Source organism: Oleidesulfovibrio vietnamensis (assembly GCF_055388115.1).
This window is the reverse complement of the sequence record NZ_AP042419.1, coordinates 2,144,368-2,259,710: the sequence shown is the minus strand read 5'-3', so window position 1 is coordinate 2,259,710 and position 115,343 is coordinate 2,144,368. Positions and strand designations below refer to the sequence as shown.

The following is a 115,343-nucleotide window of genomic DNA, read 5'->3' as shown; positions in this document are numbered from 1 at the left end:
AATTCGGCAAGCTCTGCTATGGTCGGCATTTCAAATATACGACCGGGAGAAAGCTTGAGCCCCAGTTCCTTTTCGAGCTGCTGCGAAAGGCTGAGGAACAGCAGAGAATCAAGCCCCACAGTGAGAAGATCAGTGTCACTTGTCAGTTTTTCCGGAGCAATGCGCAGTGTCGCCGAAATGTTGTTGTGCAGCCAGCCGGAAATTGCTGTTATCCGCTGAGCATGAGACATTGTTGTGATGTCGTGGCCCTGCTCCTGTATGCCGGAGTTGTGTTGCGTTTTTTCCGCGGGGCTGCTTTCGGCACCGCAGGGGTGCAGTTCTGTGAAAACTGCAGGTACGGTTTGCAGGGAGGCAAAGAATTTTTTCCAGTCTGCATCAATGACTGCGGCATGGTGAATGTCATTTGCCAGTACAAGATCAAGAGTATCGAAAGCCCTTGCGCATACAAGCGGAAAGAGCCCCATGGAGCGTTGCCCGTCCAGCAGCGTTTTGCTGCCGGCTATCATACCGGCATCGGAAAAGCCGCCCCAGTTGAGCACGGTTACTTTTTGCCGCATTGCCAGAGCGTCCATAAACGCGTTGGCTGCCGCATAGGCACCGAATCCGGAAGTAGTCCACATGGTGGCTATAGATGAGAACAGAACAGCATGTGCATTGTGTCTGCCGCAGAAGGCAAGAACACGTTCTGTCCCTGATGTCTTGGCTGCCAGCGTTGCCTGCAGTTCATGCTGTTCCAGTGTGCTGACGGGCTTCTGGCTGGCAATTCCTGCAGCATGAAATACATACGTTACCTCGGGGTGTTCCCGCAGTACGGTTTCAATGCGGCTCCAGCCTGCTTCAGTGGTAATATCCGCCGCTGCCGTGGATATGTGGACTCCCTGCCTGACCCATGCACGGATTTTTTCATCTGCTTCCGGCGAAGGGGCGTTTCTGCCCGCCAGAACAACAGAGCGTGCTCCGCGCTGTATCAGCCAGCCGGCAAGCTGCAACCCCAGCCCGCCCAGACCTCCTGTGATAAGGCATGTTGCTGCGGTGCCAATCTGTATGCCGGGTTGTCCGTGGGGAAGCTGTGTGCGCCGTATCCGGCGTACGCGCAGCTCCCCTGTTTCCGTGATGACGACAGGCTCGCGCATGTTTTCTGTCAGCACGGCCTGCAGCTGGCGTGCGCATGTTGCCGCGCTACAATGGCGTACAGATATTTCTATTCCGGGGTGTTCTGCTGCCGCTGTTTCTGCAAGAGCCTGCAGTGCGGCACCTGTGGGAGTCGGCATGGCATCGGTGCCTGCCGGGCACAGAAGCAGTATCCGGCGTGCGGTTTTGCTGTGGCGTTGCAGCAGCGCAATAAAGCGTCCGGTTTCATGTCCCGCTGTATCGGCTTCGCTGCTGTCCGCGCTTGTCCGCTCTGCGGGAATAAAAAGTATGTTATCCGGCGGCAGGGGGGTGTCAGCCTCATCAAAGCGGATGCTGAACGGCGCTCCGGCTGCGCGCAGCTGAGCAATGATGCTTTCAGCAAAAGGTGATGCGGACGGGTGCGGGTAGACGCTCCACGTTACGCCCGCAGTGCTGCCGGCGGAATCTGTCTTTCCCGCATGAATCCATTCGGCGGTATAGACGCCGTAAGGCTGCCCGCTGTTTTTTTCTGTTATGCTGTCAGTGCGTGCGGCAGAACCGGAGAGGTCGTTTTCAAATGCCCATGTGCCGCCGGGGTTGTTCTCTGCGCGTTGTGCCGCCAGCGTTATTTCTCCAAGAATGCTGTTTTCTTCATGTCCGGCAAACAGTTTGACTGCGTGGCTGAAGCCGCACCGTGTGCACAGCTCAATCCACTGTCCGTCAGACAAATACGCGGAGCGGGGGCGCAGGACCGTATCTTTCCGTACAGGCAAAAGCGGACCGAAAGCCATAAGCGTGACCAGTGTCGGTCTGTATGTCTCTCTGAAGAGCAGTATCCCGCCCTGAAGCAGATAAGAAGCAGCATTGCGCAGGGCCAGTTCTGCATCCGGAGTACCGTGCAGCTGGTTTGCGGCGATAATAATGTCATATAGGCCGTGTTGTTGCGGACAAGGGGATGAAAAGATGTCTGCAACAAGCACCCGGGTCTGCTGAGGCATGTTGCGTTTGGCCAGTGCTCCGGCGTGCGCGGAAGCTTCCGCTATGGAAAATGCAATGTTTTCTTTCAGGGTACGGGCAAGATACGCCGATGCTCCACCTGTCAGAGCGCCTGCTTCCAGAATTCTGATTGCTTTGCTGCCGTGAGAGGTGTCGGCAATGATGGTGCTGACGGCATTCTGCAACTGTTCATTGTAAAAGCGGAAAAAAGGTGTGGCGTGCAGCTGCTGCATGAAATCCGCGGTGTCTCCCATTTCCAGAACAGCCTGTTCCGGCCTGCAGCGTCCGCTGAGCACGTCCTTTAATGTTCTTCCCCGCTGTTTTAAAAAAGCAAGAAGGACGTTCGCCTGAGGGAATTCTTCTGCAAGTTGCCTTTCTTTCTGTTCCAGATGTCCGATGGTGATATCGCCTGCAGGGAGCATATCTGCATGTTTTTCTGACAGATGCTTACGGAGTGAGGTTATAAGCTCAGAATATCCGGAAGCAGGAGGATGAGCTTGCTGGTCCAGTTCATGGAGTGCTTTCCGGCAGTACAGTGCTGCCAGCTCTTCAGACGCGGCGGACCAGCGCCTGATATCGATATCCCGGATAGAGCTGTCCGGCTTTTGCGACGAGCTCAGTCCGCGCAGGAGCGTGTGCCTGATGCGGGCGTGTGTTTTGCCGCGCCAGAACCGTTCGGTGCTGAATGAATACACCGGTGCGGGAATACGCCGGTGCGGACGGTGTGCAAATACAGCGTGCCAGTCCGGATTGTGGCCCTGCTGGTATATGCGGCCAAGCATGTCAAGCAGGCTCTGCTCATCATCAATTCCCCTGCGCAAACAAGGAATCCATAGCGGCATCTGCCGGTTGCGCGGGTTTTCTTCCGGAGCGTCTGCGTTGAACTGCGCCAGTGTTGAGAGCACTTCTGCGGGGCCGATTTCTATAACGGTTGTGATGCCGCACTCCTGCAGGCAGCGGACCCCGTCTTTGAACCTGACAGTATTCCGGATGTGGGAAGCCCAGTATTCCGGGGACTGCACTGCGGAATTCTCTTTTTTTTCCCGTCAGGTTGGATATGAAATCCATTGCAGGGGGGCTGATGGAAAAGTCCTGCAGGAACGTTGCGAACGGGTCCATTGCCGGTTCGGTATGGCGTGAGTGAAACGCGTGGGAAACTTTCAGAGGCGTGTGGGCTGTATTCTGTCTGCCAAGTTCGGCGTGCAGCAGTGCAAGGGCTTCTGACGTGCCGGCAACCACGGTGCCGGAATCGGCATTCACAGCTGCGATATCCAGAGGCAGGCCCATTTTTTTTATAAGCTTTTCAAGCTGATCCTCTTGCAGCCGGACTGCGGTCATGCCGGTTCCGCCAGCAAGGTTTTGCAGCAGTTCGCCGCGTTTGGCTATTATCGCCAGACCGTCCTGAAGAGAAAAAATACCGCCTACGACTGCGGCCACATATTCTCCGACACTGTGGCCTATCACTGCGGCAGGAGTTATTCCCCACGACCGGAGCAGAGTAGCCAGCGCGTATTCCAGAGCAAAAAGTGCGGGCTGGGCGTAGCGCGTCTGGCAGAGGAGGTCCTTGCAGGCAGGGTTGAAGAGAATTTCAGGCAGGGGATAGTCGAGGGTATCGGCCAGAATATCAGCGCATGTATCCAAAGCCTCTTTGAACACGGGGTATGTGCTGTATGCTTTTTGCCCCATACCTGTGTACTGGGCGCCCTGTCCGGTAAAGGCAAACGCTGTTTTCAGCCCTCCGCCGGTCTGCCGGAACATGCTGCTTTGCGCTGCATTACTCAGGTGCGTATGCATTTCCTGCGCAGTGCAGGCTGTTACAGCATAACGGTACCGGCAGTGTTTTCTTCCCGTGGCCGCGGTATAGCATGCATCTGCCAGCCGCCAGTCCTGTGTTGTATGTTCCTGAACAACATAGTCTGCCCAACGTATGAGATTGCGTTGCAACGCAGCGGCATCATTGCCGGATACTGTCAGCAGAACAGGATTGCTGCCTGTATCCGGCATTGCCGGCTGTAAGGGCGGCTCTTCAATGTACATGTGCACATTGGTTCCACCTATGCCGAACGAGCTTATTCCTGCCCGCCGCGGTGTTACCGTGCGATTCCACTGCGCCGCCCGGCGAGGGATGTAAAAAGGCGATCCGTCCAGTTTTATCCGCGGATTGAGGGTGGTGAAGTTTGCAGCGGGAGGAATCCGGGCATGTTTGACGCACAGGACGGCTTTAATGAAGCTTGCAACGCCAGCTGCCGCGTCCAGATGTCCTATGTTCGCCTTGATGGAGCTTACGGCGCAAAATTCCTTACGGGTTGTTCTGTCTGCATAGACAGAGGAGAGCGCGGCTATTTCAATGGGGTCGCCAAGCGGGGTGCCGGTGCCGTGGGCCTCGATAAGCCCTATGCTTGCAGCTTCCACGCCGGAGTATGCCAGTGCGTCTTCTATGACTCTTGTTTGTCCTTCGTGGCTGGGTACTGTATAGCCTGCCTTGGCTGCACCGTCATTGTTGGCTGCTGAGCCTGCAATGACTGCCTCTATGTGGTCGCTGTCACGCAGAGCGTCTTCCAGACGTTTCAGGACGACAATACCGGCACCGTTGCCGAAAACAGTGCCGTCCGCATCTGCGCAGAAGGGTCTGCAATGCCCTTGCGGTGACAGGATCATTCCTTCCTGATGTTCAAAGCCCATGCGCTGCGGAATCATCAGCGCAACGCCGCCCGCAAGGGCCATGTCGCACTCGCCGCTGCGCAGAGCTTCGCAGGCAAGATGAATTGCCAGCAGTGATGTGGAGCAGGCAGACTGGACAACTACGGCAGGCCCTTTGAGATTGAGCTTATATGCCACCCGGTTGGCAAGGTAGTCTTTGTCATTGCCCACGAGAATCTGAAACCCCTCACCCGTGCCGGACTGCAGATAGGGGTTGCCGCAAAAACCGTGAATATAGGTGCTGGTGCGTGATCCGGCATAAACACCTGTGCGCAAGCCATCCCGGCCGTGGTAGCCGGCATTTTCCATCGCTTCCACTGCGCATTTCAAAAAAAGCCGCTGCTGAGGATCCATTACCTCTGCTTCGGTATGGGATATGGCAAAGTAAGCGGGATCAAATGTTTCCACATCGCTGTCGTCGATTATGCAGCCTGAAGAAATATAGTTTTTGTCTTTCAGGGACTTTTCGGTAATTCCGGCATCAAGAAGGTCACTTCCGGTAAACTCGGAACGTGACTCGGTGCCGAGCAGGATGTTGTGCCAGAAGGCGTCGGGAGAAGATGCTCCGGGAAAGCGGCAGGACATTCCGATTACGGCAATTCTTTCTGCAATGTATTCAGAAGACATAATATTCCTTTCTGTTCTTGGGAAAATGTGTGCAGAGCCTGAATCCGGGAAGGAAAGCGGCGGGGGGCTTTCCTTCCCGTCCGGCAGGGAACTGGCTACCTTGTGTTCCGGCGTTTCCCCTGACGTTTTCGCGGCGATTTTTCTGAGGCGGCGGCAGCGGATGCGGACTGCTCCGTATGTACTGCGGAGATGTCCTGCTCCAGAAAGGCGGTAAATTCCGTAATTGTCGGGTACATAAAGAAATCCATGATCTGGACTTCTTTGCCCAGATGGTTCCGGATGTCGTTTTGTACCTGCACCAGATGAAAGGAACTGACGCCCATATCAAAGAAGTTCGCATCAGGGAGCACCGCCTGTGATTCCAGAGCTGCAGCCAGATAGCCCTGCAGTGCCTGCACCAGATCGCTGCCGCCGGTCTGTACGGCATGCGTAGCCTGTTCTTCGGAAGGAAGCGGAAGAGCCTTGTGGTCAATCTTGCCGTTGGCGGTCACAGGGAATTCCGTAAGAAAAAAGAAATGGTCCGGAATCATGAAACGAGGCAGAACCTGAGCCAGATGGTCCCGCAGTTCTTCTGCTGCAGGTGGCTGCTGCTGTACTGTCAGGTAGGCAAGCAGGCGCTTGCCGGATATGGATTCGCCGTGCAGCGTGATCAGCGCCTCTTTAATTTGCGGATGGAGTGTGAGTGCGTTTTCAATTTCACCCAGTTCAACCCTGTGCCCCCTTATTTTGACCTGCTGGTCTTCTCTTCCGAGAAATTCTATGAATCCTTCGGGTCTTACACGGGCAAGGTCTCCGGTTTTATACAGACGTTCTCCCGTTGCAGGATGGGTGATGAATGCCGCCTGCGTTTTATGCCGGTCGTTAAGATAACCTTCCGCCAGTCCGCTGCCGCCGATGTACAGTTGTCCCGGCACCCACTCGGGGCAAGGTTCCAGTGCGGCATTCAGCACGTGCATCTGCTGGTTGGTCATGGGGGTACCGTACGGGATGGCATGGAGGCTGAAATCGACATCTTTTATGACGTGCAGCACCGACCAGATGGCGGCTTCCGTCGCGCCGCCCAGACTGACAAGAGTCATGTCCGGAGCCGTACTGCGCAGGTCTGCCGCCATACGGCGTGATATCCAGTCGCCGCTTAACAGCGTCAGGCGGACGCTTGCAGGAAATGCTTTTGCTGTGCCTGTCACATGCGACAGCAGCATCTGCATCAGGGCAGGGGCAGAATTCCAGATGGTGGCCGTTGTCCGGATGATGCATTCATACCATGCTGCCGGGTCGTTGCCGCAGGCCTGATCGGGCAGTGCCACGGCAGCGCCCGCTGCCCACGCGCCGAACATGTCGTAAACTGACAGGTCGAACCCGGCACCCGAAATACCCAGAACGGTATCGGTTTCTGACACGCCGAAACGGGCATTGATGTCCAGAATGGTATTGGCGGCAGCCTGATGGCTGCACACCACACCTTTGGGAAGGCCTGTGGAGCCTGAGGTGTAAATGACGTAGGCGGTTGCCGCAGCAGATAACTCCGCAGCCGGCGGGGCATTTTCTCCGGAAAAAATATCAGCCTCTTCCAGGCACAGTACCGGAGCAGCTTCAAAGCCAGCCGTTGCCTGCAGCTCCTGCCGGGTAAGCACTGCTTTTACGCCCGCATCGCAGAGAATGGCCTCAAGGCGTTTTGCCGGATGCGGCATGGCTATGGGCAGATACGCAGCTCCTGCACGGATTGTGCCCAGTATTGCGACACTTTGCCGCCATCCTTTTTCCATGCAGACAGCGATAATATCCCCCGGGCCGGCTCCTCTGGCTTTCAGCAGCGCCGCAACGGCTGCCGATTCGCGGTCAAGCTCGGCATATGTCAGGGTGCGGTCATGCGCCTTGATGGCAGGGCGCTGTCCGTGTTTCTGTGCGCTTTTTTCAAACAGGGCATGCAGCGTGACCGGCAAAACCTTTTCCGTGGTATCGTTCATGTGCTTTCTGCGCCTGACCTGTTCCGGCGGCAACGCAAGTTCCGCAGAACCCCAATTCTCCTGTCGGTCGGCAAGGCTGTTCAGCAGGCCGATGTAGCTTGTAAACATGTCCTGCATGACCCCGGCCGGAAAAAGTCCGTCAATGGAATCCCAGTTGAGTACCAGTTCTCCGTGGTGTTCATACACCTGATGGTCAAGCCACACCTGCGGTGTCTGGAAAATGCTGTAAACCATGTCTCCCAGACTGGTCAGCACAGAGGCATCCTGCCCTGCAGACCCCATAAGAGCGCTGGTGAACACTACCGGCATGACTGCTTTGCCGCCCAGATTATGCTGCTGGGCAAGATGGCGCATTACCTCCACACCGTCGAACCGGCTGTGGTCCATGTCTGTCCACAGCTGCTGCTGCAGCGCCTGTGCCGTGCGGGCAAAGTTTTCCCGTGTATCGGGCATTTCCAGTAGTGTCAGCGAGGTGAAGTCCCCGACAACTTTTTCGATGTCAGGATGTACTGACGGTCTGTTGAACAACGTCACATTGATGGAAAATGCGTCTTCCTTGCTCCAGCGGCGCAGCACTGTGCCGAATGCGCACATGAGCAGGGCAGAGGGGGTTACATTGTGCTTCTGTGCCTGCTGTTGCAGTTTTTTCCATCTTGCCGGGGCAAGGCGGTCGCTAAGGCGCGAAAAAACGGGCTTTTCTATTGAAGAAGGATCAGCGGCAAGTGGCAGTTCGGGCGCCAGAGGAAGAGTTTTCAGTCTTTCCAGCCAGTACTGTTTATCTGCGTTGCGGGCCTGGGTGTCAGTAATTGCCTGCGAAGCCAGCACTATGTCTCTGAAGCCTATTGCAGCCAGAGGCAGGTTTTTTTCCGGATCGGCGTACAGGTCTGCCCATTCTCTCAGTACGGTGAAAAGGCTCCACGCATCAGCGATGGTGTTGTCAATGTCAATGTGCAACCGGAACCGGTCTTCGGGCATCATGGTGATGCGGATGTCAAAAAGCGGCCAGCGGCTGGTATCCAGCATCTGGCAGGACATTTCCTGCCGGACTTTTTCAAGGTGCCGGTCTATGGTCTGGCTGTCGCTCTTTCTTAAATCAGTTGCAGGAAAGCTGTAGGCACCGGTTGTTTGCAGTACCTGCTGTGTACCGTTGTCGTGAATGATGGTGCGCAGCATGTCATGACGGCTGATGACCATGTTCCATGCGGCTGACAGCCGTGCGATATCCAGACCGGTGGCGTCGATTTCGTAATAGAAGTGGGCTGCCACGTTGCCCAGTTCAAAAGAAGCGTTCCGGCCCAGCCAGTAGGCATGTTGCACGGCAGTCAGGGGGAATGGCTCATAACGGTTTTCACTGTCTGCCGTAAGCATCCGCTGCTCATCCGGGCCTTGTTCTTTTTCAGCGCGCTTTTCAGCTATCACATGGGCCAGTTCTCTGATTGTGGGGTGCATGAACAGTGTGTTCAGGCTTATTTCTATTCCGGCTTGCCGGCGTATATCCGCCATGACCCGTGTTGCGAGCAGAGAATCCCCGCCTGCTTCAAAGAAGCTTGTGTCCATATCCGTCTGCTGCCCAAGTACAGCGGCCCATATGCTGCCGAGAAGCTGCTGTTCAGGGCCTGCCGTTGCCGCATTGCGGTCTTCTCTGGCCGGAATCATCCGTTGCAGAGCCTTGCGGTCCAGTTTGCCGTTTTCTGTAAGCGGCAGAGCAGGTACGGCGATTATCCGTGAAGGAACCATATGTTCCGGCAGGTTGCTCCGTAAAAACGTACGCAGCTCATCGTGGGCCGTTGTCACGACAAACGCTGCCAGCGATCGTGGTTTGCCTGCGTCACCCACTGCGATTACGGCAGCTTTATGGACAGCGGGATGCCGCAACAGGCAGTGTTCTATTTCTCCCGGTTCGACCCTGTGTCCGCGTATTTTGACTTGCGCGTCCTTGCGTCCAATGAATTCTATGGTGCCGTCGGGAAGGTAGCGCCCCAGATCGCCGGTCTTGTACAGCCTTTCTCCTGTGCGCGGATGCCTGATAAACTGGGCGGCAGTCTTTTCCGGATCATTCAGATACCCCAGAGCAAGCCCTTTGCCGCCTATGTGCAGTTCGCCTGTCACCCATGCCGGAGCAATTTCAAGCTGTTCGTCCAGAACCATCAGTTTCTGGTTGGGCAGGGGCGTTCCGTAAGGAACAGTACGGCTGCCCTGCGGTAGCTGCGCAGTATCATATTTGACGGACCATATTGCCGCTTCTGTGGCGCCTCCCATGCTGAAAATGCGGGCCAGAGGAAACAGCGCGTGTATGGCCGCAGGCAGCGGTACGGGAATCCAGTCCCCGCTCAGCATTACCGTGTTTATCTGCGGCAAGCTCCGGGGGGCGGCTTCCGCGTATGTTGTCAGCATCTGCATAAGGGGCGGTGTGGAGTTCCATACACTGATGCCGAAACGTTCAATCAGTTCAAGCCAGTGTGCAGGTTCCTTGCGCTGTTCCGCATCCGGCAGCACCAGCGTGCCTCCGGCGGCAAAGGTGCCGAATATGTCATATACCGCAAGGTCGAAGTCCAGATTGGAGACTCCGAAAACGACGTCTTCGGAGGTGATGCCATATCCGCTGTTTACCGCGGTGATGGTGTTCACAACGCTGGCGTGGTCCTGCATGACCCCCTTGGGGGTGCCGGTGGAGCCGGAGGTGAAAATGACATAGGCGAGGTCGGACGGGGCGGGCGGTACAAAGGGACCGCTGCCGCCCGCTTTGCACAGTCCGGCCGATACCTCTATCCTGTCTATATGCTGAGGCCAGTCTGCAGGAGCGTTGTAGTCTTTCTGAACCAGTGCCATTTGCGCCTGCGCCTGCTGCAGAATTGCGGCAAGGCGGCTTGAGGGCTGGCTTGTATTGACAGGCAGAAAGGCCGCACCGGCCCTGACAATGCCCAGAACCGCCGCAATCTGTTCCCATCCTTTTTTCATGATGACGGCTACAGGTGCACCGGCCGCAACACCGTTGCGGTGCAGGATGGAAGCTATTGCGTCCGCATATCCCGAGAGCTGTGCATAGGTCAGTGTAAGCTGTGTTGTTTGTACGGCCACCGCATCCGGAGTGCCGGCCACGGTTTTTTCAAACAGCGAGAGCAGCGTGTCGTCTGAATGTCCGTCTTGCGGCGTGTTGAGTTCGCGGATGCGCTGCATGAACAGGGGCGGCAGCAATGCTTCGGCCGAAAAATCCTGCTCCCATGCTTGCGTTGTGGCTGCCAGTGTTTCCAGCAGGTTTATATAGGCCTGCAGCATGGATTCTATCATGCCCTGAGGGAAAATGCCGTCCACTATGTCCCAGTTGAAACGGAGCTCTCCCTTTTCTTCATATACCTGATGATCAAGGTAAACCTGCGGTGTCTGGGATATGCAGAACTCTACGCGGGCGTCGGCACCGCGGGGAGAAAAGCCCCTGCGCCCGCCTGATCTAGTCAGAGGCAGCAGGCTGGTGAAGACAACGGGGGTTAACAGCGCTTTACCGTCATGCTGCTTTCTCAGCTCATGGATAAGGTTCAGCGTGGAGACTTCCCTGTGTTCAAGGTCCGTCATCAGCCTGCGCTGAACTGCATCGGCGTGCCGGATGAACGGCAGAGCCTGCGCGTTATGGGTTTCGAGCAGAAGCAGTGTTGTAAAGTCGCCGACAACATTGCGCAGGTCGGGCATTTCTTCAGGGCGGTTGAACAGGGTCAGGTTGAGGCAGAAGTGTTTGGTGCTGCTCCAGACACCGAGCACCCTGCTGAAAGCCGCCAGTAACGTTGCCGATGGTGTAAGTCCGTATGAAGACGCCTTGTCGCATAATGTCTGCCACGCACCGGCGGAGAGCTTTCCTTTATGCCGGACGAAGCGGGGATAGGATATGGCGGCAGGGTCTGCCACCAACGGCAGTTCGGGGCCTGCAGGCAGTTCCGGCAGTCTCCGGTTCCAGTATTCCTGCGCTGCAGCACTATTTTTTGTTTCTGCACTGCTGCGGCTGTACGCCACATAGTCTCTGAAAGTTATTTCCGGCATGGGTGCTGGAGGTGTGTTGCCTGCATACAACTGTTCCAGCTCGTCAAGCAGAATCATGAAGCTGTGTCCGTCACCGGCAAGCATATCGAAGACCACATGGATGCGCAGTCCGTCGGTATCTTTTTTGGTGGCGGAGAGGAAAAACAGCGCGCCGTCAGCTTCCTGCGGCAGCCCCTGTGACAGCTTATGCCTTTTGTGCCTCAGCAGATCATCAAGTTCCTGCTCTGAAGAGGGACTGTCGATACGCAGCGTAAAGGGCGTAACTTCAGGCAGTACTCGCTGGGTTCCGTCTTTCTGTATTCTCGCCCGCAGCATGTCGTGGCGCTTTATGAGCAGACGTATGGCAAACTCAAAACGCGCTATGTCCAGATTATTTACATCCACCTCGGCATATACGTGGCACGATGTCCCCCCCAGTGGCATATCCGGATTTTGTCCCATCCAGTATGCTTTCTGGACTTCTGTCAGGGGAAATTCGGCGAACCGGTTTGCAGGGTCGTGCCGCAGGGCTGCCGTGGTGCCGGATCCGGAGGCACTCTGTCCTCCGGAACCGATTTGCGAGCGCAGCCACTCCAGCGAAGGGGCTGCCAGAATTTCTGATAGGGTCATTTCTGCAGCGTACTCTTTAAGCAGATGGCTGCGTAACTGCATGGCCATAAGCGAATCAATGCCCAGCCGCAGGAAAGATCTGTTTTCGGGCAGGGGTTTGTCCTGCGGCCACTGCAGTACTGCACGCACTACGTCAGACAGCGCATCATGTGTCTGCTGTTTTTCATTCCGTTCCGCCTGTGCTTCCTTTTTACGACCGGCTATGTGCTGCTGTATCCGGCGGTCTGCCGGAAGGCTGCAAGCCGCGCTGGAGGGAACATCATGCCGGTAATATGTGTGGTCGAAAAAATATGATGGAAGATGAATTTTGCGTTGTTTTGCCGTTCCGAAAACACGCTCCCAGTCCAGTGCGATGCCTGCGGCGAACATGGCGGCCAGTGTTTCCGAGATGCGTTCCCTGTCATTAATCCCACGTTGCAGGGTGGGCGCCCACAGCAGTCCGGATTCCGCCGACATGCCGCACAGAACCGCGCCCGGCCCTGCTTCGATGATTGCTTCTGTTCCGGAGTGGCGCAGTTTGCGCATGGCAGTCCTGAACATGACAGGGCTGGTGATGTGCCTGGCCCAATATTCGGGGCAGGCTATCTCGTGCGTCAGCAGCGTGCCTGTGACTGTGGAAAGAAAGGGTATTTCCGGCTGGCTGAAAGAAACCTTGTCAGCTGCCTTCATAAAATCATCGAGCATGGGCTGCATCAGGGGCGAGTGGAACGCGTGGGAAACTGCAAGCGGGGTAAAAGGTATGGCGGAGTCCGTGAGGTGATCTTCCAGACGGGAAAGCTCTTCACGGCTGCCGCTGACGACAGTGTTTGACGGTGTGTTTTCCGCAGCGATGGTCAATGTTGTGTACTGTTGCAGAATTTCTTTCAGCGCTTCGGCCGCGGCAAACACAACCAGCATGCCGCCCGAAGAAGGCAGCGCCTGCATGAGCCTGCCGCGGGTGGCCACAAGCATGGCGGCGTCATCAAGGCTGAAAACTCCGGCAAAATACGCAGCTGCAAATTCACCGATGCTGTGCCCGAGCACAAGCGTTGGGCTGAATCCCCAATGCCGCCATAATTCACCAAGGGCATATTCCAGAGCAAAGAGCGCGGGCTGGGCAAAAATTGTTTCGTTGATACGCTCTGCGCTGAAAGCGTCTTCGAGCATCAGAGGGATAAGCGGTGCGGGCATATGAGGAGCGAGAGCTTCTGCGCAGCGCCGCAGGCTGTTGCGGAAAACAGGCTCGGTTGCGTACAGGCTTCTACCCATTCCGAAATATTGTGCACCCTGTCCGGTAAAGGCCATGCCCGCAGGCAGATGACCGGCGGTGCGTACCCCGGTAAAGGTCATATTGTCTGGCTCGTTGCGCAATAGTGAAGCAAGCGAGTTTGTCAGGCCCTGTTTGTCGGTGCTGATGATGGCAGCCCGATGTGATAAATGGTTTCTGCCCGCAGCGGAAGTGTAGCTGATGCTGCCCAGCGTCGCATGGTCTGCCGTTCTGATATACGCTGCCATCGCTTCTGCATGCTGCATCAGCGTGTTGTGGCTGCTGCCTGAAAAAAAGACGATATGAGGTGCGTTGGAGTTGTTTTTTGTATGAGTTTGATTTTCATTATCATCAAAAAGATACGATTCCACAATGATGTGCGCATTTGTACCGCCAAAGCTGAATCCGCTTATACCTGCTGTGAAGGGCTGTTGAAAGGTATCAAGAGAGGTGCTTTCAGTCACGACGGCGGCAGGCATGTCTGCAAGGGGAATATGAGGATTGGGGCGGGTAAAGTGCAGGTTCGGCGCGAGGAATCCATGCTTCATGCACAGCAGCACTTTTATGAAACCTGCTATTCCTGCTGCCTGTTCCAGATGGCCGATATTGCTTTTTACCGAGCCTAAAGCCAGCGGGGTCCTGCGGGCAGAATCGTTACCGAACACACTGAGCAGTGCCGAAAATTCGATGGGGTCGCCCACAGCGGTGCCCGTTCCGTGCAGCTCTATGTAGTCTATGGCATCCGGAAGGCATCGTGCATTTTTCAGAGCCTGCCGCAGAAGTTCTTCCTGAGAGCTGCCGTTGGGTACGGTCAGTCCGCTGCTGAATCCGTCCTGATTGACTGCTGAGCCTTTGATTATTCCCCATATATGATCACCGTCTTCAACGGCTTTGGTAAATGATTTGAGAATCACAATACCGCAGCCTTCGGAACGAACATACCCGTCGGCGGAAGCGTCGAAAGTTTTGCAGCGTCCGTCAGGTGCCATAAGCCCCGCCTGAGAGAACATGATGTGCATTTCAGGAGTCAGGATGGCATTTACTCCTCCGGCTATGGCGATTGCGCACTCATTGTTTATAATGCTGCGGCAGGCCAGATGTACAGCCACCAGCGATGAGGAGCAGGCCGTGTCTACAGCCATGCTGGGGCCGCGCAGTCCCATGAAGTATGAAAGTCTGTTTGCAACGATGGACGATGCTGACCCCGTGCCGCTGTATAATGAAATGCTGTCGGCAGACACGAGCGCCTGCCTGCCGTAATCGCTGCCGCTGACGCCGACAAAAACTCCTGTGGCTGTCCCTGCCAGTTTCTGCCAGTTCAGTCCGGCACTCCCGAGGGCCTGTACGGCAACTTCCATCACAAGGCGTTGCTGAGGGTCCATGGCTTTGGCTTCTCTTGGTGATATGCCGAAGAAATCTGCATCAAAGCCGTAAATATCGTCAATGAATCCGCCGAATCTGGTATTCATTTTTCCCGAAACACCCTGTCGGGGATCATAAAATTGTTCTATATCCCAGCGTTCAGCCGGAATTTCACTGATGGCATCGGCTCTGTTCGAGAGAAGTTCCCAGTATTTTTCAGGAGAGTCTGCGCCGCCGGGAAAGCGGCACCCGATGCCGATGACGGCAATGTCAGTATCCGCGATATTGCGGGGCAAGCCCGGACTTTGCTGTATTTCCCGGAGCGTTGCGGCAACCGGCTCCGTGGTGCGTTCCTGCGGTTGCTGTCTGCGGTAGAGCGCCCGTGCCATAAGCTGTATGTTAGGGTAGTCAAAAGCCAGTGTTGACGGCAGGCGCATACCTGTCTGTTTGCTTATGGCTGCGGTCATATTCAGCAAATCCGCAGAGGCGAGGCCGTAGCGGGCAAAGGCCATGCTTTCTTCTATAGGTTCTTTGTGCGGAAATATGCTGTTAATATATAAAGAAAGAAGCTTTTTAAGTGCATTTTCGCTCAAAGAAACCGCAGGTGCGGAACCGGTAGTGCTTTCAGGGTCGAAGTTCATACTGTCCTCTGGGCGTTGAAGAGGTTTGACAAGCTTGCCGTTACCTGTAGCCGGTTGACGTATGACTGGCTGTAAGGAACAGCTAGTTTTTTATTGCGATGAGCCAGAAAATAATATTCTGAAAATCAAAACGTTACCGTGTAATGTTCTTTTCAGTCTTTGTTGACATTGAAAATCATTTTCGCTAATCGACCGTATATAGGCCAGCAGAACAGAGGAAGTGGAAATGATACAAGAGAGAGTATGTTCAAAGGTTGAAACAACCGGCTTCAGTAATTTTTCTTTGACTACCTTTTGCCAGCGCACAGGGCGGGGCAGAGACATTTCTTTTTCTTACGTTCAGCAGGACGGCATGCTGGATGTCGGCTTTTGTGTAAGCGGGTCGTGGCATGTGCTTCTGGGGGGGCGCAAATTGAGTACCGGCAAGGGCAATGTCGGCATGTTCCATCTGCCCGGCGATTCGTGGCAGAGCCTCTATCCGCCCGATACATGCATTCAGGGCGTGGGAATTTCGGTGCGTATTGATGCACTGCGCTCAATGTTTGAGGATGAACCGGTTACACACGAAGGGTTGAACCGGCTGCTCAAAGGCGGTGCCGATGCCACTATTCTTGAATTCGGCCAGATGACGGCGCAGGAAATGGAAGGCGTGAAACAGGTGCTGATGGCCGGCTCTGTGGACGCTTTACGCAAGCTCTTTCTGGAAGCGAAAACCATAGAGCTGCTGCACAGCTTTCTTGTGGCTCGCAATGCGCAGGGCAGAAAGCCGTTAACTGTGGCGGAAATAAGAAAAATGGCCAGTGCGGTGGAGATTATTGCTGAAGATCTGGAGGATCCGCCATGCATTTCCGGACTGGCAAGCCGGCTGGGCATGAGTGCAAGCAAGCTGAAATCCTGCTTCAAAGAATATACCGGTGACTCTGTTTATTCGTATATAAAGAAAAAACGTCTGGAAAATGCCAGACGGTGCATCGAATCAGGCGAGATGAACGTCACTGAAGCTGCTGTCAGTGTGGGGTATAGCAGTCTCGGGCACTTCAGCCGGATCTTTAAAGAGAATTTCGGCGTATTGCCCAAAGATGTGTCAAAAGGCCGGTACTGCCTGCGTCACACTGCAGGCATGTGACTGCAGGCGTTTTATCTGGTGGACCTGCTGCTTCAGTCTGTTCAGGTGTAAGCCTGTAGTCTGCGGACTCCGTGCGATGACTGGTCATACAGGCCGGTCATTGCTTTTTTTGTGTCCGTATTCTTTTAGTATTTTCTGTTTTTAAACAGCGTGTTGCGTGGTTATATCGCTCGTTTTTTCACTGCGGGGGCACGCGGGGGCCGGTTGCCAAAAAACAAGGGGCGCAGTATGTGGGCTGTGAATGGTTACTGACGCAGCTGTGCCGGTTGCGGCTGTGCGCCGGTCAGGTCGGTTATGCGGCACAGATAGACGGCTTGCAGGGGATTCTGCAGGCTTTTTTCTTTTTCGGCGCTGTTGACCTGCACCGGGGTTAGCACGGCAAAAAGGACGCTGCCGCAGGGCATACGGGCATGTGACGGGAGAATCAGTGTGGAAATACGCTATGACAAGACTGCGCGCAGTGTGAAACAACTGCAGCAGACGCTGGCAGCCTATCTGGATGCGCTGCCGGCGCTGATGTGGCATGTGGATACCGTGCGTAACGAGATGATATTTTTTAATGATCATAAGGTTGCGGGGCTTAACGGCAAGATACCTCTCATGCTGCGCAATATGTCTCTGGCGCAGGCTCTGGTGCACCCTGACGACTTCAGTGTGTTTCGCGGAGCGCTTGATGCGGTGCGGGTTCTCCAGCCATGTTCAGTGTCCTTTCGTGTGCATGACGATGCAGGCAACTGGCACTGGCTGGTGCTGATGGGAATGCCCGCACCTGACGAGTCTTTCGGGTACGTGGGGCTGGCTGCGGAATGCACCTCTCTGGTGGAGTCCATGATGGAAAGAGGGGCGGACAGCCTGCTGGCGGGCAGTATGGAATTGCTCGACAGCCCGGCTCTTCTTGTTGATTTCACGACAAAAAATGTACAGGCCGCCAATGCTGCGGCATGTGTATGCTTCGGGTATGCTGCAGCTGCCGACTTTCCTTCGTTTGAAACGATGCTGGAGGGAACAGGAGAGCAGTACAGGCGCAGCATATACGAGCACCTTATTTTTCACGCATCATGGCGGGGGGCACTCACCTTGGCGGGCAACGGCGGCATGCGCATGTGTTGCCGGGCGCAGCTGCGTCCCGTCTCCCGTGAAGGCCATAATTATCTGTGGGTCAGTCTTACACCTGCGGTGCAGCCTGCAGAGGCAGCGCCCGTTTCCAGCCCTGTTTCCGCCGCGCTGCGCGAAGCCCTCAGCCGCGCAGCCGATGATATGTCCGCCCTGACCGCAGTGCTGGAACATCAGCCGCAGGGTATGCAGGCGGAAGGGGTTATGCTGTCCCGTATTTACGCAGCCGACGATAAAGTTGAAGTGACAGGGGCGGGAGCTCCTTTTGACGGCATGGAGCCCGGTACGGCCTACCCCTACAGAGGGTCCATCGCAGAGAATATTGTCCGTTACAACCTGCCTTATCTTGTGGTCGATGAAACTGCACGCAGCATACGGCCCATTGACTGGGCTCTGTTCATTCCCGGCGGTATTCACTCTTATTATGCCGAACCGTTCTATGCCGGGGATACTCTGAAATATGTGCTGATTTACTGTTCTACCCGCAGCGAGGCTTTTTCCGCCGACGGCGCACCCGCCTGCAAGGAGGTGGTCAGACTTCTTGCTCAGACCCTGAAGCGGCTGGACTGAGCTGGCGGAGGCATATAGGCATCGCACAGCCTGTCATCAGACGGGGGCGGACTATATATGCTTTTATACGCGGTTGCCTTTGCAACGCGGCCGGCGGCTTAGTGGCAGGCGCCGGTGTGAACACCACGGATGTTATCTGTGGTGTTTTTTTATGCGTATGGGAAAAGGCGGCAATGAACGGTGGTACCAGATTGTTTCACTGGATGGGCCAGTTTGGTTTTTTGTGGTTTTTCCTTGTTGTCAGCGAATGATCACAGACGTAGCTTTCAATCAACAACATGACGACAGAACAACAAAAAGAATTGGTGGGACCAGAGGTGCAGAGAGCAGCATATCAGGTTGCCGAAGAGATTCTGAAACTGGTCAGCAACAGCGCTGTCAGGCCCGGAGAAAGACTGCCGGGTGAACGCGCACTGGCTGAGAGGCTGGGCTGCAGCAGAAATACCGTGCGTGAGGCGCTGGCGGCACTGTCGGCAAGAGGTCTGGTGGAAATCCGCATGCGCAGCGGTGCCTACCTGTGCAGGCAGAACCACCCGTCACCGGACGGCGGGCGGACCGGACCCGCCGAAGCACTGGACGCGCTGGTCACTCTTGGTCCGGCTCTTGTGGAGCGCGTGTGCCGGGTTGCAGGCGTGTCTGAACATGAACATGCGGAGCGTATCACGGCCCGGCTGGGCAGGGCTCTGGTAGACCGCAGCCCGCTGGATGCGTGGCGGGGGCTGACGGCATTTTACAGCGCACTGGCTGAAATAACGGGAAACAGTCTGCTGTGCGCGGCCATGGGCAGTATTGCCCGCTCCGGCGCGGCAGGCGGGTTTGAGAATCTGCCGGAACTGGCTCCTGCGGCCTTGCAGCAGTTTTTTGCAGAGCATGTGGAAATGCTGCAGGCCATGCGCCGGCACGATGTGGCTCTGGCATCCCGGTGCGCGGCAGGCAGCCTTGACGCATTTGGCAGAATGCTGTGGCAGAAAAACGGCGGAGAGCGGAACTGATGATGACGCGCAGAAAATTTTTGCGGTTCTGGAAGGGCACAGCCGCCCCTCCTGCCGCAACAGGGTCTGCAGATGGCGGAGCAGCGCAGGATGCGGATGCGTTGCGCAGGGCCTATCTGCGGGCCATGGGGGCCGGAGTTGATCCCGCAACGCTGGCACCCGAAGAGTTGGTGAGAAGGTTTTCTTCAGAGGTAACGTCTAATGATGCGGCAGACGGCTGAAGGAGTGCCGGGGCGACCGCCAAGTCTGGCCCCGACACAAGTGCCGTTTTCCGCAGGGGAGTTCCTTATGGACAAGGACAGCACCGGTATACTGTATCTTGAGAGCCGCAGGCTGGTCAAACGCTGGAGCGGACCGTGGCCTGCTCTGGTCAACACGCTTGTGATGGCGGTGTTTTTTTACATCACGTGGTGGATTTTTCAGGACCCGCGGGGCGTATTCCGTCTTTATACGCCGTATGTGGGCTATATGGTCTGCCGCTGGATGCTCATTCTTTTCATCTGGCTTGCGTATATTTTCGACTTCTGGCCGTTTAAACGGTCGTGGCTGGAGCGTACGCATCCCGTCGTCAAGGGAACGGTGCTCACACTGGTAAGTGTGGCCGCCATGTTTGTGCTTATCAAGGGCTTTTTCATCGAACTGCTGGGTAACTACGGCATAGCGTATTTCAACCCTTCGCGGCTTGAAGAAATGGGAATCACCGAGTTTTATGCCCTTGAATACGCAACTGAAGCCATCATGATGTTTGCAGCCATTGCTTCGTGGCTTTCACCCAGCTGGGTGGTCGCCTGCGAGGGGGCTCCGTGGAACAAGCTGAAGCAGCCGGCCAAGGGGCTTACCATAATGGTCGTGACGTTCTTCCTGAGCATGGTTGTCTATTTTGTGACCATGCACTCACACATGGCCATCTTGTTCTACCCGTGGCAGCAGTACACAGCCATTACCCCGCCGTACTGGGAAACTTTTGCCAATACGGTTTCAGGCAACTTCCACATTGCGTGGATCATGTGCTGCACTGTTGTTGTCTGGCAGTTTGAAACCATCTGGGAAAGGTATCCCTTTAACCTGATCAAAACCGACTGGCTGCGCCGCACCGCATCCTTCTTCGGTATTATTCTGATAGCTCTGGCACTGTGCTTTTTCCTGTACTACGCGCAGGATCTTGTATGGGGCCAAACCGTACGCGGTACGCGCCGTCTGGCCGCACCTGACTGGCGCTGGCTGCATGTGGGTGAAATGGCCATTTTCTGGCTGGTACCCACCCTGTTTCTTAATTTCTACTGCGGCAACTGGCCCAACAACTTCAGCCGTCCGGTACGGGTGTGCATCCGCACGTTCCTGACCGCTGCGCTGGCCGTACTGGTATACGTTGTCTACTACAAAACGTCGCACCTTTTCCTGGGAACGCAGAAGGGCTTTTCGCATCCGCAGCAGTTCCCCATGATTCCCATGATCTGGCTCATCAATATCTTTTTGATCAACGTCTGGTTCATGGACGGCTGGCCGGGATGGAAGGCTGTGCCCAGAACAGCTGAAGAACTGCAGGAAGTGGAAGACGAAAAGGTTGCCAGTGATGTTCGCTGGTCGCCTGCTCTGGCAAAAGGCCTTGCCGTGGGCATTGCCTGCGGTGTGGGGCTGTATGCCGTAGTGGTGGGTGTCCTGCCGTGGATAGGGCAGACCGTGCAGATAATTAAATAAAGGAAAGCGCAGGAGTATATGATGAAAGAAAACAATATGAGCCGGCGCGACTTTGTGAAAGGTGTGGCCACCGGTGTCTGCGCTGGTGCCTTTGCCTCCATGGGCCTTTATTCCTATACCGGTGCGGCCTACGACAGACTGCCCAAGTCGGAAAGAAAGTTTCATGATTTCGGTGCTGTGCGCAGCGTGAAAGTTGTGAACATTTCCGAGACAAGCTGGTTCAGCAATGCTGACCTGATCGGAGACATTCATGCTGCCGGCGGCCTGCTGGTAAACCAGTACACGCTTAACTGGGCACCTTTTGCCAATGGTAAAGGCACTGCAAAGGGTTCGTATGATTCCGGTCTGGCAAGCATCAAAGATCTTATTCCCCATGATCTGGAAAAAGCGTGGGATATCCAGCGCAAGCTGGCTCTGCACCCCGAAAACCCCGGCGGTTTTTCATGCCTGCTGGAAGTGGAAGCTCTGGACGGCACAAAGCATAATTACCTGCTGGACAGCGGCTGGTCCTACGAATGGATGGATAAGAGCTTCAAGCGGGAAGGCATCGACAAGATGCTTGAGGCCCGGCAGATTGAGGGGCTGTTCATTTCGCATGAACACTGGGATCATTTCTGGGGACTGCCCGTCACCATGAAGTATGACAACCGTATTCCGCTGTACATACACGACGGCTTTTACAAAGAAGGGCTGCAGTACATAAAGGACAGCGGGTACAAGGGAACACCTTTCATACAGAAGGAACCCTTGCATCAGGTCATGCCGGGCATGGCAGTGGTGAAGTTCGATGTGCCCATCATCAACCGCGTGTTCGGCGAAACGTCTCTGGCCTTCAATGTGAAGGACAAAGGCCTTGTGCTCATCTCGGGTTGCTGCCATCAGGGCATTCTGCAGATGGCCGACTTTGCCTATACCGACCTTAAATACGATAATGACAAGTTCTACGGCATCTACGGCGGACTGCACATATCGCCCTTCGAAGACTGGGATCCCAAGTACGACGATCTGGTGATCTCGCTGGGCAAGTGGAACTTCGACCGCATCGGCTGCAACCATTGCACCGGCCACCTGACCGCCAGAAAGTTCATAGAGCGCGGCTATCCCGTGGTACGCGGGTCGGCGCGGTTCCGTTCGTCTTCGCCTGATTATCTGGGCAACGGCGATACCATTACCTTCTAGGCTGTGTAACCGGGCGGGGCATATGCTCCGCCCGTTTTCGGGTTTCGTTATGCTTACAGATTTTTTCATGCCGCCATCGGGCGGGGCAGCCACAGCCGGCCAGTTGTGTGCTCTGCCGGCCAATGCCATTGCCGTAGCCTGCCGTGATGACCGCTTCAGGCGGCTGGTGCGCTGGCTCGGGCTGGCCCGCTGTCAGGGGGCGGAAGGGGCTTTTACCTGCCGTGTGGCTGATATGCCGGGAGTGTTCGGGCTGGCATGCGAAGAAGTATGCTCTTCGGGCTGCACTCAGCAGGCGCGGTTCGGTATTTATTATTTCCCCCATGCGGACGAGCAGCTGTGTGATGCCATGCGGCTTGATGCTGCTGTACTGACGCAACATACGGCCTATGCGGCACGGGTGCGCGGCTTTGCCACCGATCCTGATTTTGCGGGGCTGTTCCGAACCGGAACACTGGATGTTCTGTATGGTTCCGTGCCTGCGGCTTTCGGTTTGCGGCTTGTGGCTGAAAACAGGCTGCGGATACGCTGCGATGCCGGATTGTACAGTGAAGAAACCGGCTGGGTGGTTGAGCCGGGCGGGCTGGAAGAAGACCTGCCTGCGCTGCTGTTGTCCAGAAGGATTTATGATGTGCTGGGCGCGGCTCTTTCTGCATGTCTGCAGGAAGCCCCTGTGTTTTTTTCGCGCACGGAGTATGGCTGCGGACTGCGGCACAGACTGGCTGACGGCAGTGTCAGGCTTGACGAGCGGGCGGAAGGAGCCGATGCCGGGCGTCGTACCGGCGAACTGCTTGTCTGGGGTAACGTCGGCAGTCTGACTGCAGACATTGACGCGGGCCCTCAGCCGGGCGCAGAGGTGTTGTCATATGTTGCCTGCACTGACTGCAACGTGCAGAAAGAAAACATGCCGGAAGAAGTGGCGGCGGCCCCCTGCTGGGTGGCGCATGATCTTGAATCGGAAGCCTGCGGCCGCATGCATCCGGTGCTCAACGACAGGCGACCTGCCCTTGTGGTGGTCAGCGGTTTTCTGGGGTCCGGAAAAACAACTTTTCTCAACAACTGCATAGAATACCACCGTGCCCGCGAACGCTTTGTGGCTGTTATTCAGAATGAAATGGGGGCTACCGGCGTCGACGGGCATCTGCTGGGCGATTCCGCGTCTGTTCTGGCACTGGATGAAGGCTGTGTGTGCTGCACTCTGGCAGGCAGTCTGGCTGCGGGCGTGCGTGATCTGACAGCGCGTTTCAACCCTCAGGTGATTCTGCTGGAAACAACAGGACTTGCCAATCCGCTGAACCTGCTGGAGGAAATGGGCTCGCTGCGTGAGCTTGTGCGGCTGGAATGCATGGTAACCGTTGTGGATGCCGCAAACGGAATTTCGACGCTGTCTGACAGCGAAGTCGCCCGCGACCAGATACGGGGGGCAGATGTCGTCGTGTGTAATAAATGTGATGTGGCCGGGCCGCAAGCCGTTGCCGCCCTGAAGGACGCTGTGCAGGGCCTTAACCCCAGAGCAATGATTCATACGACGGAGTTCGGCAGCGTGCATCCCGCACTGTTTATGGATGCCGGCGAAGGCAGAAGCGGCAGCGGCCTGATGCCGGCCGTACCCGCGGCGCATGCCGACCACAGACACGAAGGCTATGGCGCTGTACGTTTTTTCATGCCGCGCCCCGTTTCGCGGGAGCAGCTGCGGCAGGCTGTGCAGCAATGCCCGGGGCAACCGTTCCGCATCAAGGGGATAGTAACCTCGGCAGGGCAGGACGCAGACCTGCGGGAGAGTCTGCTGGTCCAGCATGTGGCTGGCAGGACGGATTTTGAACTGTTGGGTGGCTTTGAGGGAAAGCCCTTTGTGGTTGTCATCGGTAAAAACCTTGATGACGAAGCGCTGTACAGTCATTGGCAGCGGCTGGGAGCAACGCGGGAATAAAGCCGTGTTGCGGCAGCGTACAGTGCAGCGTACAGTACGGCACGCAGGAACAGGCTGAAAAAAACGGCCTTGCGGAGCTGTTGATAAGAGCACACCGGCAGCGGCGGAAAAGCGGCTGCCGGTGTGCTCTTATCGTTACGGGCGGATGGCGGGGAAGTGCGTCCTGATATGCGCTTCGTAGCGTGACAGGTCGTTCAGAGTTTCCGGATTTTTCACCACATCATGACAACTGAACGTGGGCAGTGGCTCCATGCCGAAAAAACGGAAATTCAGGTGCATGGGCCAGAAAAGATCATCCACGCTTTTTCCCTCAAAGAATTTCTGCGCCGGATCACCGAATGCGTCTGCCGGAGCATTGAATGTCAGGGAAAGAAGATATTTTTTCCCCGTCATGGTACCGCCGGAACCATACTGGCGGGCAGGGTCTTTGCGTGTTCTGCCGTCGCCGTTGCACAGCCGTCCGTCAGTTCCCGCCGTATAGACCAGATCCATATATTTTTTAAAGCTCCACGGCATGCCCATCCAGTTGACCGGCGACTGGACAATGACGGCATCCGCCGTACGGTGTTTCTCCAGCTCGGTATCCACGTCATAGGCATCCGTCATGGTCGTTTTCTGTACGGAATATCCGTTGGCAGTAAGTGTGCTCCGGGCGATTTCCACCAGAGATCCGTTCAGCTTTCCCTGAGAAAAACTGTAATATTCATGTGCATTAAGTATCAGAATGTTTTTCATTGCCGGCTCCTGCCGTAAACGGCGTGCTGTTTTGTGTCAGAATGACATTGCATTATAGCACGCTCCGGCTGCCTGCTGTCAATGCAGGGCCTTTGTGGCAGATGCCTTTGCGGCGGACGGTAACCGGTCAGGGGGCAGAGCGGGGGATGAAAGCGAAGACTACGGAAGGGAGCAGACCGGCCAGACATGAAATTCAGGCGCAGCGGCGTGCCCCACACCCACGGCTCCTTTTTCCATATACAGGCAATACTGCCAGCCTTTTTCGTAACCGCTGGATGTGCAGGACCAGTACGCCGGACGCACGGCATCAAACGGGTGACCGCTGGTAAGCGCCGGGTAAGCACGCGAACAGTCGGTCAGCAGTTCCAGTTCATCAATAGTCGGCAGCCGCCAGTTTCTGCCGGTTTCCTGAGCAAAGCGTGTCACCGCCCGCAGTGCTTCGGCGTAAGTTGTTGCTCCGCCTGTCAGGTCGGCGCAACGTGACCACAAAAGACCGCTGACAGTATCGGACACTCCGGCACCTTCTGCGGAAAAACGGCGTGTGTCCCAGCGCAGGCCCGTCCTGAGACTTCCATCCTGCCCGGACCCCTCGCAGGGGACGGGATGCCCGTGTGTGTTATGACACTGCTGCTGCCCTGTGGCGTGCAGAACTGGCGATATTCCCCTGACAGGCCAGAGAAAAGAGTCTTCTGTCTTTTTGCCGTAGAACATGCGCCCGCCGGAAAACTGCACCCGCCATGCATACTCCGGTAGCGCGGCAAAGGTGGTGCTGCTCCAGTACCAGCCGGACCAGATACGCAGGAACGGATTGCCGGGAGCCACTGCGGGGTTGCTGGCTGCAGTATCGATGAGCGAAAAAAGTTCACGCCGGTTTGGCAGCCGCCAGTCGTTAAAGCCACCTTCCTGCCGCTTGTTGAGACCTTCAATGTACTCCAGCGATTCTGCCCAGCTCATGGGAAAATCCGGCAGACATGCGTCCCGCGTCCACATCAGGCCCGTCCGCGTATCCTGTACTGTTTTCAGGGCCGGATTGTCTCTGCTAATGAACCGTTGTGTCATCTGTTGTCCAGCTTGCCTTCCGGGGCAGGGGTTTCATGGTTTTCTTTATACCGGCCGTAGTTACGGGCGTGCCGGACAAGACAGGTGAACAGGCTGCGTTGTGAATTGTGCTGAGGCATGTATTCCGGATGCCATTGCACTCCGACGAAAAAAGGCTTTTTTTCATCAATGATGGCCTGCGTCACCCCTGCTTCGTCTCTGGCTGCCACCGAAAGTCCCGTGCCCAGCCTGTCCACAGCCTGATGATGCAGCGCATTCACCTTAAGCGAGGTGTACGGAAAAAAGCTTTGCAGATGCGAGCCTTTGACAATGAAAATACGCTTGTGAGGCAGCACTGTATGAGGGTGTCGGACGTCTTCGTAAAAGTCGGCGATGCTCTGATGCAGTGAACCGCCCCGTACGACGTTGATGAGCTGCATACCCCGGCAGATGCCGAGCACCGGCATTCCCAGCGTTTCTGCCTGAGTAATGAGAGACATTTCAAGTGCATCCCGCGGGCGGTCATGGCGGGGAGCCTGTTTCAGGCTCAGCAGGCGCCGGAGCAGAAAAAGAAAAACCGGCAGGATAACGGAGCCTGCAACCCTTTTGAGCAGATGCCGCGGCGGGAGAATGCCTGTTTTTTTCTTCTGTTGGGGCTGTTGTCCGTACAGTTCGGGAAAAACATCGGAGCCGCCGCTGACAATCAGTCCTTCAGCCGTGCACAGCGGCGGAGATTTGGCAGGTGTGGCCCGCAAAGCTCTGCCGCCGGCAAGCGCGACCCCCAGCTTTATGAACCACCAGGCGGCAATGCCGCCGGCGTCGGGAGTTGAAACCAGAATCACGGGCCGTTTCATCGCGAAAGCCATTCTCCCAGTTCGCTCAGCAGGCACCCAAGGCCGGGCGGCGTGGCCAGAAACGCGTCGCACACTCTGCGCAGCTCTGTTTTGTCCGCTGCCAGCTGCTCCACGCTGACCCAACGGTTCCATTCCAGCGCCATGCTCCAAGCCGGTTCATCTATACGGCAGTCGGGCATGCGGTAGTGAAATGTGGGGCGCGGTTTTACAAGGTGGGGTTCTTCAACCCGGCTCATGACGCGTCCGGCATCCAGAAAGGCAAAAGCGCAGGTCATATCCAGAGGGCGGTTGCGGGTGGGGTTGTACCGCAGGTAATCGTCAATAAGCCGGTTCTGGTCGGGGGTATAGTCCGCATGCAGTACCATGCGGACGTACTTTTCGGGAAAACTGTCGATAAACGGGGAAAGACGGCGCGAAATATCCACGTCGATTTCCTGTTCAAGCCACTGTTGCAGCACAAAAAAAGCCCGCATGTGATCCAGTATGTCCTGCGGACGGAAACTGGGCAGTTCCGGATTGAACTGCATGGCGAATGCGTACAGCAGTGAATCTCTGGTGCCCCGGGCCGCCCGTCTGCGCAGCATGCTTTCCAGCGGACGCAGTTCGTTCAGTTCGTCCAGCGGTACCGGAGGCATAACCAGCTCAAAGGGAACCGCCACCGAGGCAAGCTTCAGCAGCAGCGAGTCGAGAGAACGGGCTGTGTCCGGTTCCAGCCGGACCCCCAGATCTGCAAGGAATTCTTTGTATTTTTCGCTTTTGAGCTGCGATGCATCCACTTCCAGTGTGAAATCGCCGAAGCGTGTTCCGCTGATTTCGTACACAAAGCTGCTCCGGCGCGACACGGCACCGCCATACAGCGCCGCCACATCCTGCGCCACATCCTCCAGTTCCACGCCTGTGAACTCCAGTTCGAACCCGACCCTGCGCATGGTTCCCTGTTCGTTCAGCAGTGCGGGGGGCAGTGAAAAAACGTGTTTTTTATGCATGGTATTATTCATAATTTTTTATTGTTTTCAAAACGATTGTGCGTTGATGGTAACAGCAATTCATGTCTTTTGCGAGGGGCAGGGCGGAGCGGCTTTCTACTGCCGGTTCTTTGTGTAAGTGATTGTTGACCTTGTGCCACCGGCAGGCTAGATGTAACAAAAAAGGTAAATTTGTAGCACAATAAGCGGATGCCGGAGGAGACTGTATGCGCATGATTTCGGTTGTCACGGCCCTGTTGGTGGTTCTGTTCGGTTTTTCAGGTGCCCGGGCTGCGCTGTCCCTGCCGGCTGTGCACGATGCTGCAGGAAAGGCTCTTGCCGTACCGGTTCCCGTGCAGCGGGTTATCTGTTCGGGCTCGGGTTGTCTGCGCTTGCTGACATACCTTCAGGCTCAGCATATGGCCGTGGCGGTGGACGATATCGAAGTCCGCAGAGACCGTTTTGACGCCCGGCCATACGCTCTTGCCAACCCTTCATTTAAAAATCTTCCCGTATTCGGGCAGTTCCGCGGATACGACAACCCGGAACGCATTCTTATGCTTGCGCCTCAGCCGCAGGTTGTTTTTAAAACCTACACAAGCTCCATGGGGTACGATCCCCTTGAGCTGCAGCAAAAAACCGGCATTCCCGTGGTGGTGCTCAATTATGGCGATCTTGGAGCCGGACGCCAGCATCTGTATGACAGCCTGCGCATGATGGGGCATGTGGTGGGCAAGACCGGCCGTGCCGAAGAAGTAATCACTTTTTTTGAAAACGCCATTGCCGATCTGCAACGGCGGACCGCCGGCATTGCGGAAAATATGCGGCCGTCTGTTTTTGTGGGGGGGATAGCTTTCAAGGGGCCGCACGGGTTTCAGTCCACCGAGCCTGCTTACCCGCCTTTCAGTTTTGTAAATGCACGCAACCTTGCCGGGCAGGATGCCGTGGGCAGCAGGCTGCAGCATTCTGACGTTGCCCGTGAAAAAATTGTCCAATGGAATCCCGACTACCTCTTTGTCGATCTGTCTACTCTCCGGCTGGCGGACAAAGCCAACGGTATAGAAGAGCTTCGTTCCGACCCTGCATATGCGACGCTGAGTGCGGTGCGGCAGGGGCGTGTGTTCGGCCTGCTGCCGTACAACTGGTACACGCAGAATTACGGTTCCATACTTGCCAATGCCTACTATATCGGCTCCGTGCTGTATCCCGAACGTTTTGCCGACGTGGATCCCGCAGCAAAAGCTGATGAAATTTATACGTTTCTTGTGGGTAGTCCCGTTTTTGAGCAGTTGAACAGATCCTTTGACGGCCTTGCATACAGAGCGGTTCCGGTGAACTGACATGCATTTTCATGACGGAAAGGTTCCCGAAGAGTACCGCCGGTATATATGGGCCAAGGCTGTGTTTCTGTGTGGTGTTTCTGCAGCGCTGCTGGCAGCGCTGGTTGTCTCCGTCAGCTCAGGGGCGGCGGATATCCCGCTGGGGTCTGTTGTCCGCAGCCTTGCCGGACTGGGAGCCGATGCCCGCACCGAGGCCATAATCTGGAACATCCGCCTGCCGCAGGCTCTTTCCGCCATTGTGGCCGGAGCGGGGCTGGCTGTGGCAGGTGCGGCCATGCAGGCCATATTGCGCAACCCGCTCGGGTCACCGTTCACGCTGGGTATTTCGCATGCGGCGGCCTTTGGCGCGGCTTTTTCGGTAATGGTGCTCGGCGGCGGGGCCATGACATCCACAGCCGCGGGTGCCGTCAGTGTCACTTCGCCGCTGATGACGACAGCGGCGGCCTTTGCATGCAGCCTTTCCGCTGCGCTGGTCATTATCGCTGTTTCCCGTCTGCGCGGGGCTTCTCCCGAAACCATGGTCTTGACCGGCGTTGCGTTGGGAGCTCTTTTTACCGCGGGAACCATGTTTCTGCAGTTTTTCGCTGACGATGTGCAGCTTGCGGCCATCGTGTTCTGGACATTTGGCGATACGGCACGGGCCACGTGGACAGAGCTGGCGGTTCTGGCCCTGACAACGGCGGCATGCAGTGTATATTTTTTATCCAACGTATGGAATTACAACGCCATAGATGCCGGAGACGAAACTGCCATGGGGCTGGGAGTACGCGTGGGCAGGGTGCGGCTGACAGGCATGCTTGTGGCCAGTCTGCTGACGGCGGTCATCATAGCGTTTCTGGGAATCATCGGCTTTGTGGGGCTGGTGGTGCCGCATATGGTCAGACGTGTCATAGGGGCCGATCACCGTTTTCTGTTGCCTGCATCCGTGGCGGGCGGCGCGCTGATTCTGCTGGTTTCCGACTCTGCGGCCCGTCTGATTCTGGCGCCGCATGTTCTTCCGGTATCGGTACTTACCTCATTCATGGGGGCACCGGTGTTTATCTGGCTGATTATCAGGGGGCGTAAAGTCTAGGAGGCCGTAGTGCTGAATGTAAGTGATGTTTCGTTCGCCTATAACGGCAGGCACGTTCTGCGGGGCATTGCTTTCGGCGTGCAGCCGGGGGAACTGGTGGCCGTTCTGGGGCCTAACGGGGTGGGAAAGACCACCCTGCTGCGGTGCATCAACGCCATCCACCGTCCCACAGGCGGCGCGGTATGGGTTGAGGGAAAAGACGTGCTTGCCATGAGTCCACACGAGGTGGCGCTGGGCATAGGCTATGTGGCGCAGCGCTCCGAGGCGGCGCGGCTGACGGTGTTTGATGCGGTGCTGATGGGCCGCAAGCCCCATATCCGCTGGAAGGTGCAGGAGCATGACCTGAGCATTACCGACGGAGCCATCCGCAGGCTCGGACTGAAAGAACTTGCATTGCGGTACATTGACCAGCTGAGCGGCGGCGAGCTGCAGAAGGTGTGCATAGCGCGGGCTCTGGTGCAGGAACCGTCACTGCTTCTGCTGGATGAACCTACAAGTTCTCTCGACCTGCGCAGTCAGGTGGAAATAATGCGCATGCTGCGTCATGTAATTGATGATCATGGCATTGCTGCCGTGATGACGATGCATGATCTGAACACGGCATTGCGATATGCCGATAAAGCTGTTTTTGTCAAAGAAGGCAGAGTGTTTGCCGAGGTCGCCGCGCAGGAGGTCTGTGCTTCGGTCATTGAGGCTGTGTATGACCTGCCTGTGACAGTGCATAGCCTGAACGGGTACCCTACCGTGGTGCCCAAAGCGTAAGGAGGCGGAGATGACATGCAGATTTTCTACTGAACTGCTGGAAAGGGTTGAAGCCTTTCACGGGCACCGCTGCCCGGGGCTTGCCATCGGCGTGCGCGCCGCTGAACTTGCGCTGAACACTCTGGGCAGCGGGCAGGATGTTGATATGGTGTCCGTGGTGGAAACGGACATGTGCGGGGTGGATGCTATCCAGTTCATCACCGGTTGCACACTGGGCAAGGGAAATTTGATCCATCGCGATTACGGCAAGATGGCTTTTTGTTTTTATGACAGAACTTCCGGCAGAGGTATACGCGCGGTGCTGCGTCCGGAGGCAAGAGGTGCCGGTGCGGTGCGCATGGCGGAACTGATGAAGATGCGGGCGCAGGCGGAACTGACCTCTGAAATGCAGGCAGAGCTTTCCGCTCTGCGCGATGCGCAGGAAAAACAGTTTTACACGTTACCGCTGGAAGAGATGTTCAGCGTTTCAGGGTGGGATATGGCTCCCAGACCGGCAGCCGTGCTTGCGAGTCTTGAATGCGCGGAATGCGGTGAGCATGTGATGGAGTCGCGTACCCGCCGTTTCGGGGGGCGTACGCTCTGCATACCGTGTTTCATGGACGTCGAGCAGAAAATATGAACTGTTTTTTTACCGTGAAGCCTCTCCGGCAGTCGCCGGAGAGGCTTTTTTGTTGACGGTCTTGTAACATAAACATGATTGAGAATTTCTATCAGCTAATGTAGCCTGCGCGTCTTCTGCCGTGCGCAGGGGGTTTTTTTCTGTCATGTCAGGCCATCTACCGGGAGGGTTGTATGCTGAGACACATGTCCATAGCCATGAAGCTGGTACTCGGCTTCGGAGGGGTTTTGCTGCTTGTAGGGGCTGTTTCGCTGATTTCCCTTACAGGGCAGCGCACTTTGATGACTGCTTCTGAAACAACTGGTGCTGTTCACGGCGTCATGGAAGATATGCTGCGGTCACGTCTGCAGGTGGTCTACTACATGATGACTGCGGATGCGGGGCATGCGGGCAATTTTAAAGATACAGGCGAGCACATTAATGCCGCACTTGCTGCGTTGCATGCACAGGCTTTATCAGAGCATGAAACGCAGCGGTATATCATGCTGCGCCAGAAATATGAGTCTTACGCCTCTGTTTTTGCACAGTACATCACAGCCCAGAAAGCCTATGAAGAGGAACTTGCCAGAATGATCGCTGTGGCACAGACACTGGGCAAAGATCTGGACAAGCTGCAGGTCGTTTCAGAACATACACCGGAAGCAGGGACCGTATCTGCGGGAACTGCAGAGGATGCCGTTGAGAAGGCACGGGTGCAGGGGCAGGTACTGGCCGGATTTCTGCGTTCGCGTATCGCGGTGCTTTCTTTCCTGCAGCGGCAGGATCCGGCGCTGCTTCGGGACGTTTACGCCGCTCTTGATGATGTGCTGGCGGGCATGCACGACCTTGCCGCAAAGTCCGGTTCCGTGCAGGAACGTAAAACCGTGGAAGCTCTTGCCGATAGCGTCACGAGCTATCGTAGCGGTGTATCTGTTTTTGAACAGGTAAGCAGACAGCAGAAGGAATACGGTGCCGCAATGACCGCTGTGGCGGATGAGGTGGCTGCCATTGTGAAGTCTGTTCTGGAAGAACAGCAGGCATCCATGGACGCGCAGACGGCTGCCGCCCGGCGTATGCTGCTGGGCATGGCTGCCGGGGCGCTCCTTCTTGGTGTTCTGTCAGCGTTTTTCATTATCCGTTCCATCCGGCGCGGGCTTGGACAGGCTGTGCAGGTGGCCGACGCAGTGGCCGTCGGCGATGCCGGAGTGGTCATTGATGCCGGTGGCAGTGACGAAATAGGCACGCTCATGTCCGCCATGCAGCGAATGGTGGACGCTCAGCAGCAGGTGGCGGACGTGGCCGGACATCTTGCGCACGGGCGTCTTGATGTAAGTGTCACGCCGCGTTCGGATAAAGACGCTCTGCTTCTTGCACTGCGCGATATGGTGGATGCCGAGCATAAGGTTGCGGGTGTGGCGGATGCTCTGGCAGCGGGCGATTTACGCGTCAGCCTGTCACTGCGTTCCGATGAGGACAGGTTGTTTGCCTCGCTGGCGACCATGGTGAACCGTTTCACCGCGGTGGTGCGGGACGTGCAGCAAAGCGCGGAAAACGTATCGGCGGGAAGTGAGGAGCTGAGTGCAACGGCCGAGGCGCTTTCACAGGGGGCAACGGAGCAGGCTGCTTCGGTGGAGCAGTGCTCTGCATCTACCGAGCAGATGGCAGCCCGGATTGCCCAGAATGCGGAAAATGCCAAAGCCACCGAATGCATTGCCGCTGACGCAGCCAGAGATGCCAGAGAATCGGGCAAAGCGGTGGCAGAGACCGTGGCGGCCATGCGTGAAATTGCCAGCAAGATTTCCATTATTGAGGAAATTGCAAGGCAGACCAACCTGCTGGCGCTGAATGCCGCCATTGAGGCTGCGCGTGCCGGAGAGCAGGGCAAAGGGTTTGCTGTCGTTGCTTCAGAAGTGCGTAAGCTGGCTGAACGGAGTCAGGCCGCCGCTGCAGAAATCAACGGTCTTTCGGCGTCGAGCATGGAAGTTGCCGAAAAAGCCGGTGAGCTTTTGAGCTCGCTTGTTCCGGCCATTGAAAAAACATCTGAGCTGGTGCAGGAAATTGCGGCAGCCAGCATGGAGCAGAGTGCCGGAGCCGAGCAGGTGAGCGAAGCTTTGCATCAGCTTGATCAGGTTGTGCAGCAGAATGCAGCGGCATCCGAAGAGGTGGCTTCCACTTCTGAGGAACTGGCGGCTCAGGCCGGGCAGCTGCAGCAGGCCGTGGCTTTTTTTCAGCTGGACGGAGGCATGGCCGGGGTGGTGTCTTCGGGAGGCACCGGCTCCGCTGCAGTTGTAAGACAAGTGCAGGCTGCGCCGGCAAAAGCGGCGGCGCCTGTAAGGATACGGCTGGACATGGAGAAAGCGCCGCAGGATGACGACCGCGAATTCGAGCGGTACTGATTCTTTCATCCGTATACATATGAACTCGTAAGGCTGCGGTATTGTTCCGCAGCCTTTTTTTCATGCAAGTTGCAACAGGCAGGGGCACAATGCCGTGATACCGCGTCTGTTAAGCAGAATACGCGGAATGCTGCGGTGCGGGATACAGGAAGGTACGCTGCCGTCAGCCTCCGGCAGGCAGCCGGTTCTGCGCGGCAGAGATGGTGCCGGTGTTGCACGACCGTCACATGCACCGGCGGCACATGTTTGTCTATGCCGGTTGGCAGGTGCATGCCGTTGCTTTGCCGCTGCCCAGCGGAGCCCGCCGGTCGGTCACATAGACATTGCCCTCCAGCGTTTTGGCAAAGTGTTTTATCTGTGCCGCACGTTCTCCGATTTCCTGCAGCGAGACGCTGCCGTGACATTCAATGACCGCCAGCGATACAGAAACAAGGCTGTATTGTCTTTCCACCCCGTCACGGCCCCGTGCGCGTATCCAGCCTTTTGCCAGATCTTTTTCGCAGTAGCACGAGCGCACCAGACGTTTGAAGCAGCGCACCACTGCCTGACATATTCTTTCCGCCCTGTCTGCATGCACGGCGCACACAAAGTCGTCGCCGCCGATATGCGCGGTAAAATCGCTGTCTGTGCCGTGCCGCCTTACAGCCCATGAAAGCAGACGCGCCAGCAGCAGAATGACCCTGTCGCCGTTTTTAAATCCGTAGCTGTCATTGTAGCTTTTGAAGTTGTCCAGATCGGCATAGATAAGCGCAAAGCGCTGACCGGAATGCAGCCGACGCTCCATTTCTCTTTCCAGTGCCACATTGCCGGGCAGACCGGAGAGCGGGTTTGACCCTTTTGCCAGTTCCACCTGCACCTTTGCCAGCGTGTTGAGCAGGCTCTGCACTGATACCGCTCCGGTGAGTCTGCCTGCGCGGGTGACAAGAACATCATCGTACGCCTGCAGCTTTCCCCGCGCCATGGCTCTCTGGGCTGTGCACTCCACCGGCTCGTTTTCATCAACCACAAGCGGTGTATGGTCCATAACCGACGACACGGGCCGCTTGAAATACAGGGCCACACCGTACTGCGCCGACAACTGACGGTTCAGATGATAGTCCATGACAAGCCCCACCGGCCGCCCGTCATCGACCACGGCTATGCTGGTCATCGGATGGTGCTGTTCAAAAAGCTCGCGTACGGTACTTACTCTGGTGCTGCCCGTTACGCTGGTGACCGGCAGAGCAAGGTTGCCGGTGGGTACAGAGCAGCCCACAGGGTGCAATACCGTGCTGAAAGGCTGTATACGCAGCTTTTCAGGGCTGATTGTGATTGTCCTGCGGCCGGCGCACGGTCTGCCGAAATAAAACCCCTGTCCGAAATGCGCACCTGTTTCCGCCAGAGTCATGGCTTCCTCGCGGGTTTCAATGCCTTCGGCAATAACCCGCGAGCCTATTTTATCTGCCAGCGAAATCATGGTCTCCATCAGAGCCCGCCGGACAGGGTCTCTGTTGATGCCCCGTATCAGCGACATGTCCACCTTGATGAAATCGGGTGTTATTTCGGCAATGGAAGAAAGTCCGGAATACCCTGTTCCCGCATCGTCAATGGCTATTTTATAGCCTTGGCCCCTATAGTGGGCCAGTGTCTTGTAAAACAGGGTGAAGTTTCTGATGCTGTGGCGCTCCGTTATTTCCAGAACCACGTTTTGCGGGCTCAGCCCCGCAGCTTCCAGCATTTTACGGGTATTGCCAGTGGAAAAAGCCGGGTCTGTAAGCGTGCGGGGATGCACGTTGAGGAACAGCAGTTGTTCCGGTCCCAGGGTGCCTGCGCCGCGTACAGCGCTTTCGCGGCACAGGCGCTCAATGGCGAAAAGCTGTCCCAGTTCTTCGGCCATGTCGAACAGAATGAGAGGAGACTCGAAAACGGTGCCCTCCGGCCCCCGGGTAAGAGCCTCCCATGCGGCTGTTTCGCCTGTGCTCAGGTTGATGATGGGTTGATAAAGCGTCCGCAGTGATTTGCGGGCAAGTATGCTGCGCAATTCGCCTGCCATATGCAACTGACCGGCGTTCATACCCTGTTGCGCCAGCTGCCGCGCTTCGGCCAGGGCACTCATGAATCCGCGGGCCTGCCGGACGCTGTCTGCCGCCGGCTGACAGACTGCGCATCCTGCGTTTATCTGTATGCTTCTGCCTGTCCAGCGGACAGCCTCGGGCTCGATGCTGTTCTGGACCATAAGTCGGATGGTGTACGCCGTGTCGGCAAGATTGCCGCGCTGTGCGTTTTCAGCGGGAAATGCGGCGCATAGTTCGCCCGCTGACGGAGAAAACAGGACAGGTTTTGCGCCCTTCAGAGCAGGGGCTTTGTGCATGGCGGTTGCGGCCATGGTGATGATGTTGTCCGCCATCTCCTGACCGTACAGTTTACCCATGAGGCTGTGTTCGGGCAGTATGAGCAGGATGATATGCAGCGGGACTCCGCCCTTCAGCAGAGGCCGGACAGCCGAGTCGGGAGCTGTGTCCCCGTCAGCCCGGCCGGTTGTTAAGAGCGGCAGCGTTTCTTGCCTTGCCATGGATCCCCCCTTGGCTGACAGGCTGTGTTGTAAAGCTGGGATGTTATACGTTCAGGAACGCCGGAGACCGTGCCAGCTGTGTGACAATTGCAAAGCGATGCGGTGTCGCAGTGCGGCTTTGACTTTTCTTTCGGGCTGCCACCTGCTACGGTCGCGCCCTTGCGGCCGGTTACTGTACAATACGCCGTCCGCGTAAAGGAATGCGGGATGAATGAACCTCAGAAATGGCTGGTTGTAAGGCTCAGCGCTCTTGGTGACGTTGTGCTTACCACCGGCGTGCTCGACTACCTGTCCCGGCACCGCGGGTGGCGGTTCCACGTTCTGACGCGCAGGGCCTGGGCACCTGTATTTGACGGGCTGCCCGCCGTAGAAGGGGTTGCCCCTCTGGATGACGCGGATTTGCACATGCCGCGCATGGCCGGGGTACTGCGACGCCTTGCGCGACAGTATGAAGGCTGGGGGCTGCTTGACCTGCACGGCACTTTGCGGTCGCGGCTGCTTGGTTCCCTGTGGCGGGGACCTGTGCGCAGGTATCCTAAAATGGCGGTCTGCCGCCGGCTTTTTCTGGCCAGCGGCGGGCGTTTATGCGCTGCAGCACTGGAGCAGTTCAATGTTCCGCAGCGGTATGCTCTGGCAGTGGAAAAAAAGGCGCCGCCCAGAAATGCGCTGCTGCCCGTCATCAGGCTTGATGAGGCCGAAACTGCAGCTGCCGGCGGCCTGCTGCCGTCTGCACCTGACAGGCCTTTGGTGGCGCTGCACCCGTACTCAACCCATTCGCACAAGGCATGGCTGGACGACAACTGGCGCGAGCTGGCGGTGGGACTGGTGCATAGCGGACTGCGCTGTGTGGTTGTGGGGGTGGGGCAGTCGCCTTTTGCAGGTATGCAGCTTCCGGAGGCATACTTTGCCGACTGTACGGGGCGTACGTCCCTGCGGCAGAGCTGTGCGCTGCTGGCCGCTGCCGATGTGCTGGTAACGGGTGATTCCGGCCCCATGCATATGGCCTGCGGAACAGGCACTCCTGTGGTGGCTCTGTTCGGGCCCACACACCGTGCATGGGGGTTTTATCCCGAGGGTCCCCGTGATGTGGTGCTTGAAGCCGATATGGCGTGCAGGCCCTGTTCGCTGCACGGCAGCAAACCCTGTGCCCATGGTCAGCGCTGCATGCAGAGCATCAGTGTTGACGATGTGAGGCAGGGGATACGGCAGGTGCTGAACAGTGCAGCGCTTTAGCGCGAAAAGAGTTTTTTTTCTGCCTGCCGGACAATGTCGGAGGCTTCAGCAAGTTGCGGGTCGCGTTCCAGAGCGAGCCGTGCATAATCATAGGCCAGATCTGTCTTGCGCCAGTCCATGTACAGCTTTGCCAGATTCAGCAGAGTGACTGGGTGCCTGCCGAACTGTTTCATACCCTTCAGGTACAGCGACTCCGCTTTTTCATACTCTTTGAGAGTCTTGTATGCCTGAATGGCCCCGGCCCATGCTTTGCTGTCGGCGGGAAAGCGCCGTATGGCATGGCTCAGAACATCGGCGGCCTCGAAATATAGCCCGTATTCAAGCATGATCAGACCGATGGACGACATTATGCCTTCTTCATGGCCCCACTCGTCAACAATTCTGCGCAGGTAGCTTTTTCCTCTGGGCAGCTGGCCTTTATCAAGACAGGCACGGCCGTTTTCCAGCAGCTGCAGCTTTCTGGCCTGCTCTTCTTCTTTTTCCAGCCTCAGGGTTTCTTCTTGCAGACGTATAAGTCCGTGGAGGATAGTTTCCAGCCTGTCCACCAGCTCATCTTCTCTGCCGCGGGCATACCGTATGGGAACGGAGGTTTCTATCTTCTGGTGGCGGAAAAAACCGGTGATGCCTGAAGAACGGTTGAGGTCTGTTATAACCTCTTCCAGCAGGACTTCGGTTTCAAAGCGGGCAGTGGCAAGCAGTTCGCCCGGTACATAGGCGCGCAGTGCGGCCAGTGTACATTCTATTGCTTTGAAAATATTGTCCCGCCGTATGGCGGACTTGGCGCGCGCAAGATTTTGGCGTACGGTTCTGGGAGATGTTTTACGAAGCATGACCAGGCCTTATGCGATAATTCGGCAACAGTAGCTTTCATGAGTACTGTTGTAAAGACGCTATTTGAGTACCGTTAGCGGATTCCCTTTACATTGCTTTGATGATAAAGGAAATAGCGTTCGAAACTGCGGGGGGATAGGCAGGGTGTGAGGGGGACTGATGACAGCTTCAGATGATTTGCCCGGAGTATTGATTGTCGAAGACGGCAGGCTTGCCGCTGCAACTCTGCGTATCCAGCTGGAGTCATTAGGGTATGATGTGCTCGGGGTGTTTGATAACGGTGAAGAGGCGGTGCGTTGTGCCCCTGATCTGCGTCCGGACATAGCACTGGTGGATATAATGCTGTGCGGGGCACTGGACGGTGTGGAAACCGCAGCCCGTCTTGCAGCCGGATGCAATCTGCCGATCATTTTCATAACCAGCAGTCAGGATGTGGAAACATTCCAGCGGGCCAAGCGGGTCAATCCGTTCGGTTATCTGGCCAAGCCCGTGGCGGCGGACACGCTGCACCGTTCCATAGAGATGGCCATTCACAAGAAAAAGCTGGAACAGCGGCTGCTGGAAAGCGAAGCCCGCTACCGCCTGATTGTGGAAAGCCTGAATGACGGACTGGCCATTCTGGATGCCGGGTACCACATCCGGTACTGCAATACCAAGCTGGTGGCCATGCTGCAGAATACCGGTGCCGTGGCTTTGCATGCCCCTTTCACTTCTTTGCTGCATCCGGGCAGCGTTTCCCGCTTTCTGCTCACCGCACAAAGCGCAGCGACAAGCGGATTTGCTTCTTTCGGTGGCAATCTGCAGGCTGTCGACGATGTGGCTCTGCCTGTCCGGGTGGGGGTATCCTGCCGAAAGGCTGAAGGTAACCGGCAGTCGGAATATGTGTGCGTTTTGACGGATGTTTCCGAGTTGGTTGCTTCTGCGGCGGCGCAGCGTGAAGCCGAAGCAAAGTACCGCACAATTTTTGAAAACGCCCACGAAGGAATTTTTCAGGCCAGAGCAGACGGTCGCTTTCTGGAAGTCAATCCATCCATGGCGGCGCTTTTCGGTTTTCCCGATGCGGCAACCATGCTGCACGAGGTGCCTTCGCTTTGCGCTTTGTTTGCCACGGGAGCGGAACAGGGTGAGCATTGCCTGCCTTTTCTTGCTTCGCAGGAGTCGGTGCATGGTTTTCAGCTGCAGCTCATGACGCGCAAAGGTGACACCGTGTGGGTGGAGCTTAGCTGCCATACCGTGCTTGATGCTGCCGGTAACGTAAACCGGCTGGAAGGCATGATCATTGACGTGACCGAGCGGCGCAAGCACGAATTGCATCTGCTGCGGCTGGCCACAAAGGATGATCTGACCGGCGTGAGCAACAGAGCGGCGTTTCGTGATATGCTGAAAAAATCTGTCGAAGAGGTGAAAGAAAGCTCCATCTGTTCGGCGTTACTGTATATTGACCTTAATTATTTTAAAAAGGTTAATGATAAATACGGTCACTACGTGGGTGATATGGTTCTGCGCGAGGTGGCGGCAAGGCTGAGCAGCAGGGTGCGCACGGCCGATGTTATCGGACGTGTGGGCGGTGACGAGTTTTGTGTGCTGCTGCGCGGCGTAGGCGGGGTGGAACGTGCCGTCAGTCTGGCCGAAGATATGCGCGGAGTGCTGGACAAGCCCTTTGAAAATTTGCCCGAAGAGCATCGTCTGGGCATGAGCATAGGCGTGCTGCTGCTACAGCCGCCCGATGTTGTTGACGCGGGCGAAGCCATGCGGCGTGCCGATTCGGCCATGTATCATGCCAAAACAACAGGCCGGGGGGTTGTCGTCTGGGAAGAAGGCATGCTGCAGAGCAAGGCGTGCTGACCGCTATTTCCAGCTGCGCTGCACTTCGGCGGCGCTGCTGTTCAGAATATGTATGACATTGTCCGGCACAAGTCCGTGAATGCTTCTTCTCTGTAGCCAGCGTTCGCGTATCAGAGATGCGCTGACCTGCAGCGCGGGGATAGGCATATACAGAATGCGTCCGTTGGCCGCTGTGCGGAATTCGTGTTCCACGGCCGGGTGCTGGGGCATACACGGAGTCAGTGCACTGCCCGGCCAGTCATGTACTGCCTGCATGAACTCTCCGGCCGTATCTGTTCCGCGTGTGACCACCAGCAGGTCGGCCATATCGGCAAGCTCGGTTCCTTTATGCCATGCCGGTAATGTGGGAAAATCACCCGCTCCCATCACAAACAGCGGTTTTTCCTTGGTATGCCGTGTCATCATCCGCAGTGTGTCATACGTGTACGAGGGGCCGCTGCGTTCCCCTTCGGTTCTGTTTACCCTTGCCCAGTCAAAAGGCTGCACCATGGCTTCAAGCATACTGCAGCGCAATGCAAACGGCAGAATGCCGCCCGCATCCTTGTGCGGCGGGACACTGCACGGCAGCAGCTCAACGGTTTCAAGACCGAGGGCTTCATATATTTCAATAATGAGGCGCAGATGCCCCACATGCGGCGGGTTGAATGTGCCGCCGAACAGCGCTTTAGTATGCATTGAGGTACCGGAGTATCTGCCGGCAGGGCGGTATGATGCCCTGCCGGCAGGTGAAAAGGCTACTGACGAATCTGACCGTTTCCGAGCACCACGAATTTTGTCGTGGTCAGCTCTTCAACTCCCATGGGGCCGTATGAGTGCAGCTTTGAGGTGCTGATGCCTATTTCGGCCCCGAGCCCCAGCTGCCCGCCGTCATTGAAGCGGGAAGAGGCATTCACGGCAACCATTGAAGCGTCCACCTCACGCACAAAGCGCATGGCGTTCTGATGATTGCGGGTGCAGATAATTTCCGTATGGTTCGAGCCGTGCTGTGCAATGTAGTCCTGCGCTTCGTCCTGACTGTCCACCACCTTCACGACCATCACCAGATCATGAAATTCCGTGCCGGGATCGGTCTCTGCCATAGGCACGCCATGGGGTGCCAGCAGGGGCAGGGCGCGGGGGCAGGCACGAAAACTGACCCCGGCGTCGCCGAGCTTTTGCGCTACGGCGGGCAGCAGCGTATGAGCTTCGGAGCGGTGTACCAGCAGACCTTCAAGAGCATTGCACACTCCGGGCCGCTGTACTTTGGCGTTAAAGATGATTTCGCAGGCCTGCTCAAGGTCGGCGCCTTCATCGACATAGGCGTGGCAAACGCCTTTGTAGTGCTTGAGCACGGGCATGCGCGCATCGGCCACCACAGTGCGGATCAGTGTTTCACCACCGCGGGGTATTATGACATCAATATATTCTTCCAGTTCACACAGGGCCTTGATGGCGCCGCGGTCGGTGGAGGGAACCACCTGCACGGCGTCTTGCGGCAGCCCGGCGAGTATAAGTGCCCTGTGGATAAGCGAGGCCAGCATCATATTGGAATGAAAAGCTTCCGAACCGCCGCGCAGTATCACGGCATTGCCGGCCTTCAGGCACAGAATGCCCGAGTCCACCGTGACGTTGGGACGTGATTCATAGATCATGGATATGACGCCGAGCGGGATGCGCATTTTGCCCACCAGCAGTCCATTGGGCCTTTGCCACTGTTTTTCGGTGGCCCCGATGGGGTCGGGCAGTCCGGCGACAAATTCGCAGGCGCGGGCCATTTCTTCGATAACAGCATCGGTCAGGCGCAGCCTGTCCATGCGCGGAGCATCAAGACTCCGGTCTGCCGCTGCGGCCAGATCCCTGGCATTGGCTTGGGTGATGGCTTTGTTTTCCTGACGGATAAGCTGTGCCAGACTGAGCAGGGCGCTTGTTTTTGCAGAAGGGGATGCAGCGCGCATGGCACGGGCGGCTGCGGCTGCTTTTTTACCCATCTGGTTGATTGTTTCCTGTATATCCATGATGCCTCCTAGCTTGATAACCGCATTATGAATCTGGCAAATTATCCGTTTCTGCACTAAGTGGCAATACACCGTCCTGACGGTTACATCGCTTAATTCCCTTTTGACATTTCTGTAAGCCATGCTTACAAGTGACTGCGTTTTCCAAGAAACGATCACGTGGAATACCGTTATGCGGCTTCCACCCAAGGAGATAGTACGAATGTCGCAAGCCCGAGAAGAACAGACGTCGCTGCTGCATCAGCTGAGTTCTGAAGTTACACCGGAAGCTGACCCTGCATTGCGCTTTATTCTTAATAATATCAAAACGATCAGTCTTTCTCTTGGGGCTGTTGTCTTACTGGCCGGCGGAGCGGCTGCCTATTCGTGGAACAGTGCCGCCACGCTGAAAAAACAGCAGGCCGAACTGGGCATGATTGTTGCCACCAAAAGCGGTGTCGAAAAGCTTCAGGCTTTGGACACTTTTGCCTCCGGCGTTTCCGGCAAACTGCAGACCGCCGTAAATCTGGAAATTGCCAGAACCGGTTTGGAACTGAAGCAGTATGACCGTGCCGCCGCCGCTTACAACGCTGTCATAGCGTATGGGGAAGGCCCCGTGTTTATGGCCAGGTTCGGCCTGGCGCAGGCTTTGCTGCAGCAGGATAAAGCTGCTGAGGCGACAGATATTCTGATGGCCCTTGCAGCAGAAGCACCTGAAAGTTTTACTGTTTCCGTAAACAGAATGCTGGCCGAAGCTGCTTTTGAAGCCGGACGCTACGATCAGGCTCTGGCTGCTTTTGAAACACTGCAAGGTGTTGTTGCAGCAGATGAAAAAGGCTATATTGCCTTTCGTGTCCAGAGCCTGAAACAGCATATGCAGAGCGGCAGCTAGCCCTGCCTGTCATGCGGCGAGCGGACACCGGCGGCGGAGCATGGTTGTTACCCTGTTTCTGCCGTGTGTCGGTTTCATCCGGCACGGCTGTGTGCGACTATGTTTTTTGCGGTGACTTGCCGTGAACAGCACAATGTGTTTGACCTGAACCATGCTGGTAGTCGACCTAGGTCTCAGCGCCGTGGCCGGACGCCGCAATCAGCACTTATTATGAACCAGATCAATACCCAAGATTCCAGATTACAGCCATATCTAGGCACGCTGCAGCGCATTGTTTCCGACATGGGCCCGCAGCGTCCGTTTCAGTCTTCGCTGAAGTCATTACTGCGCACGCTGGCTGAAAATCACCACTTCAAACGCCCCCACCTTGTTATTTTCGATCCCGAAACACAAACGCTCAAGCTTAGCCTGACGCATGATCCTACCAAAGCGCAGGATGTGGAATATTCGCCGGGAGTGGGGGTGACCGGACAGGTTTTCAGTTCCGGACAGCCTGTCATCGTGCCGAGGATGAAAGATCATCCTTCGTTTCTCAATAAAGCGTTCGGCCGTTCGGAAGAAGAGCTGGCAACTCTGGGCTTTATATGCGTGCCTGTGCTCGGACCGGGCGAAGAAGCCTCTCCCCGGGAGGTTATCGGCACACTGAGCGTGGACACGCCCATAACTGACCTGCCCTCTCTGGAAGGACAGTGCCGTTTTCTGCAGGTTGTTGCCGGTATGATAGCCAACCAGGCTGCCTACCTGCAGGAAGAAATGGCTCGTCAGAAGCATATGATGACGCAGGGCCTCATAGGCGGTGACGTTGCCGAAAACACGGTGCAGGCCGCTAATATTGTGGCTGCGTCCAAGTCCATGCGCCTTGTGCTCAATCAGGTGGCTCAGGTTGGTCCCAGCAGGGCGACGGCTTTGCTGCGGGGCGAATCGGGCACCGGCAAAGAGCTTCTTGCAGAGGCCATACATCAGGCCAGCCCCCGGCGTGATATGCCGCTTATCAAGCTTAACTGCGCGGCTTTACCGTCCGATCTGGTGGAAAGCGAGCTGTTCGGCTATCAGAAGGGCGCGTTTACAGGTGCTGTCCAGAATAAAAAAGGCCTTTTTGAGCTTGCACACAAGGGGACGCTGTTTCTTGATGAAATAGGTGAATTGAGTGCCTCGGCTCAGGCTAAAGTGCTGCGTGCCATTCAGGAACAGGAAATTCAGCGGCTCGGCAGTGAACAGACCATTTCCGTTGATGTCCGCCTGATCTGCGCCACACACCAGCATCTGGAAGAGCTTGTGGAGAGCGGCAGTTTCCGTGAGGATCTTTATTACCGGATCAATGTGTTTCCGGTGTTCATTCCTCCGCTGCGCGAACGCCGCGAAGATATTCTTCCCGTTGCTGAGCATTTTCTTAAAGAATACGCAGAGGAATATCAGAAAAGCATCAAGCGTATTTCCACCCCTGCCATCGACCTGCTTACACAGTATCACTGGCCCGGTAACATCCGCGAACTGAAAAACTGCATAGAGCGTGCAGTGCTGGTGTGTGATGAACAGGTTATCCGTACGTATCACATGCCCCCTTCGTTGCAGACAGCAGAAAGCACAGCAACAGATTCCAGTCTGTCGTTCTGCGAGGCGGTGGCCAAGTTTGAGCAGGAACTACTGGTTGACGCGCTGAAAAAAGCCCGTGGCAATATGTTGCAGGCTGCCCGCGATTTGCGCGTAAGCTACCGTATTGTTAACTATAAAGTTAAGAAGTACGGTATCGATGCCAAAAAGTTCGCTGTCAGTAAAGGACGCATGGGCAGATAGACGCCTCTGGCGGATGAAAGTAAAAGCGGAGGTTCCCGCCGGAACCTCCGCTTTTTTGTATTTCGCCGGGCGGCACACAGCATACTGCGGGCCGGAGTAAAGGCGCCGGCCTGAGGAGGCTACGCTTCGTCTGTTTCCGCCAGCCAGGTCTGAAGAGCGTCTACGATCATTCTGGCCTGTTTCGGGCTGGAAATATTGAATTTGGACTGGGCACGGTACTCGCCGTTCATTTTGCGGTAGCGGCGGATGATGTACTTGTCGGTGCCGTAGTCTTCCAGCTTGTTGTCCCATTGTTTGTACCGGAAAAGCACTGTGGCCCATGCTCCCTTGGAAAGAATGACCTTATCAATTTCTTTGACAACAAGAATTCCGCCTTCTTCATAATCGACTGTCAGTTCTTCCACTGTTGCACTCATGAACGCTCCTCACTGCTCCGGCATGCTTCTGCATGTCTTCGGGGATTGATGATAAAAAGAGGGAGCCGCGCTCCCTCAGTGTGTCAGTCTGTTTCCTGTTCTTCTGCCGCATTTGCCTGATCTTTGGCAAGCTTCCATATTTCCGGTGCCTCGCCGAAGTGTTTGGCTGCCTGCCGCAGTCCAAGATTGAACGCCTTGACGTTGATGGCCTGAATCTTGGGGGGGAGGTTTTCTTCCAGACTTTTGCGTATCAGCCGCCGCTCGGCGAAGGGCAGAAGGTGCGTCACCGCGCCCAGCACCAGAGTGTTGATAGTCAGCGGGTTGCCTATTTTTTCTCGTGCCATGCGGGTAAAGGGCAGGCCGAGAAAGTGGTTGGTGGGGGTATGCTGTACCAGCGTGGTGTCCACAAGCAGCACTCCGGCCCGTTTCATATACCGGTAGTAGTTGTTGCAGGCTTCCTGACTGAGCGCCACCAGCAGATCAAGATTTTCTGTTTTGGGGTAGCTGATGGGGCTTGAACTGATGACCACGTCGGCACGGCTGGAGCCACCGCGGGCTTCGGGGCCGTAGCTTTGGGTCTGTGTTACATGGTAGCCGTGTCCCAGCGCAAGCGATGCCCCCAGAAGCCGGCCCAGAGTGATGATGCCCTGCCCGCCGAGACCGGAAAGACGGATTTCAAACCGGTGGATATGTTGCAATGTTTTTTTCATCGGGCACCGTCCATCAGTTTTGTCTTGAGTGCCGCGTATTTTTCTTCCAGTCCGTCCAGCTTTCTGTCGCGGAAAAGACCTATGGGGATACGCGGGTCGCTCTTGGGCGCTTTGCCTGATTCAATGGCTTCCAGTTTGACTGTGTTTTTTTTGAGCCATTGATACATGTCCACGGCACTTCTGAATTTGTTTTTGCGGCCGTACTGAGTCGGGCAGGGGGAAAGAGCCTCCACCACTGAAAAGCCGGGGCTCTGCAGCGCACCGGTTATCAGCCTGTCCAGCAGGTTGGCATGAAAGGTAGTGCCGCGCGCGACATAATTGGCTCCGGCCGCCTGTGCCATTTCCACGATATCGAAGGAAGGTTCCAGCGAACCGTAAGGCGTGGTCATGGAAAGGTCGCCGTGGGGTGTCGCGGAAGAACACTGGCCGCCGGTCATGCCGTAGATGAAGTTGTTGAGTATGAGAGTGGTGATGCCGATATTGCGCCGCGCGGCATGGATAAGGTGATTGCCGCCGATGGACATGGCATCGCCGTCGCCCATGACGCAGATGACCTTGAGCGCCGGGTTGGCCATTTTGATGCCGGTGGCAAAGGTAAGGGCGCGGCCGTGTGTGGTGTGAACGGTGTTGAAGTCCACATATACGGCCATGCGGCCTGAGCAGCCGATTCCGGCAACGATGACCACATCGTCTTTGGACAGATTCAGGCTGTGCACACTGCGGATAAGCGAGCCGAGGACTATGCCGTGTCCGCAGCCGGGACAGAACACGTGCGGAAATTTCTTATTGTGCCGCAGGTATTCGTGGATGAGTTGGGTGACGTCTGACATGCTCCACCTATACTATGGCTTTAAGTATTTCCGACGGGGAAATGATCTGGCCGTCGACACGGTTGATTGTCTTTACCCGCGTGCTGCCGCTGTTAACCCGTTTTACCTCGCGGGACATCTGGCCCATGTTCATTTCGGGCACGATAACCGCCCCGCAGCGTTTGGTCAGCTTTTCCACCGCAGGTCTGGGGAAGGGAAACAGGGTTTTCAGGGTCAGCAGACCTGCCTTGTAACCGCGTTCACGGGCCTGTTCCACGGCCAGATGCGCAGCACGGGCAACACTGCCGTAGGCAATGACCGCTATTTCGGCATCATCCAGCAGGTATTCGTCAACCATCTGGATATCAGGATAAAACTGGTCAATTTTGCGGAACATGCGCGACATGGCTTCGTTCACTTCTTCCGGGCGTGAGGTGGGAAAGCCCATGACGTCGTGTGTCAGTCCCGTGTAATGCATGCGGTACCCCGTACCTATGGGAGGCATAGCCGCCACACCGCGTGCCGTGTCCGCAAACGGTTTAAACCATTCCGGCGGCACGGAAGGCAGAACGCGCGAGAGTATCTCCACATCTTTCTGGTCGGGAATCTCTATTTTTTCACGCGTATGCGCCGTCACTTCGTCAATAAGCAAGATGACGGGAGTGCGGTATTTTTCGGCAAAGTTAAAGGCCACGATGGTCATATCAAGGCATTCCTGCACCGTGGAAGCCGAAAGCACGATGATTGAATGATCGCCGTGGGTGCCCCAGCGCGCCATCTGGACATCGGCCTGTGCGGGGCTGGTGGGCAGTCCCGTGCTGGGGCCGCCGCGCATGACATTGACCACCACCACAGGAGCCTCTACCATGCAGGCATATCCGATATGCTCCTGCATGAGCGAAAAACCGGGACCGGAGGTGGCGGTCATGGCTTTGCGTCCGGCAAGCGATGCGCCGATTATGGCACCCATGCTGGCGATTTCGTCTTCCATCTGTATGAAAACCCCGTTATCGAGGGCCGGAAGACGGGCCGCCATGACCTCCATTATTTCAGTGGAGGGGGTGATGGGGTAGCCCGCATAGAAAGTGCAGCCCGCAAGCAGTGCGCCCTGTGCGATGGCTTCGTTTCCCTGTGCAAAAATTTCTTTTTTTTTCTTTTTTCTTTGGGCCATATCAACCTTCACTCTCAGTTTGAGGCAGTGCGGAGGGCCCGTAGACCGGACAGCTGGCACCTGCTACCCTGGGTTTGATCACGATGGCGAAATCAGGACAGTGCAGCTCGCAGAAGCCGCAGTTTATGCACTGATCCATCTTTGTGACCTCAGCCTTGCCCAGTGTATTGAGTTCAAGAACCTTGCCCGGACAAAAGGCTACACAAATGCCGCAGCCTTTACACCAGTCCGGGTACACGCACACCAGAGTTTGCCCTTTTTCTTTTTTTGGCATTGCCGATCCGCAAATGGTTGGATGGGGTGAACACTGTCTGCATGGGAATGCAGGCGCAGGCAACGCATATAACGTCGCGTCCAGAGTTTACTGTGCCTTATTGTTAAACCAGCTTGTAATGCTGCGCAAGGTTAAATCCGTTATTTGTGGTAGTTGAGTCTTCAGTCAGCAGAAAATACGTCAGGAGTGCCGTATCGTGAAAAGTTCCTTGCCTGTTTTTGAGTTCGCATCACGTCGTTCACCTGTTTATGCACCGGAGGTTATGGTTGCTGCGTCACAGCCTCTGGCTGTCAGCGCCGGTCTGGATATTGCTGCCCGTGGCGGCAGCGCCGCCGATATGGCCGTGGCCGTGGCGGCCGTGCTTGCCGTTGTCGAGCCGTGCAGCACCGGTCTGGGAGGTGATGCGTTTGCTCTGTACTACGATTCAGCCACACAGCATGTGGCGGCGCTGAACGGTTCGGGAAAAAGCGGAGGCGGCCATACCCCCGAAGCTGTTTTTTCCGCCGGGTATGACGCAGTGCCGGCAAGGCACGGGCTGGCAGTAACTGTGCCGGGGGCATGTGCCGCATGGTGTGAACTGCATAGAAAATACGGCCGGCTGGATCTTGCCGAGGTATTGGCTCCTGCAGTGCGCCTTGCCCGTGACGGCTTTGCCGTCGGACCCGTTACCGCGCGGTTATGGGCAACCGAAGAAGCGCTGCTGCGTGGCAGCGAAGGTGGAAAAAGTCTGCTGGTCCGCGGAAGGGCTCCCCGTGCGGGCGAACGTATCCGCAACCATGCGCTTGCCCGTCTTTTGAAAAACATAGCTCGCAAGGGAGCTGCAGCATTGTACGAAGGGGCTGCTGCCGCGGCTCTGGCCGATGCGGTTCAGGCTGCCGGCGGCGTGCTGACCGCGGATGACATGAGCCGGTGCAGGGCGCAGTGGCAGACACCGGCCAGTACCGTGTACGGCGGTGTACGCGTGCATGAATGCCCGCCCAACGGTCAGGGGCTGGTGGCTCTGAGTGCGCTCAACATACTTGCCGCCTTGAGTGATAAGATAAAAGGTGCCCCTGTGTCCGCAGAACGTCTGCACTGTATGATAGAGTCTCTGCGGCTCGGTTTCGCTGACGGAACAGCGTATATTGCAGACCCTGATTTTTCGGCCGTTCCTGCGGATGGATTGCTTTCCGGGGAATATGCGGCCGCACGGGCTGCATTGATAGACTCCGGCAGGGCTTTGCCGCAGGCCGTGTGCGGTGTTCCTCAGTCTTCTTCCGATACTGTACAGTTCTGCGTGACCGACAGAGACGGTAATGCCTGCTCCATGGTGAACAGCATATACATGACGTTCGGCAGCGGAGTAGTTGTGCCTTCTTTGGGAATGGCTCTGCAGAACAGGGGGCACAACTTTGTGTTGCGGCAGGATCATCCCAACTGCCTTGCGCCGTATAAACGACCTTACCATACGATAATTCCGTGCCTGACAACGCACGAAAACGGTGAACTGCACGGAGTTATGGGAGTTATGGGCGGATTTATGCAGCCACAGGGGCATGTGCAGATTCTCAGTGCGTTGCTGGATGATGGATGCAATCCTCAGCAGGCTCTGGACAGGCTCCGCTTCTGCATTCAGCCTGACGGTGCAGCCAGTGTTGTGGCGCTGGAAGAGGGCATGGATGCGGGGCTGGCGGACAGCCTGAAGGCCAGAGGTCATGATGTCCGGCCAGTCAGCGGATACGCCCGCGACCTGTTCGGACGCGGGCAGATTATCCTGCGGCAGCCCAACGGATTCTGGGAAGCCGGCAGTGACGGGCGCGCAGACGGACTTGCGCTGGGTTTCTGATCACAGAGATATGTTGGTGAACAGCCCGCGCAGCATTTCCTGTGATACAGTGGGCATGGGTGTCTGTATCCGTGTGGGGTACTGCTCGCTTACTTTCAGCGACAGCAGATAAAAGCTTATCAGTTCATCCGAGATGGCCATTTTTTTGCCGGAATGCATGTTCTGACTCAGAGTGCGTTCCAGAAGGTCACGGCCGCTGAACGTGGAAATGTCGGAAACGATGTATGCCATGTCTATTTCCTCCTCGGCTTGTCCCCTACAGTATAAGCACGGCAGGTACGGATTGAAAAGAGCACCGGAAGTTATAGTTGGCATAAAAACAGGGGGCGGCCGGAAGATTCCGGCCGCCCCCTGTCATATGGGCATGTATGCGTCAGCGTTTTGAAATGGCAATGCAGAAAAGATAATAATCTTCAACCCATGAGGGATCGACCCGGTAGTTGTACCTGTCGTTGAGATCAAGCACCACCCGCATGGTTTTTTTGTCGGTGTTATGATGCGTTCTTACTGCCTGAATGTAGGTACCGTTCACATCGTACCTTTTTGCGCCGGACCACTCATGAATGTCTGTTATATCAAAATAAATGCGCGGTGCGCCGTTATCCACCGTCTGCAGGTCAGGAATGCGCGGTTTGTTGAAATCGATGCAGAACACATCAGCTTCCCCCTGCCTGCTGACGCCTATATTGATCACTCTGGTGGGGGTTCCTTCCGGAGGCGGCGATTTGGGCTGCAGGGTCTGTTCACCGCCGGTTTCGGCGGGCAGGGCGGTTGCCGGAGCTGCACATAACAGCAGCGCCAGAAGTATGAAGCCCGGTATATGGCGCATTTTCACGTGCAAACGACTCCTCATCCCGCTGTGCAAGCAGGACCTGTTCTTCGCATCAGTCCGTCAGCACCGCAACTGCGCATGCTCCGGGTCCGCTGTGTGTGCCCAGCACCGGTGACGCTTCAATGGTATAAAGCGGGGCAGTGCCCAGACGTTCGGTTATCAGCCGCCCGAGATGCCCGGCGCTTTCCGGCGCGGATACATGTGCGATGGCAATCCGTATATTTTTTTTGCCGCTTATGGTTTTTTCAAGACGCCGTAACAGTTTCAGTTCCGCCATGCGTCTTCCGAGTCCTTTTTCCACGACTTTTACCGTGCCATGGTCGCGCGCGTCAAATTCAAGCACCGGCTTGATATTAAGAAATTTTGCCACCGCTCCGGCGCCTTTGCTCATACGGCCGCCCCGCACGGCAAAGTCAAGCGTGTCCATGGCGACAAATACATGGAGATTTTTTACGTCTTTTGCGGCCATGTCCAGTATGGCGGGTGCGTCAAGTCCGGCTCTGGCACGCTTGGCCGCCTCAAGCACAAGCAGCCCGAGACCGGCAGAAAGAGTTTGGCCGTCAAATGTGTGCACCGGCTTTGAAGCCATTTTGCCTATGTTGGCTGCCGATTGCAGTGTGCCGCTGTATTTGGCCATGACATGCAGCGAAACGACTTCATCATGCAGCGCCAGCATGTCGTCATACAGGTGTTTGAAGTCGGCGGGCGAGGGCTGAGATGTTTTCGCCGAACGGGAAACACGCAGGCGGCTGTTGAATTCAGCAGTGCTGATGGACAGTTTGTCAATGAACTCCTCTTCATCCAGATAGAGCTTCAGCGGAGCGAAGCGTATGCCGTACTCCTGCATCAGGTCTTCGGGCAGGTCGCATGTGGAGTCAGTGACAATGCCGACACGGGGGGTGCGGCCGGAAGTGAGTGCAAGATGCTGGGCCAGCATATCGTCGGCTTTGCGGCATTCCACGGTGCCGTACCCCGCTGCCAGTGCAAAGACTTCGTCTGGGCTGTTGGTGTGCACATGAACCCGTACGGTTTCGGCTGTGCCCGCCACAACAAGGCTGTCACCCATGGCGGCCAGCTTTTCCCGCAGCGCTGCGGTGTCAATGTCCGTTCCGCGGATCATGCATTCGGTGCAGTACCTGAATTCCAGCGAATCCACGGCCACACGTTCCTGTGCGTTTTCTTCCGCTTCCTCTATGACAACAGTGCTTTTTGTCGAATCCTGACGGTTCAGCGAGCCTTTTTCAGTAAATTCTACAATGCCTTCGAGAAGATATAAAAAACCAAGCCCCCCGGCATCCACCACGTCTGCCGCTTTGAGGGTGGCCAGTTTTTCTTTGGTCTGCTGCACCGATTCCCGCGCCTTGCGCAGTGAATCATACATGATATGCTGAAAATCTTTGTACGAGTCGGCGTTGCTTGAAAGATGCTCGGACCAGTCGCGGATAACCGTGAGGATGGTCCCTTCTTTGGGGTTTGATATGGATTCGAGTGCGCGTCTGGTTGCCAGCGAAGCGGCCTGAATGAAATCGGGCGGCGTTACACGTTTCAGATCTTTGACGCCTTCTGAAAAACCGCACAGAAACTGCGCCAGAATGACTCCGGAGTTCCCTCTGGCCCCCATCAGTGCCGATTCGGCAATGACCTTGCTCATACCTTCGATGGAACCGTCTTTGGTTTGCGCAGAGTTGTCCACAATGTTGCGCATGGTTCCGGCCATATTGCTGCCCGTATCACCGTCGGGAACGGGAAACACGTTGATGGCGTTCAGGTGTCCGTGTTTTTCAATAAGCCGGTGTGCAGCGGCGTTAATGGCCCGCTTGAAGCGTATGCCATCAAGATATTTTATCTTATTTGTGCTGGTGGTCAAAGAAAGGCTCCTCGGCGGGAAAAGTACGATTCCCCCATGTGATCGTGCGCTGTAGGTATAAAGCAGATCATGCGCATGTGCAAGGTTCTGCTTTTGTGCTGCAATATGCTGTTATGTAAAAGCTATATTTTATTTCTGACATTTGTGCTGCGGGTGGGCGCACAGAGCTTGGTACAGTGCCTGACGTGTGATAAGACATGGGTCGGTGCGGTTTTGCCGTAGCCGGATTTCAAGTATGACCAGACAGGGCTGCTACGCCCGGGGAGAAAGAATATGTCCGATCTGCAAGGTAAGAAAATTCTGATGTTTGTTGAAGAGTACTACGAGGATCTGGAGCTGTGGTACCCGAAAATCAGGCTTCAGGAGGAAGGAGCCGAGGTGGTGGTGGCCGGTCCTGCGACCGGTAAGGTATACAAGGGCAAAAACGGGTACCCGTGCGAGGCTGATGTTGCCATTGCGGACGTTGACGCCGGCGGGTACGACGGCCTTGTGCTTTGCGGCGGGTGGGCTCCGGATAAACTGCGCCGTGATCCCAGAGTGCTGGAAATAACCAGAACCATCCATGATGCCGGTAAGCCTGTGGCGCATATCTGCCACGCGGGGTGGGTGCCCATCTCGGCGGGAGTGATGAAAGGTATCCGGTGCACATCGGTAAACGCCATCCGTGACGATTTGCAGAACGCCGGAGCTCAGTGGGTTGATCAGGAGGTGGTGGTGGACAAGAACCATATCACCAGCCGTACGCCCAAAGACCTGCCTGCGTTTTGCAAGGCCATTATCGCCATGCTGAAAGCCTGATTCTGTATACAGCTACAAGCAGATGCGACGTGCCACCGGAAGTTTATGCAGCTCCGGTGGCATTTTTTTTCGGCACGGGTTGACGGGGAATGGCCGGCGGAGTGGTGAAACTCTCGGGTGCTGTTGTTGAGAAGTTATGCGTCAGCGGATGCTGTGCGCCGTAATGATGAACATTACAACGGCAGTGGCACCGCCGAAAGCATACACTCCGGAAAATCCGGATACGGCATAAATGCTGGTGACAGCCAGCGGGGCGATGGTCTGCGAAAGGCGCAGCACCATGCCGTTTACAGCCATGACCGCCGCGCGTTGTTCCAGCGGGGCAAGGGCTGTAAGCAGCGTCATAAGATTGGGATAGTTGAGCCCCTGTGCCACACCGAAAAGAAAGACCGGGAGCAGCAGCCACCAGAACGTGGGCATATGCGGCATAAGCAGCATGGCGACCAGATAGAAAACGTGCCCTGCAAGCAGCAGGCGGTGCGGTTTGAACTGTTCGGCCAGTCTGCCCATGCGCGAAGCGCTGAGGGCCGTGCCCAGTGATGTCAGAGCAAAAAGTGCACCGATGGTGGCGGGCGACGCTGTGAAACGATGGTCAGCCAGAATGGGGATGAACGTGATGACAGGGCCGTACAGCATGGTGAAAGTCAGAAAAGAAACACAGAAGAGTCCGACAGCCTGCGGGCTTTTCATGGCACGCAGGGTATTTTTGAAGTACGCCCCCATGCTTTGCGATGTGTCCGGTGCGGGCAGGGTCAGACCGCGCCAGGCTATGAACGCCATGGGCAGTGTGGCAAGCGGAAGAAAAAAAGGCGCATGCCAGCCAAGCTCGCCCAGGATGCCGCCGATGGCAGGATAAAGAGCGGTCCCCAGGCTCAGCACTCCGGCATTGTAGCCCATGGCTCTTACGCGGTCGGGGCCTTCGTACAGGTCGCCGATGATTGTCGCATACAGTATTCCCAGCGGGGCTACGCCCACACCCTGCAGAAAACGCAGCATCAGCAGTGTATGCAGGTTGTCGGCAAAGCCGCAGGCCCCTCCGGCTGTGGCAAAAAGTAAAAGTGACGGGATGAGCACTTTTTTTCTGCCGTATCTGTCAGCCAGAATACCGGCCAGCGGTGTGAGCACTATGCCGGGCAGCGTGAACGCGGTGATTATCAGCCCTATGGTGGCAACGGGTGCGCCGAGCTCGTGCGCGGCCAGCGGCAGGGCGGGAATGATACTTGAAACCCCCATGACCACGGTCAGAGTGATTCCGAAAGTTATCAGCAGATTTTTGTCTCGCAGCAGCGGGGGTATTGTCATGGAGCTTTCCGGCAGACGGTTGCATGCTGTGCCTTGTCCGGCAGGCGCGGGATGACGGCAATGAACTGTAGTCCATATGCCTGATAGCCTCACCGGTCAAGGCGGGCCCTGTGTTGCCATTGTCACGGTTGAGGGATATCATGAGCATCTTGTCATTACGGATACCCGCTATCAAACTCAAACCGCTGTCTATGCTACGAGGCACATAATATGACTGCAGAGGCTGCAACCCGTGTGCGGTGCCCCTATTGCCAGAAGGTTTTTCTGCTTAAAAAGAAAACACTGCGCGAGGGGCAGAACTCCGTCTCCGTGAAATGTCCGTACTGTGCCGAGGGCCTTGTGCTGCCCGCGGAATGTTTTATCAAATCCTGATCTGACCGGCCGCCGCAAGGCGGTTTTTTTTATGCCCGCTGCGTTCCTTCAAGGCGCTGCCGGAGCGGGCTGTTTTCTGCCATCCTCCCTTGTTATAATCAGGGCCGTCCGCTTGATTGTCATATCGTTTTCACACTGCCGTAACAATCCGGAGTCATACAGGCCTCTGTTTTTTCATGATATCGGACAACGGGGTGGGAATGATGTCCTTGCGTTTCAAAATGGCCGGCTTTTGCCTGCTTATCGGTCTTTTTCCTTTGCTTTTCATGGGTGTTTTCAGTGTGAACACTGCGTCTGAAAGTCTGCGCGGCAAAGCACGCAGTCAGCTGGAGTCTGTGCGTGAAATACAGGGCAAAGCTGTTTCAGGCGTTATTGCCACATGGCGGCAGGAAACAGTCATGTATTCCAAAGTCAAGGAAGTCTACAACGCCATAGGCATGCTGCGCGACTATACCATCGGTCTGGCCGAAGAAGGCCTGCCCATGCCGGTGGATACACCTGAATATGAAGATCTCTACACGTATGTTAAGGCGGCCTTCACCCCGTATGTTGAAGTGCTGGGATATGAAGATGCCCTGCTTATAGACGATCACGGCAGGGTTCTTTTTTCTGTGCAGCGCGGTGATGATCTGGGTGCCGACCTCAGATCGGGACAGTTTTCCGCTACCAATCTGGCTCAGGCCTGGCGTAAAGCCGTGGCCGGCGAGACAGCTTTTGCCGATGTGGCTCCCTATGCTCCGTCCGGAGGGCGTCCTGCGGCTTTTTTTGCGGCTCCGGTATACAGCTACACCGGAGATATTCTGGGGGTAGCCGCTTTGCGGCTGCCGCTGGGAAACATCACCGGCCTGATGGAACAACAGTACGGCACAGGCTGTACAGGGGACAGCTATCTTGTGGGGCCGGATCTTCATATGCGTTCGGATTCACGTCAGGATCCGGAAAAACATGCCCTGCAGACATCTTTTGGCGCCGGCAGGGAGGGGCAGGTGGATAACAGGGCCGTTCAGGACGCCCTGCAGGGCATAAGCGGCATCACTTCGGGTGACGGTCTGTCCGGAGGCCGGTCGGTGATGGCCTATCAGCCGGTGCAGGCAGCCGGGGTCACATGGGCACTGATTACTTCTGTTTCAGAAAAAGAAGCCTTTGCCGCGGTGAGCGAGCTGCGGTTTATAGCCGGTATGGCTGGTGCCGTTACCACTGTGGTGGTCATACTGCTGACATTTGTTTTTCTGCGCCGTGAACTGCTGGCTCCGCTGGGGGCCATGCGTTCGTATGTGCAGAATGTCGCCGGAGGCGCTTTGCAGGCCCGCATGGAGACGGAAGGCGTCCGTTTCAGGGCGGAAATAGGCCAGTTGTCGCAGGGGATTCTGCAGATGGTGAGCCAGCTCAAGGAAAAGCTGGGGTTTGCCTCGGGCGTGCTGAGCGGTATCGTGGTGCCGTGTGTGGTGGTGGATACCCGCAACGTGATTTCATTTGTCAATCCGCAACTGCTGGCGCTGCTGGAGCTGGAAGGCGAAGGCTGCGTCTATTGCGGTAAACCCGCCTCGCTGGTGCTGCAGCACGGCAAGGACGGCCGGGGGACAACCTCGTGGTGCATCGAATCAGGTGAGACGGTGACCAATGTGGAGCGTGAATGGCGTACGGAAAAAGGCAACATGCGCCATGTGCGTATTGATGCCGCGCCGCTGCATGATCTGGATGGCAGAGTCATCGGTGCCATCGCACTGGTTGCTGATCTTACAGACATAAAAAGCAAAGAATACCATATCAGTCTGCAGAATGAGACGATGCACGAAGTTGCAGGTCGTGCGGACAGTATTGCTGCCGGGATTTCCGGCGAAGTGGCTGAGCTGTCGCACCGGGTCAAAAATGTATCTTCCGGAGCACGGACTCAGGTCATGCGGCTTGAAGAAGCGGCGGAGTCTGTCGGCCGCATGAACAACGCCCTGCAGGAATCTGCAGGATATGCCCGTGAGGCCGTGGCAGGTGCCGAAACCGCGGTGGCCCGTGCCAAAGAAGGTGCGCGCATTGTGACTTCTTCCGAAGAAGCCATGCACAGAGTCAGCAGCATGTCTTCCACTCTGCGCGAAAGCATGCATGAACTGGGGCAGCAGGCACAGGCCATCGGAGGAGTTCTGGATGTCATACGTGACATAGCAGACCAGACTAATCTGCTGGCACTCAACGCCGCCATAGAGGCCGCCCGCGCAGGTGATGCCGGCCGGGGATTTGCCGTGGTGGCTGATGAGGTGCGCAAACTCGCAGAACGGACCATGAGTGCCACCAATGATGTGCGCCGCAGTGTGCAGACTATCCAGAAGGCTGCGGATGAAAACATGGCGCATACCGAAGCAGCCGCCGGTGCCGTGGAGGAAACTGAACAGCTGGTGGCCGAGTCGGGCGAGGCCTTGCGCGTCATTGCCCGGCTGGCTGTGAACATGGGCGGACAGATTGAGCAGATAGCCCGCTTTGCCGAAGAACACACCAGAGCAAACGAAGGCATCATACAGACTGTGGATGAGATAAGCCGCATAGCCAGACAGACCGAGGAAGGCATGGACGAGTCTGCCCGGTCTGTGGAAGGGCTGCGGGGCAATGCCTCGGCGCTTCAGGGCATCATCGAGGAATTGCGCCGTTCGTGACACAGCGTATGGCGGTGCCGCCGTTTACAGTTGCCCGTACACCCTGAAAGCCTCGGCGCCGCCACGGACTGTGCATGCCTCACCGTGTTGCACTGCATCAGCACGCGGGTGCCGGATGGAAGCCGGATTGCCGGTGTACAGACCGCGGAGTGCAGTTAAAGCGCGGAAGGTGGCAGGATCAGGGACAGTTGCCGTTGACGCCGGCAGCGGCTGCAAAGTTTGCACGGCAGACAAGTGGCGGACGGCTCGGAATCAGAATCCGGTAACGACCGTATCCGCTGCTGCCTTGCCGGTTGCGCATTGCATCAGTGTTTCTGTCATGTCGTCCATCTGCGGGCCATGGTCGTAACCTGCAAGGTGCAGCAGTCCGTGAGCAAGCAGGCGCAGGGCGTGCCGGTGCGGTGGTTGTCCGTAAAGAAAGCTTTCCCTGTGCACGGCACCGGTGGAAAGAGCCAGAACCCCGAGGTCTGTGTCGTCCTCGGCGTGGCTGCTGTCTTTCCGGCATGCAGGGGGGCTGTCCGGTTCTTGACGGGGGGCTGCGACAGGGCCAGCGGCGGGAAACGAAAGTATGTTCGTCGGGCCGTAGCAGCCCAGAAACTCGCGGTTCAGCTGTGCGCTTTCCCCGTCATCGGTCAGAATGACCTCCACATGCGCACCGGAAAGTCCAAGACAGCTAAGCATGCTATGCAGTGCTATTCTGATGTCGTGACGGGAAAGAGGAAAACCGGTCATGGCACCGGTGCGTGTTGTTATGACAATCATGGCTGTTCTCCGCTGCGCGCAGATGTCTGGGGACGGGCAGGTCTGTCGGAAACAGCGATGAGCGTGGTTCTTTTTTCAGGCTGTTGCGTCACGGCCTGTTTTTTCTTTTCGCTCTTATCTTCCTGAGAGGCTGCGCGTTGTCCCTGTTTCGCCTCGGGGTACTCTATGCGCTGGTGGAATATGCCGGCCAGAATGCGGTGAAAGCTGTCTGTCAGCATAGACAGCTGCCTGAAAGTCAGTTCGGATTCATCCAGCTGCCCTTCGGCAAAGATGTTTTTCATGATTGTTTCAATATGCCCGCGGATGCGGCTTGGCGTCGGTTCGTTCAGCGTGCGGCTGGACGCTTCCACGGCATCGGCCAGCATGACGATGGCGGCTTCACGGCTTTGTGGTTTGGGGCCGGGATAGCTGTAATCCTCGGTTCTGGGGTTTTCGCCGTTATCGATGGCTTTCTGGTAGAAAAAGCGGATCAGCGATGTGCCGTGATGCTGCTGAATAATGTCCGTTATCCGGTTACCCAGCCGGTGCTGGCGGGCCATTTCCACTCCTTTTTTGACATGAGACAGCAGAATGAGTGCGCTCATGGAAGGAGCCAGCTTGTTATGCTTGTTCTTGCCGCCGGCCTGATTCTCGATGAAATATTCCGGTTTGGCCAGTTTGCCGATGTCATGATACAGCGCGGCCACTTTGCACAGCAGGCTGTTGGCGCCGATTGCCTTTGCCCCGGCTTCAACCATGTTCGCCACGATGAGTGAGTGGTGATACGTTCCGGGCACTGTGACCATAAGCTCCTGCAGCAGCGGCTGCTCCAGATTCATCAGTTCCATCAGGCGGAAACGCGTGGTATAGCGGAAGGCCAGCTCGACAATGGGGCTGAGAGCAAAAATGAGCAGCAGTGAAAGAACGGCGTTGGCCGAAGCAAGCATCAGTCCGTAACCGAAACGTGCCCAGCCCGAGCCTTCCAGAAAGGCCATTCCGCACCACAGGGCAAGTATGCCCCCTGCCAGCGGCAAAAGGCTCCAGACAACCTCCTGTCTGGTCTGAGCCCGCCGGATGACCCATGCACCCCAGACGGATGACAGAAAGAAAAAGAGCATGACATCTGTGCCGCCGTCCATCATTGCCATGCAGATGAAGGCCAGCAGCAGCGATGTGGTGACGCAGCGCCTGAATGAAAATATGAGCCCGATCAGTCCGCCCGCGCTTGCCACAGGCAGCAGAAACGGCAGAAGCTCGAATGAGTCGCCCCCTTTGCCTTCGGCCAGCGCCGCTCCCAGCACATCCAGCCCTTTGGCCATGCCGGCAAAAGCAAGTACCACGCAGGAAAGGAAAATGATGTCTTTGCTGCTTTTGAATGAAAAACTGCCTGTACGGTGTGAAAAAAGCAGCCCGGCGGCCAGAATGAGTGCCGTCAGAAAAACGCCCGCAACACGCGGTGCGGACAGATGTTCCTGTTTCTGCGACACAAGAGCCTGCAGTTTAAGCTGCATGTCTTCGGTTACTTTTTCACCCTGTCTGACAATGATTTCACCTTTCTGCAGACGGTAATACACCGGCGAAACCGCATTGCGTACTTCCTGTGTTCTGCGGGTTGTGGCTTCTCTGTTCAGAGTCAGAGTGGGCGCCAGCAGAGGAAAGAGCATGTCTGTCACGGCGCGGCGCATGCGCAGGGGAATATTAAGGTCGTGCCGCAGAAAGCTTTCCATATCTTTTTCCAGCTTTTCTATGTCGGGCACATAGCGCAGGTCTTCGCGCAACACCTCGGAACCGGAGGAAAGATCGCGGACGATGATGCCGTTACGTTCCTGCAGCAGGATGCGCTGGTCGGCCACAACGCCTGAGGCAAGGCGTGTTTCGAGCCACGGCAGCACTTCACGCTGCAGCAGGGTGGCGAACACGGGGGTGCGCCAGATATCAAAGGTGCGCGTCGAAATATCGCTGTTCAGCATTTCCGCCAGCTGCTGACGGTGGGTTTCGTGTCTGTCTGCGGACAGGTTGCGCAAAGACTCCAGGGTGGCGTTCACATTGGCGCGCAGCACATCTATGGTGGCGGTGCTCAGGTCAAAAAGCGGCGGCTGCGTGCGTGCAACTTCGTTGCGCCGTGCTTCGGTGGCGGCTGCATCTTCAACCCGCAGTTCCTGATCGGCCTGAATGTCGCGTTCGGCAACTTCGCCTGCCAGATATACAGTGGGGCTGTTTTCAAACTGCACCGAAGCCGCAACGGACAGGCAGAGCAGACTGATGAACAGAAACGCTATTCCGGCTGCCGGAACGGTTTTTTTGCGGGGGCGTATGCCGCTTACCTGCGGACCGCCGTTAGGCTTTTTCACTATGCTCATTTTCAAACCGGTCGTATGCCTGAACTATCCTGCCCACAAGAGGGTGCCGGATGACATCGTCTTCATGAAAATGCAGAAAACGTATTCCCTTGACGTTGCCGAGTATTCTTTCGGCGTGCACCAGTCCAGAACGGGAAAGCTGCCTGCCGCCGCTGCCGGGCAGGTCTATCTGGGTTATGTCACCTGTAATGACCGCCTGCGAACCGAACCCCATGCGTGTGAGAAACATCTTCATCTGTTCCGGTGTCGTGTTCTGTGCTTCATCCAGTATGATGAATGCGTCATTCAGGGTACGGCCGCGCATAAATGCCAACGGTGCTATCTCGATGATCCCTTTTTCAAGCATTTCAGAGACTTTTTCAAAGTCCAGCATGTCATGCAGCGCATCATAAAGGGGCCGCAGGTACGGATTGACCTTTTCTACCAGATCACCGGGCAGAAATCCCAGTTTTTCACCGGCTTCCACCGCAGGTCTGGTCAGGATGATACGTTTGACCTTTTTGGACAGCAGGCTGGAAAGAGCCATGGCTACGGCCAGATAGGTCTTGCCAGTTCCGGCAGGCCCCACGGCGAAGATCATGTCGTTTTCGCGCAGAGCGGCAATGTAGTCACGCTGGCTCAGCGTTTTGGCCGTGATGGTCTTGCGGGGCGAGACAACAAAAACCGCTTCCTTGAATATTCTGATCAGCTCAGTGGACGGTTCGCGTTGCAGCATGGTCCATGCGTACAGCACGTCTCTCGGATAAAGCGGATGGCCGGCCTTGAGCACACCGTACAACTGGGTGAGCAGGTTGACCATGGTATCAGCTGTGCCTGTTTCGGGCGACGTGACACACAGCATGGAGCCGCGTGTCGAAATACCCGCACCGGAGCGTTCAGCCAGCAGATTGAGGTTGCTGTTCTGCGGGCCGAAGAGAACATTCGCCAGCTGCGGGTCATCAAATTCAAGAGTTTTGCAAACGGTTGTGTCTGTCATGCTGTCCTGTGAGCAGGCCTGTTACAGGTGTAAGGGGGTTATATCTGGCAGAAACTACCTCTTTTCGGATACCGAGTCTATGTGTGTCCAGATGGCTGAAATAGCGGAAGATACATGTTCAAAACGATGGTTTTGTACTGGTGGCATGCTTTATGCTCACATAAAGGCGAGGCGGCAGAACATGCAGCCGCCCCGCGTATGAATCCGGAAATTCAGGAGCCTTAAAATGTACACTTCCCCCCTTTCTTCCGCATATGGCATGAACTTTACCGCCCCGAAACAAAACGATAAAACCGGCGACGCCGCTGCTGAGACATCCGCGCAGCAGAACACGGAAAGCGCACGCCCCCGGCGCATCAGCGCCTATACCGGCGGTGCTTCTTCACTGTCCGAGATTAAATCGATGATCAACGCGGCATTGAAAGGGGTGGAGCCCGACGGCAACGGCAGAGTTACTTTTGCCCAGCTGGAAAAGCACAGAGAAGCGATGGAAAAGGAATTTGCCGAAAAGGTGAAGGCCGACCTGCGCGAACTGGGCGTTGCAGAGGACATTGACTTCCGGCTGGTGGCGGACCCTTCTTCCGGCAAGGTGGAAGTGGTGAGTAATCATGAAGATAAGGGCAAGGTGGAGCAGTATCTGAAGGACAATCCTGAGGTGGTTGAACAATTCAAGCAGATACAGACCATTGCCAACCTTGACCGTGCCCGGCAGTTCAACGGCATTTCGCGTGCGGATATGAAACGTCAGATTCAGATGGAAGCGCTGGGCAGTTTTTTCATGTCGGCTTCTTCCAACGGTATGGGCACAGGGGCCATGGTGATGGATTATTTTCAGGGCAGCGCATCGCTGATGAACGGGCTTAACATGCGGGTATGACCTTTGTATTTGGTTGCCATACGCGGGCAAACAGGCTAATGCGCGGTCTTTCTTCCGGAAGAAAGACCGCTTTTTTGTGTTGTGCACGCCCGGTTGCGGGCGGCTTTTTTTTCCGGTTACTGTCGCCATAGCCGGAGGCTGTTGATGAGAACAATACAAGTTGTGAATGTACGATGGTTTAATGCCACGGCATGGTATGGCGCGTTTCTCAGCCGTCTGTTGCGTGAAGCCGGTCACGAAACTCTGTTCATAGGTCTTGACGGCACGCAGTCTTTTGTCAGGGCACAGGAATGGGGACTTGAGCCGGTGGCACTGGACCTGAACACGGCCAGCCCGTTGCGGCTTGCTGCATTGTGGGGGCGTATGCGTGCACTGGTGCGCGATTTCCGGCCCGATGTGGTCAATTGTCACCGCGGAGAGGCTTTTGTTTTGTGGGGAATGCTGCGTAAAGCAGGTGGCCGGTTCAAGCTTGTGCGCACACGCGGCGACCAGCGGCTGCCCAGAAACAATATACCCAACCGCTGGCTGCACTGTCATGCGGCGGATGCTGTTGTGGCGACAAACTCCGTCATGGCGCGCCATTTCCGCGATGTGCTTCAGGTGCCGGAACAGAAAATTCATACTATTTACGGCGGGGTTGATACCGCCGTGTTCAGCTATGACGAATCCGGACGCCAGCGGGTGCGGGCCGGCTACGGGTATGGTGCTGGTGATTTTGTTCTGGGCCTGCTGGGGCGGTTTGACAGAGTAAAGGGGCAGAAAGAACTTATTTTCGCTGTTGCCGATCTGTACCACAGGCGGGGGCTGCGTCATGTCCGCCTGATGCTTGCCGGCTTTGAAACAGCTACCAGCCGTGCAGAAGTTGAGGCGTGGATAGACGAAGCCGGAGTGCGTGACATTACCGTGATAACCGGCAAACGGGAGGATGTGGCAGCCTGCATCAGCGCCATGGATGCCGGTGTTGTTGCTTCGCTGTGGTCGGAAACCATTGCCCGTGCCGCACTGGAGATAATGGCGTGCGGCAGACCGCTGGTTTCCACCGGTGTGGGGGTTATGCCCGACCTGCTGCCGCATGAGGCGTTGTGTGCGGAAGGCGATGTGACGGCACTGGCAGACCTGCTGGAAAAAACAGTGCGCGACGAGCCGTGGCGTCACTGGTTGCAGGCAGCCTGTGTGCAAAGGATGAAGACGCTGCGGGAACGGGATTTTCTTGATACGACACTCGCCATGTACGAACAGGCATAGTCTGTCGTCTGTGCAGGGTATAACATCTCCGACGACAAGGAATACATAGTGAAGAGCTTTGCCAGTGACAATACGGCGGGGGCGCATCCCAGAATTCTGAATGCATTGGCCCGGGCCAATGAAGGACATGCTGCCCCGTATGGTAACGACCCTTTCACCGCTCAGGCGCAGGAGTGCTTCCGCCGCATTTTCGGTGAGGAAACGCATGTGTTTCCCGTTTTTGCGGGAACGGCAGCCAATGTGCTGGCATTGCGAGGAGCTCTCAAACCGTGGCAGGCGGTGGTATGCTCTGATGTGGCCCACATCAATGTGGATGAAACCGGTGCCCCGGAAGCCATGGGCGGTATGAAACTTGTGGCGCTGCCTTCAAAAAACGGCAAGCTGACTGCCGCCTGTCTGGAGCCTGCCTTTGAGCAGATAGGAGTTGTGCACCACGCTCAGCCGGGTGTTGTGTCCATCACGCAGGTAACGGAATACGGAACCGTGTACACGCCGGACGAAGTTCGTGCCATTGCCGATGCAGTCCACGGGCGGGGGTTGCTGCTGCATATGGACGGCGCCCGCATTGCCAACGCCGCCGCGGCACTGGGGCTTACGCTGCGGGAACTGACACGGGATGCGGGAGTGGATGTGCTGACTTTCGGCGGAACTAAAAACGGTCTCTTTTTTGGCGATGCCGTGGTTGTTTTTGATGAGCGCCGTGCAGAAGGTTATGCCTACCTGCGCAAACAGACGGGCCAGCTTTGTTCAAAGATGCGTTTTATCAGTGCGCAGTTCGTTGAGCTTTTGAAGGACGGTCTGTGGCTTGAAAATGCGCGCCACGCCAATGCCATGGCTTCCGTTCTGGCACAGGGACTGTCCGGCATCGATGCCGTATCCATAACGCGTCCGGTACAGGCCAACGCTGTCTTTGCCTGTCTGCCTGCACGCGGTGTTGCCGCGCTGCAGCGCGAGTATCTTTTCAATGTGTGGGATGCCGCAACGGGCGAAGTGCGCCTGATGACGTCGTTTGCCACCACGGAAGACGAAGTGGCCGAATTTGTACAGGCTGTCCGCGCAGCTTGCTGACGCCCTTTCGTCCGGATGGAAAGTCAAGGCGCGGCAGACTGTCAGGCTGCCGCGCCTTGTTGTTATCTGCGCAGAAACGAATAAATCCGCGCTGCCGCGGGATTTGCATACAGCCTGACCCGCGAGAGCAGCCAGCGGGCGGGCCTGTTTTTTACCTTGAAGCGGTGCACTGCACCGGCAGAGTGCGGCGGGTTGGCGCCGGGAGCAGTGGTAAAGAAAACACTGAAACCCTGCTGCTCCGCCATAAGTTTAGCCGCTGTTCCCGCCACGCCCCATGGCCAGCAGAAAGACCGTCTTGCATGGCCCAGTTCTTTTTCAAGCAAAGCCTTGCAGGCGGCGATGTCTTTTGTAAAACGGGCGTCGCGTTCCTCATCTGTTTCATAGCGGCCGGCCTCTGTTGCGGACAGCGCATCCAGCCTGCGTTGCAGTCTGTCCCTGTTTTCCGGTTGCTGTGCAAAGTTATAGGCTTCAATCTTGTTCTGGGGCACAGTGCTGCGCACTATGTCCATCAGCCGTGCAGAAGGCAGAAATGCATTACCGGAAAACGCAGGAGCCTTGGGATATGCCGGCATGCCCCACAGGTTTTCACCTTCAACCTCATAAAAAGTGCGCCCTCTGCCGCGGGGAAAGATAAAACCTGAGTATTCGTGCCCGCAGAAAATGTTGGCATGAGAATGCGAGTGCGCTGCAATGGTGATAACGCCGGAAGCTTCCATGGCCCGCGCCTCGCTCCAGCTGAAAAATGTGTCCTGACGTTCCGCCACGCCTTCTGCAATTTCAATGAAAGGTTTATCTACCTGAGGCAGAGCGTCAGGTCTGGCCCTTCCTTCGCGGATATCGTCGATGGTCGGTCTCAGGGTGGCGTGGTTTTCAATTTTAGAGGTAACCGCGAAAATGACGGCCTTGTGCCCGTATTTTTTAAGAACGGGCCAGGCATATATGTAGTTGTCCAGATAGCCGTCATCAAAGGTTATCAGAACGGATCTGCGGGGCAGGGGCGTGCCGTTGAGCAGAAACTGTTCTGCTTCGTGCAGGCTTATGCCGTGCCAGCCGCGGGCCGCAAGGGTTCTGCAATGATCTTCGAATGTACGCGGATCAACGGATATGGAGCCTTCGCACTTGCTGACATAATGGTACATGAGTACCGGCAGACTCTTTGTCATGAGTAATTTCGCTTGACTGCTGATTAATACGGATTACTTGAAATAACGAGGCCGTCGACGGTTGCAGACCGCAGGATGGCCGCATCATCAGGATGCTGTCAAAGGAGAGCTATACGAGATGGGAGTTGAATACAAGGACTACTACAAGCTGCTGGGCGTGTCGCGCAGTGCCTCGAAAGAGGAGATAGCCAAAGCCTACAAAAAGATGGCCCGCAAATATCATCCGGATCTTAATCCGAATGACCCTGATGCGGAGGCCAGATTCAAGGAGGTGAACGAGGCGCACGAGGTGCTGAAAGACGAGGAAAAGCGTCGTCTTTATGACCAGCTCGGACCGGACTGGCAGCACGGCCAGAGCTTTCAGGGCGCGCAGGGCCACAGGTACGCCAATTTCGGCGGAGGGGCCGGTTTTGATTCCTCGGGATTCAGCGACTTTTTCGATATGATTTTCGGCAATGCCGGTGCAGGAGGCTACAGGCACTCTTCAGGCTTCGGGCCTGATCCGTTCGGTAATTTTTCAGCCAGGCAGCGCAAGGGGCGCGATGTGGAGGCGCAGCTTACCCTGACCCTTGAAGAAGCACTGAAAGGCGGGAAAAAATCGCTTACCCTGCAGGGACAGGGAGGCGGTGATTCCAGACGGCTGGAGGTGTCAATTCCTGCCGGTGTACGTGAAGGTGCAAAAATCCGGCTTTCCGGCCAGGGGGACCCCGGCATGGGCGGCGGCCCCGCAGGAGACCTGTACCTGCGTGTCAGGCTGGCTGAACATCCTGTTTTTCATGTTGATGGCAGTGATGTGCTTGTGGATGTATATGTGGCTCCGTGGGAGGCTGTGCTGGGTGCCGCAGTGCGTGTACCCACGCTGGATGGCGAAGTGCAGCTGAAAATTGCTCCCGGTACGGGCAGCGGCAAAAAACTGCGGCTGCGCGGCAAGGGGCTGGGACCCGCAGCATCCCGCGGGGACCAGTATGTGAGGATTCAGATACGTGTACCGGAGAACCCATCTCCGGAAGAACGCGAACTGTGGGAAAAGCTGGCGGCTGTTTCAGCTTTCAACCCAAGACCCTGATCAACGAAAAGCGGAACGCACGAGGAGACGCGCCATGACTGTTAACAGGCATTCCGGAGACTTACCTATCCGATCGGAATATATCGCATGGGCCGAGTTTATTGAACTTACCGGCGTGCCCCCCGTAAGGCTGGGGGAACTGGTTGAATACGGCTGGCTTGTTCCCGTGCGTACCGCAGGGGCTGAATATCTTTTCCGCAGGCTGGATGTGTACCGTCTGAGGAAATTGCAAAGAATTTGTGACGATTTTGAACTGCCCAGCGTGGGCGGGGTGATAATCGTCGATTTGCTGGAACGTATCGATCAGCTGGAGCGTAAAGTTAGTTCATTGGAAAAACTGCTTTAGTTCTGCATTTTCTGACGATACGGAGGAGAAAAAAATGGATATAAGCAAGTTTACTGAAAAATCGCAGCAGGCTCTGGGCGAAGCACAGAATGTGGCCGTGCGGGCAGGCCATCAGGAGGTTGATGTCGAGCATCTTGCGCTCGCGCTGGTGGTGCAGGAGCATGGGATTGTTCCCCGTCTGCTGGACAAGGCGGGAGTGCGCCCCCAAGCTTTTGCCGCGGCTGTCGAGGCGGAACTGGGCAGAAAGCCTGCTGTAAGCGGTCCGGGTTCGGCGCAGGGGCAGATTTTTGTCACACAGCGGCTTAACAGGCTGCTTGTAAAAGCGCAGGATTCCGCCCGTCGTCTGCAGGACGAGTACGTCAGTGTGGAACATATTTTCTGCGCCATGGCTGAAGAACCAGCCTCAAGCCCGGTGGGCAGAGTGTTTGCTCAGTTCGGGCTGACACAGGAAAAGCTGCTGGGCGTACTGACTCAGGTCCGCGGTGCACAGCGCGTAACGTCATCCAACCCTGAAGATACCTATGAAGCCCTCAGCCGTTACGGTCGAGATCTTGTGGAGGAGGCGCGCAAGGGCAAGCTTGATCCGGTGATTGGCCGTGATGCCGAGATAAGGCGCACGGTACGCATTCTTTCGCGGCGCACAAAAAACAACCCTGTGCTCATCGGCGAGGCCGGAGTGGGTAAAACCGCCATTGTTGAGGGGCTGGCACACCGCATACTCAACGGTGACGTACCCGAAAGTCTGCGCGACAAGAGCCTTTTTGCACTGGATATGGGGGCGCTTATTGCAGGCGCCAAATATCGCGGAGAGTTTGAGGAACGCCTGAAAGCGGTGCTGAAAGAGGTTGAGCAGGCCGAGGGCCGCATAATCATGTTCATAGACGAACTGCATACCATTGTGGGGGCCGGCAAGACGGACGGTGCCATGGATGCGGGCAACCTGCTCAAACCCATGCTTGCACGCGGCGAACTGCATTGCATCGGGGCCACAACGCTGGATGAATACCGCAAGTATATAGAAAAGGATCCGGCACTGGAACGCCGTTTCCAGCCTCTGGTGGTGGATGAGCCTACCGTGGAAGATACCATTTCGATTCTCCGCGGTCTCAAGGAGCGGTTCGAGGTGCACCACGGGGTACGCATCAGTGACTCCGCACTGGTGGAGGCTGTCACGCTTTCCAACAGGTATATTGCCGACAGGCAGCTTCCGGACAAAGCCATTGACCTTATCGACGAGGCCGCTGCGCTTATCAGGACCGAAATTGATTCGCTGCCCGCTGAACTGGACGAAGCCAACCGCAAGATCATGCAGCTGGAAATTGAACGTGAAGCTTTGCGGCGTGAGACGGATGCGGCGTCTCGTGAACGGCTGCAAAAGCTGGAGAATGAGCTGGCTGAACTGCGCGAGGTACAGGCGGGACTGAATACCCAGTGGGAACGCGAAAAGGGCTCTATAGACAGCGTGCGCGCGCTTAAAGAAGACATTGAGCGCACGCGGCGTCAGATAGAGGAGGCGGAACGCAATTACGATCTTAACCGTGCTGCGGAGCTGAAGTATTCAGTGCTGCACGATCTGGAAAAACGTCTTGCGGCAACCGAGGGCGGCGGCGAAAACGGCCCGCGGCTGCTGAAGGAGGAAGTAGGTCCGGATGATGTGGCAGAGATAGTAGCCCGCTGGACAGGAATTCCCGTGACGCGTCTGCTTGAATCGGAAAGGGAAAAGCTGCTCCGTCTGCCCGATGTGCTGCATCAGCGGGTTGTGGGACAGGATGTGGCGGTAGATGCCGTGGCAGAAGCGGTGCTGCGCTCGCGCGCCGGGCTGTCCGACCCTGCGAGACCCATCGGTTCTTTCATTTTCCTCGGACCCACCGGAGTGGGAAAAACCGAACTGTGCAAGACCCTTGCGCAGGCGCTTTTTGATACTGAAGATAATATTGTCCGGCTGGACATGAGTGAATACATGGAAAAACATACCGTGGCACGCCTTATCGGAGCGCCTCCCGGGTATGTGGGTTATGACGATGGCGGGCAGTTGACCGAAGCGGTGCGTCGCAAACCGTATAGTGTTGTGCTTTTTGATGAAATTGAAAAAGCGCATCCTGATGTGTTTAATGTGCTGCTGCAACTGCTGGACGACGGCAGACTGACGGACAGTCACGGCCGGACAGTGGATTTCAAAAACACTATCATCATCATGACCTCCAACATAGGTGCCCCGCTCATGCTGGACGGCATTTCGCCGCAGGGCGAATTTACCGAAGGAGTGGAAGACAGGGTGCTTGAAGAACTCCGGCGGCATTTCAGACCGGAATTTCTCAACAGGGTTGATGAGATAGTGCTCTTCAAACCTCTTATGCTTGAACAGATCATGCATATTGTCGATCTGCTCATGCAGCGCCTGCTGGGGCGCCTTGCCGAACGCAAAATCCGCGTGAGCCTGACAGACAAGGCGAAACGGTTCGTTGCCGAGTCCGCATACGATCCCGTATACGGAGCGCGTCCGCTGAAGAGGTACCTGCAGCAGCGCCTTGAAACTCCGCTGGCCCGCAGGATAATTGCCGGAGAACTGCGTGACGGACAGCAGGTGACCGTGGATACCGACGGTCATACGCTGTTTTTTGAATAACAGTATATGCGACAAAAAGGACGGCCGCCGTACAGGGCGGCCGTTCTGCGTTGCGTGCGGCTGTGTTGTCTGCTACATGCTGACCCATTCCATATAAAGTCCCGCTGTACGCGGGAAGATCAGGACAGGTGATTTATGAGCCTAAGACTGTTTTTTTGCTCTTTATTAACGTTAGGCCTGCTTGTAAGCGCGGCGGGTACTGCTTTTGCCCAAGGGGAGAAATCTATGGTTCGTTTTGAGACTAGCATGGGTGACTTTGTTGTGGAACTTGACGCGGAAAAGGCTCCCGCCACCTGCGAAAACTTTTTGCAGTATGTGCGTGACGGCTTTTACGATGGTACCATTTTTCACCGTGTCATGGACGGCTTCATGGTGCAGGGCGGCGGTTTCACGGAAAATATGAAGCAGAAGGAAACCCGCGAGCCTGTACAGAACGAAGCCGATAACGGCTTGAAAAATGAAGAATATACCGTTGCCATGGCCCGTACGCAGGATCCGCATTCCGCCACAGCGCAGTTTTTCATTAACGTGAAGGACAATGCGTTTCTGAATCATCGCGGAAAGTCCCTGTCCGGCTGGGGCTATGCAGTTTTCGGCAAGGTGGTTAAAGGCAAAAGCACCATTGACGCCATCAAGGGAGTACCTACGGGCAGCTACGGACCTTTTGAAAATGTTCCTCTGGTACCCGTTGTAATCAACAAAGCTGTGGTCATGGACTGATACCGCCCCGGCTTTGCTGCCTTGCGGCTTTGCGCCTGCCGGCTTGCTCCGGCAGGCTTTTTTTTTGCGGTTGTCAGATGTGTTTGTGTTGCAATAAGCTGCTGTGGCACGTGGAAACCGGTATTTTTATCCAACCCCACCCGGAAACAGCGAGGCAGCATGACCTACCGTACGGAACATGACAGTCTTGGCGAACGCAAGGTTCCCGCACAGGCTTACTACGGCATTCAGACACTGAGGGCTCTGGAGAATTTTGAAATCACAACTATTCCTGTTTCGCATTACAGCAGGTTCATACAGGCGCTGGCTGTGGTTAAAAAAGCTGCGGCCATGGCCAATATGGAGTTGGGAGAACTCGATTCCGCCGTCGGCGAAGCTATTATCCATGCCTGCAAAGACGTGCGGCAGGGCAAGCTGGATGACCAGTTTGTAGTGGATGTCATTCAGGGCGGGGCGGGAACGTCGGTAAACATGAACGCCAATGAAGTGATCTGCAACAGGGCTCTTGAGCTGAGCGGGCATGAAAAAGGGCGGTATGACATTATCCATCCGCTCAATCATGTGAATCTTTCGCAGTCCACCAATGATGTTTACCCCACGGCTTTGCGCATAGCGCTTGTGTGGTACAGCCGCGAACTGCTGCACGGGCTGCGCGAACTGCGCGACGCTTTGAGCCGCAAAGGTGCAGAATTCGGCAATGTCATTAAAATGGCCCGCACACAGCTGCAGGATGCCGTTCCCATCACGCTCGGAGCCGAGTTTGCGGCATATGCTGTTACGGTCAATGAAGACATTGACCGTCTGGAAGAGGTGATGCGCCTGCTTTGCGAAGTCAATCTGGGGGCTACGGCAGTGGGAACAGGCATCAATTCCGTTCCGGGCTACGGAGCCCGCGCCTGCGCCATTCTGGCTGATGTGACAGGCCTGCCCATATCTCAGTCGGCGAATCTGGTAGAAGCAACCAGCGATGCCGGCGCATATGTGACTCTTTCGGGACTGCTGAAACGCACCAGTGTGAAACTTTCAAAGATATGTAATGATCTCAGATTGATGTCTTCAGGGCCGTTTACCGGCCTGCACGAAATCAATCTGCCGCCGGTGCAGCCCGGATCATCCATAATGCCGGGCAAGGTCAACCCTGTCATTCCTGAAGTGGTCACCCAGATATGCTACCAGATTATCGGCAATGACATGACAGTGACCATGGCTGCGGAGGCAGGGCAGCTTGAGCTTAATGTTTTCGGACCCATTATCGCATTTAATCTGTTTCAGTCACTGGAAATTCTGACCAGAGGTGTGCACACCCTGAGAAAGCGGTGCATCGAGGGCATAACCGCTAATGATGAGCGTTGTCTTGAATTGCTCAAAGGTTCTCTGGGGGTGGTGACGGCTTTAGCTCCCGCCATAGGATATGAGGCGGCTGCAAAAGTGGTCAAACAGGCACAGGAAACGCGCAAGCCCGTGGGACAGGTGCTTGACGAGCAGGGGCTTATGACCGCCGAAGAGTATAACGAGCTGCTGGATCCGAGCAAGATGCTTGCTCCGAGAAAGTTGCCGAACCGTAAAGCGGCAGAGGATAAATGACCAGAACTGCTTTCTGCTGCTCGCATCCTGTTTCTTCCGCCATGCCGCACTGGCCGGAAGATCCGCCCACTGTGTTCACTCCGTGGTCGGACATGAACACGGACGGTTTTTTTCTGCGCAGTTTCTGTATGGGCGAGCACAGCGGCACCCATGTGAACGCGCCAGCGGCTTTCTTTCAGGGGGGGCACGGTATTGACAGTGTTGCCTCCGCCCCGCTGGTTTTTCCGCTGGCTGTTATTGATGTGCATCAGCAGGCTGCGCAGGATGTGTGTTATCTGTTACAGCCGGAGGATGTTCTGGACTGGGAACAACGGCACGGGCCGTTGCAGGCGGGGACTTTTGTGGCCGTGCACACAGGCTGGGATGCTTTCTGGCATAGTCCTGACAGGTTTCTGGGACGGTGTGCGGGCGGAGGAATGCGCTTTCCTGCCGTGTCCCGTGCGGCAGCCAGGCTGCTTGTACAGCAGCGCGGTATAGCGGGTCTGGGCATTGATACACATGGCATAGATGCTCCCGACGACGCAAACTACACCTGCAACCGGATGATTCTTTCTGCCGGAGGTATTGTTGCGGAATGTCTGTGTTCTCTCGGGGCACTGCCTGCCATCGGCGCGACTGTCGTTCTGGGGGTTATTGCCTTACAGGGCGGGACTGGTGCTCCTGCCGCGGTCACAGTTCTTGTGGATGCCTGACAGGAGAGGGATTGGAAGTCTTCCGCGTTGCGGCGGGGTACTTTTCAGAGCACTGATCTGCGTCTTTGCCGTCAGAGTGCGGAGACATAAGCCGGAAAAAATAAAACAGCACGGAGCGTAGGGCTCCGTAATGGATTACTGCGCAGAATAACCAAAACACGCCCTCTCGGGGCGTGTTTTGGTTTGCGGGTTGAGCAGGGCAGGGGGGCGCTATGCCGCGTTATCGCTTTTCATCTGTGCAATAACGGTGTGCAGATCGTCTGCCAGACGGGCAAGGTCGGCCACAGCCTGTGAAGAGGACTGCATCGCCATGGCTGTTTCGTCGGCAATGCGGGTTATCTCTTCAGTGGAACGGTTAATCTGCTCACTGGTGGCCGATTGTTCTTCTGCGGCTGTGGCGATGCTGTTCACCTGATCAGCGCTTTCCTGCACCAGCTGCATGATTTCTTCGAGAGCTTTTCCGGAAAGCGTGACCATTTCCGCTCCGGCAGAAATGGCAGTTGCAGCGCTTTCCGTGTTGCGGATATTTTTCTGCGTGCTTTGCTGTATTCTTTTGATGCTCTGGCCCACTTCCTGCGTTGCACTCATGGTTTTTTCAGCAAGTTTGCGCACTTCGTCGGCCACCACAGCAAAGCCGCGCCCCGCGTCTCCTGCCCGTGCAGCTTCAATGGCTGCGTTAAGGGCCAGCAGATTTGTCTGGTCGGCAATATCTGCTATGACGTTCATTATGGCGCCGATTCCTTCTGCCTGTTGTCCCAATTCTGCCATATCCGCCTTCAGGGCCAGAGCCTGTTCATGGGCCAGTGTAATTTTTTCAATTGTCTGCTGTGCGACCCGGCCGCCTTCAAAGGCTTTCTGCTTTGTCTGCTCGGAAAGGCCAGCCGTGGCGGTGGCATTGCGTGCAACTTCCAGTACCGTCGCGTTCATCTGCTCCATGGCTGCGGCTGTTTCGCCCGTGCGTTCCCGCTGAATGTCAGTCCCGCGCGACGACTGCTCTATCTGGGAAGAAAGTTCCGCGGAAGCGGAAGCCAGCTGTTCCGCAATGTTGCCCGCGTTTTCCGCTGTTTCTGCAATACGTTTATTTTGTTCTGCAATACGTCTCTGCTGTTTTTTAAACTCCGTCATATCAAGATACAGGCACATCCCGCCGGTTATGGTTCCTTCCATGTCCTGCAGGTATGTGACATTGGCCAGCACTTCGGTCTGTCTGCCTTTGTGACCGGTTATGGTAACCTCAAGATTTGATATGACCTGTTTTTCGGCCATGCTGCGCCCGACAGCGGTCTTTCTTCCGGGATCGTTGTAAAACAGGTCGGCAAGAGTTCTGCCCAGACATTGTTCCGGAGCTTTGTCTATCTGGAGCATTTCCAGACACGGTGTGTTGATGAATGTCGCCTTTTCATCTTTGTCCACAATGAGCAAGGGCAGGGTTATACCTTCCAGAACACTGCGGCTGAAAGCAAGCTTGTCTTTCAGTTCCTGCACCATGTTCTGAAGGCCGGTGGACAGTGCGGCCATTTCGTATCTGTGGCTTCCTGTCATGACTGCAGACAGGTTGCCCGATGCAACCGAATTGGTGTAGTCCTGCAGGCAGCGTAACGGACGTATAACCATGCGCTGCATAAAGAAAAGAACAACGGCGATAAGCGTGACAGCTGCAACGGTGCCGGTCAGCATAAGCATATTTCTTTGTGTAGCGGCCGCTGCTGCAAGATCGTCTGCGTAGCTTGTTGAAAGTACCTTGAAGCCCGTTGCGGGAATTGTCGCGCTGATCAGCGCCTTCTTCTTTCCTTTCCATGAATAAAAAATAGCTGTTTCATCGTTTTGCAGAGCCTGCTGCATGAAATCAAAACCGGCAAGAGAAGTGAACTGCACGGTTTTATCCGGGTGGGTTATAACCACTCCGGCGTTGTCGGTAACCACGATGTATCCGGCCTTGCCGATGGTTACGTGAGAAATGAAATTTTCGCTGATGCGCGACCAGTCCAGGCAGGCAATAACTCCGCCGAGAACTTTTTCGGTAATGGGATCAATGATGGGAGCGGCAAGTTTGACAAGAGCGTCCCCTGTTTTTTCCGATCTGACGGCATAACCGGCAATATATTTTTTGCCCTGAGCTACCGCCTCGATCAGCTTTTCATCTTCTTCCCGCCCGTCGGTTACCGTTTCATTTTTTTCATTCACACCGCCGAGAATATTGCCTTGGGTGTCAGTGACCAGCAGCGAAGATATAAGGTCCAGACTTTCAACGGTATTTTGGTATTCTTTTATGGGGATGGAGCGGGCGTTGTTGTATCTAAGAGCATTGACAACATAGCGTCGTTCGCCGAATGCCTGTGTCGATGCGATGTTTGACGCCAGGATATGCTCGGTACTGCTGACGATCTGGTTGTTAAGTGTTTTTATATTTGCTTCCTGATTTTCTATAGTGCTTTCATATGAACTGGCCGTGGCAAAAAATATCAGCGCGCCTATGGTAAGAACGATCAGGACGGTGATAAGTGCCGAAAGCTGGGCGCTGATGCTTCTGAGATTCATCACTGCTCCTTATTTCGAAAGATGTATGACTGACGGAGGATAGTGTGTATATCCACTTTATGCCGCAAGCTGTCTATGGAAGTGAACTTGTTGTATTTTTACTGTATGCTGGACTTTTGTCAATAACTGTACAATATCCTGATTCTGTCGCTGCGCTTTATTGCCGGCATGTGCCACAGTGAATTATGTAGCTGGCTGCGTCCGGAGTTGCAGGCATGATGTGCCTATGCTTCGTTGCTCGTATGTGTCCTGATAAAAAGGGGTGTTGTCGGCGGGTATGGCGCGGTGTACTCTGCAACCGGTTAGCGGTTCCGTTGTTTTTTTAAAGGGGCAGACGTGTCTGATAGCGAATTGTATCCTGAAATTCTTGGCGTGTACTCTCTGCAGCAGGAAACAACTGTGGGAGTTGGAGGGACCCAGTCGTTCAAGCATCAGGTGACGTATTGGTATGTACGCAGGCTTTCAGAGGATGTTTACGAGGTGCAGCCTCTGAATGCTCATCATGTGCCATCGGGCATACGGCGGGAACATCCTGAACTGGATTTTTTGCGTATGTATGTTCCCGAGCCTGATTATTACAGAACGCATACTGTTCCGGCTCTGAATTCATTAAACAGAAAGCTGAAGGAGGGGGAGACTCTTCTGGATATCGGCCGGCTTGATGATGCAGAGCGTATGTTCATCAAGGCTCTTATGATTGACGATCTGAATGTTCCTGCCAATTACGGTCTTGGCGAAGTCTATTCTGAAAAAAAGGACTTCCGCAGGCTAAAGCGTGTCATCGACACGTTGCTGGGACTTGATCAGGTTTTTTGTAAAGAGCAGAAAAGCCGGTTTAACAGATTCGGCATCAGCCTGCGCAAAAACGGGCATTATGAAGAATCGCTGCGTTTTTATGAACGGGCTTTGCAGGTGGCGGAAGATGATCACCTGCACTTTAATGTTGCCCGGGTGCATTACGAAAAAGGGGCGGTGGACAAATGCATAAGCCACCTTCAGCGGGCGCTGGAGCTTAACCCTGACTTCTCCGAGGCTGAGAAGTTTCTGCGCTACTGCAGCGGTTCTGCCAGTGTGCAGCGTGCCGGATAACAGATGCAGAGCAAAGCATAAAAAAACGGGTTACAGCCATGCTGCAACCCGAAATTTTTATGGTCGGGGCGACACGATTTGAACGTGCGACCCCCTGCTCCCAAGGCAGGTGCGCTACCAAGCTGCGCTACGCCCCGTAATGATCGAAGAGGACTGATAGTCTAAACAGAGAGGACATGCAAGGGAAAAATGGTCAGGCCGGGGGTTCAAGTATGGCTTTGCGCACAGCAGAGAAAAGTTGTTCCAGAGCGTGTCTTGCAGATTCGGCTTCCCGCAGGTTGCCTTGCTGACAGGCAAGTTCCATTTCTCGGGCTTTATCACTCATTGCGGCGGCTCCGACCGTAGCGGAGCTGCCTTTTAATGTATGCGCGACATGTCCTGCTTCTTTAAAATTACCTGTGCTGACTGCAGCAGCAAGGGCCAAGAGTTTCTGAGGCGTATCTTCCAGATAGGCCGCATAAAGAATCTGCAGCAGGCTTGCATCGCCTCCCAGCCGCTGCAAGGTGGATTCGGTATCCAGAACCGGCAGCATTTCAGTCATGCAAAAAACTCCTTGCGGTTGTCAGAACTCAATGCCTCTGGTAGCCGGAACACCGCTTTTGTACGCGTGCTTTACTTCTGTCATTTCAGTTACTGTGTCGGCCTGTTTTTCCAGCCAGCCGGGCAGCCCCCGGCCGGAGAGCACCAGATGCGTACCGCATGCGCCCGCCTTGTCAATCAGGCCCTGCAGCTGTGCCTGTGAAACAAGTCCGCAGCCAAGAGCGTAAAGAGCTTCATCCAGAACCAGCAGGTCAAGATTTTCAAGTTTCGCTGAAGCCCATGATACCAGTTTTTCCGCAGCCGCTGCATGTATTTTTCTGTCTTCTTCGCGGGTGAAAAAGCCCAGACCTTCGGCATGAAAATTGTCGTTGAGCAGCTGCTTCAGCATGTTCTGTTCGCCGGCCTGACCATCGCGCTTCATGAACTGGCCGAAACCCACACGCATCTGCTGACCGAGCGCCCGTATGGCGATGCCTATGCTGGCGGTTGTTTTTCCTTTTCCATTTCCTGTATGAATAAGCAGCATCAGAATTGCTCCCGTGTCCATATGCCGGGCAAAGTGGTGTTACACCGTGCACAACGACCGGCGGTGTTGAAATGTGCCGTAAAGCCGACCCGGCTGATAAGCAGCTGGCCGCAGACGGGGCAGTAGGTATTTTCTGCTGCATGCCCGGGCATGTTGCCGGCATAGACAAAGCGCAGCCCCGCCTTGTAACCGCTTTCGAGAGCGCGTTCAATGGCAGCCGGTACTGTGGGGGCTGTGCCGGTCATACGGTAGGCCGGGTGAAAACGGGAAACATGCCACGGTACATCCTGTCCCAGTTCTGCGGCAATGAATGTTGCGATGGCCTGCAGTTCCTCCATGCTGTCGTTCATTCCGTCAATGACCAGTGTTGTTATTTCAACCCACCAGCCATATTTTTTTGTGGCACGTAATGTGCGGAGCACGGGCTTCAGGCGGGCCCCGCAGTGTGCGCGGTAAAAGTTGTCAGAAAAAGATTTCAGGTCAAAGTTGGCTGCATGTATCGTCGCGTCAAGTCGGGAAAGTGCTTCAGGGCTCTGATAGCCGTTTGAAACCAGGATGTTTTTTAGCCCCTGCTCAGCTGCAGCGGCCGAAGTTGATATGACCAGCTCTGAAAACACCGTGGGTTCGGTGTATGTATAAGAGATACTCTGCGCGCCGGAATGCAGGGCGAACTTGACCAGTGAGTCAGGAGAAACCGGTGTGCCGGCAGGCTTTTTTCCTGCCCTGACCGGTTGCGACAGGTGGTGATTCTGGCAGAATACGCACCCCATGTTGCACCCCTCCGTACCCAGCGACAGCGTCTGCGTACCCGGAAGAAAGTGGAACAGCGGTTTTTTTTCCACCGGATCAAGATTCAGGGCGGCTGCCTTGTCAGCCACCAGCGTATACAGCACGCCTCTGTCATTGAGGCGTACTCCGCAGGCGCCTTTGCCTCCTGCGGGAATAAGGCAGTAGTGACAGCACAATGTGCATTGCACCGCGTTGTTTTTTCCGGGTCTCCACAGAATGGCCTTGTGCATGGCGATAAAGTCTGCTTATGGCTTGTTCACCGGAAGAGTAATCTCCGGCGTGATAATAAGAACAGGTACTGTCGAGTTGGCCGCAGGCCGTGCAGGGCGCGGAGTCGTTTTGATGATCAGGTCTCCCTGATCGTTACGCCGGATTTGTGTCGCGTTGACAGATGTTCCCATGGTTGTGCTGTTTTCGGCCTGCCTGCCGGTAAATGCCGCATAAGAGTGCGAACCGGCAGCGATTGCCACATAAAGCGAAATAGCAGCGCATGCGATGGTAAGAGCACTGCATGAAAAAATGACTGTCCGCATAGGCTACCCCTTGCGCTTGAGACCCTAAAAGCCTATGAATGCCTTCCGAATTTTGACGCAACCTGTAAGGAGCAGATTACATGCCTGAGGATCGTGCAAAAGCGTACACCGAGGCGGGGGTTGATATCAATGCCGGCAACGCTCTTGTCTCGCGAATCAAGTCCATGGTCGCAAGCACCCACACCAAGGGTGTGATCTCCGACATCGGAGGCTTCGGCGGCCTTTTCAAACCTGATCTGGGAGGCATGGAAGACCCTGTACTCGTTTCGTCCACCGACGGCGTGGGTACTAAGCTTAAGCTTGCATTCATGTTTGACAAGCATGATACCGTGGGTATCGATCTTGTGGCAATGAGTGTCAACGATGTGCTGGTTCAGGGTGCAAAGCCCCTTTTCTTTCTGGATTATTTTGCAACCGGCAAGCTGGACGTGGAAGCTGCCGCACAGGTTGTCTCCGGCGTGGCAGAAGGCTGCCGCCAGGCACAGTGTGCCCTGCTGGGCGGAGAAACTGCCGAGATGCCCGACATGTATGCCCCGGGAGAATATGATCTGGCCGGATTCTGCGTAGGCATTGCCGACAATGCCCGCATCGTGGACGGTTCGGATATCCGCGTGGGTGATGTGATTATCGGTCTGGGAGCAAGTGGTGTCCATTCAAACGGATACACCCTTGTCCGGAAGCTCTTTGAAAAGAGCGGGCTGGGTGCCGATGATATTATGCCCGGCACCGACGCCTCCGTGCGTGACGTACTGATGACTCCCACCAGAATTTATGTGGAAACCATCCGTAACCTGATGCGGGATTTTCAGATAAAAGGGATGGTGCATGTGACAGGCGGCGGTTTTTACGACAACATTCCCCGTGTGCTGCCTGCTTCTGTAGATGCCCGCATAGCCTTTGGCGCGTGGGATATTCTGCCTGTTTTCCACTGGCTGCGTGATCTGGGTGAGCTTAGCTGGCCTGAGATGCTGCAGATATTCAACTGTGGTATCGGCTATGTGGTGATTGTGGGGCAGGAAGAAGCAGACGATGTGTTGGGCAGGCTTGCTGCGCTTGATCAGCCCGCATGGGCCATCGGCACTGTAGAAAGACGCCGCGAAGAAAGCGAAGAACAGGTATATGTGGATTTCGGCTGATCGGGCCGGATGCTTTATGATGATAAAAGCCGGAGCGTATGCTCCGGCTTTTTTTGCGTGTTGTCGTCAGGCGGCGCCACAAAGGGAAGTTTTGTCCTGCCCATCTAAGCCGGATTTTGTGGCAGATAGGGGTTGAAGTAGCCGAACTGGAGCCACGGATTGGATTTGCGCAGCCTGCGCCGGAAGTTGATGAACCCCGCGCTGGGGCCGAACTCAATGCCGGCCAGTAGCTCGAGATACATTTCGGGATCAATATTCAGGTTGCGCAGTTGCACGAAGTCAACCTTTTCCGTGCCGATCAGTTCGTCCAGAGCCTGCAGCTCAAGCTCGCAATCGGAAATTCCGGGGAAGTAGAGCAGGTTCAGCGAAACAAAGACTCCCCGTTTATGCGCTTCGGCAATGGAACTGCGCACATCGGCAAAGGTGTACCCGCGGGGGCGGTAATAGCGGTTATATACTTCTTCTCTGGCGCTGTTCAGACTGACCCGTATGGAGCTGATGCCGGCTTCGGCAAGTTTGATGACAGCCTGCGGCAGAGAGGCGTTGGTGTTGACGTTCACGGTGCCGGTTCCGCCCTTGCTGCGGAAAAGGTGTACGGCCTGAGCGATGATGTCCGCCTCGGTGAGCGGTTCGCCTTCGCAGCCCTGCCCGAATGAAAATACGGGTTTTTCGGTTTCAGCTTTGCCATGGTGCAGCATTACTTCTGCAATTTCTTCCGGCGTGGGGGTAAAGCTGAGCCTGTTCTGCGGGGTGCTGCAGATTCTGGAGCCGTCTTCCTGCTGGGAAATACATCCGACACAGCGGGCATTGCAGCTGCGCGATGTGGGCAGGGGAGCCTCGTACCTGCCCAGAGCAAGGTTACGCGCTGCCGGGCAGCAGTATGTCAGCGCGCAGTTACTCATCAGGTGCTGCATAAGTCTGTTTTCAGGATAGGCTTTCATAAGCGCATGCGCGTTCTGCTTGATGCGTTTTTTTGAAATACTGCTGAAAACCTGTCTCTCGTCCTGATCAACCCTTTTGGCACAGATGTAGAACCTGCCGTTGGCGTATCCTACTGCGCCGTAGGCAAACAGCGGCAGTGTAGGGGCGTCTGGCGAGGAGATATAGGCCGCATGTGCGGTCAGGGTGTGGGCTGGCGCGGCAAAGGCCGCCACAGCCAGCTCTTCCAGTGCCTCTATTTCACCTGTTTCTTCAGAAAGGCCCACTGCCTGACGGCCGGGCAGCAGAAACAGGTCGCTTTCTTCCGGCAGCGGCATAAGCTCGTCGGGGCGCGGCTGGGCAAACTCGTGCCCTCTGCGGCATACCATGAGCAGGTCAGGGTGATCGTATATATTTCCATCCTTGTCGGCGACAAGGAGTCTGGGCTGTATGCGTGATGATGCCATGGCATATCCTCCGGAGCGGCTATTGTGGCGGCAGCGCCTTTTGTGCTAAACGGGAATTCATACGGAATGCGAAAGCAGCGGGCAAGGGAAATTGTTCTGTACTGCGCACTGCCTTCTATACGCTTCCGCAATCAGGGAGTCATATTTTCTCATGTTCGAAGAACTGCTCACACCGTTCATGGTGTTCATGCTGCTGTGCTTCATAGGCCTTATGGTAATGTTTTTCTTTATGCTGCGCGGTATTGACGACCTGTCCCGCAGCCTGCGTTCCGAGCGTTCCGCCATGCTGGAGCAGCTGCGTGCCATCGAGGACAGGCTGGACGTGCTGACAACCGTCATGCGCAGACAGACCGGGGTAACACAGGCGGATACCCGTGCACCACGCAGAAACGGCACCAGTCTGGATGCGGCAAGACCCGCTGCCCAGCCCGAACGCGGGGAACATGACGATAACATAACCGAATTCATTCTGCACGATTAGCCCGGAGCGGCGGATGGATCCTTTATTTGTGCTGCTGGCTTCTCTTTCCGCAGTGGCAGTCATTTTTATGCTTTTCCGGCGGCGGACGCAGTCTTTTCAGCAGATCATCAACAAGCTGGAACGTCAGAACGCCCAGCTGAATCTGCAGCTTTCCCGCCTGTCAGACGAGGAAGGGCGTCTTAATGACTCGCTGGACGCGCTCGACAGCCAGATAAAAATGGCGGCGCTGCAGGCCACGGAGCATCTTGACGCTCCTGAAGAACAAAAAGCCGGAATGCGTTTTCTTGACTATCTGGTACACCGCGGGGGAATTACATCGGATCAGCTGAAAAAGGTAGAACGGTACAAAGTGCAGACCGGCAGCCCCATGAGTGCTGAAGAGCTGCTTATTGTTCTGGATATGCTGAGCCGGGAAAAGCTGCAGAGTATGAAAGAAGCGTTCGGCAGACTGTCGGACGGCAGCTCCGGAGTGGAAAAATACTGACAGAGCAGGCCGGACTTCCGGCTTGCGGTTACGTTCCGCGGGGGTAGCGGCAGGCTTCTTTCAGATATGTTTCCCGCAGATACGGGCCTGAAGACGTTTCGGCGTGCAGCAGGTACAGCAGGCGCAGGTAACGGTCATGAATTGCCGGAGCCTGCTGCAGCCTCCGGTCTATAGTTTTCTGCACATCCATCTTGTCAATTTTTTCCAGAAAATTCTGTGCTCTGTGGCGTGACCGGTGTCCCGCATCAACTGCGGCCAGACCGTTTTCTGCAAGTGTTCTGCGCAGCGGATCTGCAGCCAGCAGATCAAGTGCTGCCCGGGCGGCCGCATGTGCATCGTCGGGCGGATAGGTCCGCAGGTGCACTCCGTCGCGAAAAAGTTCCTGCTGTCCGTTTTCCACTGCCGGAGTAAGCAGGCAGCAGCCGCAACCCAGCGCCTCGAATACCCGAAAGTTCAGATCTCCGTGCTCGCAGTAGTTCAGTATTACTTTGCCCTGCGGGTACAGGTCCCGATAGCTGCCCGTGGTTACATGCAGCCTGCCGGGTATTTCTTCACGCAGTTTTTCCAGAAAAATTTTACGCCGCGGAGTTGTCTGGGCGTTCACGGTGCCCACAAACAAAAGATCCCACGCCGCGGTCATGGTGCGGGGCAGGTCTTGGTCTTTGGCAAATGCGGGCATCCACCACACAGAATCATCGGCCAGCCGCATGTTGCGGAACCATGGCAGGTGGTCTCGCAGGCTTACCATGCAGATATCAAATGCCTGTGCATAACGCGGGTACCAGCTGTGAATGTGCGAATCGATACATAAAAAAGCAGTCAGGCAGGGAAATGTCTCAATGCCTCTGACAAAGGGGGGCCTGCTTTTGTCTGCCACAACAACCATGTCGGGCACACAGCCCGCAAGCCGCACAATATCGTTCCAGCCGAAAGTTTCCGGCCCTTTGAAGTCATGCCGGATAACATTGCATCCCAGTGCGCCGAGTGATGGCGCAAAAAAAGGGCTTCCCAGCCAGAAGATGGTCAACATGCCCTTTGTTTAGCCATTACTGACGGCGCGCGCAATACCTGTGCGTACTGCCGCATGCTGTTTTTCTGTTGCCAACGCGGCGGTGCAAAGCTATGTTCCGGACGTTGTGTGTGTTCCCTGGCCCCTCCCGCAGTGCTTACCAAGCCTGGGAGATAATTTTATGTCCATTCTTGAAGCAAACACCGCTCTCCGGAGCCTTCTCGACCAGCACATTTCCATGCTCGCGGAAAAAGAACATATTTCCGCAGAGACAATCCGTGCCGGTATAGAAAACGGCACTATGGTGCTGCTCGGTAACCCTTCACACGGCAATGTACTGCCTACGCTGGTCGGCCAGCCTGCCGGTGTAAAGGTGAACGCCAACATCGGCACGTCTCCTCTGAAAAACAGTGTGGCCTGCGAAATGCGCAAGCTGCAGGTGGCCGAACAGGCCGGCGCGGATACCGTCATGGATCTTTCCATTGCGGGAGATCTGGACGCCATCAGACGCGAAATGCTTTCGCAGACCAGATTGCCTCTGGGCACGGTACCTATGTATTCCGTGGCTCAGCGGTATCTTGATGCAGATCGCGATCCTGCTGAAATGGATCCTGAAGAGCTTTTCGAAGAAATCGAAAAGCAGGCCGGGCAGGGTGTCGATTTTATTACAGTGCACTGCGGGCTTACCCGTCGCGGAGCCGAACTGGCTACCGACGGCAGCCGTCTGCTGGGTATAGTTTCGCGGGGCGGTTCCATTCTTGCGCGCTGGATGCTGCGTAACAACAAAGAAAACCCTCTGCTTACCGGATTTGACCGTCTGATCGACATCTGCCGCAGACATAACGTGACGTTTTCTCTGGGTGACGGTCTGCGCCCCGGCGCCGGTCATGATGCGGGGGACGCGGCCCAGTACGAGGAAGTCATGGTGCTGGGGCAGCTGGCCAAAAGAGCTCTTGCCGCCGGTGCGCAGTGCATGATTGAAGGTCCCGGCCATGTGCCGTTCAATCAGGTACGCAGCCAGATTCAGACTATCAAGCGGATGACTAACAATGCCCCGTTGTATGTGCTGGGGCCGCTGACCATTGATTCCTGCCCCGGCTACGACCATATTGCAGGTGCCATCGGCGGAGCCATTGCTGTGGAGGCTGGCGTTGACTTCCTCTGCTATCTTACTCCCGCCGAGCATCTGACTTTGCCCACCATGGATGATGTCCATGCGGGCGTTGTGGCTTCACGCATCGCCGCACAGGCTGGTGAAGTTGCTCTTGGCAGGGCTGCCGCGCTGGAACGCGAAGAGGGTATTTCCCGCGCGCGTAAGGACCTCGACTGGGATGCCATGAAAAAATACGCTCTGGATGCGCCTAAAATCGATGAGCGTCGTGGCGAACATAAAGACGAGGAAGAGTGCGCCATGTGCGGTAAGTTCTGCGCGGTGAAAATGCTGCGCGAAGACCCCATGGGCAAAATTTAGCCCTTTCAAACCGTAACGACACTAGAAGGCGGGGTGCTGCGGCACCCCGCCTTTCTTTCTGGTCACAGCATGTGCGCGTTGACCACATTTTGCGGTGTGCCGTGTTTGAACATCTCGATGTTGCGGGCTGTTATGCTCATCAGTGACTGCCGGGCAGTCTGTGTAGCCCATGCAATATGGGGGGTGATAAGGCAATTGGGGGCACGGAAAAGCGGATTGTCCGGAAGCGGAGGTTCCGTCTCCAGCACATCCAGACCGGCTCCGCCCAGTTTGCCCGACACCAGTGCCTGTGCCAGAGCCGTTTCGTCCACCAGCGGTCCCCGTGCCGTGTTCAGCAGCAGCGCGCCGTCTTTCATCGACGCTATGCGCTGCGCGTTTATCAGATGACGGTTGTCGGCGGTGAGCGGGCAGTGCAGGCTGATGACGTCCGCCTGTGCCGTCAGTTCTTCCAGCGGGGCAAATCTGAAATTTCTGAGTGCCGGAGCTTCCTTGGGGCGCGGAGCATAGGCTATGACATCCATGCCGAAAGCGTCGGCCAGTACCGCAACCCTACGTCCTGAATTGCCGAACCCGACAATCCCCATGGTTTTTCCGGTAAGCTGCTGCTGCGTTCCTTCCCAGAAGCACCAGTCAGGGGCCTGAGACCATGCTCCCTGCTTGACAAGCGTATCGTGGCGCGCTGTTTTTCTGCATAATTCAAGCAACAGTGCCATGGTATGCTGGGCGACGGCTTCCACCCCGTATCCCGGCGCATTTGATACCGGTATGCCTCTGGCTGCGGCTGCGGCTATGTCCACCACGTCATATCCGGTGGCAAGAACCGATATGAACCGGAGCTGCGGCAGCATCGCCAGCGTTTCGGCGGTCAGACGGACTTTGTTGGTCAAAAGTATCTGCGCCTGCCCGCCCCGTTTCACAATATCCTGTCCATGCGTTCTGTCATGAACAGTAACTTCTCCCAGTTTTTCGATTTCTGCCCAGCAAAGGTCTCCCGGATTCAGGGTGTATCCGTCAAGCACAGTGATGCGCATGGCTTTCTCCTTGTAGGTAGTGGTACTGAATGCCTTGGCGATGATACCGGAAAGCAGGATGGGACCTTATTCCGCCTGCGGTGTCAATTTGAAAGAGTTGGCATTTTGTTCTGGCATGTCTTATCTTTTTGCTTTGACGAATACAGGGTTTTCCGACGGAGCTTTCAACGTGTTGCGTACTTTATATTATATAGCGGGGGGACTGGCTGCGGTGCTGTTCCTCTGCATTGCCGGTCTCAGTGTTTTGGTGGACAGCGAAGCGCTGGGCAGAGCTCTGGAAGATATGGTTTCGCGTGAGCTGGGCGTTGTCTGCCGCATTAACGGTGCGGTTGATGTGGGTGTCTTTCCGCGTCCGGGGATATCGGTGCATGATGTGGTGCTGGAGCAGCCTCAGGGCTTTTCCGGTGATGCCCCGTTGCTCACCGCGGCAACCGTACGTCTGGATTTTTCTCTTTCGCGCATAGGCGAAGGCGTCATAGAGCTGGGGCAGGCCGCCATAGACCGTCCTGTCATCCGGCTGGTGCGTCAGGCAGACGGACGTTCAAACTGGCAGGTCATCTCCGCCTTCATGGGCGCGGGCAGGCAGCGGCAGGTTTCTTCAGGTGGCTGGGGCTCCATACCTCTGCGGCTCGAAAATGCCCGGTATGACGGGGTGTACATTGCACAGGGGCAGTTGTTTTTTACAGACGGGCTGCGCGGTGTATCGCTGGCTGCCGCAAACCTTGACGCAGCTTTCGACGGAGGTGACAGGCGGTTTTTTACTCTGGAGGCGGATGTAGAGCTCACGGAGGCTGCAGCCGTGCAGCATATTGCCCTTAAGGGAGAACTGGGGCTCGATTCCGGAGGCTCCCCTGCGGGATTTGTTTCTGATGTTGCTGCCAGAGGGGTTGTCACCATCATGGGCAGGCGGCTTGATACTGCGCTGGATGCGGCTGTGAGCTACGACAATGCCAGCGGCGAGTTTGCGGTTTCTGTAACCAGAGCGGCACTGGATGCCGCCGTGGTAAGCGGCGACATATCCGTTGCCGGTGCACTGTCCGGAGCGCCCGTGGTGTCCGGCCGAGCCGATGTGGAGCATCTGAGCCTGCCGTTCTGGTTCGAGTTCGGGCAGCAGTTGCCGGACAGTCTGCAGCATGCGCTGGATGACCTGAAAGGCTCACTGCTGTTCAGCCTCGACCGTGAGGGGCTGGAAGTTTCCGACCTGCGGGCCGAGGTGCTGGGCATGGTCCTGCGCGGCAAAGGGGCCGTCTCCGACTTTTCCGCTCCGGTCATTTATATAGATGTGGCAGCCGAACATCTGGATGTGAATGCTGTTTTTCCCGAGCTTGCGCCGGTCCCGCCCGCCACGCTGCCGGTGGCGGATGTCAGTCTGCCGCCGGTGCTGGTCTTCGGACCTGATGACGCCGGCGGGGTATCTGTGGGCTACGATATCCGTATTGCCGCGGAAAGTTTCAGCGTGTGGAATTTCAGCGGGCAGGGACTTTCTTTCCGCTGCTGGCCGTCTGAAAAAGGCACCTACACCTCTTACACCGTGAACTCTTTTTACAATGGCAGAGTGCATGCAGTGCTTGATATCCGGGATGATTTCGGGTTGAAGCTGGATGTGAACGGCGTGGATATCGCCACACCGGCCAGGCTGCTGGCAGGTTTTCCTGCCGCAGGGGGAGTGCTTGCGGCCAAAGCGGATGTGACGGCGGACGCCTCGACCATTCAGGGGCTTCTGGCCGATCTGTCCGGCAGGCTGGATGTGTCGCTTGCCAGTGGTTTTTTTGCCGTACGCACCCGGCGTGAGGCCGATGGCCGTTTTGCAATGGAACCTTCCGCCTTCCGGTCGGTTGATTTTACCTTGAATATGCAAGGTAAAAGCGCGGACCCTGATGCACAGCGGGGGCTTATGCCTTATGCATGGCGGCTGAAAGGTACCAGAGTTGCAAGTGCCGGCGTTTCGTCCGCTTTCGAGCTTGACGGCCCCGTGCTGCTGGAACCGGATACATTGCTTCCGCGCCAGATTGCCGGAGCCCGCGTATCTGTCCGGCAAAAAGACACGGTCCGTCTGCCCCGCGGTGACAGCCCCCTTGAAATGTTTGTGTCCGGCATGCTTGGCGCTGATTTTGAAACCGGTACCCTGACATTCCGCAAGGGACGCGCGGAAGTGTGGGGTGAGAAGCTGTTTTTTGACGTTGCATGTGACGATATCTATGGCAGCAGCCCGTGGACCGGGGTGTTTTCTGCAGATGGACTTTCGCCTTCACGCCTTGTTGCCGCACTGTGGGGGCCGGATGCCTATCGTCCTTCTGATCCGCGGGTGTTCAGCAGAGCCGCGGTTGGCGGCAGTTTCGTGTATCGCCCCGAACAGCTCGAGTTGCGTTTGGACAAAGGGGTGCTCGACCGGACAGTGTTTTCCGGTGCGCTGGCAGTGTCTGCTGGCAGAGACGTTTTCAAAGTGGATGTGCGGGCGGACAGCTTTGATCTGGACAGATATCTGCCGGATAAAGGCGGAGAGGAAAAGGATGAGCCGCTGGATTTTTCATTCCTGCGCGATGTGACGCTGCAGGGCAGTGTCGCACTGGACCACCTTGTATACCGGAATATGACGTACTCCGATGTGCAGGCAGGGCTGAGCGCCGGAGGCGGCAGGGTAGCCATGGAGCCTCTGCGGGCCACACTGTACGACGGCACGGTTAGCGGAATGTTCCGCGGGGATATAAAAGATAACGGTGCGCTGCAGTCCAAGATTGCGTTTTCGTTCGAAAAAGTGGACTTCGGAAAACTGACTACCCGTTTTGCCGGTGATTCTTTTGTTACCGGAGTGGCAGATATTTCCTTTGATGCCGAAGGGATGATTGACTCTTCCGCTGATATTCCGGCGTCTCTCGACGGAAGATGGGGATTTGATGTCCGCGACGGGGCATACCGGCTGCGCCGGCAGGAAGACGGGGGAGCCGCCCCTGCGCAGTATTCCTTTTCTCGGGCATCTGCTACCGGCCTGCTGGACGACGGAGTGCTCCGCAATGATGACTTCTCACTTTCCGGCCAGCTGATTTCCATGGCAGGTAAAGGAGAGGTCAACCTCCCCCGTGAGAGGATTAACTATACCGCAGTGGTGTCATTTGCCGGAATTCCAAGCTTTCCCGTAAAGTTAACCGGCTCCATGTATGACCCCAATGTGCGCGTGAAGCATCTTGAAATTCTGCCGCGGACCATCGGTAACATTGGCGGAGGTGTTTTCAACATCATACGCGGGGTTATTTCCGTACCGCTGAAAGCCGCAGATAAACTACTGGAAAAAGCTGCACCTGACCGGTGATGCATTCAGGTGTGCAAAATGTATTTGCACACCCAGGTTTGTTGTGCATATATTTGTGCAAGATGTTGCGCATACGTTTTGTGCATCTGTGCAGAGAGCCATTTTTAATTTTTAATAACAGTATATTATGATGTGCGGTGTTTTGGCACGTGTTTTTCATGTGCTGTGCTTCGACACGTATTGCAGGAAGGCATAATGGAAGTAGCTGATTATAAACGTGAACGAAGCACGCTCATCATCGCTGTTCTTACTTTGGTAACGGTGGGACTGAGTCTTATTGTTTCCACCGGGCAGGTGCTTTCGCAGCAGGAAGAGGCAGGAACCCAGCACCTCATTCTTGCGTCGCGCTCTGTGCTTCAGGCTGTGGACAGTTCGTTACGGCGCAATATGACGACCGATGCGCAGGGCGGGGCAACATTCGGCGCAGGAGCAGCAGAATTTTTCCGTGAACTGGAACAGAGCGGAGAAGTGCTGTTTGTCGGGCTTATCGACAAGCACGGCGGGCGCGTGCTCACATCGCGCAGCAGCGGAGAGTCCGGAACCATCCTTTTTCCTCCTGATGCGTTGCGCACTCTGGCACAGACCGGCGAGTGGCATGGCAGAGTCGGCTTCGGGCTGGCCAGCGCTTATGTATACGGCAAAAGGATTATTCCCGGTAACACCGGCAGCATGAGTATTCCGCGGGCGGAAACCGGCGAGCCTCTACCCGCTTTTCTCGTGGTGGGGCTGGATATGGCCAAGCATCAGGCCATCTACCGGAAATTCCGGCAGAATGCTCTTTTTCAGGCTGCCTACATTCTGGGAGCCGCTGTACTGATATGGGCTTTGGCCATGGGGCTTATCAAACGTAGAGAAATGGCAGGCAAAGCACGTCAGCTCGAGCGTTTTCAGGTAAAGCTGCTGGATAATCTGCCCGACGGGCTTGTCACCATTGGTGAAAACGGCACCATTCTGGCGGCTAATCCGGCGGCAAACGGCATATTGCAGGCGCGCGGAGAGGGACTGGCAGGCAAACTGCTGGATGATCTGCCCGACGATATTCTGCGCTGCCTTGCGGCTCCGGAAACGGAAACGGCAGGGTGGCGTCAGGACAGTGTCCGCGGAGCGCATCTTGAAATTCTGAGTGTACGGATGCCCGGCAGCAGCGAAACAGACGATGCTTCGCGCCTTGTGATTATCCGTGACAGAACCCAGATACGTACATTGGAAAAAAGCCTGAGCGATGCTGAAAAACTGGCTGCAGTGGGAACGCTGGCTGCCGGTGTGGCACATGAAATACGCAACCCGCTGAGCGCGCTGCGCGGGTTTGCCCAGTATTTTGCCAAAAAATTCAAGGACAGACATCCGGAAGAAGTTTACGCGCAGACCATGGTGCGCGAGGCTGACCGTCTGAACAGGGTCATCACCGATCTTCTGTATCTTGCGCGTCCGCGACGCGTTACCCCGCGGCTTGTCCGGCTGCGTGCACTTGTTTCCGAGGTGGAAGATCTGGTCCGCTTTGATCTGGACGAACGCAAGGTCAATATGGTTGTCAGCCTAGGGCCTGAAGAGGTCTGGGCAGATGAGGATACCCTGAAGCAGGCGGTACTCAATCTGGTACTGAACAGCCTGGACGCGCTGAAGGAAACTGACGGTGGTGCCCGACAGGTGGATGTGGCATCGGGGCTGGCAAAAGACGGTGTCTGGCTTTTTGTGCGCGACACGGCCAACGGAATGACTAAAGAACAGGCCGAACAGGCGTTTGAGCCTTTTTACACCACCAAGAAAAAAGGAACAGGGCTCGGGCTTGCCCTTGTGCACAAGACCATGCGCGACCATGGCGGCAAGGCGATAATCGATACTGCTCCGGGTCACGGAACCACTGTGGGGTTGTTTTTTCCCGACCATGACGATGAGGTTGCTGACGATACCAATGAAGCTGACGCTGAGAGGGATTCATGATCAAGCGATTGCTGGTTATTGACGACGAACCCGGCCACCGCCTGATGGTCCGTGCGGTTATGGAAGACAACGGATGGCAGGTTTTTGAAGCCGCAAGCGGAGAAGACGGGCTATCTTTTCTCGGAACCGATTCTGTGCATGTGGTTCTGCTGGATATGCGCATGCCGGGTATGGACGGCAAAGAGACGCTGGCCCGTATTCTGGATATCAATCCGCAATTGCCGGTGGTGATGCTTACAGCATACGGCACTGTCGGATCTGCTGTTGAAGCAATGAAAAAAGGAGCTTTTGACTACCTGAGCAAGCCCGCGGACAATGACGAGCTGGCAGCAGTGCTCGAAAAGGCATGGGAGTATTCGTTGCTGCTGGCAGAAAATCAGAATCTGCGCCAGAAGCTGGGGCAGGGAGACCCTGTTCAGAAAATTGTGGGTTCAAGCCCCGCCATGCTGCGGGTGCTGGATTTTATCAGACAGGCCGGTCCCAGCGAGGCTACTGTGCTTGTTATGGGTGAATCCGGAACAGGCAAGGAACTGATTGCCGAAGCTCTGCACGATGCAAGCCTGCGCCGCGAAAAAACACTGGTGAAAGTCAACTGCGCAGCGTTGCCGGGCAACCTGCTGGAAAGCGAATTGTTCGGCTATGTCAAAGGCGCTTTTACCGGTGCCGTAAAGGATAAGCCCGGCCGTTTTCAGCTGGCACGCGGTGGCACTCTCTTTCTGGATGAAATAGGTGAAATGCCCGTTGAACTGCAGGCAAAACTGCTGCGTGCGCTGCAGGAACGGGTTATCGAACCGCTGGGTTCCGTCCGGCCCGTTGATGTGGATGTGCGCATTGTGGCAGCCACAAACCGCGACCTGCGTAAAGCTATCGAACAGGGGGATTTCCGCGAAGACCTGTTTTTCCGCCTGAACGTGCTTGAGGTGGTTTCCCCGCCGCTGCGTGAACGCATTGATGATATTCCGCTGCTTGTAAGCCGGCTTGTAGATAAACTGAGCCGCAAAAACCGCAAGGAAGTACGCAGCGTCAGTCCGGAGTTTCTGGATGCACTTATGGCGTACCACTGGCCGGGTAATGTGCGTGAACTGGAAAACGTGCTTGAACGTGCTCTTATTCTGAGCAGGTCTGATATTCTGGGGCCCGAGTCGTTGCCCGCCCAGTTGCTGCAGGTCGAAGAACGCAGAGACCCCTTACCGCAGCGCATGGTTTCCACAGCTCTTGTGCCGTCTTTTGACGATGCCGAGCGCGAAACATTGCTCAAGGCGCTGGAAGCGCATAACGGACATCGCGAAAAAACAGCCGATGCGCTAGGTATAAGCCGCAGGACACTGCAATATAAGCTTAAGAAGTTCGGTCTGACACGGCGCAGCTGATTCAGATTCCGTCATGGGCTGCCCGGCGGCCCATGTCTTGTCCGGATGTGTATTTTTTTGACACGGGGCTTGGTGTGCCATGATTGCTGTCCGTGCCTCTGCCGTGCGATAGTTTTTTAGCAAAACGGTTATCTTTTTTATGAGCTGTATCGATTACCCGCGTCTGCGCAATAAATTCGGCAATGAAGATACGGTCAGGAAAATTCTGACCATATTTATGAGTGACTTCGACGAGCGTCTGCTTCGTATGAGTACCATGTATTCCCGGGACAGCCGTACCGAATTGTACCGCTCTGCCCATGCACTGAAGGGAGTTGCCGGAACCATTTATGCCACAGGGTTGCAGCACTGCGCAGCCAGTCTTGAACAGGCTGCCATGACGCAGGGCGCTGCAGAAAGCCTGCTGCAGAAAGCCTGGGAAAATCTTGAAACGGAGGCACGTTGCCTGCGGCATGAAGTCAGTCTGTTCCTGAGCTGACGGGTGTACCTCTTGTCAGGTTCTGCTGCTGCTCTTATCTGAGTATAGGTATGGCACACTCTACAGGCCATAAGGGAGGTTCTCATGGGCAGTGAACGACACGATACAGATAAAGATTTTTCTCTTATAACCGCAGGTTGCAGCGGGTGCAGGGCCTGTGTTGAGCTTGCACCGGATCATGTGGCATGGGTGGAGGGAGACGAGCGTCCCATGCTGCTTTCCGATGTGGCACCTGACGCTGTGGTGGCAGAACTGATCGCCTTTTGCCCTGAAGACTGCTTTGAATATGATGAATGATTTCAGGCGGGAAAGACAATTGAAAAAGGGACCGGAATTCCGGTCCCTTTTTTCTCGGCAGGAGGGGTTAGAGCCATGTGCCTTTGCTGTAGCGCACTATCTCTGTTATCCGACGCATTTTAACCATGTCGAATTTTCCACCGAGAGCCTCTGAGGGAGTTTTGCCGCGGGCTTCAAATACGAGCTCGTGATAGCGGATGATTCCCACGTATTTTCCGGATGAAGCCGAGCGTTTGACCTTTGTGGTCATGTTGTCGGTGTTAACCAGCAGGTATCTGGCCACATATTCACCATTTTCCTGCACCAGTTCCTTGGCATCGGGAGAAGGTTTTATGTTGGCGCAGATTGCCTGCATTTTACTGCTGGCAAAGGCGGCCAGTTTAGCGGCTACTGCCGGATTTTCCGGCGGCAGATTTACCGCAGATGAAGGGTCCTGACCTGCAAAAGCGGTGGCGGCAAGCAAGGTGATACTTAGTGTAAGGGCCATGAACAGTTTCATGTTGCTGTCGTCTCCGGCAAACGTGTTGATGCAAAACAGCCCGGCGGGATTCCGCCGGGCTGTTTTTATTAGCGATTACAAGCCTTACTTGAAGGTGATTTCAACCCTTCTGTTCAGCTTTCTTCCTTCGGCGGTATTGTTGTCGAACTTGGGTTCGCTTTCGCCGAATCCTACGGCCTTGATGCGATTGGCGTCAACTCCCTCTTTGGCAAGAAATGCCTTAACCGATTCAGCTCGGCGCTGAGAGAGCTTCTGGTTGTACGCTTCGGGGCCGGTGCTGTCGGTGTGACCTGCAAGAGTAACCTGCTTGCCGGCATGTTCTTCGATCAGCGTTGCGGCTTCGGTCAGCACATCTTCGGCCTCATTGCTGATTTCTGCAGAGTCAAAAGCAAACTGGACACTGCGCAGAACGATGACTTCTTCAGTTTCGGGGGTGACAACCGGAGCGGGGGCAGGTGCCTTTTTCACTTCACGGGTGTCGTAGAAGACGTCTTTGACAAAGCCGTTCAGTGCCTGCTCATCAGCCAGCAGGGTTGCTGCATCGGCAGTTACGGAGCAGCCTTTCAGCGCGGCAATACGGTCAAGCACGGCTTTGCCTGCTTCAGTTTCGGCAACGGAAACCACATGCAGGCAGAGACCGGGGGCGCTTTCGTACAGAGCCTGTGCCTGAGCAACGGGGTCGCTGCCGAAGTTGGATTCGCCATCGCTGACTATGATGACAGCGGCATTGCGGGCCATATTGTCCGCTGCGGGGCGCAGCATGTTAAGACCGTCCCCCATGGGGGTACGGCGGGCAAAGATCTCCTTGTCGGCCTTCAGGCTCATGATGCCCTGCTCAAAGCCGCTTTTGGAGTAGGGACCGTAAGGCACCACTTCTTCGTAAGGAGCAAACATATGCATGCTTGCGTTGTATTTCAGCGCAGGTATTGCATTGTTGATCTTGCTGAGCACGTCTTTGGCCACTTCGATTTTCGGTTTATCCAGCTTCTGATGCGTCATCATCATAGAGCCGGAATCATCGACAAAAAAGTCGAAGCTGGCAATTTTGGGGATGTACTCCATGTCCGCTGCATGGGAAAATGCCGGAGCCATGATCAGCATGGCCAGCAGGAACATGAAGACAGGTTTGAGTGTTAGTTTCATAACTATACCTCCAGATGGAATAATGAAAAAATTAGTTACGGCCGATACTGATGGTGAAAAACATAGCGCGAATACTTTATTGTGACAACACTAAAAGAAAAAAGAGGCAGCACTTTTTGTGCTGCCTCCTGTTCACGCATTTTCAAGCGGAGCGCTCAGTGCGGCTTCAAGAGCTTCGTCCAGTGTAGGGTGCGCATAGATTATGTCGTGAATATTTTCACGGCGCCATCGCTGCTGTACCATGACTGTGGCCAAACCAACCAGATGCGAGACTCCGTGCCCCGTGGCAGCGATTCCCCGCAGTTCGGGAGTGCCGTTGCCGGCAGCCCAGACAGCTTTTACGAACCCCTGAGTGGCCCCGCAGGACTGCGCTATGGCGTTAGAAGCCAGCGGAGCGCGTGAGACCGACACGGAGATGCCCTGTGCCGTCAGTTCCTTGGCGGTGGCACCGGTGCGCATAACCTCCATGTGCCCGTAGACACACGAAGGCATGACAGGAGCCGGGTATTCCGCGGCGGTCAGACCACGCAGCCGTGAAACAACGTACCGTGCCTGATGTTCCGCTGCATGGGCCAGCAGGGTGCGCCCGTTCACGTCGCCGACGGCGTATATATTTTCTGCTGCCTGCAGAAAATTATCAGTACTTATCCAGCCTCTGCCGTCTGTCATTATGCCTGCTTTTTCAGGGTGCAGAGCGGCAGTGGCGGGGCTTCTTCCGGCTGCCATCAGAGCTTTATCCGCGCGGATGGCTGTGCCGTCCTCAAAAGTGAGCAACGCGCCTTCCTCGTCAGTGACCAGCGAACGTACACGGCGACCGGTATGTACGGTCCATCCTTCGCGCTTCAGCGCTTTGGTAAGAGCGTCTGCTATATCGCCGTCTTCTGCCGGCACAAGGTGCGGCAGTGCTTCGACAATGGTTATCTGTGTGCCGAACCGCGCGAAAAGGTCGCCCATTTCAAGGCCAATGGCTCCGCCGCCTACAATAATAAGACTTTGCGGCGGTGTTTCGAGCTGCAGTATGTGCGAAGAATGCAGCACGCAGTTTCCGTCCGGAATCAGACCGGGAAAAGAGGCCGGTTCAGAGCCGGCTGCAAGAATGAGGTTTTCAAATTCAAGCAGAGAGGAACCGTCTTCTTTTTCCACGACCACAGTGCGCGGTCCGGCAAAGCTTGCCGCGCCGGTAATGAAGTTTACTCCGGCCTGCGTCAGCTGCTTCACCAGATTCTGGCGTGTTCCCTTGATAAAACGGTCTTTACGTTGATGCAGCGCCGCCAGCGACAGGTGTACATCGCCACCGGCGGCCTTGTATTTTTTCTGAATCTGCAGCAGCGGGACGGCGGCTGTTCCTCCGAGGAGAAACTTTGTGGGGATGCATCCCCAGTTTAGGCATGTTCCTCCGGCGTCAGCTTTTTCCACCAGTGCCGTGCGCATACCCGCCGCTGCCGCGTCAAGGGCCGCCCGGCTTCCGCCGGGACCGGCCCCTATAATGACCAGATCATATTGTTCATGCGTCATCTGTCAGCACCATGCTGCGCGCGGCCAGTGTTTCATCAAGCCGGCGGACGGGCGTGGTGAGCGGAGCCTGATGCAGAGCTTCGGGATTCTGCTCACCTTCTTTCAGTATGGCTGCAAGATCATCCACAAACGTATCAAGCGTTTCCTTGCTTTCAGTCTCTGTGGGTTCAAACATCAGGCATTCTTTGACAATCAGCGGGAAGTAAATTGTCGGAGCATGATAGCCTTTATCCAGCAGACCTTTGGCTATATCCAGCGCACGCACACCGCATTCAGCCTTGTCACAGGCGGAAGCCACGAATTCATGCATGCATATGCGGTTATAGGGTATGGTTATATACTGTTCCAGCTTTTTGCGCAGGTAGTTGGCGTTCAGCACAGCCAGTTCAGCGGCTTTGGGTATTCCTTCTCTGCCCAGACGCATGATGTAGGCCAGCGCTTTGATGTACACACCGAAGTTACCGTAAAAGGGAGCCATGTACCCTATGGATTTGGGGTAATCGTAGTTGAGGAACAGGCGTCCGTCGCGAAGTCTGTCAACGCGGGAAACCGGCAGATAGGGTTCCAGCCGCTCGCTGACGCCAACGGGACCGCTGCCGGGGCCGCCGCCACCGTGCGGGGTGCCGAATGTTTTGTGCAGGTTCAGGTGCACGACATCAAATCCGACATCACCTACGCGCATTTTACCCATGATCGCGTTCAGGTTGGCGCCGTCATAATACAGCAGAGCATCAACCGAGCGCAGTTTTTCCACAATTCTCGGCAGGTGTTTTTCGAACAGTCCAAGCGTGTTGGGGCAGGTCATCATCACGGCGGCCACGTCGTTGTCCAGCACGGCCTCCAGGGCTTCCGGGTCGACTATGCCGTCTTTTGATTCCACGTTGACCACTTCGTAGCCGCCCAGCGCAGCGGAAGCAGGGTTGGTGCCGTGGGCCGAATCAGGGCAGATGATCTTTGTTTTTTTGTTCCCCTTATCACGGTGATAGGCCGCGATAAGCATTACGCCGGTCAGTTCACCATGAGCACCGGCCATGGGATGCAGGGTGAATGCATGCATCCCGTTGATTTCGCACAGCAGGCGCTCTGTTTCGTACATGACTTCAAGAGCTCCCTGCGTGTACAGGCCTGCACTTTTAATCTGTGCCATCAGAGGATGCAGTTCGGTAAAGCCGGGCAAAGCGGCCAGCGGTTCGGTGAATTTCGGGTTGTACTTCATGGTGCACGACCCGAGAGGATAGAAATTGCTGTCCACGCTGTAATTAAGACGGCTGAGGCGGGTGAAGTGGCGTACCACATCAAGTTCGCTCAGCTCAGGCAGAGCGGGACGTCGGGTACGCAGCAGGTTCTTCGGGATGAAGTCGGCTGCGTGCTCTTCTGCTTCGGGGGGAACGCAGGCCATGCGGCCCGGTACAGACTGTGAAAATACGGTCTTCATTAGAGCATGCCTCCCACCAGTTCAGCCATTATGCCGATCTGTTCAAATGAATGCTTTTCAGTGCATGCCACAAGCAGCACGTCATCCATGCCGGCGTAGTATCCGCCCAGCGGGAAACCGGGGACGACACCATGGTTTACCAGCCGGTCCACAACATCATAGGCGCTGACCGGCAGCCGCAAAGCGAATTCGTTGCAGAACGGGGCATCGTGCAGCAGTGAAACGCCCGGCAGGGCCGTGAGTCTGTCTGCGGCATAATGAGCGCGCTCCATGCTCAGCTCTGCGGTGCGGACCAGGCCCTCAGGGCCTGTCAGGCACATGTGGATGATAGCTCTCAGCGCGCACAGCGCCTGATTGGAGCATATGTTCGAAGTGGCCTTGGCCCTGCGGATATGCTGTTCACGTGCCTGCAGCGTCAGTACATATCCGGTTTTGCCGTCCACATCTTTTGTTCGTCCGGCTATTCTGCCCGGAATCTGCCGCGCCAGTTTTTTGGTGCAGGTCATTATGCCCAGATAGGGGCCGCCGAAGCTCAGGGGCATCCCCAGCGACTGTCCGTCTGCAACGGCGATATCCGCGCCCATCTCACCGGGGGTTTTGAGCACAGACTGCATGACCGGATAAACGGAAATCACTCCCAGAGCGTTGCAGGAACGGGCGTGGGTGAACAGTTCGGTAAAATCATCCACCGCCCCGAAGAAGTTGGGGTTCTGTACCACCACAGCAGCGCATTTATCGTCTACGGCATCCATCAGCGCCTGTTTGTCCGACCGGCCTTCGTTGTGCGCAACGGTCACCAGTTCCATATTCAGGTTGGACGTGTACGAGGCAAGCATGGTGCGGTAGATGGGGCTCAGGGCTTCATCAATGACAAGCTTGCTGCGTCTGGTTGCTCTGGCGGCCATCATCATGGCCTCGAAAATGGCCGAACCGCCGTCATATACCGAGGCGTTCGCCACTTCCATTTCCATCAGGCGGCAGACGGCGGTCTGGTATTCAAAAATGGCCTGCAGGGTTCCCTGTGATGCTTCGGGCTGGTAGGGCGTGTACGCCGTATAAAACTCACCCCGCGAAACAAGGTTGTCCACAGCTTTGGGAATGTGATGATCGTAGAACCCAGCTCCCAGATAGCTGACAAGATCTATACGGTTTTTTGCGGCCATGCGCTGGATGCGGGCGCAGACTTCCATCTCGCTCATACCTTCCGGAATATCAAAGCTGCGCGGCTGCATTTCGGGCGGTATTTCTGCAAACAGGTCATCAATGCTTTTCACCCCGATGACATCCAGCATCTGGCGGATTTCTTCGGGAGTGTGCGGAGTGTAGGGCATGAAAGTTCTCCTTGCGGCCTAGTGCGCTTCGCTTTCGATGAGGGCTGCGTATTCTTCTGCGGAAAGCAGACTGTCAGCCACGGCAGACACTTTGACCTTCAGCATCCAGCCTTTGTCGTAGGGCGATTCGTTTACGGCTTCGGGAGCATCTTCAAGGTGCAGGTTCACCTCTGTCACTTCGCCGGAGACAGGTGCGTACAGTTCACTTGCGGCTTTGACAGACTCGACGGACCCCATTTCTTCGCCTGCTGTCAGGGTATCGCCTGCGGCGGGCAGTTCAATGAAAGTAAGATCGCCCAGCTGTTCCTGAGCAAACTCGGTTATGCCGATAACTGCCTCATCGCCTTCAAGGCGGACCCATTCATGACTTTTCGAGAACTTCAGTTCTGCGGGAATATTCATGATTCTTCTCCTGAAAAAGTTGGTGTGGTTGGTTCGCTTTTTACATCCACAACGCGTGCGGGGCAAGGCAAATAAAATGAAAACGGCCATGGCGCTTATGCGCATGGCCGGAAAGAGCAGAAGAGAAAACGGCGGGCAGCCGGTCAGGCCACAGCCTGATCCAGTTCAATGCCGAGTGACGTTATTTCGTCCAGCAGCAGCTGGCGTCTTATGGGTTTGACAATGTAGCTTGTGGCTTCTCCCAGAAAAAAAGCGTCGTGCAGTTCCTTGGAGTCATCCAGGCCGGATATCATGATCACTTTGACAGCGTTTTCTGCAGAAACACCCATTTCTTTTTCAATTTCGCGGATTTCACGCAAAGCCTGCTGGCCGTCGATGTTGGGCATCAGGATATCAAGCGTGATGAGGCTGTAGGGTTCACCGTCTTTGAGGGCCGTTCTGAAAGCCTCAACGCCTTCCTCTCCGTCTGTTGCCACGTCCACATACCCGAAAGGGTGCAGAATTTTCTGGACAAGGCGCCTGCTATCAAAATCGTCATCGACGATAAGAAACTTCATAGGTACTCTCCCTGTAGGCCGGAACTTTTGTCTGTCGGCGCAGCCGCTAGTGGCAGCTGCGGGGTGCGCCTGTTCCGCAACGTGTCTTTTTGAAAATGCCGCTCCGGCAAGGTAGCCTCTTGTGCCTGTATGCGTCAACGTGCTATTGTATTAGTTTTTTATACCCGCAGCGGCAAATGCGTTACTGACAATTGCCTGTGCTTCTCCGGCCAGTTGTTCCAGATGCTCTTCTCCTCTGAAGCTTTCTACATAGATTTTATAGATATCTTCAGTTCCCGAAGGGCGGGCGGCAAACCAGCCCCCTGCGGAGACTACCTTCAGGCCGCCTAGGGCCGCCCCGTTGCCCGGTGCGTGTGTTATAACCTTTTCCACAGGATCGCCGCCAAGCTCTGTTATCGTTACCGTTTCAGGGTTCAGGGCTTTCAGCACTTCTTTCTGCCGTCCGTCGGCGTGCGCCTGCAGACGTCTGTACACCGGCGTGCCGAAGCGTCCGGTAAGCTCTTTGTAAAGTCTGTCAGGCGTATTGCCGGTCACCGCGGTGATTTCCGCCGCCAGCAGGTTCAGGGCAATACCGTCCTTGTCGGTTGTCCACACTGTTCCGTCCTGCCGCAGCAATGATGCCCCGGCGCTTTCCTCTCCGGCAAAACCCGCAGTGCCGTCAAGCAGCATCGGTACAAACCATTTGAAGCCCACAGGCACTTCAATGACCGTCCTGCCCATGTCGGCGGCGACTCTGTCTATCATGCTGCTGCTCACCAGTGTTTTGCCGATGCCGGCTGTTGCCTTCCATGCGGGTCTGTGCCGGAACAGATAGGCAATGGCCGCAGCAAGATAGTGATTGGGATTCATCAGTCCGGCAGGAGTGACAATGCCGTGTCTGTCGGCATCGGGGTCGTTGCCGAAAGCAAGGTCATAGCTGTCTTTCAGTTCCAGCAGGCCGCCCATGGCCCACGGTGAAGAGCAATCCATACGGATGACGCCGTCCCTGTCATACGGCATGAACCGGAACGTCTGGTCCACCTGACGGTTGGGCACATCAATATTCAGTCCGTATGTTTCTGCTATGCGGTCCCAGTAGGTTACAGACGCTCCGCCCAGCGGGTCGGCTGCCAGCCGGAGGCCTGAACGGGCAATGGCCTGCATATTGATGACAGAGCCAAGGTCGTTGATGTAGTGCGCCGCAAAATCGTGAAGGACTGTGTACTCCGACGCAAGAGCCTTTGTAAGCGGTATCCGCCGGACTGCTTTGTTGTCCGAAGCGAGCAGCAGGTTGGCTCTTTTTTCTATGTCATTTGTGACGCCGGTTTCGGCAGGGCCGCCATGCGGGGGATTGTATTTGAACCCCCCGTCCTGCGGCGGGTTATGCGACGGCGTTATGACGATGCCGTCGGCGAAACCGCTTGTTCTGCCGGCGTTATGGGTCAGGATTGCATGCGATATTACGGGGGTGGGGGTATAGCCGGATTCCGGTTCGATGAAAGTGGTCACCCCGTTGGCGGCAAGAACTTCCAGTGCAGCGCAACGCGCCGGTTCGGACAGGGCGTGCGTATCCATGCCCATAAAAAGAGGGCCGGAAAAACCGTTATCGCGCCGGAAGTCGCATACCGCCTGTGTCACGGCAAGAATGTGCGCTTCGTTGAAGCTGGCGGTGCCTGAAGTGCCGCGGTGTCCCGAAGTGCCGAACATCACGCGTTCGTCAGGGTTTTGGCGGTCCGGGCTGACGGTGTAAAAGTCGCTTACAAGCCGTGCTATGTTTATAAGCTCGTCGTGAGCAGGCAACTGGCCGGCTTTGGCGGCAGTAGTCATGTCATTTTCCTTACGTTCTGCCTGACGGCGTGAAAGAACTGTTGACGCTGGCAATATACTGTCAGCGGTAATGATAATTCAAGTACGGCTGAAAAATTATCAAGGGAGGCTGGCAGGTTGCTGTATGCTAGCGGAGTACGCTTATATAGCGGTACATGACCATGAAATGGCAGAAACTGCCGCCCATCACAAAAATATGAAACAACTCATGAAAGCCGAAATTTTTAAAAAAGTTCGGCCGCTTGCATGCATAGATGAGGGCTCCGGCACTGTACAGAAGTCCGCCTGCCAAAAGGTATGCCAGTGCCCCCCATTTTAATGAGGTGACCAGCGGGTATACTGCGGCCAGCGCCATCCAGCCCATACCCAGATAGAGTGCCGTTGAAAGCCAGCGAGGGGCATGCAGCCAGTAGATTTTGACAAACACTCCCAGAAGCGCAAACCCCCATGCGCAGGCCAGCAGCGACCAGCCCCACGCCCCCTGCAGGGGAATAAGGCATATCGGTGTATATGTTGCCGCGATGTAAATAAAAATCATGGAGTGATCGATGCGGCGAAGGAGCCTGATTCCCGCCTGCCGGAGTGGCAGCCAGTGGTAAAGAGTGCTGGCTGTGTACAGCAGCACCATGGCGACGCCGAAAACGGAAAAGGAAATTATGTGCCGCGTCAGTTCCGGCGAAGCCACACGCACAATAAGGATTATGGTTCCGATGAGTGCCAGAACGGCACCGATGCAATGGGTAAGACCGCTTACCGGATCACGAAGGGGCATGCTGTTCTCCTTGTGCGGCGCAGGCGGAAAAGAAAAAGCCCGGGAACTCCGAATTCCGCATCGCCGTGAATCCTGTTTTACTGACGGGTTCTGGTCTGTTGATTCTCTGGCTGATACGGCATTCCTGAGTCTCAGGCTTGCATTTCATAAAGGCACAAAGCGTGCCTGAAATCAGAAAATACAGTTCTGCAGGGTGTTGTCACCGTCCTCCGGAAGAAGGCTGATGATGGGACTGCGAACTGTCAATTTGCCGTCTCAGATGCTCTGTCATAAATTCCAGTACATGAATAAGTCTGGGGGCCAGAGTGACTGCCGCTTCAGTATTGCCTGAACGTCCGGCATTTTCAAGCTGTTCCGCTACGCTGCGCCCCGGTAGTGAGCCTATGCTGTGCAGCGTTGATTTCAGGGCATGTCCCTGTTCGGCCAGCGCCTGTATGTCTTTTTTTTGCAAAGCGTCGTGCAGCGCGGCTATCCTGTCCGGCATGGTTCTGACAAAAGTTCCCAGCATCACGGTAAGTACTTTCTGTTTGCCGTTCAGCATGGAGAGCGCAAGAGACAGGTCAGGCGGCGGAATCTCTGCATCCGCCTGTGCCGTACTTCCTTTGCCGGCGGCGGGCTGGAATCCATGTGCGGCGGAAGACTGGCCGGTTGATGCTGCTGCCGGCAGGGGGGCGTATTTGCCAAGCACATGATTCAGATGGTCGGGGGTGACAGGCTTTGCCAGATATTCCGTCATACCGGCCTGGAGAAACCTTTTTTTGTCACCTTCCATACTGTGGGCCGTCAGGGCGATAATGGGAATATCGGCGTTACGGTTGCCGCACGCCCCTGATCTGATTTTTTGTGCGGTCTGCACACCGTCCATGACCGGCATCTGGATGTCCAGCAGAACCACATCGAAATCTTGCGTGCTCAAGGCCTGCAACGCCTGCTCACCGTTCTGCACCAGCGTGCTGCTGTGTCCGCTGAGTCCCAGTATCTCGCGGATGACCTCTCTGTTGAACTCGTTATCTTCCGCCACCAGAACAGAAAGAGGGCTGGCGGCCTTGGACGGGCGGACCGCCGGATTTTCAGCCGCAGGAAAGACCCGTTCTTCCGGCACTGCCTTCAGCGGCAGACAGACGGTGAAGGTGCTTCCCTGCCGGGGGGCGCTCCGCACGGTTATGCTTCCGCCCATCATGTCTGCAAGCAGTTTGCAGATGGAAAGGCCCAGCCCTGTCCCCCCGTATGTTCTGGTATAAGACCCGTCAGCCTGCGTAAAGCTGTCGAAAATAGCGCTGTGTTTTTCTTTTTCAATGCCGATGCCTGTATCGGAAACGGAAAAGCATATGTCTGCGTGACCTGATGGAGCAGGAAATGCCTTGCAGGTAATTGTGATGTTGCCCGTATCAGTGAATTTGAGCGCATTGCTGACCAGATTGACAAGTATCTGGCGTACTTTGCCTTCATCACCCTCCACTGCACGGGGCATGTCCGGTGCCAGTTCCAGCTGCAGGGGCAGACCTTTGGCTGCCGCTGCGCTTAAAAACATCTCATGTACCTGTGTAAAAGGGGCATGCAGCATAAAAGGACTCAGCGCCAGTGTTGCCTTGCCGGATTCATAGCGTGAAAAATCAAGAATGGTGTTAAGGAGATCAAGCAGAGAATGAGCTGCTTTATTCAGTACTGTCAAGTGGTTGCGTTGCGGGGCAGATAGTTCTGTTTTCAGTATGACTTCGGACATGCCGATGATGGCATTCATGGGGGTGCGGAACTCATGACTGATATTGGCCAGAAATTCGCCCTTGGCCTTATCCGCTTCTTCCGCAAGCTCCTTGGCTTCCCGCAGAGCATGCTCTGCCTTGATCCTTTCTTCGATTTCAGCGTTCAGCAAGGCATTCTGCTGAAGTATGCGTTTTTCGCTTGCGGCGGCTGCCTCCGCACGGGCTTTGTGTTCACGTGCCCGCATGGTCGACCTGAAAACATGATAAAATGAAACCGCGATGATGGCGGCCAGCAGGGCAACGGCAACCAGCGTGACGTTGGGCGACACAGCACCGCCTATGCTCGGACCGCTGAAGACCAGCAGCAGATCAAAAGGCGAGTTGTCAACATGATGGCGTATACCGGTTTCTCTGCTGGTGGCGGCGCCGTGCTGCAGCATTTCCGGTTCGCCCTCGGAAGACAGCGTGTACAGCAGGCCCGGTTCCAGCCGTGAAGCCTGTCGTATCCATTCCGGTGATATCTGCTCTGCACGGTGCAGGGCTATGCCGCTTTGTCCCTGTAATAACAGTATGTAGGCATCGTTCAGGTCCCATAGTGATTCAAGGAAGGACGTGACGGCCCGTGTGTTGCAGAACACCACGGCGTATCCGGCCCGTGTGCTGTCTGTAACCAGAGGCACAGCGAATGTAAGTTCTTTGATTTCAGGGGTAAGAGAAAAAACGAGAGGGTAATCCACATCGCTTGCCAGTGCGCGTGCTATGCCCGCAGGCAGATGTACCGGCTCTTTGTTTGCAGATGTGTCCATAAGCATCCGCCCGGTAGAGGAAAAAAGAACAATGCGGTTGTAAAGGCGCTCCCCTGACAGGGCTTTGGAAGCGATAAAATCGGTCAGCAGGCGCCGGACTGCCTCCCGTCCGGCGGGGTGAGTCTGCCCGGGCTGTACGCTTTTTGGGGTACTGTCCGAAAAATCTATGAAGTCCTGTTGCCGGAACAGAAGGGCGGCATCAAGCTTGATTTCCCCTATCAGATGGCTGATGGCCGACGCCTGCCGCTCGGCCTGCGCCATTATGCGCAGTTGTCTGGCCTCCAGAGTCTGCCGCTGAGATATGTACACAAAGCTGATGAGGCAGACGATAAAAGCCGCCAGAGCCAGAGCGGGAAGAAGAAAAAGGAGCCTGCCGCGTTGCAGGCCGGTGTGTGCAGGCGGAGAGGATTTCATCGCTGCCCCTTTGGGTTAAGAGCACCGCAGCAGCTGCTCGGCGCAACAGACGGTCGGGGCGTGAATATATCTGGAAACACGGATCAGGCCAGATTCCTGCGGAATTCCTGACAGCCCCGGAGGTGCCGCAAAGCACCTCCGGGGAATGTATTACACATTGAAAAGGAAGTGAATAATATCCCCGTCGCTGACAACGTACTCCTTGCCTTCCACGCGAAGGACTCCGGCTGTGCGGCAGGCCGCTTCGGAACCGTGCTTTACATAGTCGTCGTATCCTATGACTTCAGCCCGTATGAAGCCGCGCTCGAAGTCGCTGTGGATGACGCCGGCTGCGGCAGGGGCTTTCCATCCTTCCTTGATGGTCCATGCGCGCACTTCTTTTTCGCCCACGGTGAAATAACTGATGAGTCCCAGCGTATGATAGCCGGTGTGTATCACTTTGGTCAGCCCGCTTTCCGGAATGCCGAAGGAGGCCAGAAAATCAAGCTGCTCAGCTTCATCAAGCCCCTGCAGCTCTTCTTCCACCTTGGCGCATATTTTGACCACGTCGCATGAGCGCGAGGCTGCAAACTCTCTGACGGTGACAACGTGTCGGTTGTCTTCTGCCAGACCTTCTTCATCCACATTGGCACAGTAGATGATTTTTTTGGCGGTCAGCAGGCCGAGTTCCTTGTACAGTGCGCTGATGGCATCGCTGTCTTTTTCGGCGAAGGTGGATGCGGGGTTGCCGGCGTTGAGATGGTCCACAAGACGTTCCATAGCGCTGACGGTAGCCGTCATGCTCTTGTCACCTTTGGACTGGCGGCGGGTTCTGTCCAGCTTGCGTTCAGCGGATTGCACATCTGCGAGCAGCAGCTCGGTTTCAATGGTTTCAATGTCGCGCAGCGGGTCAACCGTGCCGTCTACATGGGTTATATTCTCGTCGTCAAAGCAACGCACAACCTGCAGAATGGCTGCCGATTCACGGATATTTGCCAGAAACTGGTTGCCCAGCCCTTCACCTTTGCTTGCACCGCGCACAAGTCCGGCTATGTCGATAAAGTCGACGGTGGCATTGATGGTTTTCTGCGGTCTGGCCATGGCGGTCAGCTTGTCGATGCGGGCATCGGGCACGGGCACTGTGGCCTTGTTGGGTTCAATGGTGCAGAAGGGGTAGTTTGCCGACTCCGCATTCTGTGCTTTGGTCAGCGCGTTGAAAAGGGTGGATTTGCCTACGTTGGGCAGGCCCACGATGCCGATGCTAAGTGCCATGGTTTATTCTCCGGAAAAAAATATGGAAAGGCGCGGAAGCCTTCGGGCGGCTTCTTAGCCGTTTTTGTGATGATTGACAAAGAAAAAAACGGGCCGGTTTGCGCCAAACCGGCCCGGAATGTCAGGGCAGTACCCTGATGATATACGCATCCTGCGGAATGAGATATCTGCGGGCCACCTCCTGCAGGGCGGTGGCATCCACTTTTTCCGCTTTTTCGATAAGTCCTTTTTCAAAATCAAGAGGCAGCCCCGAGCCGGCAAGGCGGGCGGCTTCGTTGCTGCGGCTGCCAAGACTCTGCCTGCCCCGGTAGTAGTCGCCCCGCAGCATGTTTTTACCGCGGCGGATGGCTTCTTCAGGCAGGGGGGCCTCCTGCAGGTCGCGGATTACTTTTTTAAAACCGGCGTCGGCCTGTGCAAGTTTTTCAGGGTCGGTGCCAATATAAAAAGCCAGCAGACCGGCATGTTCCGACTGCCACGGGAACGCCGTCACAGTGTAGCCAAGCCCCTGTTTGTCGCGCAGATCTGTAAAAAGCAGGCCGGATTGTCCGGCAAGAACTGTCTGCAGCAGCTCCAGCGCCGAGGTGTCTTCATGCGTTATGGGCACGGTTTTGAATATCATCAGCATATGCGCCTGATTTCTGTCCTCCAGCGAGATATCCAGCTGTGTTTCAGCAGACCACAGCGGCACCGCAGGCACGGCGACAGGCCCGGAGGGGGCAGGCAGGCTGCGTGCCAGCCCGAGAATCTCTTCGCGGTCGAACTGTCCGCATACCGCAAGCACCCATGGTTGTGTCCGCTGCACTTTCCAGAATCCGGCCACATCTTCCGCGGTGTAGGCGGCCAGACGCTGCTCTTCACCCAGATGCAGGTATCCGTAAGCACTGTTGTGGAAAAGAAACGGAAACAATCTGCGGAACGCAAGCCCGAGCGGCTGATCTTCACGGGCCTTTATGGATGCAATCTGGTTGTCTTTTTCACGCGCGGTTTCTTCTGCAGCCAGTGCCGGAGCGGTGACAACGTTGCGGAACAGACCGGTGATGTCGGCACTGAATCTTTCCGGGTAGCGCGCGCTGATGGTGAAAGACGATCTGCCTGCAGAAGCTGACAGACTGGCTGCTCTGTCTGCCTTGAAAGCCTCCAGAGCGGCATTGTCCATCTGCTGGGTGCCTTTGGTCAGCACTCTGGCTGCAAGGGCTGCAAGACCCTGCCTGTCTTCATCCAGCAGGGCATCACCGCCGCGGAACACCAGATCGACCGCCGTATAAGGAAGTGTCTCGTCGGGAATGAGCACCACAGTGCGCCCGTCGCCCAGTTCAATCACTTCCTGCTGCTGCCCGTTGTCACCTTTTTCCGCGGGGGCGGCATGCCCGCTGCCCTTGGCGGGCCAGCCGTCGCGGAACAGCTCTGTCAGGTCATCGCTGTTCAGTCCGGCATTCTGCGGAGTAAGCAGCACTCCGTTCAGCCTTTCGGGAGTGAAAAAAGTGTCCAGAATGTCCTGAACTGATGTTTTTTCTACCTGACGGAGGCTTTGCAGATAGTTCAGTTCACTTTGTTCGCCGTTTTCAAAAAAATAAAAATGTCCCAGCTTGGAAGCCAGACCGGACAGCGTTTCCTTGGACCGGAACAGTTCGTCTTCCAGATTGAGCTTTGCCCGCGCCAGAGCGTTGTCTGTGAAACTGTCCGCACTCAGCCGCGCCAGTGCCGCCGAAAGCTCGCGGGTGAATTCCTCTGTTTTCTGCGGATCAAGTATGGCCGTAATCAGCAGAAGTCCTGTGCGCTCGAAGGAATAGGCAGAGACTGAGATATCGTCCACAAGCTGCTTGTCGTACTTGAACTCTCTGTAAAGCAGCGAGGTTTTATCTCCGCCCAGCATCTGGGCAAGTACTTCGACGGCAGGAATCCGGGCATCATGAAAGTTGGGAATAGGCAGGGCGAATCCCGCGTAGACCTTGTTCCACTTGCCCGGCTCCGCAGTCAGTGCGGGGGCGGCGGGCGAAACGGGCGGTGTGACCGGCTGCGGGGGCACGCAAGTCCGGGTGTTTGCAAGATTTCCGAAAAGCTTTTCAGCTTCTGCCAGAACTTCCTGTTCGTTCACGGCTCCGCATACCACCAGCAGCATGGACTGCGGCTGGTACAGGCGGTCGATATAGTCGTGAATGTCTTTGCTGGTTATCGCGCTCACTGTTTCGCGGTACCCGATGATGGGGCGTTCATACGGGGTCCGGGCCAGCACTTTTGCCGTCAGACGTTTGAAGAGAAGACTGCCGGGGGTGTCTTCTCCGCGTTCCAGTTCGGCAAGAACAACCTCTTTTTCCGGAGCCAGCGCTTCAGGGCTGATTTTTGCACCGAAAGTCATATCCTTGAGTACGTCCATGCCCAGACGCCAGTGTTCGGAGGGTACATCTGTAAGATATACCGTATAGTCAAAGCTTGTTGCGGCATTGATGTTGCCGCCTATCTGCTCGATGGCTCCGGCAACCCCGCCTTCGGGGCGTTTTTCCGTCCCTTTGAATACCATGTGCTCAAGCAGGTGGCTTATGCCTGCCTGCTGCGGTGTTTCATAGGCTGAACCCGCATGGACATACAGCCTGAGCGAGGCAAGCGGAAAACGGTCATCCTGCTGAATCAGTACAGTCAGACCGTTGGCCAGTCTGGTTACACTGGCGGCATGAGCGGCTTGAAAAGAAAAAAACATTAAGGCTGCTCCGATAAAAAAGGCTAGAATTCGCTGTTTTTTCATATGTGTCTCCTTGGTCCGCAAAGGCGCTGCAAGGTGTTTCCTCATCGTACGGTGCAGAATTTTACAGGTAATCCTTCTGCGGGACAAGGCAAGAAAGTCGCGCGGCCTGTACGGCACTATCATGCGCTGGCGCATCGGCATGCTATGTGGTAATTTGCAGTGGTGGAAATTGTGCACGGTTTATCTGTCATGCAGGAATGGAGAATTTTTTTGCCAAATAGCAGGGAAGACATTCGTCAGGCTTTTTTTGATGATGCCCAGAATCATCTGGCAGCAATGGGAGTTCTGCTTCTGGAACTGGAAGTGGCAGGAAAGGATGCCGACCATGAACTGCTGGATGGTCTGCTGCGCGCTGCGCACGCGCTGAAATGCTCTGCAGGCTTTCTGGATTACCGCCGTGCGTTCACGCTGGCACGGGCTCTGGAGTCTTTTCTTGACATGTGGCGCGAAGGGACGCTGGTTCCGGATGAATCGACAGCCGCGCGCGTGGAAAAGGCCTTTGATATTCTGGCGGTCCTTCTGACTCCCTCAGGTACATCTGAAAGCGAGCAGGCCGCGAGGAGCGAAAAAAGTGCTGAAGCGGAAGCGCTGGCCGCCGTGCTGGATGCCGCCGGCGGGGTTGAAGAAAACGGCGGAGGAACACAGTGCCCGGCGCAATACCGGGTGTACGCTCCGGACGGTGCGCTGGTGTTTGAAGGCCATTGCCCCGACCTGCACCTTGCGGGAAAAACCGGCAGCAACCTGTATGTTCTTGAGTTTATCTATGAAGAAGATCTGAACCGGAAGGATCTTTCACCTCAGGCGCTGCTCGGTTTTCTGCAGAAGAGCGGTTATATTCTGGCCATCGGCGGGCGTACTGTGCCGGTGGGATACGAACCGGCCGACGTTTTATGTGTTCTGTATGCTTCTTTTCTTGAAAAAGACCTTATCGCCGCGGTGTTTCAGATTGCAGCGGAAAAGGTGCACCCCGTTGACCTGCAGGACCTGCTTGCCGGAGAAGCCATGTGGCAGGCAGCTGTAGTGAAGGATGCCGAAGATGCGTTGCTGCACGCCGTCAGAGAGCCGCACAAGGACAGTGTGGATGAACTGGTAAGGCAGTACGACAATGCCATGGAGAAACTGCGCGCCGCTGCTGACGAGGACAAGGAACCGCTGGAAGGCTGGGACATTGAAGCGGTTGTTTCTCAGGGGAACGGCGGGGAAGTTGCCGACCCGTTCTGCATGGCTGTCGAATTGCATGCCGCCGATCCTGCGGGGGCTGAAAATACTGCATACGATGCGACGGCCGCCTCGGACTGTGCAGTTGCGCGGGGACAGACAGCAGACGCTGACGAGGCCGGACTGGTGGCGGAGTTCGAGGACAGTTTCATGGAAGATGAGGCAGAGCTTCTTTTGAATGAACTGCCGGAAGAGCATCCCCTGCGGGCTGCCTACGAAGCGGAGCCACAGGGCGACGAAGAGTTTTTCCGCGATACGGAAGAGCAGCCCGATTTATCTTACCTGAATGAAGCCTTGCCTGATGAGACTCCTGCCGGCGGCGTTGTGTTTGATCTGGCCATGCCGGTGGCAGAAAGCGATACCGGGTTGCAGTCTGCGTCCTTGCAGGATGCCAAACACAAGGGAGAGGCTGAAATGATTGCAGGATTTGCAGTGGGACCGGCGCAGGACGGCAACGCGGGCGTATTGCAGCTTGCCGGTGATATCACCATCGAGCGCAGCGCCCAGTTGCAGGAGGCTTTTCAGGAGGCTCTTTCACGCTACGAAGTGCTGCGTATTGATTCGCAGCAGCTGGAATCGGCAGATCTTACGCTGGTGCAACTGCTGTGTGCAGCAGCTGCCCAGGCCAAGGAAAGAGGAGGGCGCCTGGAAAGCGAGGGGCTGCCTTCCGCAGGCCTGATGCAGACTCTTGTGCTGGCAGGTTTTGATGATGCCGCCATGAAGCGCAGGGGGCTTGAAACGTTTACGGGGTCCGGCGACTGAGCGCGGCAGATGATGAATATGCAGCCGGCCTGCTTCTGAACAGTTTTTTACTTTTGAGATTTGCCGGACAGGCAGATTAACGCAGCCAGCCCCTCTGAGATGCTGAGGGGCTGGCTGTTGTGTATCTATTCAAATTCCTGCGACAGCTTGATCAGGGAAAAGTCCAGAATGGTCGAATCAGGAACTATGACTTTGACCAGAGCCAGCGGTGACAGATACTGCTGTGACCAGTCCATATCCAGAGCCATGCTTGTCCCGCCGATCATGCTGAAGTTGCGGAACATGGGCCTGATATCCGTGGAGCGGGGTCCCTTTTTGGTTTCCCGTGTCCAGACCAGTTCGTCCAGATTTCTGAATGCTTCCCACGCGGCAAAGAATGCAGCTTTTTTTTCTTCGGGGCCCGTGTAATCCAGCCTGTAGGTTTCTGTCACCGACTGAATGACTTTTTTCTGGTTGAACAGTTCTTCCACAAAGAGCACTTCCATTCCGGCAGGCAGTTTGCCGTACAGCGCCTGACGCACCTGTTCTGCCGTATGCGGAGTGCGCAGGTATATGCTGAACCATTCCGCACGGCTGGCCACGCCTACAGGAAGGGCTCTGCCGAACGATATAAGCGGGAGCGGGTGGAATCCCTGAGAAAAAGTCATGGGCAGGGATGCCTTGCGCATGACCCGTTCAAAAAGACTCTGGAGTTCAAGCTGGCTCAGAACAACAGCCCGATCCTCTTTGGAGTACCAGACGCGGAAATGTCCTGCTTTCACCTTCAGTTCGTCAGCAAGTTTCGGCGGTTCATTCTTGGCGGAGGGAAGCACATTGCCGGTTTCGTCCGTCAGGGGGGTGTGCGCCTGCTGATCGCGTTCCTGTCTGTTGAGCCGGTTGCGGTATGATGTGGTATCTGTAAGCCGGTCAAGACCGGATTCCTTTTTGCCCACATCACATACGCCGCAAAGCCGGCAGGCTCCGTAACGGCAGTCTTCAGTGATTTTCATGGCATAGGCACGCTCACGTTCCTTTGCCAGAAATTCCTTTGTTGTGCCGCTGTGCAGATGATCCCACGGCAGCGGCTCGTCTGCGGTGCGTTCCCGTGTGTATTCGTCGGGCGAAAGCCCATGCTCTTCCATTGCCTGCATCCACGGATCGAGCGACAGACCTTCAACCCAGCTGGCAAATGTGGCGCCTTTCCGGTAGGCGCTTTCCACCACGCCGGACAACCGTCTGTCTCCGCGTGAGAAAATGCCTTCAAGAGCGCTCATTACCGGTTCATGCCAGCGCATCTTCATGCTTTTTTCACGCTTGAAGGCATCGCGCAGGTACTGGATGCGTTCACGTATTTCGGGCAGCGTGAGTTGCCGTTCCCATTGGAAGGGGGTGTGAGGCTTGGGCACAAAAGGTGATATGGCCGCAGTCACCTGCAGACGGCGCACTCTGCCGGCGGCTCCGCGTACTTTTCTGCACAGATCAACGATAGCATCAAGATCTTCATACGTTTCGGTGGGCAGGCCTATCATAAAGTAAAGTTTGACCTGCTGCCAGCCGTGCTGGAAAAGCTTCTGGACGTGCAGCATCAGTGCTTCTTCCGTAATGCCTTTGTTAATGACATCACGCAGACGCTGGCTGCCTGCTTCGGGGGCAAGCGTGGCGCCGGTACGGCGTATTTCCGCCATGCGCCCCATGATATCGTCGTCAATGGAACCCACACGCAGCGAAGGCAGCGAGAGCGAAACCTGTTCTTTGGCGCAGCGGTCAACTGTGCTCATGAACAGCGTTTTGAGCGCCGAAAAATCTCCTGTGCTCAGGGAGAGAAAAGACAGCTCATCATAGCCGGTGGAGGCAAGGCATTCTTCCAGCAGGTTCTGCAGATGATCCACCGACCGTTCACGCGCCGGGCGGTAGATGATGCCCGCCTGACAGAACCGGCAGCCGCGGGTGCACCCGCGGCCTATTTCCAGTGCCAGCCGGTTATGCACGGCGCCGAAGGGCACCGGCTGACTGGCGGGAAAGAACGCCGTGTCCATATCGGGAATGACACGTCTGGTGACACGGGTATAGTCCTGATGCTTCGGGGTCAGTGTGCCGTCCGCACTGTTATAGCTGAAAAGTGAGGGAACATAAATTCCAGGAATATTTCTGGCTTCGTAGAGAAATTGCGAGCGGCTCCACCCGAGAAGGCGGGCTTTGTTCTGCAGGTCAAGCACTTCCAGCATGGCTTCTTCGCCTTCGCCCAGAACCATCAGGTCAAAAAAATCTGCCACAGGTTCGGCTGCCAGCGTACACCCTCCGCCGGCGGCCACAACCGGCCAGGCGGAAAGGTCATCCCCCCTGTCTGCAGCCCGCAGCGGAATACCGCCCAGATCAAGCATGTACAAAACGTTGGTGTAGCACAGTTCATGCGTAAGGCTGAATCCGAGAAAATCCAGATCCTTCAGCGGCGTATCCGACTCTAGCGTACAGAGGGGGGCATTGTGCGTACGCAGAATATCGGCGGCTTCCGTACAGGGAGTGTATACCCGTTCCGCCCAGAATTCCGGCCGCTGGTTAAGCACTCCGTACAGTATTTTCTGGCCCAGATACGACATGCCCACTTCGTACATGTCAGGAAAGGCCAGCCCGATACGCATATCCACTGTTGCGGGGTCCTTGGTGACGGTTCCTTCCTCTATGCCGGCATAGCGGCTGGGGCGGGGCAAAAGCGAAAGCAGTTGACGCATGATATCCTCTGGGTAGACGGAAAAAGGGTGACCGGCAGGTCACCCCCTGAAAGTACAACAGACCGCGCAGAAAAACGCGTTTATTTACGGAGCAGTTCAGATACGTTGGAAAGCTTGCTTCCGCCGGCTCCGGCAGAGGCTCCTCCCAGATTAAGGCCGCCCAGACCACCGGTGGAAAGCGTCAGATTGCTGATGGCTTCCATGTATTTTGTCTTCAGATCTTCGGGGGCGGATTTGTACTCGTACAGCACATGCTTGCAGGATATTTCACCTGTGAAATCCTGCTCGAAAGGGTAACCGTAAGGAAGCATCATCATCTGCACGCCTTGCTGGGTGGGCACTGTCTGAAGCGTGGCTACTTCGAGCAGCTTGTCATTTTCCGCATCGTGTTTGCCAAGAACCAGTTCGCCGGTGATCAGTTTTACAAGACGGATATCGTAAGCCATTGGTTTGCTCCCTTTTCGTTTTGCGTTGCGCTTACACAGCGCAGTGTAAGTTCCGGCATACGTAGGGGCTGATGCCGTAACTGTCAAGTTTTGTGCGCAAGAGACAGATGGGATACCGCGGCGCGTTACCCCCTGCTGCCGGCTGTTTTTACAAGCGCTCCCAGCGCGGCAAAGTTC

Annotated in this window: 86 protein-coding genes and 1 tRNA gene (2 of these 87 only partly in view); 39 read left to right on the top strand and 48 right to left on the bottom strand. The window is 55.9% G+C overall.

The genetic code is table 11. The features are described 5' to 3' along the window. The 3 genes from ACZ5D1_RS10145 to ACZ5D1_RS10135 all read right to left on the bottom strand — a co-directional run. Positions 1 to 2,927 carry the 5' portion of an amino acid adenylation domain-containing protein gene (locus tag ACZ5D1_RS10145; RefSeq protein ID WP_464554810.1) on the bottom strand. 4,153 nt of this gene lie to the left of the window's left edge, so only the first 2,927 of its 7,080 coding nucleotides appear in the window; the start codon lies at positions 2,925 to 2,927; its stop codon lies off the left edge, out of view. Further along, positions 2,911 to 5,433 carry a type I polyketide synthase gene (locus ACZ5D1_RS10140; RefSeq protein ID WP_464554808.1) on the bottom strand — a complete coding sequence of 841 codons (2,523 nt, stop codon included), beginning with the start codon at positions 5,431 to 5,433 and terminating at the stop codon, positions 2,911 to 2,913. The genes ACZ5D1_RS10145 and ACZ5D1_RS10140 overlap by 17 nt, the downstream gene beginning before the upstream one ends. A gap of 95 nt (positions 5,434 to 5,528) precedes the next feature. After that, the gene (locus ACZ5D1_RS10135; RefSeq protein WP_464554807.1) at positions 5,529 to 15,287 is read right to left on the bottom strand and encodes an amino acid adenylation domain-containing protein; all 9,759 of its coding nucleotides are present in this window, start codon (positions 15,285 to 15,287) and stop codon (positions 5,529 to 5,531) included. A gap of 352 nt (positions 15,288 to 15,639) precedes the next feature. Between ACZ5D1_RS10135 and ACZ5D1_RS10130 the strand changes: the two genes are divergently transcribed. The 7 genes from ACZ5D1_RS10130 to ACZ5D1_RS10100 all read left to right on the top strand — a co-directional run bounded on the left by ACZ5D1_RS10130 (position 15,640) and on the right by ACZ5D1_RS10100 (position 23,892). Beyond that, positions 15,640 to 16,413: an AraC family transcriptional regulator gene (locus tag ACZ5D1_RS10130; RefSeq protein WP_464554806.1), complete on the top strand. Its 774-nt coding sequence runs from the start codon at positions 15,640 to 15,642 to the stop codon at positions 16,411 to 16,413. Positions 16,414 to 16,842: 429 nt separating this feature from the next. After that, positions 16,843 to 18,096: a hypothetical protein gene (locus ACZ5D1_RS10125; protein WP_051363837.1), complete on the top strand. Its 1,254-nt coding sequence runs from the start codon at positions 16,843 to 16,845 to the stop codon at positions 18,094 to 18,096. Positions 18,097 to 18,413: 317 nt separating this feature from the next. Beyond that, positions 18,414 to 19,088 (top strand): FadR/GntR family transcriptional regulator, encoded by a 675-nt coding sequence (locus ACZ5D1_RS10120; RefSeq protein WP_464554804.1) that lies wholly within the window; start codon positions 18,414 to 18,416, stop codon positions 19,086 to 19,088. Further along, on the top strand, positions 19,088 to 19,309 hold the full coding sequence (locus tag ACZ5D1_RS10115; RefSeq protein WP_273195180.1) for a hypothetical protein: 222 nt from the start codon (positions 19,088 to 19,090) through the stop codon (positions 19,307 to 19,309). Before ACZ5D1_RS10120 ends, ACZ5D1_RS10115 begins: the two co-directional genes overlap by 1 nt. A gap of 67 nt (positions 19,310 to 19,376) precedes the next feature. Next, the gene (locus ACZ5D1_RS10110; protein WP_041276860.1) at positions 19,377 to 20,786 is read left to right on the top strand and encodes a hypothetical protein; all 1,410 of its coding nucleotides are present in this window, start codon (positions 19,377 to 19,379) and stop codon (positions 20,784 to 20,786) included. A gap of 21 nt (positions 20,787 to 20,807) precedes the next feature. Next, positions 20,808 to 21,965: an MBL fold metallo-hydrolase gene (locus ACZ5D1_RS10105; protein ID WP_011367568.1), complete on the top strand. Its 1,158-nt coding sequence runs from the start codon at positions 20,808 to 20,810 to the stop codon at positions 21,963 to 21,965. A 49-nt stretch (positions 21,966 to 22,014) separates the two neighbouring features. Next, entirely contained in the window at positions 22,015 to 23,892 is a 1,878-nt protein-coding gene (locus tag ACZ5D1_RS10100) for a CobW family GTP-binding protein (RefSeq protein ID WP_464554803.1), read from the top strand. 135 nt (positions 23,893 to 24,027) lie between these two features. On the opposite strand, the gene ACZ5D1_RS10095 is transcribed toward ACZ5D1_RS10100, so the two are convergent. The 4 genes from ACZ5D1_RS10095 to ACZ5D1_RS10080 form a co-directional block, all read right to left on the bottom strand. Next, complete coding sequence (locus ACZ5D1_RS10095; protein ID WP_464554801.1) at positions 24,028 to 24,627, bottom strand: NAD(P)H-dependent oxidoreductase; 600 nt, start codon at positions 24,625 to 24,627, stop codon at positions 24,028 to 24,030. Between the two features lie 159 nt (positions 24,628 to 24,786). After that, the gene (locus tag ACZ5D1_RS10090) at positions 24,787 to 25,686 is read right to left on the bottom strand and encodes an Lcl C-terminal domain-containing protein (RefSeq protein ID WP_464554800.1); all 900 of its coding nucleotides are present in this window, start codon (positions 25,684 to 25,686) and stop codon (positions 24,787 to 24,789) included. Beyond that, positions 25,683 to 26,507 carry a gamma-glutamyl-gamma-aminobutyrate hydrolase family protein gene (locus ACZ5D1_RS10085; RefSeq protein ID WP_464554798.1) on the bottom strand — a complete coding sequence of 275 codons (825 nt, stop codon included), beginning with the start codon at positions 26,505 to 26,507 and terminating at the stop codon, positions 25,683 to 25,685. The genes ACZ5D1_RS10090 and ACZ5D1_RS10085 overlap by 4 nt, the downstream gene beginning before the upstream one ends. Before the next feature lie 8 nt (positions 26,508 to 26,515). Next, positions 26,516 to 27,505 carry an amidoligase family protein gene (locus ACZ5D1_RS10080; protein WP_162147945.1) on the bottom strand — a complete coding sequence of 330 codons (990 nt, stop codon included), beginning with the start codon at positions 27,503 to 27,505 and terminating at the stop codon, positions 26,516 to 26,518. A 206-nt stretch (positions 27,506 to 27,711) separates the two neighbouring features. Here ACZ5D1_RS10080 and ACZ5D1_RS10075 point away from each other — a divergent pair, with 206 nt between their 5' ends. The 5 genes from ACZ5D1_RS10075 (at position 27,712) to ACZ5D1_RS10055 (ending at position 33,652) form a co-directional block, all read left to right on the top strand. Further along, positions 27,712 to 28,824 carry an iron ABC transporter substrate-binding protein gene (locus ACZ5D1_RS10075; RefSeq protein WP_464554796.1) on the top strand — a complete coding sequence of 371 codons (1,113 nt, stop codon included), beginning with the start codon at positions 27,712 to 27,714 and terminating at the stop codon, positions 28,822 to 28,824. Position 28,825: 1 nt separating this feature from the next. Beyond that, positions 28,826 to 29,896, top strand: coding sequence for a FecCD family ABC transporter permease (locus ACZ5D1_RS10070; RefSeq protein WP_464554794.1), 1,071 nt, complete (start codon positions 28,826 to 28,828; stop codon positions 29,894 to 29,896). Between the two features lie 9 nt (positions 29,897 to 29,905). Then, the gene (locus ACZ5D1_RS10065; RefSeq protein WP_011367576.1) at positions 29,906 to 30,658 is read left to right on the top strand and encodes an ABC transporter ATP-binding protein; all 753 of its coding nucleotides are present in this window, start codon (positions 29,906 to 29,908) and stop codon (positions 30,656 to 30,658) included. A gap of 10 nt (positions 30,659 to 30,668) precedes the next feature. Beyond that, positions 30,669 to 31,277 carry an FmdE family protein gene (locus tag ACZ5D1_RS10060; protein ID WP_455696054.1) on the top strand — a complete coding sequence of 203 codons (609 nt, stop codon included), beginning with the start codon at positions 30,669 to 30,671 and terminating at the stop codon, positions 31,275 to 31,277. Positions 31,278 to 31,450: 173 nt separating this feature from the next. Then, positions 31,451 to 33,652: a methyl-accepting chemotaxis protein gene (locus tag ACZ5D1_RS10055; protein ID WP_464554792.1), complete on the top strand. Its 2,202-nt coding sequence runs from the start codon at positions 31,451 to 31,453 to the stop codon at positions 33,650 to 33,652. A 250-nt stretch (positions 33,653 to 33,902) separates the two neighbouring features. Here ACZ5D1_RS10055 and ACZ5D1_RS10050 read toward each other — a convergent pair whose 3' ends face one another. Then, positions 33,903 to 36,203: a GGDEF domain-containing protein gene (locus ACZ5D1_RS10050; RefSeq protein ID WP_455696052.1), complete on the bottom strand. Its 2,301-nt coding sequence runs from the start codon at positions 36,201 to 36,203 to the stop codon at positions 33,903 to 33,905. A gap of 207 nt (positions 36,204 to 36,410) precedes the next feature. Between ACZ5D1_RS10050 and ACZ5D1_RS10045 the strand changes: the two genes are divergently transcribed. After that, positions 36,411 to 37,436, top strand: a complete 1,026-nt coding sequence (locus ACZ5D1_RS10045) for a glycosyltransferase family 9 protein (RefSeq protein ID WP_011367580.1) — start codon at positions 36,411 to 36,413, stop codon at positions 37,434 to 37,436. On the opposite strand, the gene ACZ5D1_RS10040 is transcribed toward ACZ5D1_RS10045, so the two are convergent. Next, positions 37,433 to 38,266: a tetratricopeptide repeat protein gene (locus ACZ5D1_RS10040; protein WP_011367581.1), complete on the bottom strand. Its 834-nt coding sequence runs from the start codon at positions 38,264 to 38,266 to the stop codon at positions 37,433 to 37,435. The two genes, ACZ5D1_RS10045 and ACZ5D1_RS10040, sit on opposite strands and share 4 nt — an antisense overlap. A gap of 160 nt (positions 38,267 to 38,426) precedes the next feature. Between ACZ5D1_RS10040 and ACZ5D1_RS10035 the strand changes: the two genes are divergently transcribed. Then, positions 38,427 to 40,112 carry a diguanylate cyclase gene (locus ACZ5D1_RS10035; RefSeq protein ID WP_011367582.1) on the top strand — a complete coding sequence of 562 codons (1,686 nt, stop codon included), beginning with the start codon at positions 38,427 to 38,429 and terminating at the stop codon, positions 40,110 to 40,112. 3 nt (positions 40,113 to 40,115) lie between these two features. On the opposite strand, the gene nadD is transcribed toward ACZ5D1_RS10035, so the two are convergent. Next, entirely contained in the window at positions 40,116 to 40,787 is a 672-nt protein-coding gene (gene nadD, locus ACZ5D1_RS10030; RefSeq protein ID WP_273195198.1) for a nicotinate (nicotinamide) nucleotide adenylyltransferase, read from the bottom strand. Between the two features lie 59 nt (positions 40,788 to 40,846). After that, on the bottom strand, positions 40,847 to 42,106 hold the full coding sequence (locus ACZ5D1_RS10025; protein WP_464554790.1) for a glutamate-5-semialdehyde dehydrogenase: 1,260 nt from the start codon (positions 42,104 to 42,106) through the stop codon (positions 40,847 to 40,849). Between the two features lie 202 nt (positions 42,107 to 42,308). Here ACZ5D1_RS10025 and ACZ5D1_RS10020 point away from each other — a divergent pair, with 202 nt between their 5' ends. Further along, positions 42,309 to 42,977: a tetratricopeptide repeat protein gene (locus ACZ5D1_RS10020; protein WP_464554789.1), complete on the top strand. Its 669-nt coding sequence runs from the start codon at positions 42,309 to 42,311 to the stop codon at positions 42,975 to 42,977. Positions 42,978 to 43,187: 210 nt separating this feature from the next. Further along, entirely contained in the window at positions 43,188 to 44,771 is a 1,584-nt protein-coding gene (locus ACZ5D1_RS10015) for a sigma-54-dependent Fis family transcriptional regulator (RefSeq protein ID WP_011367586.1), read from the top strand. A gap of 119 nt (positions 44,772 to 44,890) precedes the next feature. Here ACZ5D1_RS10015 and ACZ5D1_RS10010 read toward each other — a convergent pair whose 3' ends face one another. The 5 genes from ACZ5D1_RS10010 to ACZ5D1_RS09990 all read right to left on the bottom strand — a co-directional run bounded on the left by ACZ5D1_RS10010 (position 44,891) and on the right by ACZ5D1_RS09990 (position 48,151). Then, positions 44,891 to 45,187 (bottom strand): hypothetical protein, encoded by a 297-nt coding sequence (locus tag ACZ5D1_RS10010; protein WP_011367587.1) that lies wholly within the window; start codon positions 45,185 to 45,187, stop codon positions 44,891 to 44,893. Positions 45,188 to 45,270: 83 nt separating this feature from the next. Further along, a complete protein-coding gene (locus ACZ5D1_RS10005; protein ID WP_011367588.1) occupies positions 45,271 to 45,897 on the bottom strand; it encodes a 2-oxoacid:acceptor oxidoreductase family protein in 627 nt (208 codons plus the stop codon). Continuing rightward, positions 45,894 to 46,727: a 2-oxoacid:ferredoxin oxidoreductase subunit beta gene (locus ACZ5D1_RS10000; RefSeq protein ID WP_011367589.1), complete on the bottom strand. Its 834-nt coding sequence runs from the start codon at positions 46,725 to 46,727 to the stop codon at positions 45,894 to 45,896. The genes ACZ5D1_RS10005 and ACZ5D1_RS10000 overlap by 4 nt, the downstream gene beginning before the upstream one ends. 7 nt (positions 46,728 to 46,734) lie before the next feature. Continuing rightward, the gene (locus ACZ5D1_RS09995) at positions 46,735 to 47,877 is read right to left on the bottom strand and encodes a 2-oxoacid:acceptor oxidoreductase subunit alpha (protein WP_011367590.1); all 1,143 of its coding nucleotides are present in this window, start codon (positions 47,875 to 47,877) and stop codon (positions 46,735 to 46,737) included. 1 nt (position 47,878) lies between these two features. After that, on the bottom strand, positions 47,879 to 48,151 hold the full coding sequence (locus ACZ5D1_RS09990) for a 4Fe-4S dicluster domain-containing protein (protein WP_011367591.1): 273 nt from the start codon (positions 48,149 to 48,151) through the stop codon (positions 47,879 to 47,881). 196 nt (positions 48,152 to 48,347) lie between these two features. Between ACZ5D1_RS09990 and ACZ5D1_RS09985 the strand changes: the two genes are divergently transcribed. After that, positions 48,348 to 49,976, top strand: a complete 1,629-nt coding sequence (locus ACZ5D1_RS09985; RefSeq protein WP_464554787.1) for a gamma-glutamyltransferase family protein — start codon at positions 48,348 to 48,350, stop codon at positions 49,974 to 49,976. On the opposite strand, the gene ACZ5D1_RS09980 is transcribed toward ACZ5D1_RS09985, so the two are convergent. The 3 genes from ACZ5D1_RS09980 to ACZ5D1_RS09970 form a co-directional block, all read right to left on the bottom strand. After that, complete coding sequence (locus ACZ5D1_RS09980; protein ID WP_011367593.1) at positions 49,977 to 50,207, bottom strand: hypothetical protein; 231 nt, start codon at positions 50,205 to 50,207, stop codon at positions 49,977 to 49,979. A gap of 142 nt (positions 50,208 to 50,349) precedes the next feature. Next, positions 50,350 to 50,805, bottom strand: a complete 456-nt coding sequence (locus ACZ5D1_RS09975; protein WP_464556543.1) for an AMIN domain-containing protein — start codon at positions 50,803 to 50,805, stop codon at positions 50,350 to 50,352. 55 nt (positions 50,806 to 50,860) lie between these two features. Further along, entirely contained in the window at positions 50,861 to 52,675 is a 1,815-nt protein-coding gene (locus tag ACZ5D1_RS09970; RefSeq protein ID WP_464554785.1) for a DAK2 domain-containing protein, read from the bottom strand. Between the two features lie 273 nt (positions 52,676 to 52,948). On the opposite strand from ACZ5D1_RS09970, the gene ACZ5D1_RS09965 reads away from it, so the two are divergent. Continuing rightward, complete coding sequence (locus ACZ5D1_RS09965; RefSeq protein WP_273195213.1) at positions 52,949 to 53,473, top strand: type 1 glutamine amidotransferase domain-containing protein; 525 nt, start codon at positions 52,949 to 52,951, stop codon at positions 53,471 to 53,473. 141 nt (positions 53,474 to 53,614) lie between these two features. Here ACZ5D1_RS09965 and ACZ5D1_RS09960 read toward each other — a convergent pair whose 3' ends face one another. Then, a complete protein-coding gene (locus ACZ5D1_RS09960) occupies positions 53,615 to 54,775 on the bottom strand; it encodes an MFS transporter (protein ID WP_273195214.1) in 1,161 nt (386 codons plus the stop codon). A 572-nt stretch (positions 54,776 to 55,347) separates the two neighbouring features. Between ACZ5D1_RS09960 and ACZ5D1_RS09955 the strand changes: the two genes are divergently transcribed. Then, on the top strand, positions 55,348 to 57,789 hold the full coding sequence (locus ACZ5D1_RS09955; protein WP_464554783.1) for a methyl-accepting chemotaxis protein: 2,442 nt from the start codon (positions 55,348 to 55,350) through the stop codon (positions 57,787 to 57,789). A 252-nt stretch (positions 57,790 to 58,041) separates the two neighbouring features. Here ACZ5D1_RS09955 and ybeY read toward each other — a convergent pair whose 3' ends face one another. From ybeY to ACZ5D1_RS09940, 3 genes are read right to left on the bottom strand one after another with little or no spacing between them, the layout of a single operon-like run. Beyond that, positions 58,042 to 58,551, bottom strand: a complete 510-nt coding sequence (gene ybeY / locus ACZ5D1_RS09950) for an rRNA maturation RNase YbeY (RefSeq protein WP_011367600.1) — start codon at positions 58,549 to 58,551, stop codon at positions 58,042 to 58,044. Then, positions 58,548 to 60,890 (bottom strand): HD family phosphohydrolase, encoded by a 2,343-nt coding sequence (locus ACZ5D1_RS09945; RefSeq protein WP_464554781.1) that lies wholly within the window; start codon positions 60,888 to 60,890, stop codon positions 58,548 to 58,550. Before ACZ5D1_RS09945 ends, ybeY begins: the two co-directional genes overlap by 4 nt. Continuing rightward, the gene (locus ACZ5D1_RS09940) at positions 60,868 to 61,866 is read right to left on the bottom strand and encodes a PhoH family protein (protein ID WP_011367602.1); all 999 of its coding nucleotides are present in this window, start codon (positions 61,864 to 61,866) and stop codon (positions 60,868 to 60,870) included. Before ACZ5D1_RS09940 ends, ACZ5D1_RS09945 begins: the two co-directional genes overlap by 23 nt. 226 nt (positions 61,867 to 62,092) lie before the next feature. On the opposite strand from ACZ5D1_RS09940, the gene ACZ5D1_RS09935 reads away from it, so the two are divergent. The 3 genes from ACZ5D1_RS09935 to ACZ5D1_RS09925 all read left to right on the top strand — a co-directional run bounded on the left by ACZ5D1_RS09935 (position 62,093) and on the right by ACZ5D1_RS09925 (position 65,056). Beyond that, positions 62,093 to 62,743: a hypothetical protein gene (locus tag ACZ5D1_RS09935; RefSeq protein WP_464554780.1), complete on the top strand. Its 651-nt coding sequence runs from the start codon at positions 62,093 to 62,095 to the stop codon at positions 62,741 to 62,743. Positions 62,744 to 62,887: 144 nt separating this feature from the next. Then, positions 62,888 to 63,988 (top strand): glycosyltransferase family 4 protein, encoded by a 1,101-nt coding sequence (locus ACZ5D1_RS09930; protein WP_027181356.1) that lies wholly within the window; start codon positions 62,888 to 62,890, stop codon positions 63,986 to 63,988. Between the two features lie 48 nt (positions 63,989 to 64,036). Next, positions 64,037 to 65,056 (top strand): threonine aldolase family protein, encoded by a 1,020-nt coding sequence (locus ACZ5D1_RS09925; RefSeq protein WP_464554778.1) that lies wholly within the window; start codon positions 64,037 to 64,039, stop codon positions 65,054 to 65,056. 62 nt (positions 65,057 to 65,118) lie between these two features. Here the strand turns inward: ACZ5D1_RS09925 and ACZ5D1_RS09920 are convergent, their stop codons facing one another. Then, positions 65,119 to 66,219, bottom strand: coding sequence for a polysaccharide deacetylase family protein (locus tag ACZ5D1_RS09920; RefSeq protein WP_027181355.1), 1,101 nt, complete (start codon positions 66,217 to 66,219; stop codon positions 65,119 to 65,121). Between the two features lie 118 nt (positions 66,220 to 66,337). Between ACZ5D1_RS09920 and ACZ5D1_RS09915 the strand changes: the two genes are divergently transcribed. From ACZ5D1_RS09915 to ACZ5D1_RS09890, 6 genes are all read left to right on the top strand, one after another. Beyond that, on the top strand, positions 66,338 to 67,285 hold the full coding sequence (locus ACZ5D1_RS09915) for a DnaJ C-terminal domain-containing protein (RefSeq protein WP_464554777.1): 948 nt from the start codon (positions 66,338 to 66,340) through the stop codon (positions 67,283 to 67,285). A 34-nt stretch (positions 67,286 to 67,319) separates the two neighbouring features. Then, positions 67,320 to 67,631: a chaperone modulator CbpM gene (locus ACZ5D1_RS09910; RefSeq protein WP_011367608.1), complete on the top strand. Its 312-nt coding sequence runs from the start codon at positions 67,320 to 67,322 to the stop codon at positions 67,629 to 67,631. A gap of 34 nt (positions 67,632 to 67,665) precedes the next feature. Next, positions 67,666 to 70,257, top strand: coding sequence for an ATP-dependent chaperone ClpB (gene clpB, locus ACZ5D1_RS09905; protein ID WP_011367609.1), 2,592 nt, complete (start codon positions 67,666 to 67,668; stop codon positions 70,255 to 70,257). Between the two features lie 225 nt (positions 70,258 to 70,482). Then, a complete protein-coding gene (locus tag ACZ5D1_RS09900; protein WP_011367610.1) occupies positions 70,483 to 70,977 on the top strand; it encodes a peptidylprolyl isomerase in 495 nt (164 codons plus the stop codon). Between the two features lie 159 nt (positions 70,978 to 71,136). After that, positions 71,137 to 72,561: an aspartate ammonia-lyase gene (locus ACZ5D1_RS09895; protein ID WP_011367611.1), complete on the top strand. Its 1,425-nt coding sequence runs from the start codon at positions 71,137 to 71,139 to the stop codon at positions 72,559 to 72,561. Then, on the top strand, positions 72,558 to 73,253 hold the full coding sequence (locus ACZ5D1_RS09890) for a cyclase family protein (RefSeq protein ID WP_027181352.1): 696 nt from the start codon (positions 72,558 to 72,560) through the stop codon (positions 73,251 to 73,253). The genes ACZ5D1_RS09895 and ACZ5D1_RS09890 overlap by 4 nt, the downstream gene beginning before the upstream one ends. Before the next feature lie 210 nt (positions 73,254 to 73,463). Here ACZ5D1_RS09890 and ACZ5D1_RS09885 read toward each other — a convergent pair whose 3' ends face one another. Continuing rightward, positions 73,464 to 75,791 (bottom strand): methyl-accepting chemotaxis protein, encoded by a 2,328-nt coding sequence (locus tag ACZ5D1_RS09885; RefSeq protein WP_027181351.1) that lies wholly within the window; start codon positions 75,789 to 75,791, stop codon positions 73,464 to 73,466. A gap of 336 nt (positions 75,792 to 76,127) precedes the next feature. Here ACZ5D1_RS09885 and ACZ5D1_RS09880 point away from each other — a divergent pair, with 336 nt between their 5' ends. Continuing rightward, positions 76,128 to 76,880 carry a tetratricopeptide repeat protein gene (locus ACZ5D1_RS09880; protein WP_273195233.1) on the top strand — a complete coding sequence of 251 codons (753 nt, stop codon included), beginning with the start codon at positions 76,128 to 76,130 and terminating at the stop codon, positions 76,878 to 76,880. 60 nt (positions 76,881 to 76,940) lie between these two features. Here ACZ5D1_RS09880 and ACZ5D1_RS09875 read toward each other — a convergent pair. The 5 genes from ACZ5D1_RS09875 to ACZ5D1_RS09855 form a co-directional block, all read right to left on the bottom strand. Then, a tRNA-Pro gene (locus tag ACZ5D1_RS09875) sits at positions 76,941 to 77,017 on the bottom strand. Positions 77,018 to 77,073: 56 nt separating this feature from the next. Further along, positions 77,074 to 77,421, bottom strand: coding sequence for an Hpt domain-containing protein (locus ACZ5D1_RS09870; protein ID WP_464554775.1), 348 nt, complete (start codon positions 77,419 to 77,421; stop codon positions 77,074 to 77,076). 21 nt (positions 77,422 to 77,442) lie between these two features. Continuing rightward, positions 77,443 to 77,946 carry a cob(I)yrinic acid a,c-diamide adenosyltransferase gene (locus ACZ5D1_RS09865; protein WP_011367616.1) on the bottom strand — a complete coding sequence of 168 codons (504 nt, stop codon included), beginning with the start codon at positions 77,944 to 77,946 and terminating at the stop codon, positions 77,443 to 77,445. Beyond that, positions 77,946 to 78,965 carry an AmmeMemoRadiSam system radical SAM enzyme gene (gene amrS, locus ACZ5D1_RS09860; RefSeq protein ID WP_464554773.1) on the bottom strand — a complete coding sequence of 340 codons (1,020 nt, stop codon included), beginning with the start codon at positions 78,963 to 78,965 and terminating at the stop codon, positions 77,946 to 77,948. Before amrS ends, ACZ5D1_RS09865 begins: the two co-directional genes overlap by 1 nt. 15 nt (positions 78,966 to 78,980) lie before the next feature. Further along, complete coding sequence (locus ACZ5D1_RS09855) at positions 78,981 to 79,268, bottom strand: hypothetical protein (RefSeq protein WP_464554771.1); 288 nt, start codon at positions 79,266 to 79,268, stop codon at positions 78,981 to 78,983. A gap of 80 nt (positions 79,269 to 79,348) precedes the next feature. Between ACZ5D1_RS09855 and purM the strand changes: the two genes are divergently transcribed. Further along, on the top strand, positions 79,349 to 80,404 hold the full coding sequence (gene purM / locus ACZ5D1_RS09850; RefSeq protein ID WP_011367619.1) for a phosphoribosylformylglycinamidine cyclo-ligase: 1,056 nt from the start codon (positions 79,349 to 79,351) through the stop codon (positions 80,402 to 80,404). A 104-nt stretch (positions 80,405 to 80,508) separates the two neighbouring features. Here the strand turns inward: purM and ACZ5D1_RS09845 are convergent, their stop codons facing one another. After that, a complete protein-coding gene (locus ACZ5D1_RS09845; protein ID WP_273195243.1) occupies positions 80,509 to 81,789 on the bottom strand; it encodes a radical SAM family protein in 1,281 nt (426 codons plus the stop codon). Between the two features lie 151 nt (positions 81,790 to 81,940). Between ACZ5D1_RS09845 and ACZ5D1_RS09840 the strand changes: the two genes are divergently transcribed. Both ACZ5D1_RS09840 and ACZ5D1_RS09835 read left to right on the top strand, forming a co-directional pair. Beyond that, entirely contained in the window at positions 81,941 to 82,270 is a 330-nt protein-coding gene (locus ACZ5D1_RS09840; RefSeq protein ID WP_011367621.1) for a hypothetical protein, read from the top strand. A 13-nt stretch (positions 82,271 to 82,283) separates the two neighbouring features. Continuing rightward, on the top strand, positions 82,284 to 82,754 hold the full coding sequence (locus ACZ5D1_RS09835) for a hypothetical protein (RefSeq protein WP_464554768.1): 471 nt from the start codon (positions 82,284 to 82,286) through the stop codon (positions 82,752 to 82,754). A gap of 28 nt (positions 82,755 to 82,782) precedes the next feature. Here the strand turns inward: ACZ5D1_RS09835 and ACZ5D1_RS09830 are convergent, their stop codons facing one another. Beyond that, positions 82,783 to 83,784 (bottom strand): glycosyltransferase, encoded by a 1,002-nt coding sequence (locus tag ACZ5D1_RS09830; protein ID WP_273195247.1) that lies wholly within the window; start codon positions 83,782 to 83,784, stop codon positions 82,783 to 82,785. A 160-nt stretch (positions 83,785 to 83,944) separates the two neighbouring features. Here ACZ5D1_RS09830 and thiC point away from each other — a divergent pair, with 160 nt between their 5' ends. Continuing rightward, entirely contained in the window at positions 83,945 to 85,234 is a 1,290-nt protein-coding gene (gene thiC / locus ACZ5D1_RS09825) for a phosphomethylpyrimidine synthase ThiC (RefSeq protein WP_011367624.1), read from the top strand. Between the two features lie 62 nt (positions 85,235 to 85,296). Here thiC and ACZ5D1_RS09820 read toward each other — a convergent pair whose 3' ends face one another. Continuing rightward, positions 85,297 to 86,265, bottom strand: a complete 969-nt coding sequence (locus ACZ5D1_RS09820) for a D-2-hydroxyacid dehydrogenase (protein WP_464554765.1) — start codon at positions 86,263 to 86,265, stop codon at positions 85,297 to 85,299. A 169-nt stretch (positions 86,266 to 86,434) separates the two neighbouring features. On the opposite strand from ACZ5D1_RS09820, the gene ACZ5D1_RS09815 reads away from it, so the two are divergent. The 5 genes from ACZ5D1_RS09815 (at position 86,435) to ACZ5D1_RS09795 (ending at position 93,658) form a co-directional block, all read left to right on the top strand. Further along, positions 86,435 to 89,572: an AsmA family protein gene (locus ACZ5D1_RS09815; RefSeq protein ID WP_464554764.1), complete on the top strand. Its 3,138-nt coding sequence runs from the start codon at positions 86,435 to 86,437 to the stop codon at positions 89,570 to 89,572. Positions 89,573 to 89,767: 195 nt separating this feature from the next. Continuing rightward, a complete protein-coding gene (locus ACZ5D1_RS09810) occupies positions 89,768 to 91,513 on the top strand; it encodes a two-component system sensor histidine kinase NtrB (protein ID WP_464554762.1) in 1,746 nt (581 codons plus the stop codon). After that, positions 91,510 to 92,883, top strand: a complete 1,374-nt coding sequence (locus ACZ5D1_RS09805; protein ID WP_011367628.1) for a sigma-54-dependent transcriptional regulator — start codon at positions 91,510 to 91,512, stop codon at positions 92,881 to 92,883. Before ACZ5D1_RS09810 ends, ACZ5D1_RS09805 begins: the two co-directional genes overlap by 4 nt. Positions 92,884 to 93,022: 139 nt before the next feature. Further along, positions 93,023 to 93,361: an Hpt domain-containing protein gene (locus tag ACZ5D1_RS09800; protein WP_011367629.1), complete on the top strand. Its 339-nt coding sequence runs from the start codon at positions 93,023 to 93,025 to the stop codon at positions 93,359 to 93,361. Positions 93,362 to 93,445: 84 nt separating this feature from the next. Next, on the top strand, positions 93,446 to 93,658 hold the full coding sequence (locus ACZ5D1_RS09795; RefSeq protein ID WP_011367630.1) for a hypothetical protein: 213 nt from the start codon (positions 93,446 to 93,448) through the stop codon (positions 93,656 to 93,658). Between the two features lie 67 nt (positions 93,659 to 93,725). On the opposite strand, the gene ACZ5D1_RS09790 is transcribed toward ACZ5D1_RS09795, so the two are convergent. The 12 genes from ACZ5D1_RS09790 to ACZ5D1_RS09735 all read right to left on the bottom strand — a co-directional run bounded on the left by ACZ5D1_RS09790 (position 93,726) and on the right by ACZ5D1_RS09735 (position 110,032). Next, positions 93,726 to 94,157 carry a hypothetical protein gene (locus ACZ5D1_RS09790; RefSeq protein ID WP_011367631.1) on the bottom strand — a complete coding sequence of 144 codons (432 nt, stop codon included), beginning with the start codon at positions 94,155 to 94,157 and terminating at the stop codon, positions 93,726 to 93,728. Between the two features lie 84 nt (positions 94,158 to 94,241). Beyond that, positions 94,242 to 95,300, bottom strand: coding sequence for an OmpA family protein (locus tag ACZ5D1_RS09785; RefSeq protein ID WP_027181340.1), 1,059 nt, complete (start codon positions 95,298 to 95,300; stop codon positions 94,242 to 94,244). 132 nt (positions 95,301 to 95,432) lie between these two features. Then, positions 95,433 to 96,815 carry a dihydrolipoyl dehydrogenase family protein gene (locus tag ACZ5D1_RS09780; RefSeq protein WP_011367633.1) on the bottom strand — a complete coding sequence of 461 codons (1,383 nt, stop codon included), beginning with the start codon at positions 96,813 to 96,815 and terminating at the stop codon, positions 95,433 to 95,435. Next, positions 96,805 to 98,250 (bottom strand): aminomethyl-transferring glycine dehydrogenase subunit GcvPB, encoded by a 1,446-nt coding sequence (gene gcvPB / locus ACZ5D1_RS09775; RefSeq protein ID WP_011367634.1) that lies wholly within the window; start codon positions 98,248 to 98,250, stop codon positions 96,805 to 96,807. The genes ACZ5D1_RS09780 and gcvPB overlap by 11 nt, the downstream gene beginning before the upstream one ends. Continuing rightward, the gene (gene gcvPA, locus ACZ5D1_RS09770; protein ID WP_011367635.1) at positions 98,250 to 99,581 is read right to left on the bottom strand and encodes an aminomethyl-transferring glycine dehydrogenase subunit GcvPA; all 1,332 of its coding nucleotides are present in this window, start codon (positions 99,579 to 99,581) and stop codon (positions 98,250 to 98,252) included. Before gcvPA ends, gcvPB begins: the two co-directional genes overlap by 1 nt. An 18-nt stretch (positions 99,582 to 99,599) precedes the next feature. Continuing rightward, on the bottom strand, positions 99,600 to 99,983 hold the full coding sequence (gene gcvH, locus ACZ5D1_RS09765) for a glycine cleavage system protein GcvH (RefSeq protein WP_027181339.1): 384 nt from the start codon (positions 99,981 to 99,983) through the stop codon (positions 99,600 to 99,602). 143 nt (positions 99,984 to 100,126) lie between these two features. Then, positions 100,127 to 100,540: a response regulator gene (locus ACZ5D1_RS09760; RefSeq protein ID WP_011367637.1), complete on the bottom strand. Its 414-nt coding sequence runs from the start codon at positions 100,538 to 100,540 to the stop codon at positions 100,127 to 100,129. Between the two features lie 150 nt (positions 100,541 to 100,690). Continuing rightward, positions 100,691 to 102,346 carry a phosphoglucomutase (alpha-D-glucose-1,6-bisphosphate-dependent) gene (gene pgm / locus ACZ5D1_RS09755; protein WP_464554761.1) on the bottom strand — a complete coding sequence of 552 codons (1,656 nt, stop codon included), beginning with the start codon at positions 102,344 to 102,346 and terminating at the stop codon, positions 100,691 to 100,693. A 127-nt stretch (positions 102,347 to 102,473) separates the two neighbouring features. After that, positions 102,474 to 103,118, bottom strand: coding sequence for a PAQR family membrane homeostasis protein TrhA (gene trhA, locus ACZ5D1_RS09750; RefSeq protein WP_011367639.1), 645 nt, complete (start codon positions 103,116 to 103,118; stop codon positions 102,474 to 102,476). A 199-nt stretch (positions 103,119 to 103,317) separates the two neighbouring features. Further along, positions 103,318 to 106,041, bottom strand: coding sequence for an ATP-binding protein (locus ACZ5D1_RS09745; protein WP_464554760.1), 2,724 nt, complete (start codon positions 106,039 to 106,041; stop codon positions 103,318 to 103,320). Between the two features lie 150 nt (positions 106,042 to 106,191). Then, complete coding sequence (gene ychF, locus ACZ5D1_RS09740; RefSeq protein WP_011367641.1) at positions 106,192 to 107,292, bottom strand: redox-regulated ATPase YchF; 1,101 nt, start codon at positions 107,290 to 107,292, stop codon at positions 106,192 to 106,194. Between the two features lie 121 nt (positions 107,293 to 107,413). Further along, a complete protein-coding gene (locus ACZ5D1_RS09735; RefSeq protein ID WP_464554759.1) occupies positions 107,414 to 110,032 on the bottom strand; it encodes a M16 family metallopeptidase in 2,619 nt (872 codons plus the stop codon). Positions 110,033 to 110,242: 210 nt separating this feature from the next. Here ACZ5D1_RS09735 and ACZ5D1_RS09730 point away from each other — a divergent pair, with 210 nt between their 5' ends. Further along, on the top strand, positions 110,243 to 112,012 hold the full coding sequence (locus tag ACZ5D1_RS09730) for an STAS domain-containing protein (protein WP_464554757.1): 1,770 nt from the start codon (positions 110,243 to 110,245) through the stop codon (positions 112,010 to 112,012). A 125-nt stretch (positions 112,013 to 112,137) separates the two neighbouring features. On the opposite strand, the gene ACZ5D1_RS09725 is transcribed toward ACZ5D1_RS09730, so the two are convergent. The 3 genes from ACZ5D1_RS09725 to ACZ5D1_RS09715 all read right to left on the bottom strand — a co-directional run. Then, positions 112,138 to 114,720: a TIGR03960 family B12-binding radical SAM protein gene (locus ACZ5D1_RS09725; protein ID WP_464554755.1), complete on the bottom strand. Its 2,583-nt coding sequence runs from the start codon at positions 114,718 to 114,720 to the stop codon at positions 112,138 to 112,140. 80 nt (positions 114,721 to 114,800) lie between these two features. Next, positions 114,801 to 115,166 (bottom strand): hypothetical protein, encoded by a 366-nt coding sequence (locus ACZ5D1_RS09720; RefSeq protein ID WP_011367645.1) that lies wholly within the window; start codon positions 115,164 to 115,166, stop codon positions 114,801 to 114,803. A 125-nt stretch (positions 115,167 to 115,291) separates the two neighbouring features. Continuing rightward, positions 115,292 to 115,343 carry the 3' end of an MFS transporter gene (locus ACZ5D1_RS09715; RefSeq protein WP_464554753.1) on the bottom strand. Its footprint extends 1,124 nt past the window's final position, so 52 of the gene's 1,176 nt are visible here — the last part of the coding sequence; the start codon falls outside the window, past its right edge; the stop codon is at positions 115,292 to 115,294.

Excerpts from the sequence above, each read along its gene's own strand:
- ACZ5D1_RS10140 (WP_464554808.1), bottom strand. The coding sequence starts at position 5,433 with ATGTCTTCTGAATACATTGCAGAAAGAATTGCCGTAATCGGAATGTCC.
- ACZ5D1_RS10135 (WP_464554807.1), bottom strand. The coding sequence starts at position 15,287 with ATGAACTTCGACCCTGAAAGCACTACCGGTTCCGCACCTGCGGTTTCT.
- ACZ5D1_RS10130 (WP_464554806.1), top strand. The coding sequence starts at position 15,640 with ATGCTGGATGTCGGCTTTTGTGTAAGCGGGTCGTGGCATGTGCTTCTG.
- ACZ5D1_RS10115 (WP_273195180.1), top strand. The coding sequence starts at position 19,088 with ATGATGACGCGCAGAAAATTTTTGCGGTTCTGGAAGGGCACAGCCGCC.
- ACZ5D1_RS10110 (WP_041276860.1), top strand. The coding sequence starts at position 19,377 with ATGGACAAGGACAGCACCGGTATACTGTATCTTGAGAGCCGCAGGCTG.
- ACZ5D1_RS10105 (WP_011367568.1), top strand. The coding sequence starts at position 20,808 with ATGAAAGAAAACAATATGAGCCGGCGCGACTTTGTGAAAGGTGTGGCC.
- ACZ5D1_RS10100 (WP_464554803.1), top strand. The coding sequence starts at position 22,015 with ATGCTTACAGATTTTTTCATGCCGCCATCGGGCGGGGCAGCCACAGCC.
- ACZ5D1_RS10095 (WP_464554801.1), bottom strand. The coding sequence starts at position 24,627 with ATGAAAAACATTCTGATACTTAATGCACATGAATATTACAGTTTTTCT.
- ACZ5D1_RS10090 (WP_464554800.1), bottom strand. The coding sequence starts at position 25,686 with ATGACACAACGGTTCATTAGCAGAGACAATCCGGCCCTGAAAACAGTA.
- ACZ5D1_RS10080 (WP_162147945.1), bottom strand. The coding sequence starts at position 27,505 with ATGCATAAAAAACACGTTTTTTCACTGCCCCCCGCACTGCTGAACGAA.
- ACZ5D1_RS10075 (WP_464554796.1), top strand. The coding sequence starts at position 27,712 with ATGCGCATGATTTCGGTTGTCACGGCCCTGTTGGTGGTTCTGTTCGGT.
- ACZ5D1_RS10070 (WP_464554794.1), top strand. The coding sequence starts at position 28,826 with ATGCATTTTCATGACGGAAAGGTTCCCGAAGAGTACCGCCGGTATATA.
- ACZ5D1_RS10060 (WP_455696054.1), top strand. The coding sequence starts at position 30,669 with ATGACATGCAGATTTTCTACTGAACTGCTGGAAAGGGTTGAAGCCTTT.
- ACZ5D1_RS10055 (WP_464554792.1), top strand. The coding sequence starts at position 31,451 with ATGCTGAGACACATGTCCATAGCCATGAAGCTGGTACTCGGCTTCGGA.
- ACZ5D1_RS10050 (WP_455696052.1), bottom strand. The coding sequence starts at position 36,203 with ATGGCAAGGCAAGAAACGCTGCCGCTCTTAACAACCGGCCGGGCTGAC.
- ACZ5D1_RS10045 (WP_011367580.1), top strand. The coding sequence starts at position 36,411 with ATGAATGAACCTCAGAAATGGCTGGTTGTAAGGCTCAGCGCTCTTGGT.
- ACZ5D1_RS10040 (WP_011367581.1), bottom strand. The coding sequence starts at position 38,266 with ATGCTTCGTAAAACATCTCCCAGAACCGTACGCCAAAATCTTGCGCGC.
- ACZ5D1_RS10035 (WP_011367582.1), top strand. The coding sequence starts at position 38,427 with ATGACAGCTTCAGATGATTTGCCCGGAGTATTGATTGTCGAAGACGGC.
- nadD (WP_273195198.1), bottom strand. The coding sequence starts at position 40,787 with ATGCATACTAAAGCGCTGTTCGGCGGCACATTCAACCCGCCGCATGTG.
- ACZ5D1_RS10025 (WP_464554790.1), bottom strand. The coding sequence starts at position 42,106 with ATGGATATACAGGAAACAATCAACCAGATGGGTAAAAAAGCAGCCGCA.
- ACZ5D1_RS10020 (WP_464554789.1), top strand. The coding sequence starts at position 42,309 with ATGTCGCAAGCCCGAGAAGAACAGACGTCGCTGCTGCATCAGCTGAGT.
- ACZ5D1_RS10015 (WP_011367586.1), top strand. The coding sequence starts at position 43,188 with ATGAACCAGATCAATACCCAAGATTCCAGATTACAGCCATATCTAGGC.
- ACZ5D1_RS10010 (WP_011367587.1), bottom strand. The coding sequence starts at position 45,187 with ATGAGTGCAACAGTGGAAGAACTGACAGTCGATTATGAAGAAGGCGGA.
- ACZ5D1_RS10005 (WP_011367588.1), bottom strand. The coding sequence starts at position 45,897 with ATGAAAAAAACATTGCAACATATCCACCGGTTTGAAATCCGTCTTTCC.
- ACZ5D1_RS10000 (WP_011367589.1), bottom strand. The coding sequence starts at position 46,727 with ATGTCAGACGTCACCCAACTCATCCACGAATACCTGCGGCACAATAAG.
- ACZ5D1_RS09995 (WP_011367590.1), bottom strand. The coding sequence starts at position 47,877 with ATGGCCCAAAGAAAAAAGAAAAAAAAAGAAATTTTTGCACAGGGAAAC.
- ACZ5D1_RS09990 (WP_011367591.1), bottom strand. The coding sequence starts at position 48,151 with ATGCCAAAAAAAGAAAAAGGGCAAACTCTGGTGTGCGTGTACCCGGAC.
- ACZ5D1_RS09980 (WP_011367593.1), bottom strand. The coding sequence starts at position 50,207 with ATGGCATACATCGTTTCCGACATTTCCACGTTCAGCGGCCGTGACCTT.
- ACZ5D1_RS09975 (WP_464556543.1), bottom strand. The coding sequence starts at position 50,805 with ATGCGCCATATACCGGGCTTCATACTTCTGGCGCTGCTGTTATGTGCA.
- ACZ5D1_RS09965 (WP_273195213.1), top strand. The coding sequence starts at position 52,949 with ATGTCCGATCTGCAAGGTAAGAAAATTCTGATGTTTGTTGAAGAGTAC.
- ACZ5D1_RS09960 (WP_273195214.1), bottom strand. The coding sequence starts at position 54,775 with ATGACAATACCCCCGCTGCTGCGAGACAAAAATCTGCTGATAACTTTC.
- ACZ5D1_RS09955 (WP_464554783.1), top strand. The coding sequence starts at position 55,348 with ATGATGTCCTTGCGTTTCAAAATGGCCGGCTTTTGCCTGCTTATCGGT.
- ybeY (WP_011367600.1), bottom strand. The coding sequence starts at position 58,551 with ATGATTGTCATAACAACACGCACCGGTGCCATGACCGGTTTTCCTCTT.
- ACZ5D1_RS09945 (WP_464554781.1), bottom strand. The coding sequence starts at position 60,890 with ATGAGCATAGTGAAAAAGCCTAACGGCGGTCCGCAGGTAAGCGGCATA.
- ACZ5D1_RS09940 (WP_011367602.1), bottom strand. The coding sequence starts at position 61,866 with ATGACAGACACAACCGTTTGCAAAACTCTTGAATTTGATGACCCGCAG.
- ACZ5D1_RS09935 (WP_464554780.1), top strand. The coding sequence starts at position 62,093 with ATGTACACTTCCCCCCTTTCTTCCGCATATGGCATGAACTTTACCGCC.
- ACZ5D1_RS09930 (WP_027181356.1), top strand. The coding sequence starts at position 62,888 with ATGAGAACAATACAAGTTGTGAATGTACGATGGTTTAATGCCACGGCA.
- ACZ5D1_RS09920 (WP_027181355.1), bottom strand. The coding sequence starts at position 66,219 with ATGACAAAGAGTCTGCCGGTACTCATGTACCATTATGTCAGCAAGTGC.
- ACZ5D1_RS09915 (WP_464554777.1), top strand. The coding sequence starts at position 66,338 with ATGGGAGTTGAATACAAGGACTACTACAAGCTGCTGGGCGTGTCGCGC.
- ACZ5D1_RS09910 (WP_011367608.1), top strand. The coding sequence starts at position 67,320 with ATGACTGTTAACAGGCATTCCGGAGACTTACCTATCCGATCGGAATAT.
- clpB (WP_011367609.1), top strand. The coding sequence starts at position 67,666 with ATGGATATAAGCAAGTTTACTGAAAAATCGCAGCAGGCTCTGGGCGAA.
- ACZ5D1_RS09900 (WP_011367610.1), top strand. The coding sequence starts at position 70,483 with ATGGTTCGTTTTGAGACTAGCATGGGTGACTTTGTTGTGGAACTTGAC.
- ACZ5D1_RS09895 (WP_011367611.1), top strand. The coding sequence starts at position 71,137 with ATGACCTACCGTACGGAACATGACAGTCTTGGCGAACGCAAGGTTCCC.
- ACZ5D1_RS09890 (WP_027181352.1), top strand. The coding sequence starts at position 72,558 with ATGACCAGAACTGCTTTCTGCTGCTCGCATCCTGTTTCTTCCGCCATG.
- ACZ5D1_RS09885 (WP_027181351.1), bottom strand. The coding sequence starts at position 75,791 with ATGAATCTCAGAAGCATCAGCGCCCAGCTTTCGGCACTTATCACCGTC.
- ACZ5D1_RS09870 (WP_464554775.1), bottom strand. The coding sequence starts at position 77,421 with ATGACTGAAATGCTGCCGGTTCTGGATACCGAATCCACCTTGCAGCGG.
- ACZ5D1_RS09865 (WP_011367616.1), bottom strand. The coding sequence starts at position 77,946 with ATGCTGCTTATTCATACAGGAAATGGAAAAGGAAAAACAACCGCCAGC.
- amrS (WP_464554773.1), bottom strand. The coding sequence starts at position 78,965 with ATGCACAAGGCCATTCTGTGGAGACCCGGAAAAAACAACGCGGTGCAA.
- ACZ5D1_RS09855 (WP_464554771.1), bottom strand. The coding sequence starts at position 79,268 with ATGCGGACAGTCATTTTTTCATGCAGTGCTCTTACCATCGCATGCGCT.
- purM (WP_011367619.1), top strand. The coding sequence starts at position 79,349 with ATGCCTGAGGATCGTGCAAAAGCGTACACCGAGGCGGGGGTTGATATC.
- ACZ5D1_RS09845 (WP_273195243.1), bottom strand. The coding sequence starts at position 81,789 with ATGGCATCATCACGCATACAGCCCAGACTCCTTGTCGCCGACAAGGAT.
- ACZ5D1_RS09840 (WP_011367621.1), top strand. The coding sequence starts at position 81,941 with ATGTTCGAAGAACTGCTCACACCGTTCATGGTGTTCATGCTGCTGTGC.
- ACZ5D1_RS09835 (WP_464554768.1), top strand. The coding sequence starts at position 82,284 with ATGGATCCTTTATTTGTGCTGCTGGCTTCTCTTTCCGCAGTGGCAGTC.
- ACZ5D1_RS09830 (WP_273195247.1), bottom strand. The coding sequence starts at position 83,784 with ATGTTGACCATCTTCTGGCTGGGAAGCCCTTTTTTTGCGCCATCACTC.
- thiC (WP_011367624.1), top strand. The coding sequence starts at position 83,945 with ATGTCCATTCTTGAAGCAAACACCGCTCTCCGGAGCCTTCTCGACCAG.
- ACZ5D1_RS09820 (WP_464554765.1), bottom strand. The coding sequence starts at position 86,265 with ATGCGCATCACTGTGCTTGACGGATACACCCTGAATCCGGGAGACCTT.
- ACZ5D1_RS09810 (WP_464554762.1), top strand. The coding sequence starts at position 89,768 with ATGGAAGTAGCTGATTATAAACGTGAACGAAGCACGCTCATCATCGCT.
- ACZ5D1_RS09805 (WP_011367628.1), top strand. The coding sequence starts at position 91,510 with ATGATCAAGCGATTGCTGGTTATTGACGACGAACCCGGCCACCGCCTG.
- ACZ5D1_RS09800 (WP_011367629.1), top strand. The coding sequence starts at position 93,023 with ATGAGCTGTATCGATTACCCGCGTCTGCGCAATAAATTCGGCAATGAA.
- ACZ5D1_RS09795 (WP_011367630.1), top strand. The coding sequence starts at position 93,446 with ATGGGCAGTGAACGACACGATACAGATAAAGATTTTTCTCTTATAACC.
- ACZ5D1_RS09790 (WP_011367631.1), bottom strand. The coding sequence starts at position 94,157 with ATGAAACTGTTCATGGCCCTTACACTAAGTATCACCTTGCTTGCCGCC.
- ACZ5D1_RS09785 (WP_027181340.1), bottom strand. The coding sequence starts at position 95,300 with ATGAAACTAACACTCAAACCTGTCTTCATGTTCCTGCTGGCCATGCTG.
- ACZ5D1_RS09780 (WP_011367633.1), bottom strand. The coding sequence starts at position 96,815 with ATGACGCATGAACAATATGATCTGGTCATTATAGGGGCCGGTCCCGGC.
- gcvPB (WP_011367634.1), bottom strand. The coding sequence starts at position 98,250 with ATGAAGACCGTATTTTCACAGTCTGTACCGGGCCGCATGGCCTGCGTT.
- gcvPA (WP_011367635.1), bottom strand. The coding sequence starts at position 99,581 with ATGCCCTACACTCCGCACACTCCCGAAGAAATCCGCCAGATGCTGGAT.
- gcvH (WP_027181339.1), bottom strand. The coding sequence starts at position 99,983 with ATGAATATTCCCGCAGAACTGAAGTTCTCGAAAAGTCATGAATGGGTC.
- ACZ5D1_RS09760 (WP_011367637.1), bottom strand. The coding sequence starts at position 100,540 with ATGAAGTTTCTTATCGTCGATGACGATTTTGATAGCAGGCGCCTTGTC.
- pgm (WP_464554761.1), bottom strand. The coding sequence starts at position 102,346 with ATGACTACTGCCGCCAAAGCCGGCCAGTTGCCTGCTCACGACGAGCTT.
- trhA (WP_011367639.1), bottom strand. The coding sequence starts at position 103,118 with ATGCCCCTTCGTGATCCGGTAAGCGGTCTTACCCATTGCATCGGTGCC.
- ACZ5D1_RS09745 (WP_464554760.1), bottom strand. The coding sequence starts at position 106,041 with ATGAAATCCTCTCCGCCTGCACACACCGGCCTGCAACGCGGCAGGCTC.
- ychF (WP_011367641.1), bottom strand. The coding sequence starts at position 107,292 with ATGGCACTTAGCATCGGCATCGTGGGCCTGCCCAACGTAGGCAAATCC.
- ACZ5D1_RS09735 (WP_464554759.1), bottom strand. The coding sequence starts at position 110,032 with ATGAAAAAACAGCGAATTCTAGCCTTTTTTATCGGAGCAGCCTTAATG.
- ACZ5D1_RS09725 (WP_464554755.1), bottom strand. The coding sequence starts at position 114,720 with ATGCGTCAACTGCTTTCGCTTTTGCCCCGCCCCAGCCGCTATGCCGGC.
- ACZ5D1_RS09720 (WP_011367645.1), bottom strand. The coding sequence starts at position 115,166 with ATGGCTTACGATATCCGTCTTGTAAAACTGATCACCGGCGAACTGGTT.